This is a genomic window from Pseudomonas sp. NFACC46-3, from assembly GCF_900114515.1.
Lineage (GTDB): Bacteria > Pseudomonadota > Gammaproteobacteria > Pseudomonadales > Pseudomonadaceae > Aquipseudomonas > Aquipseudomonas fluorescens_Q.
This window is the reverse complement of the sequence record NZ_FOTH01000025.1, coordinates 1-88,234: the sequence shown is the minus strand read 5'-3', so window position 1 is coordinate 88,234 and position 88,234 is coordinate 1. Positions and strand designations below refer to the sequence as shown.

At 61.4% G+C, this 88,234-nt stretch carries 94 protein-coding genes and 1 pseudogene; 27 read left to right on the top strand and 68 right to left on the bottom strand.

Annotation, left to right across the window (positions count from 1 at the left end; genetic code table 11):
* From BM300_RS22300 to BM300_RS22290, 3 genes are all read right to left on the bottom strand, one after another.
* Nucleotides 1-1,583 (bottom strand): DUF6531 domain-containing protein (locus tag BM300_RS22300; protein ID WP_256575853.1); only part of this gene is annotated, 1,583 nt, incomplete at its 3' end.
* Between the two features lie 249 nt (nt 1,584-1,832).
* Entirely contained in the window at nt 1,833-2,795 is a 963-nt protein-coding gene (locus tag BM300_RS22295; RefSeq protein WP_170862090.1) for a nucleotidyl transferase AbiEii/AbiGii toxin family protein, read from the bottom strand.
* Nucleotides 2,776-3,183: a DUF6088 family protein gene (locus tag BM300_RS22290; protein WP_092225501.1), complete on the bottom strand. Its 408-nt coding sequence runs from the start codon at nt 3,181-3,183 to the stop codon at nt 2,776-2,778. The genes BM300_RS22295 and BM300_RS22290 overlap by 20 nt, the downstream gene beginning before the upstream one ends.
* 559 nt (nt 3,184-3,742) lie before the next feature.
* On the opposite strand from BM300_RS22290, the gene BM300_RS22285 reads away from it, so the two are divergent.
* The 6 genes from BM300_RS22285 (at nt 3,743) to BM300_RS22260 (ending at nt 9,680) form a co-directional block, all read left to right on the top strand.
* Nucleotides 3,743-4,366, top strand: coding sequence for a CDP-alcohol phosphatidyltransferase family protein (locus tag BM300_RS22285; RefSeq protein WP_079302758.1), 624 nt, complete (start codon nt 3,743-3,745; stop codon nt 4,364-4,366).
* Nucleotides 4,367-4,377: 11 nt separating this feature from the next.
* Nucleotides 4,378-6,135 (top strand): bifunctional alpha/beta hydrolase/class I SAM-dependent methyltransferase, encoded by a 1,758-nt coding sequence (locus BM300_RS22280; RefSeq protein WP_092464050.1) that lies wholly within the window; start codon nt 4,378-4,380, stop codon nt 6,133-6,135.
* Nucleotides 6,135-7,478 carry a phosphatase PAP2/dual specificity phosphatase family protein gene (locus BM300_RS22275; RefSeq protein WP_092464046.1) on the top strand — a complete coding sequence of 448 codons (1,344 nt, stop codon included), beginning with the start codon at nt 6,135-6,137 and terminating at the stop codon, nt 7,476-7,478. The genes BM300_RS22280 and BM300_RS22275 overlap by 1 nt, the downstream gene beginning before the upstream one ends.
* Nucleotides 7,468-7,923, top strand: coding sequence for a hypothetical protein (locus BM300_RS22270; RefSeq protein ID WP_092349332.1), 456 nt, complete (start codon nt 7,468-7,470; stop codon nt 7,921-7,923). The genes BM300_RS22275 and BM300_RS22270 overlap by 11 nt, the downstream gene beginning before the upstream one ends.
* Nucleotides 7,924-8,125: 202 nt before the next feature.
* Nucleotides 8,126-8,746 carry a lysophospholipid acyltransferase family protein gene (locus tag BM300_RS22265; RefSeq protein ID WP_072346316.1) on the top strand — a complete coding sequence of 207 codons (621 nt, stop codon included), beginning with the start codon at nt 8,126-8,128 and terminating at the stop codon, nt 8,744-8,746.
* A 1-nt stretch (nt 8,747) separates the two neighbouring features.
* On the top strand, nt 8,748-9,680 hold the full coding sequence (locus BM300_RS22260; protein ID WP_063324189.1) for a phosphatidate cytidylyltransferase: 933 nt from the start codon (nt 8,748-8,750) through the stop codon (nt 9,678-9,680).
* Between the two features lie 242 nt (nt 9,681-9,922).
* On the opposite strand, the gene BM300_RS22255 is transcribed toward BM300_RS22260, so the two are convergent.
* The 13 genes from BM300_RS22255 to BM300_RS22195 all read right to left on the bottom strand — a co-directional run bounded on the left by BM300_RS22255 (nt 9,923) and on the right by BM300_RS22195 (nt 26,111).
* Complete coding sequence (locus tag BM300_RS22255) at nt 9,923-11,080, bottom strand: glutathionylspermidine synthase family protein (RefSeq protein ID WP_092149777.1); 1,158 nt, start codon at nt 11,078-11,080, stop codon at nt 9,923-9,925.
* Between the two features lie 12 nt (nt 11,081-11,092).
* Nucleotides 11,093-11,797: a DUF1190 domain-containing protein gene (locus BM300_RS22250; RefSeq protein WP_092225509.1), complete on the bottom strand. Its 705-nt coding sequence runs from the start codon at nt 11,795-11,797 to the stop codon at nt 11,093-11,095.
* 19 nt (nt 11,798-11,816) lie between these two features.
* On the bottom strand, nt 11,817-12,245 hold the full coding sequence (locus tag BM300_RS22245) for a DUF350 domain-containing protein (RefSeq protein ID WP_063324186.1): 429 nt from the start codon (nt 12,243-12,245) through the stop codon (nt 11,817-11,819).
* 15 nt (nt 12,246-12,260) lie between these two features.
* Nucleotides 12,261-12,923, bottom strand: a complete 663-nt coding sequence (locus BM300_RS22240; protein WP_092464042.1) for a DUF2491 family protein — start codon at nt 12,921-12,923, stop codon at nt 12,261-12,263.
* On the bottom strand, nt 12,910-13,944 hold the full coding sequence (locus tag BM300_RS22235; RefSeq protein ID WP_092149766.1) for an ion channel: 1,035 nt from the start codon (nt 13,942-13,944) through the stop codon (nt 12,910-12,912). The genes BM300_RS22240 and BM300_RS22235 overlap by 14 nt, the downstream gene beginning before the upstream one ends.
* A gap of 265 nt (nt 13,945-14,209) precedes the next feature.
* On the bottom strand, nt 14,210-14,908 hold the full coding sequence (locus BM300_RS22230) for a PspA/IM30 family protein (RefSeq protein WP_003205987.1): 699 nt from the start codon (nt 14,906-14,908) through the stop codon (nt 14,210-14,212).
* A gap of 22 nt (nt 14,909-14,930) precedes the next feature.
* A complete protein-coding gene (locus BM300_RS22225; RefSeq protein ID WP_086936714.1) occupies nt 14,931-15,512 on the bottom strand; it encodes a YjfI family protein in 582 nt (193 codons plus the stop codon).
* Between the two features lie 370 nt (nt 15,513-15,882).
* Nucleotides 15,883-16,713: a YfaP family protein gene (locus tag BM300_RS22220; protein ID WP_063324182.1), complete on the bottom strand. Its 831-nt coding sequence runs from the start codon at nt 16,711-16,713 to the stop codon at nt 15,883-15,885.
* Nucleotides 16,714-16,716: 3 nt separating this feature from the next.
* Nucleotides 16,717-18,336, bottom strand: a complete 1,620-nt coding sequence (locus BM300_RS22215; RefSeq protein WP_092464039.1) for a DUF2300 domain-containing protein — start codon at nt 18,334-18,336, stop codon at nt 16,717-16,719.
* Nucleotide 18,337: 1 nt separating this feature from the next.
* Nucleotides 18,338-22,906: an alpha-2-macroglobulin family protein gene (locus BM300_RS22210; RefSeq protein ID WP_092464036.1), complete on the bottom strand. Its 4,569-nt coding sequence runs from the start codon at nt 22,904-22,906 to the stop codon at nt 18,338-18,340.
* Nucleotides 22,903-23,586, bottom strand: a complete 684-nt coding sequence (locus tag BM300_RS22205) for a DUF1175 domain-containing protein (protein ID WP_170862089.1) — start codon at nt 23,584-23,586, stop codon at nt 22,903-22,905. Before BM300_RS22205 ends, BM300_RS22210 begins: the two co-directional genes overlap by 4 nt.
* Nucleotides 23,583-25,292, bottom strand: coding sequence for a DUF2138 domain-containing protein (locus tag BM300_RS22200; protein WP_063324178.1), 1,710 nt, complete (start codon nt 25,290-25,292; stop codon nt 23,583-23,585). Before BM300_RS22200 ends, BM300_RS22205 begins: the two co-directional genes overlap by 4 nt.
* Before the next feature lie 30 nt (nt 25,293-25,322).
* Complete coding sequence (locus BM300_RS22195) at nt 25,323-26,111, bottom strand: YfaP family protein (RefSeq protein WP_063324177.1); 789 nt, start codon at nt 26,109-26,111, stop codon at nt 25,323-25,325.
* A gap of 269 nt (nt 26,112-26,380) precedes the next feature.
* Here BM300_RS22195 and BM300_RS22190 point away from each other — a divergent pair, with 269 nt between their 5' ends.
* From BM300_RS22190 to BM300_RS22165, 5 genes are all read left to right on the top strand, one after another.
* Entirely contained in the window at nt 26,381-27,517 is a 1,137-nt protein-coding gene (locus BM300_RS22190; protein ID WP_092464034.1) for a Fic family protein, read from the top strand.
* 229 nt (nt 27,518-27,746) lie between these two features.
* Nucleotides 27,747-27,989: an exodeoxyribonuclease VII small subunit gene (locus BM300_RS22180; protein ID WP_003185917.1), complete on the top strand. Its 243-nt coding sequence runs from the start codon at nt 27,747-27,749 to the stop codon at nt 27,987-27,989.
* On the top strand, nt 27,986-28,873 hold the full coding sequence (ispA, locus tag BM300_RS22175; protein ID WP_092464030.1) for a (2E,6E)-farnesyl diphosphate synthase: 888 nt from the start codon (nt 27,986-27,988) through the stop codon (nt 28,871-28,873). Before BM300_RS22180 ends, ispA begins: the two co-directional genes overlap by 4 nt.
* Nucleotides 28,874-28,988: 115 nt before the next feature.
* Nucleotides 28,989-30,887, top strand: a complete 1,899-nt coding sequence (gene dxs, locus BM300_RS22170) for a 1-deoxy-D-xylulose-5-phosphate synthase (protein ID WP_092349307.1) — start codon at nt 28,989-28,991, stop codon at nt 30,885-30,887.
* 146 nt (nt 30,888-31,033) lie between these two features.
* A complete protein-coding gene (locus tag BM300_RS22165) occupies nt 31,034-32,914 on the top strand; it encodes a TonB-dependent receptor domain-containing protein (RefSeq protein ID WP_092464028.1) in 1,881 nt (626 codons plus the stop codon).
* 65 nt (nt 32,915-32,979) lie between these two features.
* Here the strand turns inward: BM300_RS22165 and BM300_RS22160 are convergent, their stop codons facing one another.
* The 12 genes from BM300_RS22160 to nrdR all read right to left on the bottom strand — a co-directional run bounded on the left by BM300_RS22160 (nt 32,980) and on the right by nrdR (nt 41,826).
* Nucleotides 32,980-33,765, bottom strand: a complete 786-nt coding sequence (locus tag BM300_RS22160; RefSeq protein ID WP_092349301.1) for a cobalamin-binding protein — start codon at nt 33,763-33,765, stop codon at nt 32,980-32,982.
* The gene (locus BM300_RS22155; protein ID WP_063324171.1) at nt 33,765-34,184 is read right to left on the bottom strand and encodes a hypothetical protein; all 420 of its coding nucleotides are present in this window, start codon (nt 34,182-34,184) and stop codon (nt 33,765-33,767) included. Before BM300_RS22155 ends, BM300_RS22160 begins: the two co-directional genes overlap by 1 nt.
* Complete coding sequence (ribA, locus tag BM300_RS22150) at nt 34,181-34,798, bottom strand: GTP cyclohydrolase II (RefSeq protein WP_030140454.1); 618 nt, start codon at nt 34,796-34,798, stop codon at nt 34,181-34,183. Before ribA ends, BM300_RS22155 begins: the two co-directional genes overlap by 4 nt.
* A 110-nt stretch (nt 34,799-34,908) precedes the next feature.
* On the bottom strand, nt 34,909-35,667 hold the full coding sequence (locus BM300_RS22145; protein ID WP_092225527.1) for a substrate-binding periplasmic protein: 759 nt from the start codon (nt 35,665-35,667) through the stop codon (nt 34,909-34,911).
* Nucleotides 35,668-35,678: 11 nt separating this feature from the next.
* Nucleotides 35,679-36,182 (bottom strand): phosphatidylglycerophosphatase A family protein, encoded by a 504-nt coding sequence (locus BM300_RS22140; protein ID WP_003206020.1) that lies wholly within the window; start codon nt 36,180-36,182, stop codon nt 35,679-35,681.
* Nucleotides 36,179-37,144 carry a thiamine-phosphate kinase gene (thiL, locus tag BM300_RS22135; protein ID WP_092149736.1) on the bottom strand — a complete coding sequence of 322 codons (966 nt, stop codon included), beginning with the start codon at nt 37,142-37,144 and terminating at the stop codon, nt 36,179-36,181. The genes BM300_RS22140 and thiL overlap by 4 nt, the downstream gene beginning before the upstream one ends.
* A gap of 18 nt (nt 37,145-37,162) precedes the next feature.
* On the bottom strand, nt 37,163-37,663 hold the full coding sequence (nusB, locus tag BM300_RS22130; RefSeq protein WP_057713127.1) for a transcription antitermination factor NusB: 501 nt from the start codon (nt 37,661-37,663) through the stop codon (nt 37,163-37,165).
* Nucleotides 37,660-38,136 (bottom strand): 6,7-dimethyl-8-ribityllumazine synthase, encoded by a 477-nt coding sequence (ribE, locus tag BM300_RS22125; protein WP_003206025.1) that lies wholly within the window; start codon nt 38,134-38,136, stop codon nt 37,660-37,662. Before ribE ends, nusB begins: the two co-directional genes overlap by 4 nt.
* A gap of 275 nt (nt 38,137-38,411) precedes the next feature.
* Nucleotides 38,412-39,503: a bifunctional 3,4-dihydroxy-2-butanone-4-phosphate synthase/GTP cyclohydrolase II gene (gene ribBA / locus BM300_RS22120; RefSeq protein ID WP_063324168.1), complete on the bottom strand. Its 1,092-nt coding sequence runs from the start codon at nt 39,501-39,503 to the stop codon at nt 38,412-38,414.
* Between the two features lie 16 nt (nt 39,504-39,519).
* A complete protein-coding gene (locus BM300_RS22115; protein ID WP_092464025.1) occupies nt 39,520-40,185 on the bottom strand; it encodes a riboflavin synthase in 666 nt (221 codons plus the stop codon).
* Nucleotides 40,186-40,231: 46 nt separating this feature from the next.
* The gene (ribD, locus tag BM300_RS22110) at nt 40,232-41,365 is read right to left on the bottom strand and encodes a bifunctional diaminohydroxyphosphoribosylaminopyrimidine deaminase/5-amino-6-(5-phosphoribosylamino)uracil reductase RibD (protein WP_092225531.1); all 1,134 of its coding nucleotides are present in this window, start codon (nt 41,363-41,365) and stop codon (nt 40,232-40,234) included.
* Nucleotides 41,362-41,826: a transcriptional regulator NrdR gene (gene nrdR, locus BM300_RS22105; protein WP_013694316.1), complete on the bottom strand. Its 465-nt coding sequence runs from the start codon at nt 41,824-41,826 to the stop codon at nt 41,362-41,364. The genes ribD and nrdR overlap by 4 nt, the downstream gene beginning before the upstream one ends.
* A gap of 127 nt (nt 41,827-41,953) precedes the next feature.
* Here nrdR and BM300_RS22100 point away from each other — a divergent pair, with 127 nt between their 5' ends.
* The 3 genes from BM300_RS22100 (at nt 41,954) to trxA (ending at nt 44,143) form a co-directional block, all read left to right on the top strand.
* Nucleotides 41,954-42,418: a YbaY family lipoprotein gene (locus tag BM300_RS22100; protein WP_092225533.1), complete on the top strand. Its 465-nt coding sequence runs from the start codon at nt 41,954-41,956 to the stop codon at nt 42,416-42,418.
* Nucleotides 42,415-43,071 (top strand): class I SAM-dependent methyltransferase, encoded by a 657-nt coding sequence (locus BM300_RS22095; protein ID WP_092464022.1) that lies wholly within the window; start codon nt 42,415-42,417, stop codon nt 43,069-43,071. The genes BM300_RS22100 and BM300_RS22095 overlap by 4 nt, the downstream gene beginning before the upstream one ends.
* A 199-nt stretch (nt 43,072-43,270) precedes the next feature.
* Nucleotides 43,271-44,143, top strand: a complete 873-nt coding sequence (gene trxA, locus BM300_RS22090; RefSeq protein ID WP_092464019.1) for a thioredoxin — start codon at nt 43,271-43,273, stop codon at nt 44,141-44,143.
* A gap of 28 nt (nt 44,144-44,171) precedes the next feature.
* Here trxA and BM300_RS22085 read toward each other — a convergent pair whose 3' ends face one another.
* Nucleotides 44,172-44,564 (bottom strand): hypothetical protein, encoded by a 393-nt coding sequence (locus BM300_RS22085; protein WP_092225535.1) that lies wholly within the window; start codon nt 44,562-44,564, stop codon nt 44,172-44,174.
* 120 nt (nt 44,565-44,684) lie between these two features.
* On the opposite strand from BM300_RS22085, the gene BM300_RS22080 reads away from it, so the two are divergent.
* The 5 genes from BM300_RS22080 to BM300_RS22055 all read left to right on the top strand — a co-directional run bounded on the left by BM300_RS22080 (nt 44,685) and on the right by BM300_RS22055 (nt 48,866).
* Nucleotides 44,685-45,263: a DUF2796 domain-containing protein gene (locus BM300_RS22080; RefSeq protein WP_063324162.1), complete on the top strand. Its 579-nt coding sequence runs from the start codon at nt 44,685-44,687 to the stop codon at nt 45,261-45,263.
* Between the two features lie 136 nt (nt 45,264-45,399).
* A complete protein-coding gene (locus BM300_RS22070) occupies nt 45,400-46,110 on the top strand; it encodes an ABC transporter ATP-binding protein (RefSeq protein WP_092464016.1) in 711 nt (236 codons plus the stop codon).
* 1 nt (nt 46,111) lies between these two features.
* A complete protein-coding gene (locus tag BM300_RS22065) occupies nt 46,112-47,377 on the top strand; it encodes an ABC transporter permease (RefSeq protein WP_072346368.1) in 1,266 nt (421 codons plus the stop codon).
* A gap of 11 nt (nt 47,378-47,388) precedes the next feature.
* The gene (locus BM300_RS22060; protein ID WP_013694320.1) at nt 47,389-47,907 is read left to right on the top strand and encodes a DUF3299 domain-containing protein; all 519 of its coding nucleotides are present in this window, start codon (nt 47,389-47,391) and stop codon (nt 47,905-47,907) included.
* Nucleotides 47,908-48,167: 260 nt separating this feature from the next.
* The gene (locus BM300_RS22055; protein ID WP_092464013.1) at nt 48,168-48,866 is read left to right on the top strand and encodes an OmpW/AlkL family protein; all 699 of its coding nucleotides are present in this window, start codon (nt 48,168-48,170) and stop codon (nt 48,864-48,866) included.
* A 182-nt stretch (nt 48,867-49,048) separates the two neighbouring features.
* On the opposite strand, the gene BM300_RS22050 is transcribed toward BM300_RS22055, so the two are convergent.
* Nucleotides 49,049-49,978, bottom strand: coding sequence for an NAD-dependent epimerase/dehydratase family protein (locus BM300_RS22050; RefSeq protein WP_063324158.1), 930 nt, complete (start codon nt 49,976-49,978; stop codon nt 49,049-49,051).
* Nucleotides 49,971-50,855 (bottom strand): sugar nucleotide-binding protein, encoded by an 885-nt coding sequence (locus BM300_RS22045; protein WP_053188636.1) that lies wholly within the window; start codon nt 50,853-50,855, stop codon nt 49,971-49,973. The genes BM300_RS22050 and BM300_RS22045 overlap by 8 nt, the downstream gene beginning before the upstream one ends.
* 329 nt (nt 50,856-51,184) lie before the next feature.
* Between BM300_RS22045 and BM300_RS22040 the strand changes: the two genes are divergently transcribed.
* Nucleotides 51,185-55,498, top strand: a complete 4,314-nt coding sequence (locus BM300_RS22040; RefSeq protein ID WP_092464011.1) for a DEAD/DEAH box helicase — start codon at nt 51,185-51,187, stop codon at nt 55,496-55,498.
* A gap of 155 nt (nt 55,499-55,653) precedes the next feature.
* On the opposite strand, the gene BM300_RS22035 is transcribed toward BM300_RS22040, so the two are convergent.
* Nucleotides 55,654-57,726: a mechanosensitive ion channel family protein gene (locus tag BM300_RS22035; protein WP_092464008.1), complete on the bottom strand. Its 2,073-nt coding sequence runs from the start codon at nt 57,724-57,726 to the stop codon at nt 55,654-55,656.
* Nucleotides 57,727-57,985: 259 nt separating this feature from the next.
* Here BM300_RS22035 and BM300_RS22030 point away from each other — a divergent pair, with 259 nt between their 5' ends.
* The 4 genes from BM300_RS22030 to BM300_RS22015 are packed head-to-tail and all read left to right on the top strand — an operon-like array spanning nt 57,986 to nt 62,010.
* Nucleotides 57,986-58,912, top strand: coding sequence for a DUF72 domain-containing protein (locus tag BM300_RS22030; RefSeq protein ID WP_072346380.1), 927 nt, complete (start codon nt 57,986-57,988; stop codon nt 58,910-58,912).
* Nucleotides 58,909-59,718, top strand: a complete 810-nt coding sequence (locus BM300_RS22025; protein WP_092464005.1) for an endonuclease/exonuclease/phosphatase family protein — start codon at nt 58,909-58,911, stop codon at nt 59,716-59,718. Before BM300_RS22030 ends, BM300_RS22025 begins: the two co-directional genes overlap by 4 nt.
* Nucleotides 59,715-61,013 carry a cardiolipin synthase ClsB gene (gene clsB / locus BM300_RS22020; protein ID WP_092464002.1) on the top strand — a complete coding sequence of 433 codons (1,299 nt, stop codon included), beginning with the start codon at nt 59,715-59,717 and terminating at the stop codon, nt 61,011-61,013. The genes BM300_RS22025 and clsB overlap by 4 nt, the downstream gene beginning before the upstream one ends.
* Nucleotides 61,000-62,010, top strand: a complete 1,011-nt coding sequence (locus BM300_RS22015; RefSeq protein ID WP_092463999.1) for a lysylphosphatidylglycerol synthase domain-containing protein — start codon at nt 61,000-61,002, stop codon at nt 62,008-62,010. Before clsB ends, BM300_RS22015 begins: the two co-directional genes overlap by 14 nt.
* A 134-nt stretch (nt 62,011-62,144) precedes the next feature.
* On the opposite strand, the gene BM300_RS22005 is transcribed toward BM300_RS22015, so the two are convergent.
* The 3 genes from BM300_RS22005 to BM300_RS21995 all read right to left on the bottom strand — a co-directional run bounded on the left by BM300_RS22005 (nt 62,145) and on the right by BM300_RS21995 (nt 65,279).
* The gene (locus tag BM300_RS22005) at nt 62,145-62,903 is read right to left on the bottom strand and encodes an alpha/beta hydrolase family protein (RefSeq protein WP_092463992.1); all 759 of its coding nucleotides are present in this window, start codon (nt 62,901-62,903) and stop codon (nt 62,145-62,147) included.
* Nucleotides 62,893-63,996, bottom strand: a complete 1,104-nt coding sequence (locus BM300_RS22000; protein WP_092463989.1) for a DUF3182 family protein — start codon at nt 63,994-63,996, stop codon at nt 62,893-62,895. The genes BM300_RS22005 and BM300_RS22000 overlap by 11 nt, the downstream gene beginning before the upstream one ends.
* Before the next feature lie 287 nt (nt 63,997-64,283).
* Nucleotides 64,284-65,279 (bottom strand): GlxA family transcriptional regulator, encoded by a 996-nt coding sequence (locus tag BM300_RS21995; protein ID WP_092349628.1) that lies wholly within the window; start codon nt 65,277-65,279, stop codon nt 64,284-64,286.
* A 98-nt stretch (nt 65,280-65,377) separates the two neighbouring features.
* Between BM300_RS21995 and BM300_RS21990 the strand changes: the two genes are divergently transcribed.
* Nucleotides 65,378-65,932 carry a cysteine hydrolase family protein gene (locus BM300_RS21990; protein ID WP_092149698.1) on the top strand — a complete coding sequence of 185 codons (555 nt, stop codon included), beginning with the start codon at nt 65,378-65,380 and terminating at the stop codon, nt 65,930-65,932.
* A gap of 251 nt (nt 65,933-66,183) precedes the next feature.
* Nucleotides 66,184-66,801: a hypothetical protein gene (locus BM300_RS21985; RefSeq protein WP_170862088.1), complete on the top strand. Its 618-nt coding sequence runs from the start codon at nt 66,184-66,186 to the stop codon at nt 66,799-66,801.
* A 128-nt stretch (nt 66,802-66,929) separates the two neighbouring features.
* On the opposite strand, the gene BM300_RS21980 is transcribed toward BM300_RS21985, so the two are convergent.
* Entirely contained in the window at nt 66,930-67,448 is a 519-nt protein-coding gene (locus BM300_RS21980; RefSeq protein WP_092444796.1) for a single-stranded DNA-binding protein, read from the bottom strand.
* A gap of 9 nt (nt 67,449-67,457) precedes the next feature.
* The gene (locus BM300_RS21975; protein WP_092149695.1) at nt 67,458-68,855 is read right to left on the bottom strand and encodes an MFS transporter; all 1,398 of its coding nucleotides are present in this window, start codon (nt 68,853-68,855) and stop codon (nt 67,458-67,460) included.
* 179 nt (nt 68,856-69,034) lie between these two features.
* On the opposite strand from BM300_RS21975, the gene uvrA reads away from it, so the two are divergent.
* Complete coding sequence (gene uvrA, locus BM300_RS21970) at nt 69,035-71,869, top strand: excinuclease ABC subunit UvrA (RefSeq protein ID WP_063324142.1); 2,835 nt, start codon at nt 69,035-69,037, stop codon at nt 71,867-71,869.
* A 114-nt stretch (nt 71,870-71,983) separates the two neighbouring features.
* Here uvrA and bfr read toward each other — a convergent pair whose 3' ends face one another.
* From bfr to BM300_RS21815, 31 genes and pseudogenes are all read right to left on the bottom strand, one after another.
* Nucleotides 71,984-72,448: a bacterioferritin gene (bfr, locus tag BM300_RS21965; protein WP_014340470.1), complete on the bottom strand. Its 465-nt coding sequence runs from the start codon at nt 72,446-72,448 to the stop codon at nt 71,984-71,986.
* Between the two features lie 158 nt (nt 72,449-72,606).
* Nucleotides 72,607-74,055: a catalase gene (locus BM300_RS21960; RefSeq protein WP_092463987.1), complete on the bottom strand. Its 1,449-nt coding sequence runs from the start codon at nt 74,053-74,055 to the stop codon at nt 72,607-72,609.
* Nucleotides 74,056-74,278: 223 nt separating this feature from the next.
* On the bottom strand, nt 74,279-74,665 hold the full coding sequence (rplQ, locus tag BM300_RS21955) for a 50S ribosomal protein L17 (protein ID WP_003186009.1): 387 nt from the start codon (nt 74,663-74,665) through the stop codon (nt 74,279-74,281).
* 42 nt (nt 74,666-74,707) lie between these two features.
* Entirely contained in the window at nt 74,708-75,709 is a 1,002-nt protein-coding gene (gene rpoA, locus BM300_RS21950) for a DNA-directed RNA polymerase subunit alpha (RefSeq protein WP_003186012.1), read from the bottom strand.
* 22 nt (nt 75,710-75,731) lie between these two features.
* Nucleotides 75,732-76,352 carry a 30S ribosomal protein S4 gene (gene rpsD / locus BM300_RS21945; protein ID WP_003176404.1) on the bottom strand — a complete coding sequence of 207 codons (621 nt, stop codon included), beginning with the start codon at nt 76,350-76,352 and terminating at the stop codon, nt 75,732-75,734.
* An 18-nt stretch (nt 76,353-76,370) separates the two neighbouring features.
* A complete protein-coding gene (gene rpsK, locus BM300_RS21940; RefSeq protein WP_002555466.1) occupies nt 76,371-76,760 on the bottom strand; it encodes a 30S ribosomal protein S11 in 390 nt (129 codons plus the stop codon).
* A gap of 30 nt (nt 76,761-76,790) precedes the next feature.
* Nucleotides 76,791-77,147: a 30S ribosomal protein S13 gene (rpsM, locus tag BM300_RS21935; protein WP_003186020.1), complete on the bottom strand. Its 357-nt coding sequence runs from the start codon at nt 77,145-77,147 to the stop codon at nt 76,791-76,793.
* A 130-nt stretch (nt 77,148-77,277) separates the two neighbouring features.
* On the bottom strand, nt 77,278-77,394 hold the full coding sequence (gene rpmJ, locus BM300_RS21930) for a 50S ribosomal protein L36 (RefSeq protein WP_002555468.1): 117 nt from the start codon (nt 77,392-77,394) through the stop codon (nt 77,278-77,280).
* A gap of 30 nt (nt 77,395-77,424) precedes the next feature.
* Nucleotides 77,425-78,753: a preprotein translocase subunit SecY gene (gene secY / locus BM300_RS21925; RefSeq protein ID WP_003186029.1), complete on the bottom strand. Its 1,329-nt coding sequence runs from the start codon at nt 78,751-78,753 to the stop codon at nt 77,425-77,427.
* Nucleotides 78,754-79,191, bottom strand: coding sequence for a 50S ribosomal protein L15 (rplO, locus tag BM300_RS21920; RefSeq protein ID WP_063324140.1), 438 nt, complete (start codon nt 79,189-79,191; stop codon nt 78,754-78,756).
* Nucleotides 79,192-79,194: 3 nt separating this feature from the next.
* Complete coding sequence (gene rpmD, locus BM300_RS21915) at nt 79,195-79,371, bottom strand: 50S ribosomal protein L30 (RefSeq protein ID WP_003186033.1); 177 nt, start codon at nt 79,369-79,371, stop codon at nt 79,195-79,197.
* Between the two features lie 2 nt (nt 79,372-79,373).
* A complete protein-coding gene (gene rpsE / locus BM300_RS21910) occupies nt 79,374-79,874 on the bottom strand; it encodes a 30S ribosomal protein S5 (protein ID WP_003186035.1) in 501 nt (166 codons plus the stop codon).
* A 3-nt stretch (nt 79,875-79,877) separates the two neighbouring features.
* Nucleotides 79,878-80,228, bottom strand: coding sequence for a 50S ribosomal protein L18 (gene rplR / locus BM300_RS21905; RefSeq protein ID WP_003186037.1), 351 nt, complete (start codon nt 80,226-80,228; stop codon nt 79,878-79,880).
* Nucleotides 80,229-80,238: 10 nt separating this feature from the next.
* Complete coding sequence (rplF, locus tag BM300_RS21900) at nt 80,239-80,772, bottom strand: 50S ribosomal protein L6 (protein ID WP_003186039.1); 534 nt, start codon at nt 80,770-80,772, stop codon at nt 80,239-80,241.
* Between the two features lie 12 nt (nt 80,773-80,784).
* A complete protein-coding gene (rpsH, locus tag BM300_RS21895) occupies nt 80,785-81,177 on the bottom strand; it encodes a 30S ribosomal protein S8 (RefSeq protein ID WP_017848802.1) in 393 nt (130 codons plus the stop codon).
* A 210-nt stretch (nt 81,178-81,387) separates the two neighbouring features.
* Complete coding sequence (gene rpsN, locus BM300_RS21890; protein ID WP_003186042.1) at nt 81,388-81,693, bottom strand: 30S ribosomal protein S14; 306 nt, start codon at nt 81,691-81,693, stop codon at nt 81,388-81,390.
* 13 nt (nt 81,694-81,706) lie between these two features.
* Nucleotides 81,707-82,246 carry a 50S ribosomal protein L5 gene (gene rplE / locus BM300_RS21885; RefSeq protein WP_003186044.1) on the bottom strand — a complete coding sequence of 180 codons (540 nt, stop codon included), beginning with the start codon at nt 82,244-82,246 and terminating at the stop codon, nt 81,707-81,709.
* A 20-nt stretch (nt 82,247-82,266) separates the two neighbouring features.
* The gene (gene rplX, locus BM300_RS21880; protein WP_003186046.1) at nt 82,267-82,581 is read right to left on the bottom strand and encodes a 50S ribosomal protein L24; all 315 of its coding nucleotides are present in this window, start codon (nt 82,579-82,581) and stop codon (nt 82,267-82,269) included.
* Between the two features lie 11 nt (nt 82,582-82,592).
* Nucleotides 82,593-82,961 (bottom strand): 50S ribosomal protein L14, encoded by a 369-nt coding sequence (gene rplN / locus BM300_RS21875; protein WP_002555479.1) that lies wholly within the window; start codon nt 82,959-82,961, stop codon nt 82,593-82,595.
* A 23-nt stretch (nt 82,962-82,984) separates the two neighbouring features.
* Nucleotides 82,985-83,251 carry a 30S ribosomal protein S17 gene (rpsQ, locus tag BM300_RS21870; RefSeq protein ID WP_003194644.1) on the bottom strand — a complete coding sequence of 89 codons (267 nt, stop codon included), beginning with the start codon at nt 83,249-83,251 and terminating at the stop codon, nt 82,985-82,987.
* Nucleotides 83,252-83,253: 2 nt separating this feature from the next.
* Nucleotides 83,254-83,445 carry a 50S ribosomal protein L29 gene (gene rpmC / locus BM300_RS21865; protein WP_002555481.1) on the bottom strand — a complete coding sequence of 64 codons (192 nt, stop codon included), beginning with the start codon at nt 83,443-83,445 and terminating at the stop codon, nt 83,254-83,256.
* Nucleotides 83,445-83,858 (bottom strand): 50S ribosomal protein L16, encoded by a 414-nt coding sequence (gene rplP, locus BM300_RS21860; RefSeq protein ID WP_003186052.1) that lies wholly within the window; start codon nt 83,856-83,858, stop codon nt 83,445-83,447. Before rplP ends, rpmC begins: the two co-directional genes overlap by 1 nt.
* 12 nt (nt 83,859-83,870) lie before the next feature.
* Nucleotides 83,871-84,557: a 30S ribosomal protein S3 gene (gene rpsC / locus BM300_RS21855; RefSeq protein ID WP_003176422.1), complete on the bottom strand. Its 687-nt coding sequence runs from the start codon at nt 84,555-84,557 to the stop codon at nt 83,871-83,873.
* 13 nt (nt 84,558-84,570) lie between these two features.
* Nucleotides 84,571-84,903, bottom strand: coding sequence for a 50S ribosomal protein L22 (gene rplV, locus BM300_RS21850; RefSeq protein WP_003103908.1), 333 nt, complete (start codon nt 84,901-84,903; stop codon nt 84,571-84,573).
* Nucleotides 84,904-84,914: 11 nt separating this feature from the next.
* Nucleotides 84,915-85,190: a 30S ribosomal protein S19 gene (gene rpsS, locus BM300_RS21845; RefSeq protein WP_002555486.1), complete on the bottom strand. Its 276-nt coding sequence runs from the start codon at nt 85,188-85,190 to the stop codon at nt 84,915-84,917.
* 16 nt (nt 85,191-85,206) lie between these two features.
* Entirely contained in the window at nt 85,207-86,031 is an 825-nt protein-coding gene (rplB, locus tag BM300_RS21840; RefSeq protein ID WP_003186055.1) for a 50S ribosomal protein L2, read from the bottom strand.
* A gap of 14 nt (nt 86,032-86,045) precedes the next feature.
* A complete protein-coding gene (gene rplW / locus BM300_RS21835; RefSeq protein WP_002555488.1) occupies nt 86,046-86,345 on the bottom strand; it encodes a 50S ribosomal protein L23 in 300 nt (99 codons plus the stop codon).
* Complete coding sequence (gene rplD, locus BM300_RS21830) at nt 86,342-86,944, bottom strand: 50S ribosomal protein L4 (RefSeq protein WP_003186057.1); 603 nt, start codon at nt 86,942-86,944, stop codon at nt 86,342-86,344. The genes rplW and rplD overlap by 4 nt, the downstream gene beginning before the upstream one ends.
* A 12-nt stretch (nt 86,945-86,956) precedes the next feature.
* A complete protein-coding gene (gene rplC / locus BM300_RS21825) occupies nt 86,957-87,592 on the bottom strand; it encodes a 50S ribosomal protein L3 (RefSeq protein WP_003186059.1) in 636 nt (211 codons plus the stop codon).
* 80 nt (nt 87,593-87,672) lie between these two features.
* Complete coding sequence (gene rpsJ, locus BM300_RS21820) at nt 87,673-87,984, bottom strand: 30S ribosomal protein S10 (RefSeq protein ID WP_003186070.1); 312 nt, start codon at nt 87,982-87,984, stop codon at nt 87,673-87,675.
* A gap of 155 nt (nt 87,985-88,139) precedes the next feature.
* Nucleotides 88,140-88,234: pseudogene (locus tag BM300_RS21815) on the bottom strand (elongation factor Tu); the annotation flags it as partial.

The following is an 88,234-nucleotide window of genomic DNA, read 5'->3' as shown; positions in this document are numbered from 1 at the left end:
GCCGGACGCTGGGCGTTGGGCAGGGGAAACGTCGTGCGGCGGTTTTCCTGGTCGACCCAGGTGACCTGCTCGCCCTCAAGCTCCAAGCGATGGGCCAGGGCATGGCTCCAGCCGCGCCCGAGGCCGACGTCCAGGTCCGCGGCGCTGGTGCGGTACAAACGGGTGAAGACGAATGGCAAGCGGCCATCGAGGGTGCCATCGTCGAGGGTCAGCAGTTCTTCGCCGGTGACCATCGACACTGGGCAGCCGCTGGTCTGGGTCTGGGCGGCGGTATCGGCGCTGTCGCCATTGGGGTTTTTCGACTGGGCGGGGGCGTCGTCGTGGGGTTCGTGTTTGCTTAGCCGGGTTGAACCGTGGGATTTTTCCCGCGCCACAGCGGCCGGATTGCTGACCGCCAAGGGTGGGGAGTGCTCGGGGGTGATATGCAGAGGTCCGACAGGCGTCGGCTTCAATGGCGCACGCTGGGCGCTGACCACCAACGGTTTGAGCACATCGGGATGCCGGTCGAGCCGATCGGTGGAGCGTTGGGCCAGCCTCAGGCTTGATGCGGTTAACCACTCCCGAGCCCGCGCCGAGCGGAGCTGGCCAAGTACCTTTCCGCTCATCCGCACGCCCATGCCCAGGGCGCCGGTCAAGCGCATCAACAGGAAATTGATCAGCACCGAAGCGCGCATTTCACCTACGACTTCGGCCATGTACTGAGGCGGCAACATCCGCAGCCAACTGACGAATGCCACCATGTGAACGAAGAGCAACGGCTCGTCACTCAACACCATCAGTCCTTTGGCGATGGCCTCGGATGAAGCGCTCAGTAACTGCTCAAGTTCTACCTGGGTCAGATACTCCAGGAGCTTTTCGCTGTTGGCCTGCAGATCGGCCAACAGCTGGAAAACCTGTTTAACGTCATCCCATAACTGATGCAGGGCGTTTTCGAAACCGCGCCAATCGGCCTGCTGCACCAGGTCATAACGTTCGCGAAACCCGGCCTCGGAAAACGCCGCCCACAGGGGTTGAAACTCGTCCCACTCGGCCTTCAGCCACCCCTCAAGTTCGTCCATCACCCCTTGATAGGACGCATACAGCGCCTTGACGTGATCGGTCGTCACATGGGGGAAAAAAGTGATGCGGTAACGCCCGCCACGCCAGCATTCGGGGATCTCCAGGACGCCGCTTGGGCCAATGACGTGATGCACTGGCTCACCGAACGTTTCCTTCCCGGGCTCGCCTCCGGTGACCGGCTCCAGCATTACCGGGGTGTCGCCAATCGGCACAAAACGCGCCGCCTGGAACATGTGCACCAACGTCAGCGGACCACTCGCCGGACATGCGGCCACCGTGGCGCTGATGGGTTGATCAAGATTCTTCGGCGCCGCCAGGGACACCTCGTTGCCGACCTTGAATACTTGTTCAAGATCCAGCGCCCAGCCGGCCCAAAAGCTTTCAGCCCAGGCGTCGTAGTCGTTGAGGCAGGCGCGGAAGTCCGCCAGTACCGCTTCGACATCCGGCTGATCGGGGTCCATGGCCGCCACCACCAAAGAGCCGATGGTGCTGTTCAAAGCCAGGAGTTTGTCAGGGGCAAACATGCGGGAGTCTCGCGGGACAGGGACGAACGCGAGACTTTGCCGACGATGGCTGAGGAATTAAGTCAGTGAAAGAAGCGGTGGACGTAGGGCGATTCGCTAAATTTAAACGTTAGGCGTGCAAATCGAGCCACTCCACTCGCAGCATTTGAAACACTCCTTGTATTTAGGTCAGTAGGCAGCTGACCCACTGCGCTCGACAGAAGACACCTGAGTGCAGAATTCCTTAGCCCGTTCATAGACCGGGAGTTTTTATAGAATCCGCATCAATGCTTCGGCGTGTTGACGAAACACGACATAAGCCTCATCAAAGCTCGGGCGGACAGTTCCAAAGATCAGAGGCATCAGCTTGGATTCATACTGACGACGAATCACCGCATCCGAACCCGCCTGCTGAAGCGCTTCCCGCAGGATTTTTCCAGGATCAGCAGCGAACGGAGGAAACTGCCGACCAAACTCCAGAGCATCGAATTCCACCAAGGCTTTGAAACCGATAGCGGCTCGTTCGCCGACAGAGGGATCACCCAAGTTAATGCAGTAAACGTCATAGATATGCCGCACCAACGTATCGTCCCACGACTGAAGTAAGGCCCCGGCTTGGTGCTGGGCATAGCGACGAAGAAACGAAATGACCTTCTCCGCGAGCGTTTCCTCAACCGCTACGCAGGGGATATCACCCAATTGACCAGCCTTTTCAGCGAGTCGATTAACCAGATACTCCAGCGGCTGCTGAGTCACTTCAAACTGTGGGGTTCGCGCAGTCAGCTCAAGACTTAGATAAGGGCGCAAACTGGCGTCGTGAGGGTATTGCGGGGCATATTGCCAGCGACTGGCGAAGTATCGGTTTTCGTTGCGGGCAACACGCTCTTCCACGGTTTCCTCGAAACCGAGCCCAGCCAACACCTGACAAACCTCAGACTTCAGATGACTGAGGTGCCGCTTTTGAGCCGAGGCAGTCAGCGCATTGGGCTTATCTAAAACGATCTTCAAGTCGACGTCTTCGGACATACGCTCGATCAGCCGGTAAGCCTTGGACAGACTTGTACCGCCGCAAAACACTAGGCGAATACCGGGGAACTGCATCGCCATCAGGGCCAGCAAAGCATCCGTTACGTGGACGTCTTTTTCCAGGATGCCGGCCGTGAGCAAGCCGACATCGACCTCGGCCAACACCGCATCAATTAACTCGACCTGCTCAGGCGTGATGGTTTTCATAGATAACGTAACGACCACCAAAGCCGAGTTTTCGGTTAATGCGCCGTGAGCCTGTGTCGAAAACGATACCGGCAGGGAGCTGCAAACTGTCGCCGGCATTGTAATCACGCACGGCGCGGCCAGCCGTAATCTTCACGCCGAGCTTTTGTAGAACCAGAGGCGCCAGGATTTCCAGTGGACGGACCGGAATCGGCTTGCCCGTAAGAACGCTGGCCTTGGCTTTCGCGAAAACACCCACACCGAGTTTGACCAATACACCGTTGGCAACCAAATGACGCAATGCTCGGGATACCTGTGCGGGGCTGCCGAAGTCGGAAAATTCGGAGCGCAGAAACACATCGTCCTTGCGCAGGGCGATAGATCTTTTAAGCCGCTCTTCGATAACCACGGTGTACCTCCCAGACTTCACCTAACCCACAAAACAACATAACTTATTGTTTAATATAATATTTATAATACAAACCGTGCTCATGCCGGGTTCAGTATAAATCAGCACAGCGACACTGACCAATGCGACCTAAGAACCGCAGCAGTGGCTCAACCGGCATTGACGTTGCCTGGCCCACCGCTATCGCGAGCAAGCTCCCACAGGATTTTCGTCGTTTGATCCTTAACTGATACACCACCGCTCCTGTGGCGAGGGAGCTTGCTCCCGTTGGGCTGCGCAGCAGCCCTGGATCCCATGACTCGGTGAGCCAGGCAAATTGAGTTGTCTTCTTTGGAGGCTGCTGCGCAGCCCAGCGGGAGCAAGCTCCCTCGCCACGGGGGTTGGCGTAGGCCGGTCTTTATTGGTTGAGCCCGCTCACACCGGGGTTTACACCCGCAAATTGCGTTTTAGATGCCTACCCGCGCGCATTCTCGAGAAATACCCGCCAGCAACCCCTCAACCTATCGTAATCTCGCACCTGTATAAGCCCAGCCCCGCAACCGGCCGAGATCTCACCCCGATGCCCTCCATCTACCAACTCAAGCCCGCCTTTCAAAACCTGCTGCGCCCCATGGTTCAACGTCTCTACAACAACGGTGTCACCGCCAACCAGGTCACGGTGCTCGCCGGCATCGTTTCGGTGTTGGTCGGTGCGGTCATCGCCTGGTTTGCCAACCATCCGTGGATCTTCGTGCTTGTGCCGATCTGGATGTTCCTGCGCATGGCGTTGAATGCCGTGGATGGCATGTTGGCGCGGGAGTTTGGCCAGCAATCGCATCTGGGCGCCTACCTCAATGAGCTATGCGATATCATCGCCGACGCTGCCCTGATCCTGCCTTTTGCCCTGTTTGCCGATACCAGTCTGTTGCTCGTGTTGTTGGTCACGCTGTTGGCGTTGTTCAGCGAATACGCAGGCGTCTTGGGGGCCATGGTGGGAGCTTCGCGGCGGTATGACGGGCCGATGGGCAAGAGTGATCGCGCCTTTGTGTTGGGCGTGTTGGCAACCGGCATTGCCCTGGGTTGGCTCGGGGCACTCTGGGTCGATGGTGTGATGGCGGTGGTTGCCGCCCTGCTGGTGTATACCTTGGTCAACCGGGTCCGTCATGGCCTGGGCCAAGTGAAGGAAAACGCTCCCTCAGCATAAAGGAACTTGCAATGCGCGAAGCCCAGGAACTGACGTTCACTACCCACGATGGCGTGGAGTTGTTCTACCGGCACTGGCCGGCTGTCGACGCGGCGGCGGGTGAACCCCGCCAGGCTGTGTTGTTGTTTCATCGTGGTCATGAACACTCCGGGCGCATTGCGCACCTGGTGGATGAACTGGACCTGCCCGGGTTCGACTTCTTTGCCTGGGACGCCCGTGGCCATGGCCAGTCGCCGGGCGAACGGGGCGACAGCCCGAGTTTTGCCACCAGTGCGCGGGATGTGCAGACCTTCTGCGATCACATCGGCGCCACGCACCAGATCGACGAGGCGAACATCGCGGTAGTGGCGCAAAGCGTCGGCGCGGTGATCGCGTCCACCTGGGTCCACGACTACGCGCCACGCATTCGCTCGCTGGTGCTGGCCTCGCCGGCGTTCAAGGTCAAGCTCTACGTGCCCTTCGCCCGTCCGGGCCTGGCGCTGATGCGCAAGTTTCGCGGCAACTTTTTCGTCAACAGCTACGTCAAGGCGAAGTTCCTCAGCCATGACCCGGAGCGAGTGGCGTCCTATGACAGCGATCCGCTGATCACCAAGGCCATTTCGGTGAACGTGCTGCTGGGCCTGTACGAAGCCGCCGATCGCGTGGTCGCCGATGCCCAGGCGATCCAGGTGCCGACGCAGTTGTTGATCTCCGGCTCGGACTTCGTGGTGCACCGCAAACCCCAAGAGCAGTTCTTCGAGCGCCTGGGCAGCCTGCACAAGGAGAAGCACATCCTGCCGGGCTTCTTCCACGACACCCTCGGCGAGAAGAACCGTGCGCCCGCCGTTGCCAGTGCGCGCCGCTTCATCCTGCAAAACTTTGCCCGAGCGCTGGACCGCCCTTCGCTGCTCGACGCCGATCGCCTGGGCGCGACCTGCGCCGAAGCCGAAACCCTGGCCACACCGCTGCCGCACAACTCGCTGCGCGACCTCTACTGGCGCATGACCCGCGCCAGCATGCGCTTTGGCAGCAAGTTGTCGGCCGGGGTGAAACTGGGTTTCGACACTGGGTTCGACTCTGGCAGTACTCTGGATTACGTCTACCGCAACCGCCCCACCGGCACCTCGGCGCTGGGCAAGATGATTGACCAGAATTACCTGAACTCCATCGGCTGGCGCGGCATTCGCCAGCGCAAGCTGCACGTCGAGGAGCTGCTGCGCCTGGCGATGGGCGAGTTGCGTACGCAAGACCGCGAGGTGCGCATCGTCGACATCGCCGCCGGCCATGGCCGCTACATTCTCGAAGCGCTGCAAGGTGTCAGCCCGTTGCCCGAGTCGATCCTGCTGCGCGACTACAGCGATATCAACGTGCGCGACGGCAGTGCGCTGATCGTGGAAAAAGGCTTGGGCGACATCGCCCGATTCGTCAAGGGCGATGCCTTCGACCGCCAGGATCTGGCGGCGCTGGAGCCGAAACCAACCCTCGCCGTGGTATCGGGCCTGTACGAGCTGTTTGCCGACAACCAACTGGTCGGCGGCTCCCTCGCCGGCCTGGCCGAAGCCGTGGAGCCTGGCGGTTTCCTGGTCTACACCGGCCAGCCATGGCACCCGCAACTGGAACTGATCGCCCGCGCCCTCACCAGCCACCGCGCCGGGCAAGCCTGGGTGATGCGCCGACGCACCCAGGCGGAAATGGATCAATTGGTTGAGGCGGCGGGCTTCCGCAAGATCACCCTGCGGGTCGATGAATGGGGCATTTTCAGCGTTTCGCTGGCCCAGCGAGTGCAGTAATGAGCGCCGTCATCGCGCCGGCCCGCGAGCCCGCACTGCTGAAACCGGCGGTGCTGTGGTTGCTGTTGTTGGCGCCGCTGTTCTTCACCACTTACGGCTTCGCCACCTGGGTCACCTCCCAGCGTGACGATGTCGGCACGTTGGTGTTCGCCTGGGAAAGCCACATGCCGTTCATGGCCTGGACCATCGTGCCTTACTGGTCGATTGATCTGCTGTACGGCCTGTCCTTGCTGTTGCCCACCAGCCGCGAAGAACTCAAGCGCCACGCCTTGCGCCTGCTGACGGCGCAGGTGATTGCGGTCAGTTGCTTTTTGCTCTGGCCGTTGCGCTTCACTTTCCCCCGCCCGGAAATGGACGGGGTGTTTGGTTGGTTGTTCGAAGTGCTGGCGGGTTTCGACAAGCCGTTCAATCAGGCGCCGTCGCTGCACATCGCGTTGCTGGTGGTGCTGTGGGTCTGCTATCAGCGGCATCTGCAGGGCTTCTGGCGCTGGGTGATGCACGGTTGGTTCGCGTTGATCGGCGTGTCGGTGCTGACCACTTATCAACATCACTTCATTGACCTGCCCACGGGCGCGTTGGCCGGTTGGCTGTGTGTCTGGCTGTGGCCGCTGGACCGTCCGAGTCCGCTGCTGAGTGCGCGACTGACGACGGATCCTGCCCGCCGACGCTTGGCCTTGCGTTATGGCTTGGGTGCGGCGGCGTTGTTCATCCCGGCGTTTGCCTTGGGCGGCGCGTGGCTCTGGCTGATCTGGCCGGCGGTCGCGGTGCTCATGGTGGCGCTGAATTACCTGATGTTCGGTGCCGACGGTTTCCAGAAGCGTGCCGATGGTCGTTTGAGCCCGGCAGCGCGTTGGTTGCTGGCGCCTTACCTGGCGGCGGCGTGGATCAATTCGCGCGGCTGGACGCGCAAGCATCCGCAACCGGACCTGATAGCGGATAACGTGTGGCTGGGGCGTATCCCCACGCCGATGGAGCTGAAAGACAGTGCGTTTACCGGCGTGCTCGACCTTTGCGCAGAACTGTCCTTGGACAGCAGCGGCGTCGCCTATCGCTCATTGCCAGTGCTCGACCTGACAGCGCCGACCGCCGAGCAATGCCTGAAAGCGGCAGAGGCCATTGAAAGCCTGCGCCAGCAAGGGCCGGTGCTGGTCTGCTGCGCCCTGGGTTATTCGCGCAGCGCCACGGCGGTGGTTGCCTGGTTGTTGCACAGCGGGCGGGCAGCGAGCGTTGATGCGGCGATCGTGCAAATCCAGCGCGCTCGACCGCGTATCGTCTTGCACGCGGCACACCGTCGCGCGCTGGAGCAGTTATCCACAGCACAGGGGAATGTCCATGATCACTGATATGGAGCTCCACACCGTGGCGAGCCTGTTGCGCCGGGGGCATTCGCTGGACCAGTTTTCCACCGGGTTGACGCTGCTTGGGGCGCTGCTGGGGTTGGGGCAATGGTTGGTGGGCGTCATCGATCCGTGGTTGCTGCTGTTGAGTGCGGCGCTACTGGTGCTCGGCATGCTGGAAAAATACTGGGCGCTGCGCGTGGCATTCGATGCCGATCTGTTCCAGCGCATGGCTGACAGCACCCAGTCCCTGGCCGAGCGCACCTATACCTTGGATCAAGCCCTCACCTCCCTGGGCCTGCAACCGGCCGCACGTGCAGGGCGTCTCTGGACTGAACGCCGGCACGGCGCGTTGTTGCTGCTGCGTCGGCAGTCACGATTATTGGCCGTACAAGTCGTCCTGGTGCTGGGCTTCATCCTGGCCAGCCCCTGGTTAGCTTCAAGTATCTAGATAGTTTTGGTGGCGAGGGAGCTTGCTCCCGCTGGGCTGCAAAGCAGCCCCAAAACCAGGCACTGTGGTGTATCAGATGAATTGTGTTCAGCCTCTTGGGGGCTGCTGCGCAGCCCAGCGGGAGCAAGCTCCCTCGCCACAGTTAATGGTCAGCTGTTAACGATTGCGTCACTACCCGAGCTTCTCAGGACAAGGAATCTTCATGTTCGAACCCGTGGTCGCCAACCTCATCACCTCCGCCGCCCGCATGGTCACGGGCGCTCGCAGCCTGTGGCTCGGCTGCGCGCCGACGCCGGTGCAGCGGATCTACTTCGCCAACCACAGCAGCCACGGTGACTTCGTGTTGCTCTGGGCCTCGCTGCCGCCGGCGCTGCGCAAGCTCACCCGCCCGGTGGCGGGGGCCGATTATTGGCAAACCAGCCCGGTGCGTCGCTACATCATCAACCGGGTGTTCAACGGTGTGCTGGTGGACCGCGAACGCAAGGATCCTTCCTACAGCCCATTGCAGCCGATGCTTGATGCGCTGGAAAACGGCGACTCACTGATCATCTTTCCGGAAGGCACACGCAATCCGGAGGAAGGCCTGTTGCCCTTCAAGAGCGGGATCTATCACTTGATGAAAAAACACCCCGAGGTCGAGGTGATCCCGGTGTGGATCGCCAACCTCAACCGCGTCATGCCCAAGGGCCGGGTACTGCCTCTGCCGCTGTTATGCACCACCAGTTTCGGCGCGCCGCTGTGCATCGAAGAAGGTGAAAGCAAAGAGCAATTTCTTGAACGCAGCCGCGCCGCGCTGCTGGCACTGGCCCCGGAGCACGTCTGACATGGATCGATATACCCTGATGTTGTTTGGCGGGATCGGCGCCATCCTGGTGCTGGCTTCGTTGATCGGTTTCATTCTCAAGCTGAAAACCCGCGGCGCGCCGAACTCCGTCATCGACAACCTCAACGCGCGGATCAACGCCTGGTGGATCATGGTGCTGGTGATCGGCATCGCGTTCTGGCTCGGCAACGCCGCAGTGATCCTGTTGTTCTACGCGGTGTCGTTCTACGCCCTGCGGGAATTCCTGACCCTGACACCGACCCGCCGCAGCGATTATCCAGCGTTGGTGGCCGCGTTCTACCTGGCGCTGCCGCTGCAGTACCTGTTGATCTACTACGACTGGTACGGGCTGTTTTCGATCTTTATCCCGGTGTATGTGTTCCTGCTGCTGCCGATCCTGGCGTCCCTGGGCGGCGACAGCACGCACTTTTTGGAGCGCGCTTCCAAGGTCCAGTGGGGCTTGATGATCGCGGTGTTCTGCATCTCCTTCGTCCCGGCCCTGCTGACGCTGGACATCGCCGGTTTCGAAGGGCGCAACCTGTTGCTGATCGCCTACCTGGTGATCGTGGTGCAGCTCTCGGACGTGTTGCAGTACGTGTGCGGCAAGCTGTTCGGCAAACACAAGATCGCACCGAACCTGTCGCCCTCGAAAACCGTGGAGGGGTTTGTCGGCGGCATTTTCCTAGCCTCGCTGATCGGTGGCGCGCTGTGGTGGATCACGCCGTTCAATCCGTGGCAGTCGTTCCTCATCGCCTTGCTGATCAACCTGTTGGGCTTTGCCGGCGGCATCGTCATGTCAGCGATCAAGCGCGACCGCGGCGTGAAGGACTGGGGCCACATGATCGAAGGCCACGGCGGCATGCTCGACCGGTTGGACTCGGTGTGCTTCGCCGCGCCGATCTTCTTTCATTTGGTGCGGTACTGGTGGACCTGAAAAAGCCTGCGGCGAACACTCGCTCCCAGAGGGGGGCGTCGCTTGCTTCTTCACTGGCCCACTGCCAACCGCTCTTGTGGCGAGGGGATTTATCCCCGCTGGGCTGCGAAGCAGCCCTAAAAAACCATACCTCGGTATTGCAGACAGATTGAGTTGAGGTCTCGTGGGGCTGCTTCGCAGCCCAGCGGGGATAAATCCCCTCGCCACAGATAGACCCCTCGCCACAAAAGCGGGGGCATCGCTCAGTCAAGGATCAGGTGCGGCAAGAACCGGCTGGAATCCTTGGTGATCAGGCTGTTGTCTTCCCGCACGCCAATGCCGGCGGCCTGGTCGCCGATGACCCAGGAGCCGATCAGGGTGTAGCTGTCGCCAAAGCGTGGCAGTGGCGCGAACTCCTGGAGGATGAACGGGGCGTCGGTGTAGGGGCCGTCTTCTTTTACGATCAGGCCATCAGCGGTTTGCAGCTCGATGTTGGCGCCTTCCCGGGAAAAGAACGGCTTGCGCACCCAGCCCTTGGGCACCGCTTTGCTCGTGTCGGTATCCAGGTGGGCCGCGAGCAGGTTCGGGTGGCCTTTGTTGAACTCCCACAGCAGCGGCAGGATGCCTTTGTTGGAGATGATCGACTTCCAGGCCGGCTCGAAAAACTGCGTATCACACTGGGCGATCGCTTCACCAAACGGCTCGTGGAAGATGAACTCCCAGGCATGCAGCTTGAACAGGTGGGCAATCCAGCGCTCTTCCAGGTCAACGAAACGCCCGTCACTGTTGAGGCCGATGTCTTCGATATCGATGTGCCGCGATTCAATGCCGACTTTTTCCGCGATCAGGCGCAAGTAGTCCGTGGTGCCCTTGTCTTCCACCGAGCCTTTCATCGAGGCGAAATAAAACGGCTCTTTGATCTGCAACTGGGCAAAAGCCTGGTGCAGCTTGGTGTCGATGCTGTTGAACTGGTCGGCATGGGCCGGCAGCAAGCCGCGCTCGATGCATTGCTCCAGCCAGCCCCACTGAAACGCCGCCGCCTCATAGAGGCTGGTCGGCGTGTCGTAGTTGAGCTCCAACAGCTTGGCGGGGCCGGTGCCGTTGTAGGAGAAATCCATGCGCCCATACAAGTGTGGGTGGCCTTCGAGCCATGAAGTGCGCACCAGGTCGAAGAACGGCGCGGGAATGCTCAGGCGTTCCAGCAATTCTTCGCTCTGGACCACGCGGGCCACGAGGTCCATGCACATATCATGGATCTCGGTGGTCGGGTCTTCCAGGTCGTCCTCGATCTGCTTGAGGGTGAACTGGTAGTACGCGCTTTCGTCCCAATAGGGTTCGTCGTCGATGGTGTGGAACAGAAAGCCGAGCTGCTCGGCGGTCTGTTTCCAGTCATGACGTTCTGCGCAATGGATCTTCTTCATGGCGCTGGTTCCTCAACCGCCGGAGCTGCTCGAACCGCCCCAACCGCTGCGGGCACTGGACTTGCTGCCGAAGCCGCCACGGGAGGTGGATGAGGCAACGGACATCGGCTTGCTGGTGGACTTGATGGAGTCGGTGTAGCTGCCGTATCGCGCCTGGTTGGACTTGGTGAATGTCGAGCCTGTCGACACCCGCTGGCTGAGCGTGGAGGAGCCGAAGCTGCCACGATCATCGCGGTAGCGGTAGACCGGCTCGGAGAAATAGCTGTTGCGGTTGCTGCTCAGCATGTTGCCGATCAGCAGCCCGGTCAGCAGGTTGCTGAAACCTCCACCGGTATTCATCGCTTCCGAGGCCGGCAATTGGGCCTTGGCGGCGTCCACTTCCGATTGCGTAACCTCGCCCTCGGCACTCAGTTCGAAACCGCCCAGCTTGGGGATGAACTTGCCGGCGGAGTCCTGCTGGCACCAATCGGGAACGAAGTCGGCATCGCAATCGGCCTGGTTGTCGTACACCGGCGCAATCCGGCGATGCTCCGTCATGGCAGTCATGTAGGCGTCAGCACAAATGTCTACCGGCAGCTTTTCATCGACACATTGCTGCACGGACTGGAAGTTGTACTTCTTTTTCAACTCGTAGGTTTTTTCCGTCGGCCCGCAGCCGGATATCGCCATGGCGACCGACGCGGCCAGCGAAAGCTGGACGTACTTGCTTCGTTTCATCGGGTTCTCCGTAGCGCAATCAGTTCGTGGAAGGCGTCATGCACGCGGCGTTCAACATGCCGACGCTGATGGCCACGGCGGCGATATAGATACCCGCTGCGATCTCACCGTTCCTGATCCGCGCGGAAGCGCCCTTGAGCACCAGGCTGGTCACCAGGAACGCCAACAACTGGACGACAGCGGCGATCACTGCCCAGACAACGAAATCCAGCATGCTGATCGAATAGGCAATCACGTTGCTGGCCGGAATCGCGAAACCGATGACAGCACCGCCCAGGGCGATGGCCGCAGCCACGTTGCCCGAACGGATCAGCTCGAACTCTTTGTGCGGCGTGACGCGGGTGTAGATGAACTGGAACAGCGCGAACAGCACGGCGGCGCCGAGGATGTACATGACAAAGCCAAGCACGGCGGCTTTGTTCAGGGAAATGGAGAGCGCTTCAAGCATGGACTTGTTCCTTATTCAAAGAGTGTTCAGGTCAGTGGTGTACAGCGAAATACCCAGCGAAGTGCTCAAGCTGACGGTGCCTTCGGCGTCCTCTTCAACGGAGAACAGCAGGAACTCGCGACGATCCGTCAGGCCGGTGTCGCGGGCGTACAGCATCGAACGGTGTTCGACGCTGTAGGACTCATCCGGATTGCTCACGCGCTCGCTCAACGTCACCAGTTCTGTCTGGCCAGCCTCGGTGCCCCATTCGCGGGTGTACTCGACGCCGTCATGGGTGTAGGTCGGCAGGCCGATCAGGCTTTCAGGGCCGGCCAGGCGACGTAACTCCGCTTCACTGCTGATCGTGACGTAGCTGAGGTAGTTGAACAGGATCACCGACTCGACCTGCCCGGCGATATCGCCACTGGTGTGCACTTGCAGCCAGTAGTCTTCGTCGTTCATGTAGCAGCGCGACAGCCAGTTCGACTGCCCGAGGTCGACGATGCCCAGGCTCCAGATCTGTTGGGAGCCCGGAATGACCACCGTGCTGTTGCCGTCGAGCAACAACTTGAGCGTGGAGTCGAACATGACCTGCTTGCCGGAGGCCAGGCCCAGCGGCCCGGTGACAGGCGCGTTATTGCTGGCTTTCGTGTTCGCGTTCGGGGCCTCAAGCCCCATCAACTGTTTAAACCACCCCATGGGAAATTTCCTTGAGACGCGTGGAGGCGATGTAGAAGAGTTCCCCGCCCACGACGCGGGTGGCGCCGGGCGGGTTGATCGATGGGTGTCGGGCGCCCTTGGCGCGGTAACCAATCAGCGTAGCGTTGTGCTGCTCTTTCAATCGGGCATAAAGCTCGCCGAACGTCGCTTCAAACGCCTCGGGTAGTTTCATCAGGTACTGAGTGGCGCCTTGGCCGACACAGAGCAATTCATTGATGACCACGGACGAGCCCGGGTCCTGGGAGGCACGCACCAACATTTCGATGGCCATGCTGGAGGTGCATTCCAGGCTCGGCGCATAGGCGCTGGCAAGGGCGGCGATTTCGCTGTCATTGAAGTGCGCGACCACATGCCCGGCAGGGCCCAATTGATTGACCGCCAGCACGGTGGCCAGGGTCAGGTCGTCGGAGTGGGTGCGCACCAGCACGCGTTCGGCACCCGGCACGCCAGCACGCTGCAACAGCGCGACGGAGGACAGGCTGTCGCCTTTGATGAACGATGTCTTGCCGGGCATGGGGTTTTCTTCGAGATCGCAATCGCAGATGACGATCAGGTTGTCATTGGAGGTTTCGTCCTGCAGCAGCAATTCAATGACCCGCTCACTGGAGGCGCCCTCCCAACCGATGAGAACCGTGTGGCCGACCTTGCCGGTGAAATCGCCTTTGCCCTTCATGCCTTTTCTCCATACATCGATGACGCTGCTGGTGGTTTTGCCGATGACCGTCGTCAACAGGGCAATACCCCCGAGCATGATCCAGGTCGCCACGAAAATTCGCCCGGCGGATGTCTGTGGCAACAGATCGCCATAGCCGACGGTGAGCGTGGTGGTGAGATAGAAGTAGATAAACGTGGCGGCGGCGATGAGGTGTTGCTCGCCCAGCAGCACCAGGCCGATCCAGGCCGTGGACAGGTGCACGCCCAACGCAATGGCCAGGCCCGCCCAGCCGAACCGATGGAAGAAGGACGACGCGTACGTGCGCAACAAAAGGAAAATCGACATTCGTCCCTGACTCCGTGGGGCTTCGTTCCTGGCGGGATCATCGCTCTGGCGTCTGAGGGCTCGAGCGTAATGGCCGGACAGCATTAAACCTGTTGCGGGGGTTGGATAAAAGTACCTGCGTCACAATTAAATCCAGGAGCGCCGGACATTATTGTGGCGAGGGAGCTTGCTCCCGCTGGACTGCGCAGCAGGCCCCTTTTTTTGGAGCCGCTTCGCGCCTCAGCGGGAGCAAGCTCCCTCGCCACGGGTTCGGTGCGCTCAGCGATCACTCAGCCGATTTTTTCTTCAGGCGTTCCAGGATCGCATTGGCGCTGCCTTCGTTCGGCGTGATGCCGGCGTCGCGCAGCTTGCGCTCCAGGTCGGAGCCAGTCGAAGCCTCGGCCAGTTCGTCCTGGGCTTGCAGCTCAGCGGCACGTTGCTGTTGCTTGGCCTGCAAGCGGTTGAGCGTACCGACGGCAGTTTCCAGCTTGCCATTGGCGCCGCCGCTGGCGATCGAAGCACTGACCTGGGCCTTCTGCACGCTTTCGCGGGCCTTGGCCATGTCCACTTGCTGGCGCAGGCTCTTGATCCGGCTTTCGGCCTTGGTGATGTCCTTGCGCATGTTGTCCGCATAACCACCGAATTCGGTCGCGTGCTTCTGCTCGGCGTCCAGTTCGTTGGTCAGGGTCGAAATGGCTTCAGCCACTTCCAGCGCCAGGTCTTCGCGGTTGGCCTGGATCGCGGCCAGGGCCTTGGCTTCCAGGTCCTTGATCTTGGCGTTGTATTCGCCGACGCGATCAGTCGCCAGCTTGTGCTTGGCCATGATGGTGACCAGCTCACGCTTGGCGTTGGCCAGCGCGCTGTCGGCATCACGGATTTCCTGGTCGAGGATGCGCAGGGCCTGTTGGTCGACGATCGATTCACCGACTTCGCTGGCACCGCCACGCAGTGCGGTGAACAATTTGCTCCAGATGGACTGAGTCATTGGATAGTTCCTGTTCGGTGAATTAAATGAAGAAGCGTTCGAAGGCTTCGCTGGCGCGCTGAACGTTGTCGACGAGGGTTTTGACCTCGGTCACGACGTTGGTCAGGCTGGAGTCGGCGCTCAACGCACCGAAGATGTTGTAGACGACTTGCCCGTTGGGCATGGTCTCGATGCCGATGGACGACAGCGGGAACATTTCCCGGCTGCGCAGCACGGCGTCATTGAATGCCGCGACATCGTTGATCGACTCGACGTCCACCAGGACGGTATCGACGATGATCTGGTCACCCACCACCGCGATGTAGATCGGCAGGCCACCAAAATCATTCATTTCCAGCTTGATGCTGGACTCGGAGCCTTGGACGAGGGAGAGAGTGATGTCGTTCGCGACCACTTCGTCCAGGGCCTGAAGGGCGCTGTAGAGGCGGTCGATGTTCCAGTTATTACCTGCGCTCATGTAATTCTCCGACATGAATGAGCCAGCCAGAATCGGTTGGCGTAGCTGTTTCTCCATTTGCTTGAGCAGGCTTCGGTTTTCAGGAAGCACCCAAGTCTCGTGTTTCACATACCCGGCGGCACTCAGGCCCGCGCGCATCTGCTTCATGTAGAAGCTCGACGGCTTTTTCGCGGAGGGTTTGGCGCGCTCTCCCGTGCGGCTCGCTGAATCGGTTACAGACCCGTCTGGCGGATCCGATGGAGAGCTGGTTGACATGGTACTGACCCCACTGTGAAAAACTCACGCGTGAGAAACACTACAGGTACTTTCGCAAGCCCACAATAGCTCACGCGTGAGATTTTATTGATCACAAGCACCGACCGCTCTTGTGGCGAGGGAGCTTGCTCCCGCTGGGGCGCGAAGCCCCCCCCAAGCAGGCGCCGCGGTATGTCAGGTAAAAGTGCAGTCAGCTTCAGATGGGGCTGCTGCGCAGCCCAGCGGGAGCAAGCTCCCTCGCCACAGGGGACCGGGGATGGCCTTATGGGTAACTGAAACTCTTGACCAACGTCAGCTCGCCCACCGCCCGCATCGGCACCACGAAGGTTTCCATCTTCTCGTTCGGCGTGCCTTCTTCGGTGATCACTGTGACTTGTGCGGTGGTCAGGGCTTGTTGCGCTTGTTCTCCACCGCCCTCACCTTCCTCGCCGTCGTCCTGATAGCGATAACCGCCGCCGTAGTAGTTCACATACACCAGGTACTGGCCTTTGATCGGCGCCGGCATGGCGAAGATTTCCGGGCCGTAGCCGGTGGTGACGTCGACGTCGAGGGCGGCGCCGTTGGCGACGGCACGGTCGCCGTACCAGATGTGCGCACCATCGGGGGTGACCAGGTGCAGGTCCAAGTCAGTGCCGTCACTGTCCCAGGTCAGCAACACCCGCAGCTTGGCCGGCGTGGCGCCGCCGCTGGTGTTGAGAAATTGCGTGCGGTGACGCTGTTGGCCGTCGGGGCTGCGTACTTCCACACTGTTGCTGCCGTTGGGGAATGAAAATGGCCGGTCGAAGCGGCCTTGCTCATCGAGCTTCAACGGCAGGCTCACGCCGTTGACGATGAGTTGGCCCGGCGCATTGCCCTTGGGCGCGCCTTGGATCTGGCCAGTGATGCGAGCGGTATTGGCTTGGCCCTGGGGCGTATTGACCGACGAGGCCGGGTAGTTGACGGTCTGGCTGAAGTTTTCATCCTCGCCGCCCGGCGCACCGTTGCGCCAACCGCCGACCGGCGTGTCGAGCTTGATGTTCTCGGCGCCGATGGCCGGAGGCAACGCGGTCAAGGCGCAAAGCAACAACAAGACCTGTGGATAACGGAGTGTCATGGTCTATTCCAGCAAGAGGTGACGGGCGAGCCCTTCGATATAGTTTTCGTCCTGGCCATTGGGATGAGCTTCAAAGGCCAGGTGCAGATATTCATGGGTCAGGTCGAGGCGGTCTTGCAGCGACAGCACGCCGCGCACGTAGATGCGCTGGCGCTCGCGGTCGACATAAGGCCGGCCGAAAGCGACGCGGCAGACGGCGAAAGCGCTGATCTCGTTGTAGCCCACTTCACTTTCCAGCCGCTCACGCCAGCCCCGCCGTTGCTTCAGCAGCCAGTCCTGGGCGGCGGGCAGCGCTTCGCAGGATGCCACCGGGTTGTCCCAGCGGCTGAGGCTGGCGCGCGGGTAGGCGTGCAGCAGGATGGCGTCGTAGCGTTGGCCGGCGTTGGCTTGATCCACCGCTTGTGCCCAGGACAGTTTGTCCGGGCCAGGCTGGTCAGAGTGGTAGGTGACATCGGTGCCGGCCAGGACCAGGTCGCTGGTCCAGGCGGCAATGGCGCGGGTTTCGGGCGCCGCCGGGCGTGGCGCGACACGCTGGCGATGGCTGCTGTCGTCGATGCTCAGGCAATCACCGTTGCGTTGGGCGTTCTGCAGCAAATAGGTGCGTATCGCCACCGCCAGTGCCTTGGCGGCTTCGGCAGGCTCGGCCTTGGCTTCGCGCTGCAAGACCCGGGCGACGTATTCCTCCCGGTCCAGACGCGCCACCAGCTTGCCGGGCATCAGGAACAGCTCGCCATCGCTGTGGATGTCCAATTGATTGCCGTTGCTGAATTCGACGCGGTAATCGCCGCGCAGTTGGCCCGGCAAGGCAGGACGGTCGCCCGCCATTACCCGTTGCAACGGATAACGGGCAAACAGGCCGACTTCCACGCAACGCCCGGTTTCCGCCGGCCAGCGCGATGGCAGCGCCGCCGCCAAGCCTTCGCCGTAGACCTTCAAGACCTGCTGGCTGGTGCCGCGACCACCGGCCCACACCGGAGTGCCGTCCGCCAGCCAACCGGCGAAACCGCCCTGACGGGACGAGGGCCCCTGATCACCCAGCCAACTCCAGGTCTTGACCCGCAGACGGCTGCCCAACTCACCGACCAGTCGCCCGTCCGCCGCGTTGAGCACCACGTCCAGCAGCACCCGCCGCGCCTGATCCTGGGCCGGCAGCGTGGCCAGGGTCTTGAGCAGTCCGGCGACAGGCACCTGAGTCTGGGGTTGCAACATGGACAGGTCCAATAACCAGGCCGGTGCCTGACGAGCCTGCCAATAGGCGCGCCAATCCGAGGCCAAAAGCCCGAGCCGCTGCGGTTCGAAATACAAGCCGCAAGATTTCACCAAGGCTTGATCGCGACCGATGCTCTGCCCGGCACTGCAGCAATAGACCTCTTCCTTCGACTCCCCCCGGCATTCATACACCGGTTCACGGGCGTCGGTGTCCACCAGCCAGGCGTAGACAAAGATCTTCCACAGACTGCCCAGCGGCGCCTGCAAGGTATCGGGCAGCGGCTGGCGATCCAGCACCTGGGTCTGGCTCACGCGCAGCAATTGACCGTCGAAGGCCAGGCGCAACGGCTCGTCCTGCGCTGTTACCAGCGCAGGGATCAAGCACAGCAGCCACCCAACCAGCGGCCAACGCATATCAGTTGACCGTGACCTGACCGAGCGCCGGTTTCTGTTCCCGCGCCTGATGTTGCGGCGCGTAGACCTGGGTGAAGCGCACCGGCGGCAAGGTGAACTGGCCTTTCTGGGAGAAGCGCACCAAGTGCCGCAGGCGCAGCTCGCCACTGAGGGCATCCACCGGCACCGCATACGCCATCTGGCCGGGCTCGAAGCGGGCTTTTTCCAGGGACATCGGTTCGCTGTCAGCCTTGCCCATCAACTGGATACCCCAGGTGGTGCGCTCCACATCGGCGCCCGGTGGCAGCGGCACTTCGAGCATGCCGTAGCGCAGTGGCGTCGGAGCCTTGCTGTTGATGATCACTTCATCCAGGTAGAGGCTGTCGCTGGACAACGGTTTGTTGCCCACGGCTTCGAGCTTGAAGGTGAAAGCCTCATCGCCCGGCACCAGGCGCGACAGGCGCCGGGTGATGGACACGGCCATCGGTGCTACCGGCGGTTGCTGGCTCTGGAAGCTCAGTGCCGCTTGCAATGGACGCTCCTGGGCGCCGGTCAGGGTCAGCATCGTTGGAAGCTGCGCGCCCTGCCACTGCCAGTAGGTTTCACCGGTCGCGCCCTGCTTGGCTGCCCAGCCTTCGCCCGGTGCCAGGGCCACGGCCGGCGCTGCCTGTTCGATGCTGCGCTGCAACCAGGTCAAGGCCAGGGCCCGCTCCAAGGTGGACTGCTGCGGCAACACACGCTCCAGCAATGCAGTGGCGCGAGCCTGATCGAAGCCCTGCAACGACAACACCAGGGCCTCGACGAACGGCTGCGAACTGAGCTCCAGTTGCTGTTGCGCCGCATCGGCTTGACGGCTGAAGGCCGCCGGCAACGGCACCTTCGCCTGTTTCGCCAGGGACGCGGTCAGGACACGGGCGCTGGCCAAGCCAAGGGCCGAATCCGGCGCGTACATGACCAGGCTGTCTTCACCGCTGTCCAGCACGCTCTCGCTACTGTCTTCACTGGCCTTGGCCAGGTCGTCCATCAGGCCGCTGAGCAAGGTGTTCACCGGCAATTGCATCTGCTTGGCGAACGACAGGATCAGCGCACGCTGCAGCAGCGGCGTATTACCGGCCTGCTTGGCGTAGACCTCCAGCACCCGTTGCCAGTGTTCCGGCGGCAGGCTCAGGTCCAGGGCCTTGCTGGCGTGCCAGTCGGCGTAATAGGCATAGGCGGTGAGGAATGCATCCGGCTCACCGTCCTGGCCCCACCAGGTAAAGCTCGCCGAGGGGCCGGCCATCTGCACCAGGCGCAAGCGACTGTTTTGCATGATCAACCGCAAGCGGTCGCGGATCTGCGGGTTCGACGCCAGGGTCGGATAGGCAATGCTCAACGGCAACAGGCGGCTGGCGGTCTGCTCGACGCCACCGTATGGGTAGCTGAGCAGGTCATCCAGGGCCGAACGGAACAACGCTTGCGGGCTGTCGTCCAGGCGCAGGCGAATATCGCTGGCGTCGGCCGGCAAGGTCAGCGGGGTGTCGCCGCTCGCCACATCGAGGCGCTGGCTCTGGGTGACTTGCCAGCCATTGCCGCTGGCGTTCAAGCGCATGGCCAGGGCGTCCTGGGTTTCGCCGTTCAATTGCAGCTGCACGTTCAAGTCGCCACTGCTCAGCTCCAGGGCCGGCAGCGCCACGTAGTTGATGCCGTTTTTCAGGTCCACCACCATGCGCTGTTCGGCGCCGGCGTAGCGGATCAGCAGCTCGGCCTTCAGTGGTTTTTCAGACTGGCTGAACGCGAACAGGCCCAGTTGTGGCTTGTCGCCCGTGCGGAAACGGGTCGGGCCGCTCCATTTCAGGTACAGCGGTTTTTCCGAGGCGATGAACTGCTTCTTCTGGCCCACTTGGCCGTCGTCGGCAATTGCCTTGGCCGTGATGCGCCAGCGGGTCAGGGAGTCCGGCATCTTGAAGGTGAAGCGGGCCTTGCCGTTGGCGTCGGTGACCAGTTCCGGTTGCCATGCAGCGGTGTCGACGTCTTCACGACGCGGCCGCTCCAGCACCTTGACCCCGCGTTCGCTGCGGTTGGCCTTGCCCGGCGCGCCAGGACTGCCTGGCAGTGCCACGTCGTAGCTGATGAACGACAGGCTGGCACTGGTGCGCACGTTGTTGCGACGCGGGTGATAGAAGAACTGATCGATGGTCGGCGCCACTTCCGGTTGCAGGGCGTAGACCATTTCGTCCACCACGCTGACCGTCAGGTGCGCGGGGATCGCCTTGCCGGAGAACTGGGTACTCAGGTCCACGGTCACCGTGTCACCCGGGCGGTAGGTGGCTTTGTCGGTGATGACGGCAACGTCGATCTGCGGCGTGATCACCTTGATGCCGGCGTTCTGGAAGCTGTACTGGCCGCCCTTGGTGTACAGCACCGAGAAGGTCAGGTTGGGCGCAAAGTTATCCTTCACGGCAATGCGGGCGCGGTATTGGGTGTCGCTGAGTTTTTCCATCTTCAGCCAATCGCCGCCCTTGGACAGCAGCGCCGTGGCCTCGACTTTGTCCCGCTCAAGGGACAGCAGCGCATCGCTGACCGGTTCCGGGAACGTGATCAGGGCCAAGGCTTCGTCGCCGGCCTTGTATTCGGCTTTATCGAGGACGATCTCGACAGTACCCGGCACGGACTTGATGCCTTCGCCAGTGACCGCATGGGCGACGGCGCCAACCACCCGGCCATGGTCGTCCTTGAGTGTCAGGTTATAGGTGCCCGGACGGTCGAAGGTCAGGTTGAAACCCTTGTCCTTGGCCGTCAGCTTGCCTTCACCGGTGGTCTGGTCTTCCAGCCGTACCCAGGCGTAGCTGCCCGGTGTCACGGCTTTGGTTTGTTCGTTGCCGCCTTCGTTGGCGTAGCTGAACGCCACCTTCTGGCCGACGGCGCTGAAACGCTGGGGTGCGCTCAGGCGGAAATTCGCCGCGCCACGGTCGATGAGAATTTCCTTGGTGGTCTTGACCCGATACGCGGCGCCATCGCTGGCGAACACGGTGAGGGTGTAGCGGCTCGGTTTGTCGGCGGCCGGCAGGTCGAGGGTCGCGTTGCCCTTGGCATCGGTGGTCACTTCGCTGCTGGTCAGCTCGACCGGGAATTGCCCCAGGTATTGCAGTTCGTTATCGACCATCGACAGTTGCTGGGCGCGCAGACTCAGGCTCACCGTGGCATTCACCACAGGTTTGCCGTCCGGGTACAGCAGCACGAGGTTGCCCTTGACCGGCTCGCCGGTGCGATAGTCCTGCTTGGCCAGGTTCAGGGCGATCTCGAAGTGCGGCTTGATGTATTCGGCTACACGAAAGGCGCTGCTGTAGAGCTGGTCCTTGTAGCGCAAGCGCAGTTCATAGCCGCCGGCCACAGCGTTTTCCGGCAGTTGGAAACGGCCTTGGGTGCCGGCCTTGGAATCGAGTTTCAGGGCCAGGGTTTGCAGCTCGGTGCCGGTGGCGTCCAGCACGCTGACATTGACGTCGGCGGCGCTCGGTTGCACCGAATCACGGGCGTTCTTGAACTCACGACCAACGATTTTCAGCGATACCCAATCCCCTGGCCGGTACAGCGGCCGGTCGGTGAAGGCATAGAGCTTGGTGTCGTAGATTTCGCTGTCGTAGTAGAAGTTTTCCGAGACGAATACCCCGCCCTCCTCGTCTTCACCGATGACGAACGAACGCTCCGGGCTAACGTGTTTGAGGCGCAGCAGGCCGTTTTCATCGGTGGCACCGCTGCTCATCACGCCCAGGCCGTCGGTCCACAGCACATTGACCTTGGGCACCGAACGCCCTTCATGCTTGCGTGCGGCCCAGACCAGCAACTCATCACCGGCAATCTTGCTCACGGCCACGGTGTTGGAGACGAAGACCATGGTGGTCGCGCGGTATTTGCCGATCAGCGCTTCCACCAGGTACAGGCCGGGCTTCAACTGGCCCAGCGGCACGTAGACGTTGCCCGGCGCGACGCTGACGAACTCACTGGACGAACCGGCCAGGTTGACGCCCGCAGGCGGCTGGATCGGCTTGGCTTCCCAGAGCGGATAACGGAACTGGCTGACCACCGGCAAGCCCGGGATCAAGGCGAATTGTGGCGGTGCTTCATACGGTGTCGGCGCGACCAGGGCGTCACCGATCTTCAGTTCCGGCACTTCTTCGGTGACTTGCTGGCGGGACTCGTAGGAAAACGCCCGTTGCATCACTCGACGAGACTTGCGGTACCAGTTGTCCCACAGGTACGCGAGGGTGTTCGACAGGCCTTCGCCCTTGAACTGGCCGTCGCTGACCACGCGGTGCAGGTTCTTCTGGCGCTTGAGGAAATCCAGCGGCTTGTCGATGCGATAGACGCGGATGTCGGCACCGCCGTAGGGCTCCATGCGGAACCGACGGTAGTCGCGGCCCGGCGCTTCGAGGCGAACCATGGCCTGTTCGTCGCTGGCAAAGCTGCTGTCGGCCAGCAGGAAGAAGCTTTCACCGGCTACCGGCGTGTAGCCGCTGGGCTCCACCGTGTCTTCGGCATTCACGACAGGTGCCAGCAACAGGGCGAACAGCAGGGGCAATTTTGAACACAAGCGCAGCATGCGAGCACCGGTCATTGGGAGAGAAAGTTGAGTCGATAGACGCCGATGAAGTTGGGGTTGGCTGCGTCGGGTATCCATCGGGTGTCCTTCCAGTTCATGAGTTGTTGCAGGCTTGCGGAGCGCATGCCGTTGTCGGTAGGGGTTGTGGTGCCGGTGTGATAGGCGATGTAGCGGCCCATCCAGATCATCAGGTGCTGGTCGTCGCCCTGATCGAAGAACATCAGGTCGCCGGGACGGGCCTGGGTGACATCGCGGCCCACCAGGCGACTGTTGAACTGGATCAGCTTGATGGCGTTGACGTAGGGCCCGACCTTGCCGCCGCCCTGCTGCCATTGCTGGGCGAGGCGCCGCTGGGCGTCACTGAGTTCAAGCTCCGGCGGCAGGTAGCGGTTGGACAGGCCATTGCTGCGCAGCCACTTATCGTTGTGGACCTTCAGCGCCTCGTTGGCGGCAAACCGCACCAGGCCGGCGCAGTCTTGCTGGTACCAGCGCGGGCTCGGGCCTTTGGTCAACTGCTCCTCGGCGATGCGCACGAACCAGGCACGAAACACCTGGGATTGCCGCACATCCAGCGGCGGCGTCTCAACGGAAGGCCGCGCCGCGACGGAAAGCGGCGTCTCGACGGCCAGCGCCGGCCCACCCCACAGCAGTGCCAGCAGCAGCGCCCATCCGGGGTTGCGGATCAGTCCTGTCACAGCGCTTTCCATTCCAGTGGCAGCCACTGCCAGTGCCCGTCCGGCTCGCTGCCGGCAGGCAACGTCAGGGCGTACTTGCCATAGCCGCCCAGGGTGCGCAGTTTCGGGATGAGGTAGGTTTGCGCGGCGTTGTAGAACACCGGTTCCATGTCCTGGGGCAAGCTGTCGAGGGTTTCACGCTGCATCAGTTGCGCCATGGCATCGGGGCCGAAATAAATCGGCATCAGCACATCCTTGGGCACCACGTCGGCCATGGGCGGGAAGCGCTTGTCGAGGGTGCCGAGGGCCTTGTCCACCAGCTTGTCGTCGAGGGAGAACAGCAGGGTCGAACCATGACGCGCCAGGCTGACGCGCAGGAATGCCTTGCCAGTGATGGCGTCCGGTTGCAGCGAGTCCTTGGCCAGGTAAGGGCCGAAGTTGGAGCTCACCTGGCGCTGCCATTGGTGCATAGCGCCTTCCTGTTTCTCGACGACCGGGAACACGTGCTCGGCGGCATTGTTCTCATAGGCGCCCACCATCGAGCCAAACAGTTTGCCCAAATCCGCGTCGAGCTTGCCGTCGTCTTCGTTCAGGCTCGCCACCAGCAGCGGTGTATACAACCGCGAATCGGCGTACCAGCACAGACCTGCCGCGCCGGCCACATGGTCGACCATGGCCTGGGCGGCTTTTTCGTCGGCGCCAAGTTTCACCAACAGCGGCTTCTGCGGTTCTGCGGCCAACGGCAAGGCAACGCAGGCGCTGGCGCCCATGGGCATGGCTTGCCAGATCGGCTTGAAGTCGAAGTCCGGTTGGTTTTCCAGCTCGTCCATGGCCAGGAAGCTGTGCCAGCCCTTGTCGTCCATGTCGAAGCGCAGCCCGGCGAAGTTCGGAATGAAACGCTGGTAACCCATGGCCAGCACATTGGCATTGACCGAAATACGTTGCTTGACCTCCGGCGCCTTGGGCGGCAAGCCGAAGGCTTCGGGGAACAGTTTGTCGCCATTGAGCAAGGCGGCCAGGGCGGTCGTCGACACGCTGCCGCGCTCATCCGATGGACCGTTGGCCGGGTCATAGAGTTTCGCCGGGTTGGACAACACCACCAGCTTGTCGCCATGGGAAGCGAAGAGCAGGGATTTGCTGGCGTTGTAGCTGAGCTGGTACAGCGCGACGTCATCACCGCCGACCTTCAGGTCGCTGAGCTTGCTCAGTTGCGTATCATCCAGGGCGACCTTGGCCAATGGCTCCAGCACCTTGGCCAACCCGCCGCGATCCATTACCAACAGAAAATCCTTGAGGCGACCGTCGGCACCGCGCCACAGCGCCACATCGGCTGGCTGGTCGAAAAGCTCCTCGATCAGGCTGTCCTGCAACTTGAGGTCATGCTCGTAGATGATCCGGCGCAGGCTGCCCATCAGCCCGAGGCGGTCGGCGTGGGCCTCGTAATAGAAGACGAAGTCTTCGGTGAGCGTGGCCTTGAGGAACGGCACAGCCAACAGGTCCTTGGGCAACTGGCTCAGGGAATGCGCCTCGAGCAAGCCGTCGGGGCGGCTCAGGCCGAGCTTTTCCAACGCCAACGCCATGGGCGGCGCCTTGGGCTTGGTCATGAACCAGCCCAACCCGGCGGCCACACCTGCTACCAGGCACAGCCCGATCAGTATCGCCGGCCAACGGCGCACAGGTTTAGCGACAGGTGTCGGCGTGGTCGGGGAAGCAGTGTTGTCGCTCATATTCACAAGGGCCTGTTCATCCGTGGAGCGTTAGTAGTTGAAAGTCTTGACCAGCAGCAGATCGCCAATGGCACGCAGGGGCACGACAAAGGTCTCGCGTTTTTCATCGACGGTGTTTTCATTGAGCACCAGGTTGATCTGCGAGGTGATCACCTCGTTGTCGTTGCTGGTCTCGTCAAAGTTGTAGCCACCGCTGCCGTAGTTGCCCCAGTAGTTCACGTAGACCAGGTAGGTGCCGTGCATCGGCGCGGTCATGGTGAACATTTCAGGGCCCGGGCCATCGACGCCATCCGGGTCGAGGCCGCCGCCATTGGTCAGCGCCGGCCGGCCGAAGAACGCATGCTGGCCGTCGGGTGTGACGATATGCAGATCGAGTTCGGCCTTGGGGTCGTCCCAGCCCAGCACCACGCGGATCTGCGCGGGAGTGCGCAGGTTGTTGGCTTCATAGAATTGCACGCGCTTGAGGGACTGGCCTTCGGAGCTGCGCACCTCGACGCTGTTGGAGCCGGCGCCGAACGCATACGGCCGGGCGAAACGCCCCTCGTCGTCGGTGTAGAGATTCAGTGGATTGCCGTTGACCGCCAGGCTATGGGGCTGGCGAGCCGTGCCCATGGCCTTGAGCCGGCCCTCGATCATCGTGCGGTTGCGCTGCACGCCCCGGTCGATGGGCGGCGTGGGATAGGCGACCTGCGGGTTTTCAGTGCGATCGAGCAAGCCGCTGTAGCGCCAACCGCCCACCGGCTCCGACATCTCGGCAGAAGGCTGCGCCCACGCCAACGGCGCGCCGAGCAACACGATCAATAAAGAAAGAAAACGCACGTATGCCTCCTGCCATGCACGACGCAACCCGGCGCTGATCCTCAGCGCTGCTTGTCATTATTCGGGCTTCGTCTGAAGGCCCCGTCGCAACGGGGCTGTAGATGGCGCGAAGGTTAGCGATTCGGCGAATTATTAACAATCGGGGAACGCGCGATTCTGTGTGGGAAATCACGTACTGAGAGGTGCGTGAGCCGAATAGCAGGCGTATTCGGCTCACGAAATGAGCCGAATAGCGCTATTATTCGGCTCACTCATCTTTGGACAGGCGCATGGCACCCCATTGGATCTGGCAACAGCCCGACTGGCCCGGCTTCCGCTGGCAAGCTGAAGCATTGGCACCGCTGCTTCGCGAATGCGTGCAGACCCAAGGCCAGTTGCTCGGCATGACGGGCGCGGTCACGGCTTCGCTCAGTGCCCAGAGCGAACTGGATACCTTGCTGCAAAACATCGTGACCTCCTCGGCTATCGAAGGAGAGCAACTGAATGTCGGCTCGGTGCGCTCGTCCCTGGCCCGCCGCCTCGGCCTGGAACAAGGCGACGACACGCCGGTCAGCCAACGCAGCGAAGGCTTGGCGAACCTCTTGCTGGACGCTACCCGGCATTTCAACCAGCCCCTGACTGTCGAACGCTTGCTGGAATGGCATGAGTGGTTGTTTCCTGATCAAACCAGCGACTTTGCCCACCGACAGATCCGAGTAGGCACGCTGCGCGGTGACGAACCGATGCAGGTAGTCCCTGGCAGGTTGGACCGCCCCACCGTTCACTTCGAGGCTCCTCCCCGCCAGGGTCTTGAACAGCAATTGCAAACGTTCATCGACTGGTTCGAGACCAGTCTTCATCAGGCCGACCTCGATCCATTGTTGCGTGCTGGCATCGCTCATTTCTGGTTCGTCACCCTGCATCCATTCGACGATGGCAATGGCCGCCTGACCCGCACCCTGACCGACCTGGCACTGGCCCAGGGCGAGGCGCAGGCAATCCGTTTCTACGCCATGTCCGTGAGCATCCTCGACGACCGCGCCGGTTATTACCGGATTCTGGAGAACAGCCAGAAGGCCACACCGGATATCACCGCCTGGCTGACCTGGTTTCTGCAGACGTTGTTGCGCAGCCTCCAGCAGGCGATGAAGCGGATCGACAGCGTGTTTTGCAAAGCGAGATTCTGGCAAGTTCATCGCAACAGCGCGCTTACGCCTGAGCAGATCAAGGTACTCAACCGAATGCTCGATGGCGGTGAAAAAGGCTTCGAGGGCGGAATCGGCGCAGCCCAATACCAAGCAGTGGCGAAGGTTTCCAAGGCGACGGCAACCCGCCATCTCGCCGAACTGCTGGAGAAAGGCTGCCTGGAGCGAATGCCCGGCGGTGGGCGCAGTACCCGGTATCGGGTCAGTTATCCGGCCCGCTGAAATTCCGTGGCGAGGGAGCTTGCTCCCGCTGGGCTGCGAAGCGGCCCCAACCTGCGGGGGCTGAACCGGATTGCGACTGCTGCGCAGCCGAGCGGGAGCAAGCTCCCTCGCCACAAAAGCAGGTCGGTGCAAGCCCGTTGTCCCGCTTCGATCCCCCTGCCCTGATTTGCCCCAAAACCCCATGTCTGCTAGTGTCGCGCCGGTTTAACAGTCAACCGGAATAGCCGCCATGGCCCGCAAAAAAGCTGCACTGGATTTCGAACAATCTCTGGCCGACCTGCAAACGCTGGTGGAACGGCTGGAGAACGGCGAATTGTCGCTGGAAGACTCGCTGACCGCCTTCGAGCAGGGTATCGGCTTGACTCGCGACTGCCAGGCGGCGCTGGCCCAGGCCGAGCAGAAGGTGCAATTGCTGCTCGAGCGCGACGGCGAGCTGACCGAAGAGCCTTTCGACGCGGAACAGCCTGAATGATCGGCGCCTATCAGGCCAGCAGCCAGGCCCGGGTCAATGCTGCATTGGATAGCTTGTTCAGCGCCCCGAGCCCGGAGCTGGCGCGCCTGTACGAAGCCATGCGCTACAGCGTGATGAACGGCGGCAAGCGTGTACGGCCGCTGTTGGCCTACGCCGCGTGCGAAGCCTTGGGCGGCCAGGCCGAGCAAGCCAACGGCGCCGCCTGTGCGGTGGAGTTGATCCACGCGTATTCGCTGGTGCACGACGATTTGCCGGCCATGGACGACGACGACCTGCGTCGCGGCCAGCCCACTACCCACAAGCAATTCGACGAAGCCTGCGCGATCCTGGCCGGCGACGGCCTGCAGAGCCTGGCGTTCAGCGCCCTGCTGGATCCGGCCCTGAGCGAATGCCCGGCGCCGGTTCGCCTGGACATGGTCAGTGCCCTGGCGCTGGCGGCAGGCCCTGCGGGAATGGTCGGCGGCCAAGCCATCGATTTGGGCTCGGTGGGCCTGAAGCTGGACCAGAGCGCCCTGGAATACATGCACCGGCACAAGACCGGCGCCTTGATCGAGGCCAGCGTCCGGCTCGGCGCCCTGGCCAGCGGCCGGGCCACGCCCGCCCAGTTGCAAGCCTTGCAGACCTACGCCCGAGCCATCGGCCTGGCGTTCCAGGTGCAGGACGACATCCTCGACGTCGAAAGCGATACCCAGACCCTGGGCAAGCGCCAGGGTGCCGACATCGCCCGCGATAAACCGACCTATCCGGCCCTGCTCGGCCTCGACGCCGCCAAGGCCTACGCCCTGGAGCTGCGCGACCAGGCCCTGGCCGCGCTGCGACCCTTTGACGCGGCGGCCGAGCCGTTGCGCGACTTGGCGCGCTATATCGTCGAACGACGCAGCTGATACAGGGTCAACCCATTCATAAGTGCGTATCGGCCAAGTTCCGGCCAACGCGTGGGCAGCTTGCGATCCATAAGGTAAACTGCCGCCTCTTTCTATACCTATAACGATTCGCCTGATGCCCACGACGTTTCAAGAGATTCCCCGCAAGCGCCCGACCACGCCCCTGCTGGACCGCGCCAACACGCCGGACGGCCTGCGTCGCCTGGGTGAAGCCGAGCTGGAAACCCTGGCCGATGAGTTGCGCCTGGAGCTGCTCTACACGGTCGGCCAGACCGGTGGGCACTTCGGCGCGGGCCTGGGCGTCATCGAGCTGACAATCGCGCTGCATTACGTGTTCGACACCCCGGACGACCGGCTGGTGTGGGACGTCGGGCACCAGGCCTACCCGCACAAGATCCTCACCGGTCGTCGCGAGCGCATGGGCACGCTGCGTCAGAAGGACGGTATCGCCGCCTTCCCGCGTCGCTCCGAGAGCGAATATGACACCTTTGGCGTCGGTCACTCCAGTACATCCATCAGCGCTGCCCTGGGCATGGCGATTGCCGCTCGCCTGCAAAACAGCGAGCGCAAGGCCATTGCCGTGATCGGCGACGGCGCACTGACCGCGGGCATGGCCTTCGAGGCGCTGAACCACGCGCCGGAAGTCGACGCCAACATGCTGGTGATCCTCAACGACAACGACATGTCGATCTCGCGCAACGTTGGCGGTTTGTCCAACTACCTGGCAAAGATCCTCTCCAGCCGCACCTACGCCAGCATGCGCGAAGGCAGCAAGAAAGTGCTGTCGCGCCTGCCCGGCGCCTGGGAAATCGCCCGCCGCACCGAAGAATACGCCAAGGGCATGCTGGTGCCCGGCACACTGTTCGAAGAATTGGGCTGGAACTACATCGGCCCCATCGACGGCCATGACCTGCCCACGCTGATCGCCACCCTGCGCAACATGCGCGACCTCAAGGGCCCGCAGTTCCTGCACGTGGTCACCAAGAAAGGCAAAGGCTTCGCCCCGGCGGAAGTCGACCCGATCGGCTACCACGCCATCACCAAGCTCGAACCCCTGGACGCTCCGGCGGCCGCACCGAAAAAGGCCGGCGGACCAAAGTACTCCGGTGTCTTCGGCCAATGGCTGTGCGACATGGCCGCCGCCGACCCGCGCCTGGTGGGCATCACCCCGGCGATGAAGGAAGGCTCGGACCTGGTGGCCTTCAGCGAACGCTACCCGCAACGCTATTTCGACGTGGCGATTGCCGAGCAGCACGCCGTGACCCTCGCCGCCGGCATGGCCTGTGAGGGCGCCAAACCGGTGGTGGCGATTTATTCGACGTTCCTGCAACGGGCCTACGACCAACTGATTCATGACGTCGCCGTACAGAACCTCGACGTGCTGTTCGCCATCGACCGCGCCGGCCTGGTGGGCGAAGACGGCCCGACCCACGCCGGCAGCTTTGACCTGTCGTTCCTGCGCTGCATCCCCGGCATGCTGGTGATGACCCCGAGCGATGAAAACGAGCTGCGCAAGATGCTCACCACCGGCCACCTGTTCAATGGCCCGGCGGCAGTGCGTTACCCGCGTGGCACCGGCCCGAACGCGACGATCTCGCCCGACCTTGAGCCAATCGAGATCGGCAAGGGCGTGATTCGCCGCCAGGGCAAGCAAACCGCCCTGCTGGTATTCGGCGTGCAACTGGCCGAGGCCTTGAAAGTCGCCGACACCTTGGACGCTACCGTGGTGGACATGCGCTTCGTCAAACCCCTGGACGAAGCCCTGGTGCGCGAGATGGCCGGCAGCCATGACCTGCTGGTGACCATCGAGGAAAACGCCATCATGGGCGGTGCCGGCGCGGCGGTCAGCGAATTCCTGGCCCGGGACAACATCCTCAAGTCGGTGCTGCACCTGGGCTTGCCGGACCTCTATGTCGAACACGCCAAGCCGGCGCAGATGCTGGCCGAATGTGGATTGGACGAGGTGGGGATCGAAACGGCGGTGCGCCAGCGGTTGCAGTTGTTGGGCCTGTAACGTTCAAACGATACAAAATCCTGTGGGAGCGGGCTTGCTCGCGAAAGCTGTGTATCAGTCAATATCGAATTCGACTGACACACCACTTTCGCGAGCAAGCCCGCTCCCACATTGGCTTGTGTGAAGCACACATGATCGGAACCCCCATGAAACTCCGCCTCGCCCTCACCCTCTCTCTGCTACCCACCCCCGACCTGCTGGCCGACACCTTCGAACGCGACCAGGCCCTGAAGCTGCCCGACATCGTGATCAGCGCCAACCGCCAGGTCGAGGCCCGCAACGACAGCAGCGCCGCCAATACCGTGTTCACCCGCGACGACATCGAGCGCTTGCAGCCGGCCAGTGTCACGGACTTGCTCAGCCGTGTGCCAGGCGTGCAGGTGGCTCCGCTGGGTGGGCGCGGCAGCCTGCCGGGGATTTACATTCGCGGGACCAAATCGGCCCAGAGCCTGGTGCTGGTGGACGGCCAGCGCATCGGTAACGCCACCTCCGGTGACAGCAACCTGCAACGCCTGAACATCAACCAGATCGAGCGCGTGGAAGTGCTGCGCGGTTCGCGTTCGGTGATCTACGGTGCCGATGCGGTGGGCGGTGTCATTCAGATTTTCACCCGTCGCGGCAACGAGCAAGGCCTGCAACCGCGCCTGCATGTGGGTGTCGGCAGCCATCAGACCTGGGAGCGCAGCCTGGGCCTGTCCGGTGGCGACGAGCAGACCCGTTTCAACCTCGGCGCCAGCCTCGACGACAGCGCCGGAAGCAATCGGACCCACGAGTCCTACGCCAGCGATCGCGACGACGATGCCAATCGCAACCAGTCCTTCAGCCTGAGCCTGAGCCATGCGGCCAGCGATGACCTGGAAGTTGGCCTGAACCTGCTGGATAACCGCGGCAAAAGCGAATACGACAACCCGTTCGGCCGCTTCGATCCGGCCACGTTCGAGTCCCTGCCCCAGCAACCCTACAGCGAGTTCGCGGTGAGCAGCTTCAGCACCTATGTGGACGGGCGAATCAACGAGGCCTGGAAGTCACGCCTGGAACTGGGCCACAGCGAGAACCGTGAAAAGACCTTCGACAAGCTCAGCGATGTCCGCGAAGTGTTCAACACCTACCGCGATTCCTTGACCTGGCAGAACGACGTGACGCTGAACGAGCGCAACAGCCTGATCGTCGGCGGCGACTGGTATCAGGACCGGGTCAACAGCAGCACGCCGTTCGACGAAGACAGCCGCTGGAACCGTGCCGCGTTCATCCAGCACCGCTTCCAGGCCGAAACGTTCTCCACCGAACTGGGCCTGCGTCGCGACCAGAATCAGCAGTTTGGCGGCCAGAACAGTTGGAGCGGCACGCTTACCCTGCCGATCAACCCGGACAACGACCTGTTGCTGACCTACAGCGAAAGCTTCCGCGCGCCGACCTTCAACGACCTGTACTACCCGGACTTCAGCAACCCTGACCTGAAACCCGAGACGGCGAAAAGCTACGAGCTGCAATGGCGCAGCCAACTGAGCGACAGCGCCCGCCTGGAGACCTCGCTTTACCGCACGGACCTGGAAGACGCGATCATCTTTGGCAGTAACTCACGCCCACAGAACGTTGCCTCGGCGCGGATCAACGGTTTTGAGATGGCCTACCTGCAGGATGTGTTCGGCTGGCAGGGCAACCTGGGCCTGGCCATCATCGACCCACGTGACCGCGACAGCGGCCACACTCTGGCACGCCGCGCCCGGCGGACCTTGAGCCTGGACCTGGACCGGCAATTCGACCGTCTGGGCCTGGGCGCCACCTGGCAAGCGGTGAGTGGCAGCTATGACGATGAAAACAACCGCAATGCCCTGGGTGGCTATGCCTTGCTCGGGCTGCGCGGCAGTTGGGCGTTGACCCGGGAGGTCAAGCTGGAGATGAAGGTGGATAACCTGCTGGACAAGGGTTACAGCCGGGCGCTGTATAGCCATGATGGAGCCCAGTATGGGTATCGGGAGGAAGGTCGGACCTGGTTGCTTGGGGTGACTTGGACCCCCGCCCTCTGATCTGGAATTTGTGGTGTTTGGGCGGGCCTCATCGCGAGCTTGCTCGCGATTGGGCCCGCCGCAATCTATCTGTCTGGCGCAATCAACTCACATAGCCGCGCCGTCGCCTCGATCATCTGCCCACTGGGCCGCTCCAGCCCCTTGTCATTGACCAGCAACAACCGCCCCTGCGCCACCGGCCAGGTTTTCCAGGCATCGAGCTGCGCCTGCTCCGTGGCCAGGATGACCTGCGGATTGCGTTGCAGCACCGCTTCCACACTCACCTGCGGGGCCGGCACGCTCAGGTCAGCGAAGACGTTGCGAGCCCCGCACACCGCCAGCGCATCACTGATGATCTGCCCGCCCCCGACGGTGTACAGCGGCCGGTCCCAGACTTGGTAGAACACCGGCAACGGCGGGTCCCGTCGATAGCGATGGCGTAACGCTTCCAGACGCACACGCAACTGCGCCGCCCGCGGCGCGCCCCGCTCCGGGCGGCCGAGCTGCATGGCAATGTCTTCAATTTGCGCGATGAGTTGGTCGAGGCTGCGGGACTCGGCGACATAAACGGGAATACCCAAGCCCTGGAGTTGCTCGCGCTGCGCCGGGCCGACACTGCCGGGCCAGAGCAGGAGCAGGTCGGGCTGGAGGCTGAGCAAGCGTTCCATGTCCAATTGGCCGTAACGCCCTACGGAAGGCAGGTCCTTAAGGATTGGCGGACGGTCACCGCCATCCAGCACGCCCACCAAGAGGTCGGCGGAGCCCAGTTCAACGACGATTTCCGACAACGACGGCGCGAGGCTGACGACCCGCGAAGCCGCCATCGTCGAGGCGCTGGCGGCCAGCAGCAAGACCGCCAGCCAGCGGTTCATCAGCCGAGTTGGCGCGGGATGCGGTACAGGTAGAACAACACGGCGGTCGACAACGCCAGCAGCATCAACGGCACCGCTTCCAGGCCCACGAACACCGCAAGGGCACCGACCCAGGCCGGTAGCCCGGCCACCAGGAAGGCTGAGCGGCGACGGGCCGCCAGGTCAATCCAGGCCTGGGGTTCTTCGGGCGTGTCGAGCGCTTTCTGGGTGGCGATCAGGGCTTGCTTGTACGGCCCGAAGAATCGCAGGCTGACAAACATCGACGCCACGCCGGCAATGAACAGCGGCATCGCCAGCACCGGCAGAATCGCTTCGCCCTGGCCGAACACCGCGTTGATCACGAACAGCGGCAGCAAGGCCAGGGCCAGGTATTTCCACCAACTGACCGATAGCCGCCGCCGAACCTGACCGCGCGTCACGCCCGGTCAACCTCGCCTTGGTGCTCGTTACCCATCATGTGGTCGAGCTTGCTGGCCTTGGTTGCCAGGTAGAGTTTGTTGTGGGGGTTGTGACCGGTGTGCAGCGGTACACGCTCGGCCACCACGATGCCCATGTCGGTCAAGGCCTTGACCTTGCGTGGGTTGTTGGTCATCAGCCGCAGGGACTTGATACCCAGGTGTTCGAGCATCGGCAAGCAAATGCTGTAGTCACGCAGGTCGGCGGCAAAGCCCAGGCGTTCGTTGGCTTCCACGGTATCGGCGCCGCCATCTTGCAGTTCATAGGCGCGGATCTTGTTCAACAAGCCGATACCACGCCCTTCCTGGCGCAGGTACAACAACACACCACGGCCTTCACGGGCAATGGCTTGCAGCGCGGCCTCGAGTTGCGAACCGCAATCGCAGCGCTGGCTGAACAGGGCGTCGCCGGTCAGGCATTCGGAATGCAGGCGGCCCAGCACCGGTGCACCGTCGGCGAAGTCACCCAGGCTCAGCACAACGTGCTCGCGGCCGGTGGCTTCATCGAGAAAACCATGCATGGTGAATTGCGCAAAGGGCGTTGGCAGCTTGGAAGCGGCAACAAAAACGACAGGCACCGGTGTGCTCCTGATTCTAGTACTGGAGATTCGCAGAGGCGGGCATTGTAACAGCACGATCCGACAGACGCTTAGGCTGAATTATCGCTAATGAACATCGATAAGATTGATCATGGCTTCGGCGGCTTGCCTTTCTCGTCGAAAGGATAGGGTTGCTTCCAGCGTTCGAAAATCGGTTTCAACTCGCCGCTCTTCACCAGCACTTCCATGCGTCGGTCGAACAGCGCCCGCAACGTACGGCCGTTTTCGTTGTTGGCGAAACCCAGGTACAGCGGCAAATTGATCAGGGGCGAAAGCTTGAATTGCTTAGGATCGTCGGCCTTGGCAAGCACATCCTGGATTTCCATCAACGCATCGATATAAAAATCGGCACGATCATGGGCCAGCATCGGCAAGATACCTACGGCGCGGTGAATCTCATTGAAACGCCGGATGTTGGGCAGGTAGTTGTTGTATTCGTACCCGCGCATCCACACCAGTCGATAGTTGCCAATCGTCGCCAGCGTCGGTGAAGGCTTGGAGGCCAGCCCCAAGGCATAGATATGATCGACGTCGTAGTGCCAATGCGGGTAGAGCACGCCTTCGGATTCATCCCGATAGGCGCCAACCTGCACGTCGACCTCGCCGCGCTGCACCAACCCGATCGAGCGGGTGTAGGGCACGCTGCGGATCTCCAGCTTGACGCCTTCAGGCTCGAAGACCGCGCGCAAGATATCCCAGCCCATGCCCTGGCCATCGGCCTGGGTGTAATCGGCCCACTCTTCGCTGGCCGCACGGATCTTGTCAGGCAGCGGCGTCGACTCGACCGCCCTTGCACCCAAACAGGCTCCTAAACACAGCAACAGCAGTAGTGCGCGGCTTACGCCCATGCCTGACTCCCTCAGGTGAAACACCACACCAATCCCTGCATTGCCAGCCAGGCGAAAACCCCGGCCAACACATCATCGAGCATGATACCGACACCGCCGTGTACATGCCTGTCGATCCAGCGGATCGGCCACGGCTTGAGGATATCGAAGAAACGGAACACCAGGAAACCCGCCAGCAACCAATACCAGCCTTCCGGTACCAGCCACAAGGTGATCCACATGCCGACCATTTCGTCCCAGACGATGCCTTCATGATCGTGCACCCGAAGGTCATCCGCCACTTTGCCACACAGCCAGAAGCCAAACAGCATGGTGATGCCCAGCATCAACCAGTAGCCCCAGTCCGGCAACATCTGCCACAACGGTATGAAGGGTAGCGCAACCAGCGAGCCCCAGGTGCCCGGGGCTTTGGGCAAAGTACCCGAACCGAAGCCAAATGCCAGGAAATGCCAGGGATTGCGCCAGACCGAAGGCGGAACGAACTCTGCCGGGACCTGGTTGGGATGATCTGTCACGGTGTCTCCCGAAAATGTTGATAGCCCCGCACTGGCGGGGTGATGTCGTGCCCGAGGCTGTCGACCAGCGTGACGCCTTGCCCGGCCAGTACACGGCCGATCACGTGGATCGGCCAGCCGGCGGCCTGCAACGCCGACAATCGGCTTGGTGGCACGGCGAACAACAGCACGTAATCGTCACCGCCGCTCAGGGCGACCTGCTCGGCATCCGCCCGGCCAAGAAACGCTACCAGAGCGTTGGACAGCGGCAGTCGGTCCCGTTCAACCTGCAAGGCCACCCCGCACGCTTGGGCGATATGCCCGCAATCGGCCAGCAGGCCATCGGAAATATCCATCGCCGCGCTGGCCTTGCCCCGCAACGCCAGGCCCAGGTCGATCTGCGGACGTGGCGACCAGTAATGGGCCAGCAACGGCTCGGCAATCGCAGGTTCGGCGCTGCGCTGGCCGAGCACCAGCGGCAATGCGCCGGCGGCATTGCCCAATTCGCCGCCCACACACAGCAGGTCGCCGGGCCGCGCGCCGCTACGGGTCAGGGCCTGGCCGGACGGCACGTGGCCAAACACCGTCATGGTCAGGCTCAGGGGCCCACGTGTGGTGTCCCCCCCCACCAGCGCCACGCCACAGGCCTGGGCCATGTGGTTCAAACCGCGGGCATAGGCTTGCAGCCAATCGGCGGTCACCGTCGGCAAGGTCAGGGCAAGGGTAAAGGCGAAAGGGTTGGCGCCCATGGCGGCCAGGTCACTGACCGCCACGGCCAGCGAGCGCTGGCCGAGCAGGAACGGCTCGCAAGGGTCTGGAAAATGCACACCGGCCACGAGCGTGTCGGTGGACACCGCCAGCTGTTCCCCGGAAGGAACGGCCAGCAGGGCGCAGTCGTCGCCGATCCCCAGCGCAACGCCCTCGCCGCCCTGCGCACAAGGCGCGGCGGCGAAGTAGTGACGGATCAGCTCAAATTCGCCCATAGCCGCTGCAAACGCCAATCAGCGCTTGAACGCCTTCACTTCGGCTTCACGCAAGCGCGGGGCAAGTTTGTCGAGCACACCGTTGACGAACTTGTGGCCATCGGTGGAGCCGAAGACTTTCGCCAGCTCGATCCCTTCGTTGATCACCACGCGGTACGGTACGTCGACGCGCTTGAGCAGCTCCCAGGTGGACAGGCGCAGCACCGCCAGTTCAACCGGATCCAGCTCTTCAATGGTCAGGTCCAGGCAAGGCGTGAGCGCGGTGTCGATTTCAGTCTTGAACTGTGGGACCCCGTGCAGGATCTCGCGGAAGTAAGCGCCATCAACATCACTGAAATCGTTGTCGACCCGAAACTGCGCTTCGATCTCGTTCAGCGATTGCTTGGCCATGTGCCATTGATACAGCGCCTGGGTCGCGAGCTGACGGGCTTCGCGGCGCTTGGCACTTTTCGACGGCTTGCCGGCATCCGCAGGCTTTGGATCGCGCGGGTTGAAACGATCGCTTTCGTCGCTAATCACTTGGCCTCCAACTGCGCCAGCAGGCTGACCATTTCCAGGGCGGACAGGGCAGCTTCGGCACCTTTATTACCGGCCTTGGTGCCGGAACGTTCGATGGCTTGCTCGATGGAGTCAACGGTCAGTACGCCGAAAGCGACTGGCACGCCGAACTCCATGGAGACCTGGGCCAGGCCCTTGGTGCATTCGCCGGCCACATATTCGAAGTGCGGAGTACCGCCACGAATGACCGCGCCCAGGGCGATGATCGCCGCATATTCGCCCTTTTGAGCGACTTTCTGCGCAACCAGCGGAATTTCGAAGGCGCCAGGGGCACGGATGATGGTGATGTCGCTTTCGCTCACGCCATGGCGAACCAGGGCATCGACCGCACCGCCAACCAGGCTCTCGACCACGAAACTGTTGAAACGGCCCACTACCAGAGCGTAGCGGCCTTTGGGGGCGATGAAGGTACCTTCGATGGTCTTCAGGGTCATTCGTCAGATCTCTTAAAGAGCCGGAGCGCGTTCTATACGCGCTCCTCAGTGATATTAGTCTCGAATCTACAGCACCCGCAGATCCCGTCATGCTGTCCATTTCAAGCTTTTGTGGCGAGGGAGCTTGCTCCCGCTGGGCTGCGAAGCGGCCCCGATTGTGGGTGCTGCGCAGCGGCCCAGTTGTGGGTGCTGCGCACCCAAGCGGGAGCAAGCTCCCTCGCCACAATGAATCTAACAAGCCTTAAGTGAACAATAATGCCGGAATCCGCAGGCCATTATTCGGAGGGCACGTATTCTACAACTTCCAGATCGAAACCGGATATCGCATTAAATTTCATCGGTGCGCTCATCAGGCGCATTTTACGCACGCCCAGGTCCCGAAGGATCTGCGAACCGGCACCGACGATGCTGTAGGTGGTCGGTTTTTTCACGGCGGCTTGATCCGCGGTTTCGCGGATGTGCGCCAGCAGCACGTCGCCATCGAGCGGGTGACCGAGCAGCAGCACCACGCCGCTGCCGGCCTCGGCCACCGCAGCCATGGCGGCCCGCAGGCTCCAGCGGCCGGGTTGCTTGACCATCAACAGGTCGCGCAATGGGTCCATGTTGTGCACCCGCACCAGGGTCGGCTCTTCGGCGCACACGGTGCCCAGGGTCAGCGCCATGTGCACATCGCCTTCCACCGAGTCGCGGTAGGTCACCAGGTTGAACTGGCCCAGTTCGCTGTCCAGGGGCTGCTCGGCAATCCGCTGAACGGTACGTTCGTGGATCATCCGGTAGTGGATCAGGTCGGCGATGGTGCCGATCTTGATGTTGTGTTCGGCGGCGAAGGTTTCCAGCTCCGCACGACGGGACATGGTGCCGTCGTCGTTCATCACTTCGCAGATCACGCCGCTGGGCTCGAAGCCGGCCATGCGCGCCAGGTCGCAGGCCGCTTCGGTGTGGCCGGCGCGGGCCAGGGTGCCGCCAGCCTGGGCCATCAGCGGGAAGATGTGGCCGGGGCTGACGATGTCTTCGGCCTTGGCGTCTTTCGCGGCAGCCGCCTGGACGGTGCGCGCGCGGTCAGCCGCGGAAATACCGGTGGTCACGCCCTCGGCAGCCTCGATGGACACGGTGAACTTGGTGCCGAAGCCCGAGCCGTTGCGCGGTGCCATCAGCGGCAGCTTCAGCAGCTCGCAGCGCTCGCGGGTCATCGGCATGCAGATCAGCCCACGAGCATGCTTGGCCATGAAGTTGATGTGCTCGGCCTTGCAGCATTCGGCGGCCATGATCAGGTCGCCTTCGTTCTCGCGGTCTTCGTCATCCATGAGGATGACCATCTTGCCTTGGCGGATGTCTTCAACCAGTTCTTCGATGCTATTGAGCGCCACGCGGCACCCCCTTGGGTCAGGATTTGAGGTAGCCGTTGGCGGCCAGGAAGCTTTCGGTGATGTTGCTGCCGGATGCAGGCTCCGCGGCCTTGTCACCGAGCAGCAGGCGCTCCAGGTAACGGGCCAGCAAGTCGACTTCCAGGTTGACCCGGCGACCTGGCCGGTACGAGGCCATGATGGTTTCGCTCAGGGTGTGGGGAATGATCGTCAGCAGGAATTCGGCACCATCCACCGCGTTGACCGTCAGGCTGGTGCCGTCGACGGTGATCGAGCCTTTGTGGGCAATGTACTTGGCCAATTCCTTGGGCGCGCGGATGCGAAACTCCACGGCCCGGGCGTTATCCGTGCGCGAGACCACTTCGCCGACGCCGTCCACATGGCCGCTGACCAGGTGCCCGCCCAAGCGAGTGGTGGGGGTCAGGGCTTTTTCCAGGTTGACCGGGCTGCCGCTCTTGAGGTCGTTCATGGCCGTGCAGTCGAGGGTTTCACGGCTCACGTCCGCCAGGAAGCCGTTGCCTGGCAGTTCAACGGCGGTCAGGCACACGCCGTTCACCGCGATGCTGTCGCCCAGCTTGACGTCGCCCAGGTCGAGCTTGCCGGTTTCGACGTAGACCCGCACATCGCCGCCCTTGGGGGTGAGTGCACGGATGCTGCCGATGGATTCGATGATGCCGGTAAACATGGAGTCCTCCTCGAGAACAGGCCGCCGCTTGCGCGAAAGCCGGGAATTATACGCTGGCCGGTGGAACGGGAACGGCGATGACTCGCCAGTCATCGCCCACGGCGCGGATTTCGGTGATTTTCAGCTGGGGAGCGTCCTTCATCTGCGCCAGCGGCCAGTCCAACAGCGGCCGCGCCGAAGAACCGAGGAACTTGCCGGCGATGAAAATCTGGAACTCGTCCACCAGCCCTTGCCGGGCAAAAGCGCCCGCCAGGCGCGGACCAGCCTCCACCAGCACTTCATTGACATCCCGGGCAGCCAGCGCCACCAGAAGCCGACGCAGATCGACCTGGCCGTCATCGCCTGCCACGATCATGCATTCGGGACCGTTGGCGTATTGTTCTTCCACCGCCATGCAGGTAGCGACCAGCGCCGGACCGGCCTTGAAAAACGCGGCATCCAGCGGCACCCGCAGACGACCGTCCACCAACACCCGCAGCGGCGGGCGGCTCATGACCAACGCCGTCTGCTCCGCATCGAGCCCGAGTTCATCGGCGCGCACGGTCAGCCGGGCGTTGTCCGCCAGCACCGTATCGGCGCCGGTCAGCACCACACTGGCCTGGGCGCGCAGGCGTTGCACCGCCGAACGTGCGGCCGGGCCGGTGATCCACTGGCTTTCGCCGCTTTCCATGGCGGTGCGGCCATCGAGGCTCATGGCGAGCTTGACCCGCACGAACGGCAGCCCCTGCTCCATGCGTTTGAGAAAACCTTCATTGAGCTTGCGTGCTTCACCCTCCAGCACGCCGCTTTCGGTGGCGATGCCGGCCTGGGCCAGCCTTTGCAGGCCACGCCCGGCGACTTCCGGGTTGGGGTCCTGCATCGCCGCCACCACCCGCGCCACGCCGGCGTTGACCAGCGCATCGGCACACGGCGGCGTACGCCCGTGATGGCTGCACGGCTCAAGGGTCACGTAAGCCGTGGCGCCGCGGGCCTGTTCGCCAGCGGCGCGCAGGGCATGGACTTCGGCATGGGGCTCGCCGGCACGGATATGCCAGCCTTCGCCGACAATCTGCCCGTCACGCACGATCACGCAACCGACCCGGGGATTGGGATGGGTGGTGTAGTGACCGCGTCGCGCCAACTCCAGGGCACGGGCCATGTAGTGGGCGTCGAGGACGGCCTGCTGCGCCGAGACGGTCATTCTTTCACCGGTTCGCGAGCCAGGCGGTCGATTTCTTCGCGGAACTCGTTCAGGTCCTGGAAGCGCCGGTACACCGAGGCGAAACGGATGTAGGCGACTTCATCGAGCTTCTGCAACTCGGCCATCACCAACTCACCGACTACCAGGGATTTGACCTCGCGCTCGCCGGTCGCCCGCAGCTTGTGCTTGATGTGCACCAGCGCCGCTTCCAGGCGCTCGACGCTCACCGGGCGTTTTTCCAGGGCGCGCTGCATGCCGGCGCGCAGTTTTTCTTCATCGAACGGCTGGCGGCTGCCGTCGGTTTTGATCAGGCGCGGCAACACCAGTTCAGCGGTCTCGAACGTCGTGAAACGTTCGCCGCAAGCCAGGCATTCGCGGCGGCGGCGGACTTGTTCGCCCTCGGCGACCAGTCGCGAGTCGATGACCTTGGTGTCGTTGGCACCGCAGAAGGGACAGTGCATGGTGGCAGGCAACAAAAAAAGGGAGGGCCATGGTAGCGCATCCCACTGGCAAGACAAGCCATAGGGTTTACGGTATACAGACGGGCTTACCGTCAGATCCATGGAATTCACCTTGCTGGAGCCACACATGCCGCTACGATCGCTCGTTTTGCTCAGTCTTTTCAGCCTGCTGATGGCGTGCAGCAGCGACGCCCCCAAGCCCGCGGCGCCCGCACCGGCCCCGGCGCCGAAACAGGCCCAGGAAAAAGCCCGCCAGGCCGCCGAACTGGGGCCACTGCCGGCGTATCAGCGCGAATTGAGCGGCACCTTGCAAGGCGTACCGGCCGGGGCCGAGGTTGAACTGGCGCTGCTGGTGATCGATGACAAGGACCGTCCGCAGCAATTGCTCGCCAGTTCCAGCCTGATCGGTACCAACCAGGCCCTGCCCTTCCGCCTGCGCTTCAACCCCGACGCCTTCCCGGTCGGCGCCCGGGTGGAACTGCGTGGCCGCGCCAGCCAGTCGGGCCAGTTGATCCTGCACCTGCCGGAGCAACGCATCAGCCAACCAACCACCCAGGCCCTGGGCGCCCTGCAATTCGTCAAGGCGCCATGAGTGCACCGCAGGACCTGCAACGGGCGTTGAGTGAATTGCTGGGTGACGCGCGCCTGGTGGCCTGCCCGCTACCCGGCGCCGACTTGAAGTTGTGGCTGATCGACGGCGACAACATGGACCGTGCCTTCAGCCCGGAAGAAACCCGGCGCATTCTCCACGAGCCGCCCTATTGGAGTTTCTGCTGGGCCAGCGGCCTGGCGATGGCGCGCTACCTGGCCGAACAGCCGCAGTGGGTCAAGGGCAAGCGCATATTGGATTTTGGCGCCGGTTCCGGCGTGGCGGGCATCGCGGCGGTCAAGGCTGGAGCGCTGGAGGTGGTGGCCTGCGACCTGGACCCTCTGGCGATTGCCGCGTGCCGGGGCAATGCCGCGCTCAATGACGTGGAGCTGGGGTATTCAACGGATTTCTTCGCCGAGGCCGATCGCTTCGACCTGATCCTGGTCGCCGATGTGCTCTACGACCGGGCCAACCTGCCGCTGCTCGATCAATTCCTCAGCCGTGGTCGCGAGGCGTTGGTGGCCGATTCCCGGGTGCGGGACTTCCAGCATCCGCTGTACCGACGCATCGACATGCTCCAGGCCATGACCTTGCCGGACCTGGCCGAGCCTGAAGAGTTTCGGCATGTGAGCCTGTATCACGCGCGGCGCGCCTGAGAAGCTTCGCGAGCAAGCCCGCTCCCACACGGGATCTAGAGTGAACGCGAATGTTGTACCCACTGAAGATCAACTGTGGGAGCGGGCTTGCCCGCGAAGGCGTCCTGTCAGACACCACAGGGCGAAAGACCACCCCGCTTTCAGCCACCCCCCACCAAGCCGTATAGTTGCCCCATTCAAGCGCTCTACGAGATTGCCCATGACTCAGGAAACGCCCTACATCTTCGACGCCACCACCGCCGATTTCGACCAGTCGGTGATCGCGAACTCTTTCCACAAACCGGTGCTGGTGGATTTCTGGGCCGAGTGGTGTGCGCCGTGCAAGGCCCTGATGCCGATGCTGCAAACCATTGCCGAGAGCTATCAGGGCGAACTGCTGCTGGCCAAGGTCAACTGCGACATCGAGCAAGACATCGTCGCCCGCTTCGGCATCCGCAGCCTGCCCACCGTGGTGCTGTTCAAGGATGGCCAGCCGGTCGATGGCTTTGCCGGGGCCCAGCCGGAATCGGCGGTGCGGGCGATGCTCGAACCCCACGTGCAGATGCCACCGCCAGCCGCCGCCGCCCCGTTCGAACAAGCCCAGGCGCTGTTCGACGACGGTCGTTTCGCCGACGCTGAAGCCCTGCTCACGGTGTTGCTGGGTGAAGACAACACCAACGCCAAGGCGCTGATCCTGTACGCCCGTTGCCTGACTGAACGCGGCGAGCTGGACGAAGCGCAGACCGTGCTCGATGCGGTAAAAAGCGACGAGCACAAAGCCGCGCTCGCGGGCGCCAAGGCGCAAATCCAGTTCCTCGGCCTGGCCAAGCACCTGCCGGACGCCGCCGACCTCAAGGCCCGACTGGCAAAAGACCCGCAGGACGATGAAGCGGTGTACCAACTGGCGATCCAGCAACTGGCGCGCCAGCAGTACGAAGCGGCCCTTGATGCACTGCTCAAGCTGTTCATGCGTAACCGCAGCTACAGCGAAGGCTTGCCCCACAAGACCTTGCTGCAAGTGTTCGAACTGCTGGGCAACGATCATCCGCTGGTGACGAACTATCGTCGCAAGCTGTTCGCGGCGTTGTATTAGGGGGGCAGCGGCAAGCTGCAAGATTGCTTCAGCTTGAAGCTTGCGGCTTGTAGCTTGCCGCTTCTTCTCCCACCCAACTGTAGAGCGGCGTATCGGCGCCGCTCAGTACCTTGACCTCGGCACAGTGGCGCAAGCGCACCAACAGGCGCTTGCCCGCCGAGGCGCTGCCGGTCAGGCCTTCGAGTTGCTCCAGCAGGTCCGGGCCGCTCAATTGCCCGGCCTTGCGCAGCAGTTCCTTGGCGATCTGCCACTGGGCATCGTCCTGACTCACCGGATTGGCCACCGGTTTGGTCGCCGGGGCCGCGACACCCTCGCACTTGGCCACTTGCAATTGCGCGCCGAGCTGCGCCCAGTCGCTCTCATCCATTTCGATCGACAAGTCCACCGGCCAATCGCCGACGGTTCCGCGTATCCGCAACATCACCGTGCTCCTGAATATTTCATGTTCGCATGCTCCCATGGCCCTTGCGCGACGCCAAGCAGACGGTCAAACTCTCCGCACTTTCGTTATAAGATTACATAACCTTATCGGAGACTCGTCATGCGTCGTCTGCTTCTCGCTTTGCCGTTCGCCCTGCTGCCATTGGCCGTCGCTCATGGGGCGGTCGAGCATGATCATGACCACGAGCACGGCAGCCTGGGTGCCCATGAACACGGTGTGGGCCGGTTGAACGCCGCCCTGGACGGCCAGACCCTGGAGCTGGAACTGGAAAGCCCGGCGATGAACCTGGTGGGCTTCGAACATGCCGCCACCAGCGATGCCGACAAGGCCAAGGTCGCCGCCGTACGCGCGCAGTTGGACAAACCATTGGCGTTGTTCAACCTGCCAGCCGCCGCCAAATGCACCGTGGCCCAACAGGAACTGGAAAGCCCATTGTTCGGCGATGAACCGGACCACGAAGACCATGATGAAGACGGCGACGAGCACCACGGCGAGCACAGTGAGATTCATGCCCACTACCAATTCACCTGCGCCGCCCCGGGTGCACTGAAGAACCTGGACCTGGCGACCCTGTTCAAAACCTTCCCGGCCACCCAGAAAATTCAGGTACAACTGATCAGCCCGAGCGGCCAGCAAGGCGTGGAAGTGACGGCCAAGGCGGCCAGCCTGAAATTCTAAGTACACCGAAAGCCCATGTGGGAGCGAGCTTGCTCGCGATGAGGCCGGCACATCCAACACAGATGCTGCCTGACAAACCGCTATCGCGAGCAAGCTCGCTCCCACAGGAGTTGATCTTTAATTTGACCGGTTTCATATGACCCAAGCACTCATCGAACTCTCCGACCTGGGCTTCAGTTGGCCCGGGCATCCGCCGTTGCTGGATATCCCGGCGTTCCGCCTGGAGGCTGGTGAGACGCTGTTTCTCAAGGGCCCGAGCGGCAGCGGCAAGACCACCTTGCTGGGGCTGCTGGGCGGGGTGCAGACACCGGACCGCGGCAGCATCCGCCTGCTTGGCCAGGAACTCAGCGAACTGGGCGCCGGCAGTCGCGACCGCTTTCGCGTCGACCACACCGGCTATATCTTCCAGCAGTTCAACCTGCTGCCGTTTCTCTCGGTGCGCGAAAACGTCGAGCTGCCCTGTCACTTTTCCAAGCTGCGTGCGCAACGGGCGGTCCAGCGCCACGGCAGCGTCGATCAAGCCGCCGCCACGCTGCTGGCCCACCTGGGCTTGACCGATCCGAACCTGTTGGGGCGGCGCGCCGACTCGCTGTCCATCGGCCAACAGCAACGGGTCGCCGCCGCCCGGGCCCTGATCGGCCAGCCGGAGCTGGTGATCGCCGACGAGCCGACTTCGGCCCTGGACTACGACGCCCGGGAAAACTTCCTGCGACTGCTGTTCGCCGAATGCCGCGAGGCCGGCTCGAGCCTGTTGTTCGTCAGCCACGACCAGAGCCTGGCGCCGCTGTTCGACCGCAACCTGTCGCTGGCCGATCTCAATCGCGCCGCCACGCCACTCGAGGTTTGAGATGTATTTGTTCCGTCTAGCCATGGCCAGCCTGGCGAACCGCCGCTTCACCGCGATCCTCACCGCGTTTGCCATCGCCCTTTCTGTTTGTTTGTTGCTGGCAGTGGAGCGGGTACGTACCGAGGCGCGAGCCAGTTTCGCCAGCACCATCAGTGGCACCGACCTGATCGTCGGCGCCCGCTCCGGCTCCGTGAACCTGCTGTTGTATTCGGTGTTTCGCATCGGCAACGCCACCAACAACATCCGCTGGGACAGCTTCGAACACTTCGCCAGTAACCCGAAAGTGAAGTGGGCGATCCCCATGTCCCTGGGCGATTCCCACCGTGGTTATCGGGTGATGGGCACCACCGAGGCCTACTTCGAGCATTACCAGTACGGCCGCCAGCAGCACTTGGAACTGGCCGACGGCCGGGCTTTCGCAACCGATCCGTTCGAAGTGGTGCTCGGTGCCGAAGTGGCCGAGGCGCTGCACTACAAGCTCGGCGACAAACTGGTGTTGGCCCACGGCGTGGCGGCGATCAGCCTGGTCAAGCACGACGACAAGCCCTTCACCGTGGTCGGGATTCTCAAGCGCACCGGCACCCCGGTGGACCGCACGCTGCACATCAGCCTCGGCGGCATGGAGGCGATCCACATCGACTGGAAGAACGGCGTGCCGGCCCAGGGCAATGGCCGCATCAGCGCCGACCAGGCCCGCAACATGGACCTCACGCCCCAAGCGATCACCGCGTTCATGCTCGGCCTCAACAACAAGATCTCCACCTTTGCCTTGCAGCGCGAGATCAACGAGTTCCGCGGCGAACCCTTGCTGGCGATCCTGCCCGGCGTGGCGCTGCAGGAGTTGTGGAGCTTGATGGGCACGGCGGAAAAAGCCTTGTTCGTGATTTCGCTGTTCGTGGTGCTGACGGGCTTGATCGGCATGCTTACGGCGATCCTCACCAGCCTCAACGAGCGGCGCCGGGAAATGGCGATCCTGCGCTCGGTGGGTGCGCGGCCGTGGCACATCGCAACGCTGCTGGTGCTCGAAGCCTTCGCCCTGGCGCTGGCCGGGGTCATCGCCGGGCTGGCCTTGCTGTACATCGGCATCGCTGCCGCCCAGGGTTACGTGCAATCGGCCTACGGCTTGTACTTGCCGCTGGGCTGGCCGAGTGAATATGAATGGACGCTGCTGGCTGGCATCCTGGTCGCCGCCCTGCTGATGGGCAGCGTGCCGGCCTGGCGCGCCTATCGCCAATCGTTGGCCGACGGCCTGTCGATCCGTCTATGAGGACCTTGAAAATGCCCCGCGCCCTGCTTGCGCTGTTGATGATGGTCGCCCTGCCGCTGTGGGCGGCCGAGCCGAGGGACCTGGCCTGGTCGGAAATGATCCCGCCGGACGCCCCGCCAGAAGTGCCGAACATGACCCCGCTGCACGACTTGTCGAAGATGAGCGACGCCCTGGCCGCCGAGTCCGCCCCTGCGGCCAAGCAGGACTTGCCCAACGCCCCGGTGGTCAAGGCCCTCGATGGCCAGCAGATTCGTTTGCCGGGCTATATCGTGCCGCTGGAAGTCAGCGAGGAAGGTCGCACCACCGACTTTTTGCTGGTGCCGTATTTCGGCGCCTGTATCCACGTACCGCCACCGCCGTCCAACCAGATCGTGCATGTGAAAAGTGAAGTCGGGGTCAAGCTCGACGAGTTGTATCAACCGTACTGGGTCGAAGGGCCGATGCAGGTCAAGCCGTCCACCAGTGAACTGGCCGATGCCGGGTATCAGATGGAGGCCGAGAAGATTTATGTGTATGAGCTGCCGGAGTGAATCCGGTCGTGATGTGCGGTCAGTCAGATAGCTATCGCGAGCAAGCTTGCTCCCACAGTTGATCGTGTTTCTTCAGAAAGCATGCGGTCGAATGATGTGGGAGCGAGCTTGCTCGCGATGGTTCCCTCGAATTTTCTCATCAGCGCTTTTATTGAGCTGAGTCAATTAAACACCCCCTGACTCATTGAGCTGGGTCAAAAGACCGGACCAGACGGCTTCGTACCATGAGACATCAAATTTCGATGCCCTCTGGAGCCCTCATGAACAAGTCCTTGCTCTGCGCTTCCCTCGCCGCCCTCGCGCTCGCCGCCCCACTCGCCCAGGCCCACACAGCCGGCGATATTATCGTTCGCGCCGGTGCCATCACCGTCAATCCGGAAGCCGACAGCTCCAGCGTCAAGGTCGACCGTGGCCCGCTGGCCGGCGCCGACCTGGGCGGCAAGGCGACCATGAGCAGCGACACGCAGTTGGGCTTGAACTTCGCCTACATGATCACCAACAACCTGGGGATCGAACTGCTGGCGGCCTCGCCGTTCGAGCACGACGTGAAAATCAAAGGCACCGCCCTGGGCGCGGCCAACAACAAGCTTGGCAGCCTCAAGCACCTGCCGCCGACCCTGAGCCTGGTCTACTACCCGCTCGACGCCAAGTCGGCGTTCCAGCCTTATGTCGGCGCCGGCATCAACTACACCTGGATCTACGACGAACACGTCGGCAGCACAGCCAGCGCCAACGGTTTCAGCAACTTTCGCGCAAGCAACAGCTGGGGCATGGCGTGGCAAGTGGGCGCTGACTACATGCTGACTGACAACATCATGATCAACGGCCAGATTCGCTACATCGACATCGACACCACCGCCTATGTGGACAACAACGCCGTGGCCGGCGGTACCCGGGCCAAGGTGAATGTCGACGTGGACCCATGGATCTACATGGTGGGGTTGGGTTACAAGTTCTAAATGGCAACGCAATGAACAGCTGACAACACATCCTGTGGCGAGGGAGCTTGCTCCCGCTCGAGCGCGAAGCGGTCGCAAATACTTTGGGTCTGCTTCGCAGCCCAGCGGGAGCAAGCTCCCTCGCCACAGTGTTCACTCCAGCAAGTTCATGAAAAAGGCGCCTCGAAAGGCGCCTTTTTCGTTCAGCGGCCCAACAGCCGCGCCAGCCCCACACTCAGCGGCGTTTGCTGGGGAAAGCTGAAGCGCTGCCCCAGCCGGCGATTGTCGGCCCGGGAATGGCGGATGTCGCCGGAGCGCGCCGGGCCGTAGCTGATCGGCGGCAGATCACCCACCACGGCGGCCAGGGCCTGGAGCATCTGCTTGAGGGTCGTGGCCTGGTTCCAGCCGACGTTCACTGCCCCCACTTCCACCTCTGGCTTCTCGATGGCCTGCACCAGCAAGTCCACCAAGTCTTCGACGTAGACAAAATCCCGGGTCTGCTCGCCATCACCGAACACGGTAATCGGCAGGCCTTTCTGTGCCCGTTCGCTGAAGATGCTGATGACCCCGGAATACGGCGAGGACGGATCCTGGCGCGGGCCGTAGATGTTGAAGAAGCGGAACACCACCGGCTCCAGATCGTGCTGGCGGCGATAGAAGTCGAAGTAGAACTCGCTGGCCAGTTTGTCCGAGGCATACGGCGTGAGCGGCGCCTTGGGGGTCTCTTCGTCGATGGACTCGCCTTCGCCGTTGTTGCCGTAGACCGCTGCGCTGGAGGCGAACAGCACTCGCTTCACACCGGACTGACGCATGGCCTCGCAGACATTCAGGGTGCCGATGAAGTTGCTCTGGTGCGTGCGCACCGGATCGTCCACCGAAGCTTGCACCGAAGCCACCGCCGCCAGGTGCGCGACGGCGCTGCAACCGGCCATGACCCGCGCCACCAGCGCGGCATCGGCGACGTCGCCTTCGATCAGTTCGACAGCGGGGTTGTCCAGTGGCAGGTTGCTGCGCTTGCCGGTGGACAGGTCATCGAGAATGCGTACCGAATGTCCCTTGGCAAGCAAAGCGTCGGTCAGGTGCGAGCCAATGAAACCCGCGCCGCCGGTGATTAAAACAGGGCCTTCAGCCATGGCGATAAAACCTATCCAGTAAGCCCGGGAGTGCCGCGCGCCAGGCGCGGGGCTTGATCCCGAAAGTGTGCAGAATTTTCTTGCAGGCCAGCACCGCGTGCTGCGGTTCTTCCGCGGCGTCCGGCCGTGCGGCGTGGGCCTGGGGGGTGGGCGACTCGATGGCCAGCGGATGCAGGGCACGGGCTTCGGTGAGGATCGCCTGGCCCAGCGCCAGCGGTGTAGTCGCCTCGTGCCCGGCGTAATGATAAGTGCCCCACAGCGGCGCCGCGCAATCGAGTTGCTTGAGCACCGAGATGATCACCCGTGCCGCATCGTCCACCGGCGTCGGATTACCGCGGCGGTCGTCGGCCAGCAGCAACTCCTCGGGCTGTTCGGCCCGGGCCAGGAAACGTCCGAGGATGCCATCGGCACTGTCGTCCAGCAGCCAGCCGAACCGCAGCAGCACGTGTTGCGGGCAAGTGGCGCGCACGCTTTGCTCGATCCGCCACAGCGCCTGGCCGCGCACGCCCAGGGGCACGGGCTCGTCTTTCTCGCTGTAGGCCGTGGCGCGGGAGCCATCGAACACGCGATAGCTCGACGGTTGCAGCAAGACGATGTTGTGATGCTGGCACAGCTCGGCCAGGCGCTCGACGGCGCGCTCCTGGCTGGCCAGGCGCTGCTCGCTGACGGCCTCGGCCTGGAACCAGTCGAAGTAGTACGCCAGGTTGATCAAGGCGTCCGGACGGGTGTCGTCGAGCAGTTGCGTCAGGCTCGCGGCATCCCAACCGTCTTCGGGCGGGCGGGGGGCAAGAAAACCGATGTCTTCTTCTGCACCGAGGCGAATCAGCGCCTGCCCAAGGGCATTTCCGCCGCCCAGTAACATAAGGCGCATTCGCATAAAGTCAGCAGGCCCAGTCTATTGGCACAAGAATTTGGTCGACCACGCCCGCAGGCGTTGTCGGAATCGTTGCATTTTGCGGGTTTAGTGCGCAACCGTCATCCGTAAAGTGTGGATCGCATCTTACAAGGCTGGTAGCTGACTTGTGGCGAGGGGATTCATCCCCGCTGGGCTGCGCAGCAGCCCCTTTAATTGCCACCTGGGTGGGTCAGATCTATCCCATTTGCTTGTTTGGGGCTGCTTCGCAGCCCAGCGGGGATGAATCCCCTCGCCACAGGCACAGTATCAGTACTTGCATCCTCCCCACCTCGCCCGCATACACTGATCCTATGAATCTGCCCCTTGCAGCCGACCACGCCATGGCAGGCTTTCACCCCGCCGTTCGCGCCTGGTTCAGCCAGACATTCCCGGCGGTCACGGCCGCCCAGGCCCAAGCGTGGCCGTTGATCGGCCAGCGTCGTTCGACCCTGGTGGCGGCGCCTACCGGCTCGGGCAAGACCTTGACGGCTTTTCTCGCCGTGCTCGATGACCTGGTGCATCGCGGCCTGGAACAGGGCGGCCTGCCGGACCAAACGCTGGTGGTCTACGTCTCGCCGCTCAAGGCCTTGAGCAACGATATCCAGATCAACCTGCAAAATCCGCTGGCCGGCATCACCGAACAGCTGCGGCGGATGGACCTGCCCCCCCTGCACATCACCACCGCTGTGCGTACCGGCGACACGCCGCAGAAAGAACGCTCGGCGATGCGCAAGACCGCGCCGCACATCCTGGTGACCACCCCCGAATCGCTCTACGTGCTGCTCGGTTCCGATTCCGGCCGGCAGATGCTCGCCAGCACCCGCACGGTGATCGTCGACGAAATCCACGCCATCGCCGCCAGCAAGCGCGGCAGCCACCTGGCCTTGAGCCTGGAACGCCTGCAAGCCCTGTGCGCCGAACCGTTGATGCGCATCGGCCTGTCCGCCACGCAAAAGCCCATCGAAGCGGTGTCGCGTTTTCTCGTCGGTGAGGGACGTAGCTGCGAAATCGTCGACATCGGCCACGCCCGCCCCCGGGACCTGGACATAGAGGTGCCGCCAGTACCGCTGTCGGCGGTGATGGCCAATGACGTGTGGGAACTGGTCTACAACCGCCTCGCCGAGCTGGCCCGGGAACACCGCACCACCCTGGTGTTCGTCAACACCCGGCGCCTGGCCGAGCGCCTGAGCCGTCATCTGAGCGAGCGCCTGGGCAAGGACGCCGTGGCGGCCCATCACGGCAGCCTGGCCAAGGAGTTTCGCCTCGACGCCGAACAACGCCTCAAGCGCGGCGAACTGAAGGTGCTGATCGCCACCGCGTCCCTGGAGCTGGGCATTGATATCGGCGATGTCGACCTGGTCTGCCAGATCGCCTCGCCCCGTTCGATCTCGGCGTTCCTGCAACGGGTCGGTCGTTCCGGTCACCAGGTCGGTGGCACGCCCAAGGGCCGCCTGTTCGCCACCACCCGCGACGACTTGATCGAATGCGCCGCCCTGCTCGACTGCGTGCGCCGTGGCGAACTCGACATCCTGCACATTCCCAAGGCGCCACTGGATGTGCTGGCCCAGCAGATTGTCGCCGAGGTCAGTTGCCGGGAATGGCCGGAGCAGGCGCTGCTGGAGACCTTCCGCCGCGCCTCGCCCTACGCCGAGCTGGACGAAGGGCATTACCAGGCGCTGTTGCAGATGCTCGCCGAAGGCCTCAATGGCCGCCAGGGCGTGCGCAGCGCCTACCTGCACCGCGATGCCGTGACCCGGACCCTGCGCGGGCGCCGGGGCAGCAAGCTGACCGCCGTGACCAGCGGCGGCACCATTCCAGACAATGCCGACTACAGCGTGCTGCTCGAACCCCAAGGGCTGAACATCGGCAGCGTCAACGAAGACTTCGCGGTGGAGAGCATTGCCGGCGATGTGTTCCAGTTGGGCAATACCTCTTACCGCATCATTCGCGTCGAAACTGGCCGCGTGCGGGTCGAGGACGCCCAGGGCCAACCGCCGACCATCCCGTTCTGGCTCGGCGAAGCGCCGGGACGCAGCGCCGAATTGTCCCTGGCCGTGGCGCGCCTGCAAGCCCAGCTCGATCAACTGCTCGGCGCCACGCCGGGCCATCTGCAACCGGCCCTGGATTGGCTGACCGGCACCCTGCAACTGAACCTGGCCAGCGCCGAACAACTGGTGGATTACCTGGCCCCGGCGCGCCTGGCCTTCGGCGCCCTGCCGTCCCAGGACACGCTGCTGATGGAGCGTTTTTTCGACGAGTCCGGCGGCACGCAACTGATCATCCACACGCCCTTCGGCAGCCGTATCAACCGCGCCTGGGGCCTGGCCTTGCGCAAGCGCTTCTGCCGCACCTTCAACTTCGAATTGCAGGCCGCCGCCAGTGAAGACGCCATCGTGCTCTCGCTGTCCACCAGCCACAGCTTCGAACTGGACGAAGTGTGGCGCTACCTCAACAGCCACAGCGCCGAGCAGATCCTGGTCCAGGCGGTGCTGGATGCGCCGCTGTTCGGCGTGCGCTGGCGCTGGAACGCTGGCGTGGCCCTGGCCTTGCCGCGCTACGCCGGCGGGCGCAAAGTCGCCCCGCAGATCCAGCGGATGAAAAGCGAGGACCTGATTGCCAGCGTGTTTCCGGACCAGATCGCCTGCCTGGAAAACCTCGCCGGCGAGCGGGAAATCCCCGACCATCCGCTGGTGGAACAGACCCTCGACGATTGCCTGCACGAAGCCATGGACAGCGAAGGTTGGCTGACGCTGTTGCGGCGCATGGAAGCCGGCCAGATTCGCCTGATCAGCCGCGACCTGCCGGCGCCCTCGCCGCTGGCGGCGGAAATCCTCAGCGCCCGGCCCTACACCTTTCTCGACGACGCGCCGCTGGAAGAACGGCGCACCCAGGCGGTGATCAACCGGCGCTGGAGCGATCCACAGGCCACCGACGACCTCGGCGCCCTGGACGCCGAAGCCATCCAGTCGGTCCGGGATGAAGCCTGGCCGACGCCGACCAATCTTGATGAGATGCACGAAGCCTTGATGAGCCTGGCCTGCATCGCCGACAGCGAAGCCAACGCCCACGCGCCGTGGCTGGATTGGTTGCAGACGCTGGCCGAGGGCGGACGCGCCAGCCATGTGCAGATCAGCGCCGAACGCGGCTTGTGGGTGGCGCTGGAACGGCTGACGTGTCTGCAAGCGGTTTATCCACAGGCCCAATGGCAACCAGCGCTGACGCCCTTGGCCGGTTTCGATGAAGCCTGGGACGGCGACGAGGCCCTGGTGGAAGTGCTCCGCGCCCGACTCAGCGCCTTTGGCCCGCTGCCGTTGAAGGCCATTGCCTACCCGCTGGGGTTGTTGACACCGCAGGTCACCCAGGCCCTGGCGCAGCTCGAGCAGCAAGGCTATGTGCTGCGTGGGCGGTTCACGCCGGGCACCGGCCAGGAGGAATGGTGCGAGCGGCATTTGCTGGCGCGGATTCATCGCTACACGGTCAAGCGCCTGCGCCGGGAAATCGAGCCGGTGATGTTGCAGGACTTCATGCGCTTTTTGTTCGACTGGCAGCACCTGTCGTCATCCACCCAGGGCCGGGGCACTGCCGTGCTGCCATCGATCCTCGGCCAGTTCGAAGGTTTCCCGGCCGCGGCGTCAGCCTGGGACAGCGACCTGCTGCCGGCGCGGATCAAAGACTATTCGCCCAGTTGGCTCGATGAGTTGTGCCGCAGTGGCAAGTGGGTATGGACGCGCCTGAGTGCGCACCAGAAGCCTTCCGCCAGCGCCCTGCGCAGCACGCCGGTGGTATTGCTGCCGCGCAGCCAGGTGGCGCTGTGGAGCAGCCTGGCCGGGCAAACGGCCCTTGATGAGCTGTCGCCCAAGACACAAAAAGTCCATCAGGCCCTCGCCGAACACGGCGCGCTGTTTTTCGACGAACTGGCCCACGAGGCCCATCTGCTGCGCAGCGAACTGGAAATCGCCTTGCAGGAACTGGTGGGTGCCGGGTTGGTGAATGCCGACAGCTTCGCCGGCTTGCGCGCGCTGATCACCCCCGCCAGCAAACGCCAGGCCCGCAGCAGTCGGCGCGGGCGCGGGGCGTTTGTCGGCGGCATGGACGACGCCGGGCGCTGGGCCTTGCTGCGCCGTAGCCAACCCGCACCGGTGGAAGGTAACCGCCCGGCGCCGACACCGCCCGAGACCCTGGAACACATCGCCATGACCCTGCTGCGCCGCTACGGCGTGGTGTTCTGGCGCTTGCTGGAGCGGGAGGCGGATTGGTTGCCGAGCTGGCGCGAGCTGCTGCGTACCTTTCATCGCCTGGAGGCGCGGGGCGAGATTCGTGGCGGGCGGTTCGTCAGCGGCCTGGCAGGCGAACAATTCGCCCTGCCCGAAGCCATCCCGCTGCTGCGCGAAGTGCGCCGCCGCCCCACCGACGGCAGCCTGGTGGCGGTGTGCGGCGTCGACCCGCTGAACCTGGCCGGCACCCTGCTGCCGGGGGCGAAAGTGCCGGCGCTGGCGGGCAATCGGCTGGTGTATCGCGATGGTTTGCCGGTGGCGGCGCAGATTGCTGGCAAGCAGCATCTTTGGATGGAGTTGGATGCTCATGGGATGGCTGAGATCAGGAATAAGCTGATCCAACACCATTAGCCTACACATCACACCTGTGGCGAGGGAGCTTGCTCCCGCTGGGCTGCGTAGCAGGCCCAAACAATACATCCGTGCGCGGCAATATCCGCCCAAAGCGACGACTGCTTCGCAGCCGAGCGGGAGCAAGCTCCCTCGCCACAGGGTTACCGATTAGCTCACGACTCCCCCGATTCTTTCGGCTCCTCCACGAACCGCTTGGGCAACATCACCTGCTGTGGATAAGTCTGCGCAAAGTGCACCGCCGGGTGGTTATCCACAAGCTTCTTCAACTGCTGGTTGAACGCCCGGCTCACCGCATATTGCCCACCCGACACGGTGCGGAACTGCGCCGTGAGCACCACGCCGTTGAGGTCCATCTTGTCCACGCCAAACACATCCAACGGCCCTTGCAGGTTGAACTTGAGGAACGGGTCTTCGGCGATCGAACGCCCGGCCTCGCGAATCAGCTCGATGGCCTGGTCCACGTCGGTGTCATAGGTGAACTGCACAGAGAAGAAAGCAAAGGCAAATTGCCGGGACTGGTTTGTCACCGCCTTGATCTGGCCGAACGGCACCGAATGCACGAAGCCCTTGCCGTCGCGCAGGCGCAGGGTGCGGATGGTCAGGCCTTCGACGGTGCCGGCGTGGCCAGAGCTGAGCACAACCCAGTCGCCGATGGACAGCGTGTCTTCGATAATGATGAACAGCCCAGTGATGACGTCCTGCACCAGTTGCTGGGAACCGAAGCCGATCGCCAGCCCCACCACCCCGGCACCGGCCAGCAACGGCGCGACGTTGATGCCCAGGTTGGCCATGGTGGTGATCGCGCAAATCACCACCAGGATGATTTTCGCCGCGTTGCGCAACAGCGGCAGGATGGTCTTGACCCGGGTACTGGGCTGACGGGCCCCGCGCTTGTTCAACGGCGGTTTCAGGGCTTCCTGGATCGCCGTGTCGAGCACCACCCACGTGAGCCAGGTCATCAGGAAGATCAGGCCGATGCGGCTCAAGGAATCGCTGATCGCCCGGCCTATGGCATTGCGCGAGGCGAACTCGAACAGGGAAATGCCCCAGATCCGTCCGAGGACTTCGATGAATACCACCGCCATGACGATGCGCAGCAACGCGTGCAGCAGGCTCAACAGGCGGCCCTTGTAGGCGCTGTTGCGCTGGATGGCCTCGGCCTTGGGCGACTTGAAGACGTGTTGGAACACCGTGCTGAGGAACACCGTGGCGATCAGCAGGATGGTGGTGAACAGCGCACAACGCAGGGCTTTCTGGTTGTCCTCGCCGACACCGATCAGGCTCACCGCCGACACCAGCACCATCAACAGGATCGGCCAATACCAGAGCCCGGAGAAAATCCGCAGCGACTCCTGCAAGGCCGGTTGCTTCAAGCGCTGGGCCAGCGGGCGGTTGCGGATCAGGTGCGCCACGGGCCTGCGCATGCGAATCACCAGCCAGCCAAAGATCACCGAGGCAAACAAGCCGGTGAACACTGCGATGCTGCTGGTGATGTTGCCGCCCAGTTGCCGGGCGATCTGTGGGCTGGTCAGGGCATCGCTGAGGGCGGCGAGAAAACCGATCATGAACAATGGCCGGGGGCTGAAGCGCCGGATCATCGCCACCGCCCGGCGTTTGTGACCCGCGTTGAACATCACGATCACGCACAGCAACACCGAGGTGGAGAAAATGCCGCTGCTGGTGGCGTAGGCGAAGCACAGCGCCAGGGCGCGACCGACCGACACCTGCAGGAAGTGGCTGACGTACAGGGTCAGCGGCAGGCAGATCAACGCCGCAGCGGTGTACGGCAGCAGATAACCGAGCAGGTCGCGCAGGCGCTGGCGGGTGCGCAACCAGCGGCGCCGGCCCAGATGGCGCAGCAGCAGCCGCGCGCCCGACCAGATCAGTGCAAAAGCGCCGATCCAGACGCTCGACAACAACAGGAAATCCCCCGCCACGCGCCAGGACGAACGGGACGTCTGGTCTACCAGCCGGTCCATCTCATCCGCCGCCCGGTCCGCCCGCAGGCGCCAGGCATCCACCAGGCTTTGGTTGAGATCGAGTTTGTCCTGGACATCGTCAATGCTCGAACTGATGGCCCCCAATAAACCGCCCTGCACCAGCGGCGCAGGTTCGGCGGGCGGTTCATCGGGCTTGGAGGTGCCAGGGACAGCGGCGGTGCCGTAGGCGCTGGTACCGGTCAGCGCCAGCAAGAACAGCAGCAATACAGTGCTCAATCGAGACAAGACGCGAGGCTCCTTCACACGGGATCGGTAAGGAACTGATCAATATTGCGCCGGCAAGTTCGCTCGCAAGGCCAATACAAAACCTTGTGGCGAGGGAGCTTGCTCCCGCTGGGGCGCGCAGCGGCCCTGTTTTTGGGACTTACTGCGCATCCCTCGCCACAGCTTCACTGCCGCCGGGCATCCCATCGAAACTTTCCAGGCCGCGCAACAGTCATCAAAAGACACAGGCTGCACGAGGTCATTGGCACGGGAGGGATACATGACGGCGATCCACATTGGCATTTCCGGTTGGCGCTACACGCCCTGGCGGGGGGATTTCTACCCCAAGGGGCTGGCCCAGAAACGGGAACTGCAATTCGCCTCGCGAGCGGTCAATAGCATCGAAATCAATGGATCGTTCTACGCCCTGCAACGCCCCGAACGGTATGCCCAGTGGTACGCCGAGACACCGCCCGGCTTCGTGTTCAGCGTCAAGGCCCCGCGTTTCATCACCCATATCAAGCGCCTGCGGGACATCCGCAAGCCGTTGGCCAATTTCTTCGCCTCCGGCGTGCTGGAGCTCAAGGAGAAGCTGGGCGCGATCCTCTGGCAGTTTCCGCCCAGCTTCAAATTTGACCCCGAGCTGTTCGAAGACTTCCTCAAGCAACTGCCCCACGACACCGAAGGTGCCGCCGCCCTGGCCCGCGAGCACGAGCCGCGCCTGGACGGCCACGCCAGCACCACCACTGATAAAAAGCGCCCACTGCGCCACGCCGTGGAAATCCGCCATGAGAGCTTTATCGACCCGCACTTCGTCACGCTGCTCAAGCGCTACGACGTGGCCCTGGTGATCGCCGACACGGCCGGCAAATGGCCCTATCGTGAAGACGTCACCAGCGATTTCGTCTACCTGCGCCTGCACGGCGCCGAGCAGCTGTACGCCAGCGGCTACACCGACGAGGCGTTGAAGCGCTGGGGCGCGCGGATCGAGGCCTGGAGCCACGGCAAGCAACCCACCGACGCCCAGTTGATCGACCCCGACAAGAAACCCCGGGCCCGTAAAAGCAGGGAAGTGTTCTGCTATTTCGACAACGACATCAAAGTCCGCGCGCCCTATGACGCACGCCACTTGCTGGAGCACTTCCATCTGGACAAGGACCTCGCCACCGCGCCCGGCGAGCGCCCGGCCGAAGGGGTGTTGCCATGAACCGCCCGGAAACCAGCGAAACGACCCACGAGCCGACCCAGCAACAGGCCCAGGTTCTCGACCCGGTTAGCCGTTTCACCGTGCTGACGGTCAACACCCACAAGGGCTTCACCGCCCTGAACCGGCGCTTCATCCTGCCGGAACTGCGCGAAGCGGTGCGCAGCGTGTCCGCCGATGTGGTGTTCTTGCAGGAAGTCCACGGCACCCACGAACACCACCCCCAGCGCTATAGCAACTGGCCGAGCATGCCGCAATACGAGTTCCTGGCCGACAGCCTCTGGCCGCAGTTCGCCTACGGGCGCAACGCGGTGTATCCGGCGGGCGACCACGGCAACGCGCTGCTGTCGAAATTCCAGATCATCCGCCACGACAACCTGGACGTGTCCATCAGCGGCCATGAGAACCGCGGCATGCTCCACAGCGTGCTGCGCCTGCCGGGCGATGGACAGCAAGTGCACGCCATTTGCGTGCACCTGGGGCTGCGCGAAGGTCATCGTGTCGAGCAACTCAAGCTGCTTTGCCAGCGCTTGAGCGAACTGCCGCCCGACGCGCCAGTGATCGTCGCGGGTGACTTCAACGACTGGCGCGGCAAGGCCAGTGAACTGCTCGAACCCTGCGGCCTGCGGGAAGTGTTCGCCGAACAGTGGGGCAAACCGGCCCGCAGCTTTCCGGCGCGCCTGCCGGTCCTGCGCCTGGACCGCATCTACGTGCGCAACCTCAAGGCCCGTCATCCCAAGGTGTTGAGCGTACGACCCTGGTCGCACCTCTCCGACCACGCACCGCTGTCGGTGGAGATCGAATTATGAGCGCGACAATGAACAAGGCGACGGTTGAGCAGGTCGAGGTGCCACCCACCGAACGCAACCCGGCGCTGACGGATATCGAATACGGCTGGCACGGCAACAATCGCGTCAAGCTGTTGGAAAACGGCGAAGAGTATTTCCCCAGGGTCTTCGAAGCCATTCGCCGGGCCGAGGCAGAAATCCTCCTGGAGACTTTCATCCTGTTCGAGGACAAGGTCGGTTATGAACTGCGGGACCTGTTGGTCGAAGCTGCCGCGCGGGGAGTGCGCATCACCGTCAGCCTCGATGGCTTCGGCTGCGGAGAGCTGACCACCGAATTCCTCGCCTCGTTGAGCGACGCTGGCGTGCGCCTGCAAATGTTCGATCCTGCCCCACGGCGCCTGGGCATCCGCACCAACTGGTTCCGTCGCCTGCACCGCAAGATCGTGGTGGTGGACGGGGTGATTGCGTTTATCGGCGGGATCAATTTTTCCGCCGACCACCTGGGCGATTTCGGACCCGAGGCCAAGCAGGATTACTCCGTGGAAATCAAAGGCCCGGCGGTGGTGGATATCCATCACTTCGCGCTGTTGCAGAGCGGACGGCCTGCCCGGGCCAAATACTGGTGGCAACGGCGTCGCAGTCGGCGCAACGAATTGGCCATCAACGACCACGACGGCCAGGTGCGCCTGGTCTACCGGGATAATCACGAACACCAGACCGACATTGAAGAGGTTTACCTGCAAGTGCTGCGCAGCGCCCAGCGGCGGGTGGTGATCGCCAATGCCTACTTCTTCCCTGGCTACCGGTTGCTGCGCGAGATCCGCAACGCGGCACGGCGGGGCGTGGAAGTACGGCTGATCCTGCAAGGCCAGCCGGACATGCTGATCGCCAAGCTCGCCGCGCGCATGCTCTACAGCTACCTGCTCAAGGCCGGCGTGGTGATCTACGAATATTGCGAGCGACCGCTGCACGGCAAGGTCGCCCTGGTGGATGAGGATTGGAGCACGGTGGGTTCGAGCAACCTCGACCCGCTGAGCCTGTCCCTGAATCTGGAAGCCAATGTGCTGATCCGCGACCGGGCGTTCAATCGCGAGTTGTTCGAGCGCCTCGACTATCTGAGCCGCAACCATTGCACCGCCATGCCCGAGGACCACGCCCCCCGGGGCCTGTTGTGGCGTATGACCATCGGTTTCATGGTGTTCCACTTTTTGCGCCATTTCCCGGCCTGGGCCGGCTGGCTGCCGGCCCATAAACCGCGTCTGAAACCATTTTCACCGCCGACGGCGGTCCGGAGCGAACCCCATGAACCACTCTGAAGCGCACGCCGCGCCGAGAGATGCCCATGCGCCGGAACAGTCCAAGCCCAAATCCCGCTGGAGCCGCTGGAGCCGCTGGAAAAGACCGCTGACCCTGGCGTTTTTCCTGCTGTTGATCGTGCTGTTCACCACCTTGGCCCGACGCATCGATTGGTCGGAAGTGTTCGCCACCCTGGCAGACTTCAAGGTGCGCACCTTGATCATTGCCGCCGCGCTGACCGTCACCAGTTTCATCACCTATGCCTGCTTCGACCTGATCGGTCGCACCTACATCCGCCAGAAACTGGGTTGGCGGCAGATCTTGCCGGTGGGGGTGATCAGTTACGCGTTCAACCTCAACCTCAGCGCCTGGGTCGGTGGTATCGCCATGCGCTATCGCCTGTATTCGCGACTGGGGGTCAGCAGCGGGAACATCGCCAAAATTCTCGGCCTGAGCCTGGCCACCAACTGGTTCGGCTACATGACCTTGGCCGGGGTGGTGTTCAGCAGCGGCCTGGTGACCATGCCGCCGGGCTGGAAACTCAGCAGCGATGCGTTGCAAGGCGTCGGCGCGCTGTTGCTGCTGGTGAGTGCCGGTTACCTGGTGGCCTGCCGGTTTTCCAAGCGCCGGGCCTGGACGATTCGCGGCATGGAAATCAATCTGCCGTCGCTGCGCATGGCGGTGCTGCAACTGGCGTTGGGCGCGCTGAACTGGTCGTTGATGGCGGCGGTGATCTTCACGTTGCTGCCCGGCAAACTGGATTATCCAGTGGTGCTCGGGGTGTTGCTGATCAGCAGCATTGCGGGGGTCATCACCCACATTCCGGCGGGGCTTGGGGTGTTGGAAGCGGTGTTCGTTGCGCTGCTGCAACATGAAGTGTCGCGGGGCAGCCTGCTGGCGGGATTGATCGCCTACCGGGCGATCTATTTCATCCTGCCGTTGCTGATTACCGTGGTGATGTACCTGGTGATCGAGGCGAAGGCCAAGGCGTTGCGGGTCAAGCCTGGGGTCAAGTGATGGGTTGCCTGGCCTGGCCTCATCGCGAGCAAGCTCGCTCCCACATTGGATCGGTTGTGAACACACTTATCTCGATCGCTACACATCCCCTGTGGGAGCGAGCCTGCTCGCGATGGGCCCCCAACACCGCACGATCAGCGTTCATGGATGATGCTCAAGCGCTCTCCCACCACCATTTCCGTGATCCAGTCCACCAGGATCGAGGTGTAGGCCTGCTGTGACACGGGGTCGCTCAAGGCATGATCGGCACCGTCGATGATCCGGTGAGTCAGCGAGTGGGTCTGCTGGCACGCCGCCCGGTAGCTCATGATGGTGGCATGGGGCACGTAGGCATCGGTCTCGGACTCCACCAGCAACACATCGCCGGTGAACTGCGAACACGCATGCAAGGCGCGATTGGTTCCGGCGTGCACCAGCGTGCTGCGGTAATCCAGCAGGTCGGTCTTGTCCAGGTCGCGCTTGGGGGTGTGCCATTGCTCGTCGCGGTACAGCGCTGGCACCCGCAGGGCCAGCCAGCGTACCGGACGCAACGAAGTCAGAATCGAAGCCAGGTAGCCACCATAACTGGTGCCCACCACGGCAATCGCCGAGGTATCCAAGGCCGGGTGCGCGAGCAAGCGGTCGTAGGCCGCCAACAGGTCTCGCAGGTTGTCCTCGCGGGTGACCCGCGACAACGGGATCCCCGCTCCGCCGGTGTGCCCACGCAAGTCGAAGGTCAGGCACACGCAACCCAGGCCGGCGATGCCTTTGGCCCGTTCCAGGTCCCGCTCCTGGCTACCGCCCCAGCCGTGCACGAACAACACGCCAGGAACCTTCGACTTGGGACTCAGGAATGTCCCGTTCATGCGTTCATCGTCAATCTCGATCTGAATGGTTTCACTTCTAGCCGTCATAGGATTGAACCGTTACGTATTTGAGAAGGAAGTCACCGTTGTGCGCCTCGCCGCGATAGACCTCCCTCGCGCCGGGCGGCAGCGGTTGCTCGGTGTAGGTCTCCACCGAGGACACCCGCACCGCGCTGGTTTGCGGCGCTTCGACGAACACCTGCAACGCCGCCAGTTCGGCGCTGCTGGCGCCGCCCATGCGCCATGACTGTTCCAACACACCGCCACGGGGCTGGCCGGCGGCATCCAGGCCCTGGGCGATGTCGTAATTGCGCCGCGATGCAAAAAAGCTCGGGTAGGCCTGATTGGCGGCGTCATCGAACACCTGCGCCAGGCGCACCGCCTCGCGCACATCGTCGGGCAGTTCGAGCCTGAGCAACTCGATATAACCGCCCTGTACTATCAGCAGGCCCGACCCGCCGTACACCTCCACCCCCTCGCTGTCGTGGGTCAGGTGTTGCACACCGCAATAACTCAGGACCTTGCCGTTGATGAAGCTCTGGCCGACGCTCTGGGTCTTGACCTCGTTGAGGTGCTGTTCCAGCGCCACCCCATCGCGAAACAGCGCCTGGGCGTCCGGCCCGGCGACAATTTCATCGAACTGCGCCAGGCTCTTGATCAGCCGTTGCCCGCGCCCGGCACAGGCATGGATCGGCTTGAGGCGAATCGGCCCGGTGTACAGCAAGTGCTCGGCGGCCGGGCGCGCATCCTTGAGCGAAAAGACCGTCACGCCATCGAGTACCGCGCCTCGCGTGAGCTTGGCAAACAGCGGCGACCAGCCTTTGGGCGCCACGGCATCCTTATTCAACAGACCGTGGGTAATCGCCTTGGTGCAGATAAAATCATGCTCGACATACCCACCCCACACATCCTCCGGCCCCTTGACCCCCAGGCGCATCAAGGTTTCGGTGCCGATCAGGGTTTGCGTGGGCAACAGATAAAGATCATGACCGGCCCGAGGGTCATGACTGTCGTCGTACTCCCATCCCAGGATCTGTGCCAGCCACCGGGCCAGTGCACGATTGGTCTCGACCTCATGGCGCGGCGCTTGTGGATTGACCGAATAGGCCACTACCCGCTTGTTGCGATTGACTGGTGTCATGCGTTGCCCTTTTTCCTGCGTTCGATGGCTTTGGATATGCCTGTGAATCAGGAAAGGTGCAGAGATCAGGCCAACGGTGGCATCGGCAGGGATGGCTCAGCCAAACGGGCGTCTAGTGCGCAGTTGATAGCATCGGGCCTGTTTCATTCTGCACGACCCATGATAGGCATCCCGCAAATTGCACGATATCCAGCAGCAAAGAACCTACACCGGATGTAGTCAGTTGGGATGGTGGGGCTGCTGCGCAGCCCAGCGGGAGCAAGCTCCCTCGCCACAAAGGTCCAGTGTCAGCCTTTGGGAGTGCCCGGTGGATTTACCCCAAACCGCGCCCGATAATCACTCGGCGCCAACCCGGTGATTTTCCTGAACGTCGCGCGAAAGGCGCTCGGGTCCTGGTAACCGACGGTCCAGGCAATGTGGTCGATGGTGCCATTGGTGAACTCCAGCATTTCCCGGGCTTTGCCGACGCGCAGATGCTGGCAGTATTCGGTGGGCTTGAGCCCGGTGGCGGCGCGAAACCTGCGCAGGAAGGTACGTTCTTCCAGCCCGGCGCGTTCGGCCATCGCACCGAGGGAAACCTCCACCGCGCCGCTGCTTTGCAACCAATGCTGGACCTTGAGAATCGCCGGGTCGCCATGGCCGAGGATGGGTGCAAAATTACTGCCGCACTGGCTCGCGCTGTCGCTGTGCTCGATCACCAGGAATTGCGCCGTGCGCGTGGCGATGCTGGGCCCGAGCAGGCGGTCCACCAGGCGTAGCCCCAGCTCCGACCAGGCCATCAGCCCGGCGGTGGTGATCAGGTCGCCGTCGTCGACGATGGGTTTGTCGGCATTGAGCTTGATTTTCGGGTAACGCGCGGCAAAGGTCTTGGCCGAAGTCCAGTGGGTGGTGGCGCTGCGCCCGTCGAGCAGGCCGCTTTCGGCCAGCAGGATCGAGCCCACGCAAACCCCGCCGAGCACTGTGCCGTCGGCATGCTGCGCCCGCAGCCAATCCATCAGCGCCTGAGAGACCAAACCTTCACTGAAACCGGCAAGGGACGGTGGAATCAACAACGCCACCAGCTTGCCCGCCGGGCCTGTTTCGCTGTCGAACACCCGCAACGGCGCCTCGCCCTCCTCCGCCCGCCAGTGACTTACCCGCAGCGTTGGCAACTGCACGCTGGCATGCTCGGCCGCGATCCGCTGAGCCACGGCGAACAGATCGGTCAAGCCATGCACCGCCGCCAGTTGCGCGCCAGGGTAGATGAGCACCCCAAGCTCGGCGACCGCCCTTTGCTGCATCATTGTCAGTTTTCCCTCGCTTATTGTCGTTGCGGCCAATCCTCGAAGCGACGGTAAAAGCCAATACTGGCTTCACACCCAATCTGATCGAGGAAGCCCCCATGTCGAAGCAAGCGCTCATCGTAGTCGATATCCAGAACGACTACTTCCCCCAGGGCAAATGGCCGTTGGTCGGCGCCGAAGCCGCCGCCGACAATGCCGTACGGTTGATCGAAGCCTTCCGTCAGGCCGGTGATCGCGTGGTGCACATCCGCCACGAGTTCACCTCCGACGACGCCCCGTTCTTCACCCCAGGCTCGGAAGGCGCACAACTGCATCCTAAAGTGCTCAACCGCGCCGACGAACCGGTGGTGCTCAAACATTTCGTCAATTCGTTTCGTGAGACCGAACTACAATCCCTCCTCGAGCACCATGGCATCGAACAACTGGTGGTGGTCGGCAGCATGAGCCACATGTGCGTCGACGGCGTCGTGCGGGCGGCGGCAGACCTGGGCTACGGCGTCACGGTGATCCACGATGCCTGCGCCACCCTCGACCTGGAATTCAACGGCGTCGTCGTGCCGGCCGCCCAAGTGCACGCGGCGTTCATGGCCGCGCTGGGGTTTGCCTATGCGAGTGTGGTGAGCACCGAGCAATTCCTGGCCGACCATCAATAAACCCACGACATTACTAAAAACCGCACTTCATCATCCAAGTGCGGTTTTGCCTCAGGCATCAACGGCGTGTCTGGAGGCGATCAAGTCTCCAGCACGAGCAACAACCGCGGCGTCGTCGCCACGAACCCCATCTGCTGCGCTTCGCGCGCCATCCCTTCAGCTTCTCGCCGCTGCGCCCCTACTGTTTTTACTAGGCGTACTTGAGGAATAACGATAAGAATGGCCGGGCATTTTTCCCAAGAGCCAGCCGTATGAAACGCAAACGCCCACCGCGCCTGGTCGAATCTCCGTTCCCGACCGCTACATCAGCGCCACTGCACCCGCCCTCGTGGGATTGCTCAAGCAACGTATCCAGGCCGGGATACCTGGGCACGATGGTGTATGCCGTGGTAATGCTGCTGGCCTTGCCGGTCTATGGGCTGACAGTGCTATCGACGAAGCTGTTTCATGTCGGACAAAACCTGTCGCCCATTCATACAAGAGTGATCGAGGCCCCCCTGTTTATAGCGCTCGCGTTCATCAGCGCATTCGCGGCCGTCTGCGTGCTCAACTGGCTGGCATCCGGACCTGAGGTGCTCGGTTTCTGCTTTGACGAACGCCAGCAACGCCTCACCTTCACCCAATGCCGCCCTGCCCGGCAAACCACCGAAGAATGCGTGCCGTACAGCGACATCCACTCCATCAGGCCCTACATAACGACCGCTTCCGCCCACTTTTGTCACTTTGTGGTGTGCTTCGCCGGGGCCAATGGCAAACCGATCGAACTTCGGTTTTCGGAGGTAACGGTGCGGGACATGGCGTTCCATGCCGAATGGTTGAGGCAGTCGATTGGCGAGAGGATGCAGGAAGTATTGGATCTGGATTTGTGAGCATGACCGGGATTGCCCGGGGTCCTCAAGTCATGAACCTGGCCTGCGCCAATAAATAAAAAGCCCCAAGGGCAGAGTGCGCTTGGGGCTTTTTTTCAAACTATTGGCTGAGTAGTCTCAACCCGTCATCAGAACGGAATATCGTCATCAAAGCTGTCGAAATCCGGAGCCGGTTGCGGCGCGGCCTGTTGGGGGGCCGGGCGTTCACGTTGTGGCTGCGGAGCCGACTGCTGTGGACGAGGTGCCTGCTGACGAGGGGCCGACTGCTGATAGTTGTTGCCACCTTGTTGCTGGTCGCCCTGTGGACGGCCACCCAGCAATTGCATGGTGCCTTGCATGTCGACCACGATTTCGGTGGTGTAACGCTTGATGCCGTCTTTTTCCCACTCGCGGGTCTGCAGCTTGCCTTCGATGTACACCTGCGAACCCTTGCGCAGGTATTCGCCGGCGATCTCAGCCACTTTGCCGAACATCGACACGCGGTGCCATTCGGTCTTCTCGACCTTCTGGCCGGTCTGCTTGTCGGTCCACTGTTCGCTGGTCGCCAGACTCAGGTTGGTCACGGCGTTGCCGTTCGGCAGGTAGCGAACTTCGGGATCCTGGCCGCAAGTACCGACCAATATGACTTTGTTAACCCCACGGGCCATAACGTTCTCCTAGGCTTCGCACGTAGTCGGGGCCGGGTTGTTCACCAGGCGCTCGAGCGTCGCACGATCCAATAATTCGGTGTCGAGTTTGATATACACGGCCGCTTCGTCGGCGACCACCACTGCATCGGTTACTCCAACGACGGCCTTCAGACGCTCGGTCAGGCCAGCCTCACGAATCGCCTCGGGCGATAAGGGCAAGCGCAGGCTCGTCACATAGGGAGGTTCGCGCATGGTAACAGCAAAGGCCAACCAAAGTGCAGCCAGCGCGGCACAACCCAGGAACACAACCGACAAACCGCCATGCTGGAACAGCCAGCCGCCGAGGATCCCGCCCAACGCCGAACCCAGGAACTGGCTGGTGGAATAAACCCCCATCGCCGTGCCCTTGCCGCCCGCCGGCGAGACCTTGCTGATCAACGACGGCAGCGAGGCTTCCAGCAGATTGAACGCGGTGAAGAACACCACCGTGCCGATCACCAGGGCCCGCAAGCTATCGCCGAACTGCCAGAAGAATAGCTCAGTGAGCATCAGCGTCATGACGGCGCCGAGCAAAACTCGTTTCATTTTGCGTCGTTTTTCGCCATAGATGATGAACGGGATCATGGCGAAGAACGAAATCAGCAGCGCCGTCAGGTAGACCCACCAGTGCTGCTCCTTGGGCAGGCCGGCCTTCTCGACCAGGGCCAGCGGCAAGGCCACGAAGCTGGACATCAGCATGGCGTGGAGCACGAAAATGCCCAGGTCCAGGCGCAACAGGTCCGGGTGCTTGAGCGTCGGGATCAGCGCCTGGCGCGCCACCCCGGATTCCCGGTGCTGCAACGGGCCAGTGGCGTGCGGCACCATGAACGCCACGATCAGGATCCCCACCAGTGCCATGGCCCCGGTCGCCAGGAACAGGCCGGACAAGCCAAAGGCGCGGGTCAGCAAGGGGCCTACCACCATGGCCACGGCAAACGACAGACCAATGGTCATGCCGATCATGGCCATGGCCTTGGTTCGATGTTGTTCGCGAGTCAAGTCTGACAGCAGCGCCATGACGGCCGCGGAAATAGCCCCGGCGCCCTGCAGGATGCGTCCGGCGATCACGCCCCAGATCGAGTCGGCATTGGCCGCCAGCACACTGCCCAGGGCGAAGACGATCAGCCCCAGGTAGATGACCGGGCGCCGGCCGATACGGTCGGAAATGACCCCGAACGGGATCTGGAAGATCGCCTGGGTCAGGCCATAGGCGCCAATCGCCAACCCGATGAGGGCCGGGGTCGCGCCAGCCAGGTCCATGCCATAGGTCGCCAGCACCGGCAACACCATGAACATGCCCAGCATACGGAAGGCGAACACCAGGGCCAGACCGCTTGCTGCGCGCGTCTCGCCACGACTCATGCGTTCGCTGTGGGGATCTTGCATGGAAAAACCTCATGTGAACCGGCGGCGATTCTACCAGTCCCATCGATTGAGAGGGTATATGGCGACCGTTTGCCGCGCAGTCTTCATGTATGGCTGCAATCGCACCTTCAATAGTGTGCATCCATCCAGTATTTGCCCGTATACTCCTACGTTTTCGACGCCCGCCGAGCGAGGCCACTTTGGACAAGATCCTGATTCGTGGGGCCCGTACCCACAACCTGAAGAACATCGACCTGACCCTGCCACGGGACAAGCTGATCGTCATCACCGGCCTGTCCGGATCCGGCAAATCATCCCTGGCCTTCGACACGTTGTACGCTGAAGGCCAGCGACGCTATGTCGAATCGCTGTCGGCCTACGCCCGGCAGTTCCTGTCGATGATGGAAAAACCCGACGTCGACACCATCGAAGGCCTGTCGCCGGCCATTTCCATCGAACAGAAGTCGACTTCCCATAACCCCCGGTCGACGGTCGGCACCATCACCGAGATCTACGACTACCTGCGCTTGCTGTATGCGCGGGTCGGTATTCCCCGTTGTCCCGATCACGACATTCCCCTGGAAGCCCAGACCGTCAGCCAGATGGTCGACCTGGTGCTGGCCCAGCCCGAAGGCAGCAAGCTGATGCTGCTGGCCCCGGTGGTTCGCGAACGCAAGGGCGAACACCTGATGGTGTTCGAAGAACTGCGCGCCCAGGGCTTCGTGCGGGCCCGGGTCAACGGCAAGCTGTGCGAGCTGGACGAACTGCCGAAACTGGATAAACAGAAGAAGCATTCGATCGATGTGGTGGTCGACCGCTTCAAGGTCCGTGCCGACTTGCAGCAGCGGTTGGCCGAGTCCTTCGAGACGGCACTGAAACTGGCCGACGGCATCGCCCTGGTCGCACCGATGGACGACGAGCCCGGCGAGGAGATCATTTTCTCCGCGCGTTTCGCCTGCCCGATCTGCGGCCATGCCATCAGCGAGCTGGAACCCAAGCTGTTCTCCTTCAACAACCCGGCTGGCGCCTGCCCGACCTGCGACGGCCTGGGGGTCAAGCAGTTCTTCGACACCAAGCGCCTGGTCAATGGCGAGCTGACCCTGGCCGAAGGCGCGATTCGCGGCTGGGACAGGCGCAACGTCTATTATTTCCAGATGCTCGGTTCGCTGGCGGCCCATTACAAGTTCAGCCTGGATAAACCGTTCAACGAGCTGCCCGCCGACCAGCAGAAATTCATCCTGCAGGGCAGCGGCTCGCAGAATGTCGACTTCAAATACCTCAACGACCGCGGCGACATCGTCAAGCGCTCCCACCCGTTCGAAGGCATCGTGCCGAACCTGGAGCGACGCTACCGCGAGACCGAATCGGCCAGCGTGCGCGAAGAACTGGCCAAGTTCCTCAGCACCCAGCCCTGCCCGGACTGCCGTGGCACCCGTTTGCGTCGCGAAGCGCGACACGTATGGGTCGGCGAGAAGACGCTGCCGGCGGTGACCAGCCTGCCGATTGGCGACGCTACCGATTATTTCGGCGGCTTGAAGCTCACCGGCCGTCGGGGCGAAATCGCCGACAAGATCCTCAAGGAAATCCGCGAGCGCCTGCAGTTCCTGGTGAACGTCGGCCTGGACTACCTGACCCTCGACCGCAGCGCCGACACCCTGTCCGGCGGCGAAGCCCAGCGTATCCGTCTCGCCAGCCAGATCGGCGCCGGCCTGGTGGGGGTGATGTATATCCTCGACGAGCCGTCCATCGGCCTGCACCAGCGGGACAACGACCGGTTGCTCGGCACCCTGAAGCACCTGCGGGACATCGGCAACACGGTGATTGTGGTCGAGCACGACGAGGACGCCATCCGCCTGGCGGACTACGTGGTGGACATCGGCCCGGGCGCAGGGGTCCATGGCGGGCATATCGTTGCCCAGGGCACCGCCGCCGAAGTCATGGCGCACCCTGACTCCCTGACCGGCAAATACCTGTCGGGCCGGGTGAAGATCAAGGTTCCGGCCAAACGTACGCCGCGCAACAAGAAGCTGTCGCTGACCCTCAAGGGCGCCCGTGGCAACAACTTGCGCAACGTCGACCTGGAAATCCCGATCGGCTTGCTGACCTGCGTGACCGGCGTGTCCGGCTCCGGCAAGTCGACGCTGATCAACAACACCCTGTTCCCCCTCAGCGCCACGGCCCTGAACGGCGCCACGACCCTGGAAGCGGCCGCCCACGACAGCATCAAGGGCCTGGAGCACCTGGACAAGGTGGTCGACATCGACCAGAGCCCGATTGGCCGTACCCCGCGTTCCAACCCGGCGACCTATACCGGGTTGTTCACACCGATCCGCGAACTGTTCGCCGGCGTGCCAGAGTCCCGCTCGCGCGGCTACGGCCCGGGGCGTTTCTCGTTCAACGTCAAGGGCGGGCGCTGCGAAGCCTGCCAGGGCGATGGCCTGATCAAAGTGGAAATGCACTTCCTGCCAGACATCTACGTGCCGTGCGATGTGTGCAAGAGCAAGCGCTACAACCGCGAGACCCTGGAGATCAAATACAAGGGCAAGAACATCCACGAAACCCTCGAGATGACCATCGAGGAAGCCCGGGTGTTCTTCGACGCGGTGCCAGCCCTGGCGCGCAAGCTCCAGACGCTGATGGATGTGGGCCTGTCGTACATCAAGCTGGGGCAATCGGCAACGACCTTGTCCGGCGGTGAAGCCCAGCGGGTCAAGCTGTCCCGCGAGCTGTCCAAGCGCGACACCGGCAAGACCCTGTATATCCTCGACGAGCCGACCACAGGCCTGCACTTCGCCGATATCCAGCAATTGCTCGACGTGCTGCACCGCCTTCGCGACCACGGCAATACTGTAGTGGTGATCGAACACAACCTGGACGTGATCAAGACCGCTGACTGGCTGGTGGACCTGGGGCCGGAAGGCGGCTCCAAGGGTGGCCAGATCATCGCCGTAGGGACGCCGGAACAAGTGGCCGAGATGAAGCAGTCCTACACCGGCTACTACCTCAAGCCGTTGCTGGAACGTGATCGGGACTGATTTCACCCGAGCACGAAAAAGCCCCTGTCATCTCATCGGTGACAGGGGCTTGATCGTTCCCACGCTCTGCGTGGGCATGCAGCTTGGGACGCTCTGCCTTCCCTTTCCCAGCAATCAGAATTGCGATTGCAGGTAGTTTTCCAACCCGATCAGCTTGATCAGTCCCAACTGCTTCTCCAGCCAGTAGGTATGGTCTTCTTCGGTGTCGTTGAGCTGGATCCGCAGGATCTCGCGGGTCACGTAGTCGTTGTGCTGCTCGCAGAGCTCGATGCCTTTGCACAGTGCGGCGCGGACTTTGTATTCCAGGCGCAGGTCGGCGGCGAGCATGTCGGGCACCGTGGTACCGACGTCGAGGTCATCGGCACGCATGCGTGGCGTGCCTTCGAGCATCAGGATCCGGCGCATTAGCGCATCGGCGTGCTGGGTCTCTTCTTCCATCTCGTGGTTGATACGTTCGTAGAGCTCGGTAAAACCCCAATCCTCGTACATCCGCGAATGGATGAAATATTGATCACGGGCTGCCAGTTCGCCTGTCAGCAACGTGTTGAGGTAATCGATTACGTCTGGGTGACCTTGCATCGCCCTACATCTCCACAAGCTCTTAAAGGTTGTAGTTTGAACCAAGCTGAGCGCAAGGTCACTGTCTCAACGCTACAAAAGCGAAGAAAATCCGAGAAAACCAGGTTAAATAACGCAAAAACCACCCAAATGAGGGCGGTTCTGCTTCTCGTTTAGACTTAGTTAAGCGCTACACCCAAGGCTTTTGCGATGCCCTCTCCATAGGCAACATCGGCCTTGAAGAAATGCTGCAGCTGACGGTCAACCACATCTGCCGACACGCCTGCCATTGCACCGGCGATATTGCTGATCAACAGCGCCTTCTGCTCATCGCTCATCAAGCGGAACAGCGCACCGGCGTGGCTGTAGTAGTCGGTGTCTTCGCGATGATCGTAACGGTCCGCCGCGCCACTGAGAGCCAGTGCAGGTTCTGCGTAACGCGGGGCTTGCTTCGGCGCTTCCACGTAGCTGTTAGGCTCGTAGTTCGGTGCCGCCCCGCCATTGCTGCCAAACGCCATGGCACCGTCGCGCTGATAGGTATTGACCGGACTGCGCGGCGCATTCACCGGCAATTGCTGGTGATTGGTGCCCACACGGTAGCGATGCGCATCCGCGTAGGCGAAAACACGGCCCTGCAGCATACGGTCCGGCGAGAGGCCAACCCCAGGCACCATGTTGCTAGGGCCAAACGCCGCTTGCTCGACTTCGGCAAAGTAATTCAGCGGGTTGCGGTTGAGCTCGAGCACACCGACTTCGATCAGCGGAAACTCTTTCTGCGACCAGGTCTTGGTGACGTCGAACGGATTCTCGTAATGGGCTGCGGCCTGGGCTTCGGTCATGATCTGGATGCAAACGCTCCATTTCGGGAAGTCACCGCGCTCGATGGCGCTGAACAAGTCACGCTGGGCGTAATCCGGGTCCGTCCCGGCCAGGCGTGCTGCCTCTGCCGGCGCGAGGTTCTTGATCCCTTGCTGGGTCTTGTAGTGCCACTTCACCCAGTGGCGCTCACCCTGTGCGTTGATCAGGCTGTAGGTGTGGCTGCCGAAGCCGTGCATGTGGCGGTAGCCATCCGGAATACCGCGATCGGAAAACAGAATGGTGACCTGGTGCAACGCCTCAGGCGAATGCGACCAGAAATCCCACATCGCCTGGGCGCTTTTCAGATTGCTTTGCGGCAGACGTTTCTGGGTGTGGATGAAGTCTGGAAATTTCAACGGATCACGGATGAAGAATACCGGGGTGTTGTTGCCGACGATGTCCCAGTTGCCTTCCTCGGTGTAGAACTTCAGGGCGAAACCGCGCGGATCGCGTTCGGTGTCGGCAGAACCACGCTCACCGCCCACGGTGGAGAACCGCAGGAAAGTTGGGGTTTGCTTGCCGACTGTGTCGAACAACTTGGCGCTGGTGTACTGCGTGATATCCCGGGTCACGGTAAATGTACCGTAGGCGCCCGAGCCTTTGGCGTGCACACGGCGTTCAGGAATATTTTCGCGGTTGAAGTGGGCGAGTTTCTCGATCAGGTGGAAATCGTCGAGCAGCAGCGGGCCGCGCGGGCCGGCGGAGCGAGAGTTCTGGTTATCGGCGACAGGAGCGCCGCTGGCGGTCGTAAGCGTTTTGGTCTGGCTCATGCTCAATCTTCCTAGGTCGGTCTTCGAACTGCCGGCTAATCGGCTGGAAAGGAGTATTGATCATGTTAATGACAGTATCCAAATTCATTAAATCATGGACATCGATAGTTATTATCTAAATCTGAAGACTTGCCGATAGCGAAACCTGACGAGACGGTGTTTCTGCTTTTCTAGCAGGCACAAAAAACCGGGCACGAGGCCCGGTTTTTTGTATGTTGCCGACTTACTCAGCGGATACAGCTTCGCCGCTGGTAGCACGATCAACCAACTCGACGTACGCCATAGGCGCGTTGTCGCCAGCGCGGAAACCGCACTTGAGGATGCGCAGGTAGCCACCCTCACGGGTAGCGTAACGCTTGCCCAGGTCGTTGAAGAGCTTACCAACGATAGCTTTCGAACGAGTACGGTCGAAAGCCAGACGGCGGTTAGCCAGGCTATCTGTCTTGGCCAGAGTGATCAGCGGCTCAGCAACGCGACGCAGTTCTTTGGCTTTCGGCAGTGTAGTTTTGATCAGCTCGTGCTCGAACAGCGACACCGCCATGTTTTGGAACATGGCCTTGCGGTGCGAGCTGGTGCGGCTCAGGTGACGACCACTTTTACGATGACGCATGGTTCATTCCTTACCAAACACAACGTTCGGTGATTACGACGATCAGGCAGTCGCCTTGTCGTCCTTCTTAAGACTTGCAGGCGGCCAGTTGTCGAGGCGCATGCCGAGGGACAGACCGCGGGAGGCCAGAACGTCCTTGATTTCAGTCAAGGATTTCTTGCCAAGGTTCGGAGTCTTCAACAGCTCTACTTCGGTACGCTGAATCAGGTCGCCGATGTAGTAGATGTTTTCCGCCTTAAGGCAGTTAGCCGAACGTACAGTCAGTTCCAGATCGTCAACCGGGCGAAGCAGGATCGGATCGATCTCGTCTTCCTGCTCGACAACCACTGGCTCACTGTCACCCTTGAGGTCGACGAACGCAGCCAACTGCTGTTGCAGGATGGTTGCAGCACGGCGGATAGCCTCTTCAGGATCCAGGGTACCGTTGGTTTCCAGATCAATAACCAGCTTGTCCAGGTTGGTACGCTGTTCGACACGGGCGTTTTCCACCACGTATGCGATACGGCGAACTGGGCTGAACGAAGAGTCAAGCTGCAAGCGACCGATGCTGCGGCTTTCGTCTTCATCGCTCTGACGCGAGTCTGCCGGTTCATAACCACGACCACGAGCTACGGTGAGCTTCATGTTCAGGGCGCCGTTAGACGCCAGGTTAGCGATTACGTGATCGGGGTTAACGATCTCGACATCATGATCCAGCTGAATATCGGCAGCGGTAACCACCCCCGAACCCTTCTTCGACAAGGTCAGCGTAACTTCGTCACGACCGTGCAGCTTGATAGCCAGACCTTTCAGGTTCAACAGGATTTCAATTACGTCTTCCTGTACACCTTCGATGGCGCTGTACTCATGGAGCACACCGTCAATCTCGGCCTCGACTACTGCACAGCCGGGCATTGAGGACAACAGGATGCGGCGCAGCGCGTTGCCCAGGGTGTGGCCGAAACCACGCTCGAGAGGCTCGAGTGTGATCTTGGCGCGGGTTGGACTGACAACCTGCACATCAATATGGCGGGGTGTCAGGAACTCATTTACCGAAATCTGCATGGATGCACCTATTTTCTAGCCCTTACTTGGAGTAGAGCTCGACAATCAGGCTTTCGTTGATGTCGGCGGACAGATCACTGCGAGCAGGAACGTTCTTGAAAACGCCCGACTTCTTCTCAGTGTCTACTTCTACCCATTCTACGCGGCCACGTTGGGCACACAGATCGAGAGCTTGGACAATGCGAAGTTGGTTCTTTGCTTTCTCGCGAACAGCAACCACGTCACCAGCACGAACCTGGTAGGACGGAACGTTTACGGTCTGACCGTTAACGCTGATCGACTTGTGCGATACCAGCTGACGAGATTCGGCACGAGTAGAACCGAAACCCATACGGTATACAACGTTGTCCAGGCGGCATTCGAGCAGCTGCAACAGGTTTTCGCCGGTTGCGCCTTTCTTGCCAGCAGCTTCTTTGTAGTAGCCGCTGAATTGACGCTCGAGAACGCCGTAGATACGACGGACCTTCTGCTTTTCACGCAGTTGGGTGCCGTAGTCGGACTGGCGACCGCGGCGTTGGCCGTGGATACCAGGTGCTGCTTCAATGTTGCACTTCGATTCGATCGCGCGCACGCCGCTCTTCAGAAAAAGATCGGTGCCTTCGCGACGAGCGAGTTTGCATTTTGGACCAATGTAACGAGCCATTCTTTACAATCTCCTGGATTACACGCGGCGCTTCTTCGGCGGACGGCACCCGTTGTGCGGGATTGGCGTCACGTCGGTGATGCTGGCGATCTTGTAGCCACAGCCGTTCAAAGCGCGGACTGCGGATTCACGACCTGGACCTGGACCCTTGACGTTGACGTCGAGGTTTTTCAGGCCGTATTCCAGCGCAGCTTGACCAGCACGCTCAGCAGCTACTTGAGCAGCGAACGGGGTGGACTTGCGGGAACCGCGGAAACCCGAACCACCGGAGGTAGCCCAGGAAAGAGCGTTACCTTGACGGTCGGTAATGGTCACGATGGTGTTGTTAAAAGAAGCATGGATGTGGGCGATGCCATCAACCACTGTCTTTTTAACTTTTTTACGAGGACGAGCAGCAGGTTTTGCCATGATTAAATTCCTGTCGATTCGCTGGGGCGATTACTTGCGGATCGGCTTACGCGGACCTTTACGGGTACGCGCGTTGGTCTTGGTACGCTGACCGCGTACTGGCAGACCACGACGATGACGCAGACCGCGATAGCAACCGAGGTCCATCAAGCGCTTGATTTTCATGTTGATTTCGCGACGCAGGTCACCTTCAGTGGTGAACTTCGCCACTTCGCCACGCAGCTGTTCAATCTGCTCGTCGCTCAGATCTTTGATCTTTGCCGCTGGGTTGACCCCAGTCACTGCACAAATTTTCTGTGCAGTAGTGCGACCAACACCATAGATGTAGGTCAGCGAGATAACAGTATGCTTGTTATCTGGAATGTTGACGCCTGCAATACGGGCCATTCAGTGGGACTCCAATTGACAGCTACCTACGCCCCGGAAGCCAAGAAATAGGGCGCGAGATAATATCGCTGTAATAACAAATAATCAACCCGGCAGCGCACTAGCTGCCGGGCTTAAAGCACAATCACACTCAGCCTTGGCGCTGTTTGTGACGCGGTTCCGCGCTGCAAATTACCCGAACAACACCTTCGCGGCGAATAATCTTGCAGTTACGGCACAGCTTTTTCACCGATGCACGAACTTTCATCACCAACTCCTCGAACCTTATGGACGCTACTCAGCGCAACATGCCGCTGCCGTAGCCCTTCAGGTTGGCTTTCTTCATCAGGGATTCGTACTGGTGCGAAACGAGGTGCGATTGTACTTGGGACATGAAGTCCATCACAACCACGACCACGATCAGCAACGAGGTCCCGCCAAGGTAGAACGGTACGTTTGCCGCAACCACCAGGAACTGGGGCAACAGACAGACGGCCGTCATGTAAAGAGCACCGAACATGGTCAAGCGAGTCAGAACGCCATCAATGTAGCGCGCAGACTGCTCACCTGGACGGATGCCCGGAATAAAGGCACCGGACTTCTTCAGGTTTTCCGCTACGTCTTTCGGATTGAACATCAACGCCGTATAGAAGAAGCAGAAGAAAATAATCCCTGCACTAAACAGCAGAATATTCAACGGCTGACCAGGAGCGATCGACTGCGAGATGTCCTGCAACCAGCCCATACCTTCAGACTGGCCGAACCAGGCACCCAACGAAGCCGGGAACAGCAGGATGCTGCTCGCGAAAATAGCCGGAATTACGCCGGCCATGTTCACCTTCAACGGCAAGTGGCTGGTCTGCGCAGCAAATACCTTGCGGCCCTGCTGACGCTTGGCGTAGTGAACAGCAATACGACGCTGACCACGCTCAATGAACACCACGAAACCGATAATCGCTACTGCCAGCAGACCGATGGCAACCAGGGCGAAAATGTTGATATCACCCTGACGCGCAGACTCGAAAGACTGCCCGATCGCTCTCGGAAGACCGGCGACGATACCTGCGAAGATCAACATCGAGATACCGTTGCCAACACCACGCTCAGTAATCTGCTCACCCAGCCACATCATGAACATCGCGCCTGCCACAAAAGTGGTTACCGCAACGAAATGAAAGCTGAAGTCAGCAGTGAACGAAACGCCCTGCCCCGCCAAGCCGATGGACATGCCAATGGCTTGAACGAGAGCGAGGACGACAGTGCCGTAGCGGGTGTACTGGCTGATCTTGCGACGGCCAGCTTCACCTTCCTTCTTCAACTGCTCCAGCTGCGGGCTGACGGCGCTCATCAATTGCATGATGATCGATGCCGAAATGTACGGCATGATCCCCAGTGCAAAGATGCTCATCCGCTCCAGCGCGCCGCCGGAAAACATGTTGAACAAGCTAAGAATGGTCCCCTCATTCTGTCGAAACAGGTCCGCGAGTCGGTCCGGGTTGATACCTGGAACCGGGATGTGTGCGCCTATTCGGTAGACGATAATCGCCAGGAACAGAAAACGCAGACGAGCCCAGAGTTCAGACATACCGCCTTTGCCGAGCGCAGAGAGAGCACCTTGCTTAGCCATTTATTCCTCGAACTTGCCGCCAGCTGCTTCGATAGCCGCACGCGCACCTTTGGTGGCGCCGATTCCCTTTCCGATGGTGACAGCACGAGCAACTTCGCCCGACAGCATGATTTTCACACGCTGAACGTTCTGGTTGATCACGTTGGCATCCTTCAGGGACTGCACGGTGACGATGTCGCCTTCCACTTTGGCCAGCTCGGACAGACGCACTTCTGCGCGGTCCATGGCTTTCAGGGAAACGAAACCGAACTTCGGCAGGCGACGATGCAGCGGCTGTTGACCGCCTTCAAAGCCTGGAGCAATGGTGCCACCGGAGCGGGAAGTCTGACCTTTGTGGCCACGGCCACCGGTCTTGCCCAAACCACTACCGATACCACGGCCCGGACGATGCTTTTCGCGACGGGAACCCGGCGCTGGACTCAGATCATTGAGTTTCATCGATTAACCCTCGACACGCAGCATGTAGTAAGCCTTGTTGATCATCCCGCGATTCTCGGGAGTATCCAGGACTTCTACAGTGTGACCGATGCGACGCAGACCCAGACCCTTAACGCACAGTTTGTGGTTAGGGATGCGGCCGGTCATGCTTTTGATCAGCGTAACTTTTACGGTAGCCATGATCAGAAGATCTCCTTGACGCTTTTGCCACGCTTGGCGGCAATGGATTCAGGAGACTGCATTGCTTTCAAACCCTTGAAAGTGGCGTGAACCACGTTTACTGGGTTAGTCGAGCCGTAGCACTTGGCCAGAACGTTCTGAACGCCAGCAACTTCGAGGACAGCACGCATAGCGCCGCCAGCGATGATACCGGTACCTTCAGAAGCAGGCTGCATGTACACCTTCGAAGCGCCATGGGCAGACTTCATTGCGTACTGCAGAGTGGTGCCGTTCAGATCAACCTGGATCATGTTGCGGCGAGCAGCTTCCATTGCCTTCTGGATCGCAGCAGGCACTTCACGCGACTTGCCACGGCCGAAGCCAACACGGCCTTTACCATCACCCACTACGGTCAACGCAGTGAAAGTGAAGATACGGCCGCCTTTAACGGTTTTGGCTACGCGGTTAACTTGAACCAGCTTCTCGATGTAGCCTTCGTCGCGCTTTTGGTCGTTATTTGACATAACTTAGAACTCCAGCCCAGCTTCACGAGCAGCATCAGCCAGCGCCTTGACGCGGCCGTGGTACTTGAAGCCAGAGCGGTCGAAAGCCACCTGCGAGACGCCAGCGGCTTTTGCACGCGTAGCGACCAGCTGGCCAACCTTAGTGGCCGCGTCGATGTTGCCAGTGGCGCCATCACGCAGTTCTTTATCCAAAGTCGAGGCACTTGCCAGGACTTTGTTGCCGTCGGCCGAAATGACCTGGGCGTAGATGTGCTGCGACGAGCGGAACACGCAGAGACGCACGACTTCGAGTTCGTGCATTTTCAGGCGTGCTTTGCGAGCGCGACGCAGTCGAGTAACTTTTTTGTCGGTCATTTGCTATGCCCTACTTCTTCTTGGCTTCTTTACGACGGACGACTTCGTCCGCGTAGCGCACACCTTTGCCTTTGTACGGCTCTGGTGGACGGAAGTCGCGGATCTCGGCGGCCACTTGACCTACCAGCTGCTTGTCGATGCCCTTGATCAGGATATCGGTCTGGCTAGGAGTCTCAGCGGTGATGCCTTCCGGCAGTTCATAATCCACTGGGTGCGAGAAGCCAAGAGCCAGGTTCAGCACTGTGCCTTTTGCTTGCGCTTTGTAACCAACACCGACCAGCTGGAGCTTGCGCTCGAAGCCTTGGCTTACGCCTTGGACCATGTTGTTTACCAACGCACGAGTGGTACCAGCCATTGCGCGAGTCTGTTGATCGCCATTGCGAGCAGCGAAACGCAGCTCACCAGCTTCTTCAACGATCTCAACGGACGAATGGATGTTCAGTTGCAGAGTGCCCTTGGCACCCTTCACCGAAAGCTGTTGGCCTGCGAATTTGACTTCGACACCGGCTGGCAGCTTAACGGGGTTCTTAGCGACGCGTGACATGCTTATCCCCCCTTAGAACACAGTGCAAAGAACTTCGCCGCCGACACCGGCAGCGCGCGCAGCACGATCCGTCATCACACCTTTGTTGGTGGAGACGATAGACACGCCCAGGCCGCCGCGAACTTTCGGCAGATCCTCGACGGACTTGTACTGACGCAGGCCTGGACGGCTAACGCGCTTCACTTCCTCGATGACCGGACGGCCTTCGAAGTACTTCAGCTCGATGGACAGCAGTGGCTTGATTTCGCTGCTGATCTGATAACCCGCAATGTAACCTTCGTCCTTCAGGACTTTGGCAACAGCTACCTTCAACGTAGAAGATGGCATGCTTACGACGGACTTTTCAGCCATCTGGGCATTACGGATACGAGTTAGCATGTCCGCTAACGGGTCCTGCATACTCATGGGCTAGACGCTCCTAATACACAAAAAATTAGCCTTTCGGCTAGTACGTGTCGCCGAGCGCATCCGCGCAATAAAAACACGGGCTCAGGCGAGCCGGGTATTCTAGACACACCCCACAAATGAATCAAGCCCCAATAGGGGCTTGATTCATGTTCAAGGTCACCGACGGTCAGGATCTTGCGATCCCGAACGCCGCGACTTTGACAGTGCTTACCAGCTGGCTTTAACCAGACCTGGAACGTCACCACGCATTGCAGCTTGACGCAGCATGTTACGGCCAAGGCCGAACTTGCGGTACACGCCGTGCGGACGACCAGTCAGGCGGCAGCGGTTACGCATGCGCGAGGCGCTTGCGTCACGTGGCTGCTTCTGCAGGGCTACGGTAGCTTCCCAACGCGCTTCTGGACTTGCGTTCAGATCAACGATGATAGCTTTCAGCGCTGCACGCTTGGTGGCGTACTTGGCAACGGTGAGCTGACGCTTCAGCTCACGGTTCTTCATGCTCTTCTTGGCCATTTTCCTACTCCAATCAGTTGCGGAACGGGAATTTGAAAGCGCGCAGCAGTGCGCGACCTTCGTCATCCGTCCGAGCAGTGGTGGTCAGGGTAATGTCCAGACCGCGGAGAGCGTCGATCTTGTCGTAATCGATTTCCGGGAAAATGATCTGCTCTTTAACGCCCATGCTGTAGTTGCCACGACCATCGAAGGACTTGGCATTCAGGCCGCGGAAGTCGCGAACCCGAGGCAGGGAGATCGACAGCAGACGATCCAGGAACTCGTACATACGCTCACGGCGCAGGGTCACTTTGACACCGATCGGCCAACCTTCACGGACTTTAAAGCCAGCGATGGATTTCCGAGCGTAAGTCACAACGACTTTCTGACCGGTGATCTTTTCCAGGTCGGCAACAGCGTGCTCGATGACTTTTTTGTCGCCGATCGCTTCGCCCAGACCCATGTTCAGGGTGATTTTGGTAACGCGCGGAACTTCCATCACGTTCGAAAGCTTAAGTTCTTCCTTAAGTTTCGGTGCGATTTCCTTCCGGTAAATCTCTTTTAGTCGTGCCATGGTCTTCTACCTAGCAGTGTTCAAGCATCAACCGCTTTTTGGGTCGACTTGAAGACACGAATTTTCTTACCGTCTTCTACTTTGAAACCAACGCGGTCAGCCTTGTTGGTTTCGCCGTTGAAGATGGCGACGTTGGAAGCGTGCAGTGGCGCTTCTTTCTCGACGATACCGCCCTGTACGCCCGACATCGGGTTAGGCTTGGTATGACGCTTGACCAGGTTCAGACCACCAACAACCAGACGGTTGTCAGCAAGAACCTTCAGCACCTTACCGCGCTTACCTTTGTCTTTGCCGGCGATCACGATGATCTCGTCGTCACGACGAATCTTTTGCATGTCGGATCTCCTTACAGCACTTCTGGGGCGAGCGAGACGATCTTCATGAACTTCTCAGTACGAAGTTCACGGGTCACTGGCCCAAAGATACGGGTGCCGATCGGCTCTTGCTTGTTGTTCAACAGAACAGCAGCGTTGCCATCAAAGCGGATGATGGAGCCGTCAGCACGACGGACACCATGGCGAGTGCGGACTACGACAGCAGTCATCACCTGGCCTTTTTTCACCTTACCGCGAGGAATTGCTTCCTTGACGGTAACTTTGATGATGTCACCGATACCAGCGTAACGACGATGGGAGCCACCCAGCACCTTGATGCACATAACACGGCGAGCGCCGCTGTTATCGGCCACATCGAGCATGGATTGAGTCTGAATCATATAATTTCTCCGACCCCTAGCCCTTAGACTTCCACAGCGCGTTCGAGAACATCAACCAGCGCCCAAGACTTGGTCTTGGCCATCGGACGAGTTTCACGAATAGTGACTTTGTCGCCGATGTGGCACTGATTGGTTTCGTCGTGCGCGTGCAGCTTAGTCGAACGCTTAACGTATTTACCGTAGATCGGGTGCTTAACGCGACGCTCGATCAGAACGGTGATGGTTTTGTCCATCTTGTCGCTGACAACACGGCCAGTCAGCGTACGGACAGTTTTTTCGGCTTCAGCCATGATTACTTACCTGCCTGCTGGTTGAGCACAGTTTTCACGCGAGCGATGTCACGCTTAACTTGCGAGAGCAGATGAGACTGCCCCAACTGGCCAGTTGCTTTCTGCATACGCAGATTGAACTGGTCGCGCAGCAGGCCGAGCAGTTGCTCGTTCAGCTGCTGTGCTGATTTTTCACGAAGTTCATTCGCTTTCATCACATCACCGTCCGTTTAACAAAGGAGGTGGCGAGCGGCAGCTTTGCAGCAGCCAGGGCGAAAGCCTCACGCGCCAGCTCTTCAGAAACACCCTCGATTTCATACAGGACTTTGCCTGGCTGAATCTGGGCAACCCAGTACTCCACGTTACCCTTACCTTTACCCATCCGAACTTCGAGTGGCTTCTTGGTGACAGGCTTGTCCGGGAATACACGGATCCAGATCTTGCCGCCACGTTTTACGTGACGGGTCAGAGCACGACGCGCTGACTCGATCTGACGAGCGGTGAGACGACCACGAGCAACAGACTTCAGCGCGAACTCGCCGAAGCTGACTTTGCTACCGCGCAATGCCAGGCCACGGTTGTGACCGGTCATCTGCTTGCGGAACTTCGTACGCTTTGGTTGCAACATTTGGCGTACCCCTTACTTAGCAGCTTTTTTACGAGGCGCTGGTGCTTGTGGCTTCAGTTCTTCTTGGCGACCACCAATTACTTCGCCTTTGAAGATCCAAACCTTTACACCGATCACACCGTAGGTGGTGTGAGCTTCGTAGTTGGCATAGTCGATGTCGGCACGCAGGGTGTGCAGTGGCACACGACCTTCGCGATACCATTCAGTACGTGCGATTTCAGCACCGCCGAGACGACCGCTCACTTGGATTTTGATGCCTTTGGCACCAATGCGCATTGCGTTCTGTACAGCGCGCTTCATAGCGCGACGGAACATTACGCGACGCTCCAGCTGCTGAGCTACGCTCTGCGCAACCAGCATACCGTCGAGCTCCGGCTTGCGGATCTCTTCGATATTGATGTGCACAGGCACACCCATTTGCTTGGTCAGGTCCTGACGCAGTTTCTCAACATCTTCACCTTTCTTCCCGATAACGATACCTGGACGAGCGGTGTGGATGGTGATACGTGCAGTCTGCGCCGGACGATGGATATCGATACGGCTTACGGACGCGCTTTTTAGTTTGTCTTGGAGATACTCACGCACCTTCAGATCAGCGAACAAGTAGTCCGCATAAGTCCGACCGTCTGCGTACCAGACGGAGGTGTGCTCCTTGACGATTCCCAGGCGAATGCCAATGGGATGTACTTTCTGACCCATCTCTTCGACTCCGTTACTTGTCAGCAACCTTGACAGTGATATGGCAAGACCGCTTGACGATGCGATCAGCACGGCCTTTGGCACGTGGCATGATGCGCTTCAGCGAACGCCCTTCGTTGACGAAAACGGTGCTGACCTTCAGGTCATCAACGTCTGCGCCTTCGTTATGCTCGGCGTTGGCTACGGCCGACTCCAGCACTTTCTTCATGATCTCGGCGGCTTTCTTACTACTGAAAGCCAACAGGTTGAGCGCTTCGCCCACCTTCTTCCCGCGGATCTGGTCGGCGACCAAGCGGGCTTTCTGGGCGGAGATTCGAGCGCCCGACAACTTAGCGGCTACTTCCATTTCCTTACCCCTTAACGCTTGGCTTTCTTGTCAGCCACGTGCCCACGGTATGTGCGGGTACCGGCGAACTCGCCCAGTTTGTGGCCGACCATGTCTTCGTTCACGAGAACTGGGACGTGTTGGCGACCGTTGTGTACTGCGATGGTCAGACCGACCATTTGTGGCAGGATCATCGAACGACGCGACCAGGTCTTAACTGGTTTGCGATCGTTCTTTTCCGCCGCCACTTCGATCTTCTTCAGTAGGTGAAGATCAATAAAAGGACCTTTTTTCAGAGAACGTGGCACTGTCGTATCCCTCTATTTACTTGCGACGACGGACGATCATTTTGTCGGTACGCTTATTACCACGAGTCTTCGCGCCCTTAGTCGGGAAGCCCCATGGCGATACCGGATGACGACCACCAGAGGTACGACCTTCACCACCACCATGTGGGTGGTCAACCGGGTTCATGGCAACACCACGAACGGTTGGGCGAACGCCACGCCAGCGCTTGGCACCAGCTTTACCCAACGAACGCAGGCTGTGCTCGGAGTTCGAGACTTCGCCCAGGGTCGCACGGCATTCAGCCAGTACTTTACGCATCTCACCAGAACGCAGACGCAGGGTCACGTAGACACCTTCACGAGCGATCAGCTGAGCCGAAGCACCAGCGGAACGAGCGATCTGTGCGCCTTTACCTGGCTTCAATTCGATGCCGTGTACGGTGCTACCAACTGGAATGTTACGCAGTTGCAGAGCGTTGCCCGGCTTGATCGGTGCCAGGGCACCTGCGATCAGCTGGTCGCCAGCACTCACGCCTTTAGGGGCGATGATGTAGCGACGCTCGCCATCTGCGTACAGCAGCAGAGCGATGTGAGCAGTACGGTTTGGATCGTATTCGATACGCTCGACGGTGGCAGCGATGCCATCCTTGTCGTTGCGACGGAAGTCGACCAGACGATAATGCTGCTTATGGCCACCACCGATGTGACGAGTGGTAATACGGCCATTGTTGTTACGACCACCAGACTTCGATTTTTTCTCGAGCAGCGGTGCGTGAGGAGCGCCTTTATGCAGCTCCTGGTTGACCACCTTGACCACAAAACGGCGGCCAGGGGAAGTCGGTTTGCATTTAACGATTGCCATGATGCACCCCTTCCTTACTCAGCACTGCTGCTGAAATCGAGATCTTGGCCTGGCTGAAGGGAGATAACTGCCTTCTTCCAGTCATTACGCTTGCCCAGACCGCGAGCAGTGCGCTTGCTTTTACCCAGAACGTTCAGGGTAGTCACGCGCTCTACTTTCACGCTGAACAGGCTTTCGACGGCCTTCTTGATTTCCAGCTTGGTTGCGTCGGTAGCAACCTTGAAAACGAACTGGCCTTTCTTGTCTGCCAGAACCGTAGCCTTCTCGGAAACGTGCGGGCCAAGCAGAACTTTAAATACGCGTTCCTGGTTCATCCCAGCAGCTCCTCGAATTTCTTCACGGCCGACACGGTGATCAACACCTTGTCGTATGCGATCAGACTGACCGGATCGGAACCCTGCACGTCACGAACGTCGACGTGTGGCAGGTTGCGAGCAGCCAGGTACAGGTTCTGATCAACAGCGTCAGACACGATCAGGACGTCAGTCAGGCCCATGCCGTTCAGCTTGTTCAGCAGATCTTTGGTTTTCGGTGCTTCAACAGCGAAGTCCTGAACCACGACCAGACGATCAGTACGCACCAGCTCAGCAAGGATGGAACGCATTGCTGCGCGATACATCTTCTTGTTCAGCTTCTGGGAGTGATCCTGAGGACGAGCTGCGAAAGTGGTACCGCCGCCACGCCAGATTGGGCTACGGATAGTACCGGCACGAGCACGGCCAGTACCTTTCTGACGCCATGGGCGCTTGCCGCCACCGGAAACGTCGGAACGGGTCTTTTGCTGCTTGCTACCTTGACGGCCGCCAGCCATGTAGGCCACGACTGCTTGGTGAACCAGCGTCTCGTTGAATTCGCCGCCAAATGTCAGTTCGGAAACTTCGATCGCTTGAGCGTCATTTACATTTAATTGCATGTCAGCTTCCCCTTAACCGCGAGCCTTGGCTGCTGGACGTACAACCAAGTTGCCGCCAGTAGCGCCAGGAACAGCGCCCTTGACCAACAACAGATTGCGTTCAGCGTCCACGCGCACTACTTCGAGGGACTGCACGGTCACGCGCTCAGCGCCCATATGACCGGACATTTTTTTGCCCTTGAATACACGACCAGGAGTCTGGCACTGGCCGATAGAGCCTGGAACGCGGTGGGATACGGAGTTACCGTGGGTGTTATCTTGCCCGCGGAAGTTCCAACGCTTGATCGTACCCTGGAAGCCTTTACCTTTGGACTGACCGGTTACATCAACCAGTTGACCAGCGGCGAAGATTTCAGCGTTGATCAGATCGCCGGCCTGGTACTCGCCTTCTTCAAGGCGGAATTCCATTACGGTACGACCAGCGGCAACGTTCGCCTTGGCGAAGTGGCCAGCCTGAGCTGCTGTTACACGCGAAGCACGACGCTCGCCGACAGTGACTTGCACTGCACGATAGCCATCGGTCTCTTCAGTTTTGAACTGGGTGACGCGATTCGGCTCGATCTCAATGACCGTGACCGGAATGGAGACACCTTCTTCGGTGAAAATACGGGTCATACCGCATTTACGACCGACTACACCAATAGTCATGTTGTAAACCTCATGAGTGTACGGGGCTTTCACCCGCTATGGCCGCCCATTTCAGAGCGTTACACGACTAAGACCGAGTCTTAGCCGAGGCTGATCTGCACTTCCACACCGGCCGCAAGATCGAGCTTCATAAGAGCATCAACGGTTTTATCCGTTGGCTGGACGATGTCCAGAACGCGCTTATGAGTACGGATCTCGTACTGGTCACGCGCGTCTTTGTTGACGTGCGGGGAGACCAGAACGGTGAACCGCTCTTTACGGGTAGGCAGTGGAATTGGACCACGCACTTGAGCACCAGTACGTTTCGCGGTTTCCACGATTTCCTGGGTGGATTGGTCGATCAGGCGATGGTCAAAAGCCTTCAACCTGATACGGATTTGCTGATTTTGCATTGGATTTCAGACTCCGGCTGCTATTCCCACCGGGCGCAATACGCCCGTTAAAAGGAGGCGCAATTCTATAGACGCCCCTGATAGGTGTCAACCCAATAAAAAAGCCCCCGCTAAGCGGGGGCTTTTCAACTCATCAAGCTGACTCTGAAAGAGACTTACTCGATGACTTTGGCTACGACGCCAGCGCCGACGGTACGACCGCCTTCACGGATAGCGAAACGCAGACCGTCTTCCATCGCGATGGTCTTGA

Bases quoted from the DNA above. Each gene is read 5' to 3' on its own strand.
- rpsC (WP_003176422.1), bottom strand. From the start codon at position 84,557: ATGGGTCAGAAAGTACATCCCATTGGCATTCGCCTGGGAATCGTCAAG.
- BM300_RS22190 (WP_092464034.1), top strand. From the start codon at position 26,381: ATGGCACCCCATTGGATCTGGCAACAGCCCGACTGGCCCGGCTTCCGC.
- rpsJ (WP_003186070.1), bottom strand. From the start codon at position 87,984: ATGCAAAATCAGCAAATCCGTATCAGGTTGAAGGCTTTTGACCATCGC.
- rpsQ (WP_003194644.1), bottom strand. From the start codon at position 83,251: ATGGCTGAAGCCGAAAAAACTGTCCGTACGCTGACTGGCCGTGTTGTC.
- BM300_RS22160 (WP_092349301.1), bottom strand. From the start codon at position 33,765: ATGAACCGCTGGCTGGCGGTCTTGCTGCTGGCCGCCAGCGCCTCGACG.
- BM300_RS22000 (WP_092463989.1), bottom strand. From the start codon at position 63,996: ATGACACCAGTCAATCGCAACAAGCGGGTAGTGGCCTATTCGGTCAAT.
- ribD (WP_092225531.1), bottom strand. From the start codon at position 41,365: ATGACCGTCTCGGCGCAGCAGGCCGTCCTCGACGCCCACTACATGGCC.
- nrdR (WP_013694316.1), bottom strand. From the start codon at position 41,826: ATGCACTGTCCCTTCTGCGGTGCCAACGACACCAAGGTCATCGACTCG.
- secY (WP_003186029.1), bottom strand. From the start codon at position 78,753: ATGGCTAAGCAAGGTGCTCTCTCTGCGCTCGGCAAAGGCGGTATGTCT.
- BM300_RS21960 (WP_092463987.1), bottom strand. From the start codon at position 74,055: ATGAGCCAGACCAAAACGCTTACGACCGCCAGCGGCGCTCCTGTCGCC.
- rplN (WP_002555479.1), bottom strand. From the start codon at position 82,961: ATGATTCAGACTCAATCCATGCTCGATGTGGCCGATAACAGCGGCGCT.
- rplP (WP_003186052.1), bottom strand. From the start codon at position 83,858: ATGTTGCAACCAAAGCGTACGAAGTTCCGCAAGCAGATGACCGGTCAC.
- bfr (WP_014340470.1), bottom strand. From the start codon at position 72,448: ATGCAAGGTCACCCAGACGTAATCGATTACCTCAACACGTTGCTGACA.
- rpsM (WP_003186020.1), bottom strand. From the start codon at position 77,147: ATGGCCCGTATTGCAGGCGTCAACATTCCAGATAACAAGCATACTGTT.
- clsB (WP_092464002.1), top strand. From the start codon at position 59,715: ATGAGCGCGACAATGAACAAGGCGACGGTTGAGCAGGTCGAGGTGCCA.
- BM300_RS22245 (WP_063324186.1), bottom strand. From the start codon at position 12,245: ATGCTTGAAGCGCTCTCCATTTCCCTGAACAAAGCCGCCGTGCTTGGC.
- ispA (WP_092464030.1), top strand. From the start codon at position 27,986: ATGATCGGCGCCTATCAGGCCAGCAGCCAGGCCCGGGTCAATGCTGCA.
- BM300_RS22180 (WP_003185917.1), top strand. From the start codon at position 27,747: ATGGCCCGCAAAAAAGCTGCACTGGATTTCGAACAATCTCTGGCCGAC.
- BM300_RS22070 (WP_092464016.1), top strand. From the start codon at position 45,400: ATGACCCAAGCACTCATCGAACTCTCCGACCTGGGCTTCAGTTGGCCC.
- BM300_RS22145 (WP_092225527.1), bottom strand. From the start codon at position 35,667: ATGGGCGTAAGCCGCGCACTACTGCTGTTGCTGTGTTTAGGAGCCTGT.
- thiL (WP_092149736.1), bottom strand. From the start codon at position 37,144: ATGGGCGAATTTGAGCTGATCCGTCACTACTTCGCCGCCGCGCCTTGT.
- rplV (WP_003103908.1), bottom strand. From the start codon at position 84,903: ATGGAAGTAGCCGCTAAGTTGTCGGGCGCTCGAATCTCCGCCCAGAAA.
- ribE (WP_003206025.1), bottom strand. From the start codon at position 38,136: ATGACCCTGAAGACCATCGAAGGTACCTTCATCGCCCCCAAAGGCCGC.
- dxs (WP_092349307.1), top strand. From the start codon at position 28,989: ATGCCCACGACGTTTCAAGAGATTCCCCGCAAGCGCCCGACCACGCCC.
- BM300_RS22040 (WP_092464011.1), top strand. From the start codon at position 51,185: ATGAATCTGCCCCTTGCAGCCGACCACGCCATGGCAGGCTTTCACCCC.
- rplW (WP_002555488.1), bottom strand. From the start codon at position 86,345: ATGAACCAGGAACGCGTATTTAAAGTTCTGCTTGGCCCGCACGTTTCC.
- trxA (WP_092464019.1), top strand. From the start codon at position 43,271: ATGACTCAGGAAACGCCCTACATCTTCGACGCCACCACCGCCGATTTC.
- BM300_RS22230 (WP_003205987.1), bottom strand. From the start codon at position 14,908: ATGACTCAGTCCATCTGGAGCAAATTGTTCACCGCACTGCGTGGCGGT.
- BM300_RS22085 (WP_092225535.1), bottom strand. From the start codon at position 44,564: ATGTTGCGGATACGCGGAACCGTCGGCGATTGGCCGGTGGACTTGTCG.
- BM300_RS22030 (WP_072346380.1), top strand. From the start codon at position 57,986: ATGACGGCGATCCACATTGGCATTTCCGGTTGGCGCTACACGCCCTGG.
- BM300_RS22165 (WP_092464028.1), top strand. From the start codon at position 31,034: ATGAAACTCCGCCTCGCCCTCACCCTCTCTCTGCTACCCACCCCCGAC.
- rplF (WP_003186039.1), bottom strand. From the start codon at position 80,772: ATGTCACGCGTCGCTAAGAACCCCGTTAAGCTGCCAGCCGGTGTCGAA.
- rpmJ (WP_002555468.1), bottom strand. From the start codon at position 77,394: ATGAAAGTTCGTGCATCGGTGAAAAAGCTGTGCCGTAACTGCAAGATT.
- BM300_RS22260 (WP_063324189.1), top strand. From the start codon at position 8,748: ATGGATCGATATACCCTGATGTTGTTTGGCGGGATCGGCGCCATCCTG.
- BM300_RS22080 (WP_063324162.1), top strand. From the start codon at position 44,685: ATGCGTCGTCTGCTTCTCGCTTTGCCGTTCGCCCTGCTGCCATTGGCC.
- BM300_RS22220 (WP_063324182.1), bottom strand. From the start codon at position 16,713: ATGACACTCCGTTATCCACAGGTCTTGTTGTTGCTTTGCGCCTTGACC.
- BM300_RS21975 (WP_092149695.1), bottom strand. From the start codon at position 68,855: ATGCAAGATCCCCACAGCGAACGCATGAGTCGTGGCGAGACGCGCGCA.
- BM300_RS22295 (WP_170862090.1), bottom strand. From the start codon at position 2,795: ATGAAAACCATCACGCCTGAGCAGGTCGAGTTAATTGATGCGGTGTTG.
- BM300_RS22200 (WP_063324178.1), bottom strand. From the start codon at position 25,292: ATGAGCGACAACACTGCTTCCCCGACCACGCCGACACCTGTCGCTAAA.
- rplE (WP_003186044.1), bottom strand. From the start codon at position 82,246: ATGGCACGACTAAAAGAGATTTACCGGAAGGAAATCGCACCGAAACTT.
- rplR (WP_003186037.1), bottom strand. From the start codon at position 80,228: ATGACCGACAAAAAAGTTACTCGACTGCGTCGCGCTCGCAAAGCACGC.
- BM300_RS22275 (WP_092464046.1), top strand. From the start codon at position 6,135: ATGAGCGCCGTCATCGCGCCGGCCCGCGAGCCCGCACTGCTGAAACCG.
- BM300_RS22015 (WP_092463999.1), top strand. From the start codon at position 61,000: ATGAACCACTCTGAAGCGCACGCCGCGCCGAGAGATGCCCATGCGCCG.
- BM300_RS22095 (WP_092464022.1), top strand. From the start codon at position 42,415: ATGAGTGCACCGCAGGACCTGCAACGGGCGTTGAGTGAATTGCTGGGT.
- BM300_RS22025 (WP_092464005.1), top strand. From the start codon at position 58,909: ATGAACCGCCCGGAAACCAGCGAAACGACCCACGAGCCGACCCAGCAA.
- BM300_RS22250 (WP_092225509.1), bottom strand. From the start codon at position 11,797: ATGAAACGAAGCAAGTACGTCCAGCTTTCGCTGGCCGCGTCGGTCGCC.
- rplO (WP_063324140.1), bottom strand. From the start codon at position 79,191: ATGAAACTCAATGATCTGAGTCCAGCGCCGGGTTCCCGTCGCGAAAAG.
- BM300_RS21980 (WP_092444796.1), bottom strand. From the start codon at position 67,448: ATGGCCCGTGGGGTTAACAAAGTCATATTGGTCGGTACTTGCGGCCAG.
- BM300_RS22255 (WP_092149777.1), bottom strand. From the start codon at position 11,080: ATGAAGAAGATCCATTGCGCAGAACGTCATGACTGGAAACAGACCGCC.
- BM300_RS21995 (WP_092349628.1), bottom strand. From the start codon at position 65,279: ATGATGCAGCAAAGGGCGGTCGCCGAGCTTGGGGTGCTCATCTACCCT.
- BM300_RS22280 (WP_092464050.1), top strand. From the start codon at position 4,378: ATGCGCGAAGCCCAGGAACTGACGTTCACTACCCACGATGGCGTGGAG.
- rpsK (WP_002555466.1), bottom strand. From the start codon at position 76,760: ATGGCAAAACCTGCTGCTCGTCCTCGTAAAAAAGTTAAAAAGACAGTG.
- BM300_RS22065 (WP_072346368.1), top strand. From the start codon at position 46,112: ATGTATTTGTTCCGTCTAGCCATGGCCAGCCTGGCGAACCGCCGCTTC.
- BM300_RS21990 (WP_092149698.1), top strand. From the start codon at position 65,378: ATGTCGAAGCAAGCGCTCATCGTAGTCGATATCCAGAACGACTACTTC.
- BM300_RS22270 (WP_092349332.1), top strand. From the start codon at position 7,468: ATGATCACTGATATGGAGCTCCACACCGTGGCGAGCCTGTTGCGCCGG.
- BM300_RS22285 (WP_079302758.1), top strand. From the start codon at position 3,743: ATGCCCTCCATCTACCAACTCAAGCCCGCCTTTCAAAACCTGCTGCGC.
- rpoA (WP_003186012.1), bottom strand. From the start codon at position 75,709: ATGCAGATTTCGGTAAATGAGTTCCTGACACCCCGCCATATTGATGTG.
- rplC (WP_003186059.1), bottom strand. From the start codon at position 87,592: ATGACTATTGGTGTAGTCGGTCGTAAATGCGGTATGACCCGTATTTTC.
- rpmC (WP_002555481.1), bottom strand. From the start codon at position 83,445: ATGAAAGCGAATGAACTTCGTGAAAAATCAGCACAGCAGCTGAACGAG.
- rplB (WP_003186055.1), bottom strand. From the start codon at position 86,031: ATGGCAATCGTTAAATGCAAACCGACTTCCCCTGGCCGCCGTTTTGTG.
- BM300_RS22215 (WP_092464039.1), bottom strand. From the start codon at position 18,336: ATGCGTTGGCCGCTGGTTGGGTGGCTGCTGTGCTTGATCCCTGCGCTG.
- BM300_RS22100 (WP_092225533.1), top strand. From the start codon at position 41,954: ATGCCGCTACGATCGCTCGTTTTGCTCAGTCTTTTCAGCCTGCTGATG.
- rpsE (WP_003186035.1), bottom strand. From the start codon at position 79,874: ATGTCAAATAACGACCAAAAGCGCGACGAAGGCTACATCGAGAAGCTG.
- BM300_RS22005 (WP_092463992.1), bottom strand. From the start codon at position 62,903: ATGACGGCTAGAAGTGAAACCATTCAGATCGAGATTGACGATGAACGC.
- BM300_RS22055 (WP_092464013.1), top strand. From the start codon at position 48,168: ATGAACAAGTCCTTGCTCTGCGCTTCCCTCGCCGCCCTCGCGCTCGCC.
- BM300_RS22225 (WP_086936714.1), bottom strand. From the start codon at position 15,512: ATGAAGCAGATGCGCGCGGGCCTGAGTGCCGCCGGGTATGTGAAACAC.
- rpsN (WP_003186042.1), bottom strand. From the start codon at position 81,693: ATGGCCAAGAAGAGCATGAAGAACCGTGAGCTGAAGCGTCAGCTCACC.
- BM300_RS22235 (WP_092149766.1), bottom strand. From the start codon at position 13,944: ATGTCGATTTTCCTTTTGTTGCGCACGTACGCGTCGTCCTTCTTCCAT.
- rplD (WP_003186057.1), bottom strand. From the start codon at position 86,944: ATGCAATTAAATGTAAATGACGCTCAAGCGATCGAAGTTTCCGAACTG.
- rplX (WP_003186046.1), bottom strand. From the start codon at position 82,581: ATGCAAAAGATTCGTCGTGACGACGAGATCATCGTGATCGCCGGCAAA.
- BM300_RS22265 (WP_072346316.1), top strand. From the start codon at position 8,126: ATGTTCGAACCCGTGGTCGCCAACCTCATCACCTCCGCCGCCCGCATG.
- BM300_RS22060 (WP_013694320.1), top strand. From the start codon at position 47,389: ATGCCCCGCGCCCTGCTTGCGCTGTTGATGATGGTCGCCCTGCCGCTG.
- rpsH (WP_017848802.1), bottom strand. From the start codon at position 81,177: ATGAGTATGCAGGACCCGTTAGCGGACATGCTAACTCGTATCCGTAAT.
- rpmD (WP_003186033.1), bottom strand. From the start codon at position 79,371: ATGGCTACCGTAAAAGTTACGCTGATCAAAAGCATGACCGGCCGCATC.
- BM300_RS22050 (WP_063324158.1), bottom strand. From the start codon at position 49,978: ATGGCTGAAGGCCCTGTTTTAATCACCGGCGGCGCGGGTTTCATTGGC.
- rplQ (WP_003186009.1), bottom strand. From the start codon at position 74,665: ATGCGTCATCGTAAAAGTGGTCGTCACCTGAGCCGCACCAGCTCGCAC.
- BM300_RS21985 (WP_170862088.1), top strand. From the start codon at position 66,184: ATGAAACGCAAACGCCCACCGCGCCTGGTCGAATCTCCGTTCCCGACC.
- rpsD (WP_003176404.1), bottom strand. From the start codon at position 76,352: ATGGCTCGTTACATTGGTCCAAAATGCAAACTCGCTCGTCGCGAAGGC.
- BM300_RS22045 (WP_053188636.1), bottom strand. From the start codon at position 50,855: ATGCGAATGCGCCTTATGTTACTGGGCGGCGGAAATGCCCTTGGGCAG.
- BM300_RS22210 (WP_092464036.1), bottom strand. From the start codon at position 22,906: ATGACCGGTGCTCGCATGCTGCGCTTGTGTTCAAAATTGCCCCTGCTG.
- BM300_RS22240 (WP_092464042.1), bottom strand. From the start codon at position 12,923: ATGGGGTGGTTTAAACAGTTGATGGGGCTTGAGGCCCCGAACGCGAAC.
- BM300_RS22115 (WP_092464025.1), bottom strand. From the start codon at position 40,185: ATGTTTACCGGCATCATCGAATCCATCGGCAGCATCCGTGCACTCACC.